Annotated in this window: 110 protein-coding genes, 1 tRNA gene and 1 pseudogene (2 of these 112 only partly in view); 72 read left to right on the top strand and 40 right to left on the bottom strand. The window is 61.7% G+C overall.

The window, feature by feature from the left end; all coding sequences use genetic code 11:
• From DMY87_RS10275 to DMY87_RS10265, 3 genes are all read left to right on the top strand, one after another.
• A protein-coding gene (locus DMY87_RS10275) for a glutathione S-transferase family protein (RefSeq protein ID WP_110791209.1) crosses the window boundary here: on the top strand, positions 1-119 show its 3' portion. Its footprint begins 529 nt before the window's first position; only the last 119 of its 648 coding nucleotides appear in the window; its start codon lies beyond the left edge, outside the window; the stop codon is at positions 117-119.
• Between the two features lie 157 nt (positions 120-276).
• Positions 277-462: a 50S ribosomal protein L32 gene (gene rpmF, locus DMY87_RS10270; protein ID WP_016556742.1), complete on the top strand. Its 186-nt coding sequence runs from the start codon at positions 277-279 to the stop codon at positions 460-462.
• A gap of 135 nt (positions 463-597) precedes the next feature.
• On the top strand, positions 598-993 hold the full coding sequence (locus DMY87_RS10265) for a hypothetical protein (protein ID WP_110791208.1): 396 nt from the start codon (positions 598-600) through the stop codon (positions 991-993).
• A gap of 46 nt (positions 994-1,039) precedes the next feature.
• Here DMY87_RS10265 and phaR read toward each other — a convergent pair whose 3' ends face one another.
• Positions 1,040-1,618: a polyhydroxyalkanoate synthesis repressor PhaR gene (gene phaR / locus DMY87_RS10260; RefSeq protein ID WP_110791207.1), complete on the bottom strand. Its 579-nt coding sequence runs from the start codon at positions 1,616-1,618 to the stop codon at positions 1,040-1,042.
• Between the two features lie 227 nt (positions 1,619-1,845).
• Here phaR and DMY87_RS10255 point away from each other — a divergent pair, with 227 nt between their 5' ends.
• Positions 1,846-3,027, top strand: a complete 1,182-nt coding sequence (locus DMY87_RS10255; protein WP_110791206.1) for an acetyl-CoA C-acetyltransferase — start codon at positions 1,846-1,848, stop codon at positions 3,025-3,027.
• A 153-nt stretch (positions 3,028-3,180) separates the two neighbouring features.
• Complete coding sequence (gene phbB / locus DMY87_RS10250) at positions 3,181-3,906, top strand: beta-ketoacyl-ACP reductase (RefSeq protein ID WP_110791205.1); 726 nt, start codon at positions 3,181-3,183, stop codon at positions 3,904-3,906.
• 257 nt (positions 3,907-4,163) lie between these two features.
• Here phbB and DMY87_RS10245 read toward each other — a convergent pair whose 3' ends face one another.
• Genes DMY87_RS10245 through DMY87_RS10235 form a run of 3 tightly spaced genes read right to left on the bottom strand, consistent with a single transcriptional unit; the run spans position 4,164 to position 5,762 of the window.
• On the bottom strand, positions 4,164-4,418 hold the full coding sequence (locus tag DMY87_RS10245) for a glycine zipper domain-containing protein (RefSeq protein ID WP_110791204.1): 255 nt from the start codon (positions 4,416-4,418) through the stop codon (positions 4,164-4,166).
• 24 nt (positions 4,419-4,442) lie between these two features.
• Entirely contained in the window at positions 4,443-4,595 is a 153-nt protein-coding gene (locus tag DMY87_RS10240) for a DUF3309 family protein (RefSeq protein WP_110791203.1), read from the bottom strand.
• Between the two features lie 12 nt (positions 4,596-4,607).
• Positions 4,608-5,762: an alpha/beta fold hydrolase gene (locus DMY87_RS10235; RefSeq protein WP_245408879.1), complete on the bottom strand. Its 1,155-nt coding sequence runs from the start codon at positions 5,760-5,762 to the stop codon at positions 4,608-4,610.
• Positions 5,763-5,980: 218 nt separating this feature from the next.
• Here DMY87_RS10235 and DMY87_RS10230 point away from each other — a divergent pair, with 218 nt between their 5' ends.
• The 4 genes from DMY87_RS10230 to DMY87_RS10215 all read left to right on the top strand — a co-directional run bounded on the left by DMY87_RS10230 (position 5,981) and on the right by DMY87_RS10215 (position 10,928).
• Positions 5,981-9,028: a helicase-related protein gene (locus tag DMY87_RS10230; RefSeq protein ID WP_110791202.1), complete on the top strand. Its 3,048-nt coding sequence runs from the start codon at positions 5,981-5,983 to the stop codon at positions 9,026-9,028.
• 1 nt (position 9,029) lies between these two features.
• Positions 9,030-9,440 (top strand): RNA-binding S4 domain-containing protein, encoded by a 411-nt coding sequence (locus DMY87_RS10225; protein ID WP_110791201.1) that lies wholly within the window; start codon positions 9,030-9,032, stop codon positions 9,438-9,440.
• A 192-nt stretch (positions 9,441-9,632) separates the two neighbouring features.
• Positions 9,633-9,971, top strand: coding sequence for a ferredoxin FdxA (gene fdxA, locus DMY87_RS10220; RefSeq protein WP_110791200.1), 339 nt, complete (start codon positions 9,633-9,635; stop codon positions 9,969-9,971).
• A 384-nt stretch (positions 9,972-10,355) separates the two neighbouring features.
• On the top strand, positions 10,356-10,928 hold the full coding sequence (locus DMY87_RS10215) for a CarD family transcriptional regulator (protein WP_110791199.1): 573 nt from the start codon (positions 10,356-10,358) through the stop codon (positions 10,926-10,928).
• A 159-nt stretch (positions 10,929-11,087) separates the two neighbouring features.
• Here DMY87_RS10215 and DMY87_RS10210 read toward each other — a convergent pair whose 3' ends face one another.
• From DMY87_RS10210 to DMY87_RS10200, 3 genes are all read right to left on the bottom strand, one after another.
• Positions 11,088-11,825 carry a Bax inhibitor-1/YccA family protein gene (locus tag DMY87_RS10210; RefSeq protein ID WP_110791198.1) on the bottom strand — a complete coding sequence of 246 codons (738 nt, stop codon included), beginning with the start codon at positions 11,823-11,825 and terminating at the stop codon, positions 11,088-11,090.
• Between the two features lie 160 nt (positions 11,826-11,985).
• On the bottom strand, positions 11,986-14,532 hold the full coding sequence (locus DMY87_RS10205) for an ABC transporter permease (protein ID WP_110791197.1): 2,547 nt from the start codon (positions 14,530-14,532) through the stop codon (positions 11,986-11,988).
• A complete protein-coding gene (locus tag DMY87_RS10200) occupies positions 14,529-15,242 on the bottom strand; it encodes an ABC transporter ATP-binding protein (protein WP_110791196.1) in 714 nt (237 codons plus the stop codon). The genes DMY87_RS10205 and DMY87_RS10200 overlap by 4 nt, the downstream gene beginning before the upstream one ends.
• Positions 15,243-15,316: 74 nt before the next feature.
• On the opposite strand from DMY87_RS10200, the gene DMY87_RS10195 reads away from it, so the two are divergent.
• The 6 genes from DMY87_RS10195 to rlmN all read left to right on the top strand — a co-directional run bounded on the left by DMY87_RS10195 (position 15,317) and on the right by rlmN (position 19,758).
• Positions 15,317-15,964 (top strand): arylesterase, encoded by a 648-nt coding sequence (locus tag DMY87_RS10195; protein WP_110791195.1) that lies wholly within the window; start codon positions 15,317-15,319, stop codon positions 15,962-15,964.
• Positions 15,965-16,030: 66 nt separating this feature from the next.
• Complete coding sequence (thpR, locus tag DMY87_RS10190; protein WP_110791194.1) at positions 16,031-16,624, top strand: RNA 2',3'-cyclic phosphodiesterase; 594 nt, start codon at positions 16,031-16,033, stop codon at positions 16,622-16,624.
• Positions 16,625-16,750: 126 nt separating this feature from the next.
• Entirely contained in the window at positions 16,751-17,053 is a 303-nt protein-coding gene (locus tag DMY87_RS10185; protein WP_110791193.1) for a 4a-hydroxytetrahydrobiopterin dehydratase, read from the top strand.
• A 79-nt stretch (positions 17,054-17,132) separates the two neighbouring features.
• Positions 17,133-17,513: a YkvA family protein gene (locus DMY87_RS10180; protein WP_110791192.1), complete on the top strand. Its 381-nt coding sequence runs from the start codon at positions 17,133-17,135 to the stop codon at positions 17,511-17,513.
• Positions 17,514-17,779: 266 nt separating this feature from the next.
• Positions 17,780-18,283: an invasion associated locus B family protein gene (locus tag DMY87_RS10175; protein WP_110791455.1), complete on the top strand. Its 504-nt coding sequence runs from the start codon at positions 17,780-17,782 to the stop codon at positions 18,281-18,283.
• 236 nt (positions 18,284-18,519) lie between these two features.
• The gene (gene rlmN, locus DMY87_RS10170; protein ID WP_110791191.1) at positions 18,520-19,758 is read left to right on the top strand and encodes a dual-specificity RNA methyltransferase RlmN; all 1,239 of its coding nucleotides are present in this window, start codon (positions 18,520-18,522) and stop codon (positions 19,756-19,758) included.
• Positions 19,759-19,790: 32 nt separating this feature from the next.
• Here rlmN and DMY87_RS10165 read toward each other — a convergent pair whose 3' ends face one another.
• Both DMY87_RS10165 and DMY87_RS10160 read right to left on the bottom strand, forming a co-directional pair.
• Positions 19,791-20,432 (bottom strand): LysE family translocator, encoded by a 642-nt coding sequence (locus tag DMY87_RS10165; protein WP_110791454.1) that lies wholly within the window; start codon positions 20,430-20,432, stop codon positions 19,791-19,793.
• Positions 20,433-20,506: 74 nt separating this feature from the next.
• Complete coding sequence (locus tag DMY87_RS10160; protein WP_110791190.1) at positions 20,507-21,370, bottom strand: SDR family NAD(P)-dependent oxidoreductase; 864 nt, start codon at positions 21,368-21,370, stop codon at positions 20,507-20,509.
• Between the two features lie 100 nt (positions 21,371-21,470).
• Here DMY87_RS10160 and DMY87_RS10155 point away from each other — a divergent pair, with 100 nt between their 5' ends.
• The 3 genes from DMY87_RS10155 to DMY87_RS10145 all read left to right on the top strand — a co-directional run bounded on the left by DMY87_RS10155 (position 21,471) and on the right by DMY87_RS10145 (position 23,340).
• Complete coding sequence (locus DMY87_RS10155; protein ID WP_110791189.1) at positions 21,471-21,719, top strand: type II toxin-antitoxin system ParD family antitoxin; 249 nt, start codon at positions 21,471-21,473, stop codon at positions 21,717-21,719.
• On the top strand, positions 21,716-22,006 hold the full coding sequence (locus DMY87_RS10150; protein ID WP_110791188.1) for a type II toxin-antitoxin system RelE/ParE family toxin: 291 nt from the start codon (positions 21,716-21,718) through the stop codon (positions 22,004-22,006). Before DMY87_RS10155 ends, DMY87_RS10150 begins: the two co-directional genes overlap by 4 nt.
• 110 nt (positions 22,007-22,116) lie before the next feature.
• Entirely contained in the window at positions 22,117-23,340 is a 1,224-nt protein-coding gene (locus tag DMY87_RS10145) for an argininosuccinate synthase (RefSeq protein WP_110791453.1), read from the top strand.
• A 65-nt stretch (positions 23,341-23,405) separates the two neighbouring features.
• Here the strand turns inward: DMY87_RS10145 and DMY87_RS10140 are convergent, their stop codons facing one another.
• A complete protein-coding gene (locus tag DMY87_RS10140; protein WP_245408878.1) occupies positions 23,406-24,614 on the bottom strand; it encodes a multidrug effflux MFS transporter in 1,209 nt (402 codons plus the stop codon).
• Positions 24,615-24,702: 88 nt separating this feature from the next.
• Positions 24,703-25,131 carry a hypothetical protein gene (locus DMY87_RS10135; protein ID WP_110791187.1) on the bottom strand — a complete coding sequence of 143 codons (429 nt, stop codon included), beginning with the start codon at positions 25,129-25,131 and terminating at the stop codon, positions 24,703-24,705.
• Positions 25,132-25,323: 192 nt separating this feature from the next.
• Between DMY87_RS10135 and DMY87_RS10130 the strand changes: the two genes are divergently transcribed.
• From DMY87_RS10130 to DMY87_RS10120, 3 genes are all read left to right on the top strand, one after another.
• On the top strand, positions 25,324-27,387 hold the full coding sequence (locus DMY87_RS10130; protein WP_110791186.1) for a M3 family metallopeptidase: 2,064 nt from the start codon (positions 25,324-25,326) through the stop codon (positions 27,385-27,387).
• A 157-nt stretch (positions 27,388-27,544) separates the two neighbouring features.
• Positions 27,545-29,371, top strand: coding sequence for a translational GTPase TypA (gene typA / locus DMY87_RS10125; RefSeq protein ID WP_110791185.1), 1,827 nt, complete (start codon positions 27,545-27,547; stop codon positions 29,369-29,371).
• Between the two features lie 188 nt (positions 29,372-29,559).
• Positions 29,560-30,066, top strand: coding sequence for a GNAT family N-acetyltransferase (locus DMY87_RS10120; RefSeq protein ID WP_110791184.1), 507 nt, complete (start codon positions 29,560-29,562; stop codon positions 30,064-30,066).
• A gap of 18 nt (positions 30,067-30,084) precedes the next feature.
• Here the strand turns inward: DMY87_RS10120 and DMY87_RS10115 are convergent, their stop codons facing one another.
• On the bottom strand, positions 30,085-30,711 hold the full coding sequence (locus DMY87_RS10115) for a hypothetical protein (RefSeq protein WP_245408877.1): 627 nt from the start codon (positions 30,709-30,711) through the stop codon (positions 30,085-30,087).
• Between the two features lie 126 nt (positions 30,712-30,837).
• Here DMY87_RS10115 and ppa point away from each other — a divergent pair, with 126 nt between their 5' ends.
• Positions 30,838-31,371: an inorganic diphosphatase gene (gene ppa, locus DMY87_RS10110; RefSeq protein ID WP_110791183.1), complete on the top strand. Its 534-nt coding sequence runs from the start codon at positions 30,838-30,840 to the stop codon at positions 31,369-31,371.
• Positions 31,372-31,474: 103 nt separating this feature from the next.
• On the opposite strand, the gene DMY87_RS10105 is transcribed toward ppa, so the two are convergent.
• On the bottom strand, positions 31,475-31,765 hold the full coding sequence (locus DMY87_RS10105) for a YggT family protein (RefSeq protein ID WP_110791182.1): 291 nt from the start codon (positions 31,763-31,765) through the stop codon (positions 31,475-31,477).
• A 130-nt stretch (positions 31,766-31,895) separates the two neighbouring features.
• Between DMY87_RS10105 and DMY87_RS10100 the strand changes: the two genes are divergently transcribed.
• Positions 31,896-33,143, top strand: coding sequence for an MFS transporter (locus DMY87_RS10100; RefSeq protein WP_110791181.1), 1,248 nt, complete (start codon positions 31,896-31,898; stop codon positions 33,141-33,143).
• Here the strand turns inward: DMY87_RS10100 and DMY87_RS10095 are convergent.
• The 6 genes from DMY87_RS10095 to hemC all read right to left on the bottom strand — a co-directional run bounded on the left by DMY87_RS10095 (position 33,128) and on the right by hemC (position 38,977).
• Positions 33,128-33,862, bottom strand: coding sequence for a glutamine amidotransferase (locus DMY87_RS10095; protein ID WP_110791180.1), 735 nt, complete (start codon positions 33,860-33,862; stop codon positions 33,128-33,130). The genes DMY87_RS10100 and DMY87_RS10095 overlap by 16 nt on opposite strands.
• Entirely contained in the window at positions 33,852-34,331 is a 480-nt protein-coding gene (locus DMY87_RS10090) for a tellurite resistance TerB family protein (protein WP_110791450.1), read from the bottom strand. The genes DMY87_RS10095 and DMY87_RS10090 overlap by 11 nt, the downstream gene beginning before the upstream one ends.
• A 13-nt stretch (positions 34,332-34,344) precedes the next feature.
• Entirely contained in the window at positions 34,345-35,970 is a 1,626-nt protein-coding gene (locus tag DMY87_RS10085; RefSeq protein ID WP_245408876.1) for a heme biosynthesis protein HemY, read from the bottom strand.
• A 4-nt stretch (positions 35,971-35,974) separates the two neighbouring features.
• On the bottom strand, positions 35,975-37,231 hold the full coding sequence (locus DMY87_RS10080; RefSeq protein ID WP_110791179.1) for a mitofilin family membrane protein: 1,257 nt from the start codon (positions 37,229-37,231) through the stop codon (positions 35,975-35,977).
• 90 nt (positions 37,232-37,321) lie between these two features.
• Entirely contained in the window at positions 37,322-38,044 is a 723-nt protein-coding gene (locus DMY87_RS10075; protein ID WP_110791178.1) for a uroporphyrinogen-III synthase, read from the bottom strand.
• A gap of 3 nt (positions 38,045-38,047) precedes the next feature.
• Positions 38,048-38,977: a hydroxymethylbilane synthase gene (gene hemC / locus DMY87_RS10070; protein ID WP_110791177.1), complete on the bottom strand. Its 930-nt coding sequence runs from the start codon at positions 38,975-38,977 to the stop codon at positions 38,048-38,050.
• A gap of 72 nt (positions 38,978-39,049) precedes the next feature.
• Here hemC and tsaD point away from each other — a divergent pair, with 72 nt between their 5' ends.
• The 5 genes from tsaD to DMY87_RS10045 are packed head-to-tail and all read left to right on the top strand — an operon-like array spanning position 39,050 to position 42,542.
• A complete protein-coding gene (gene tsaD / locus DMY87_RS10065) occupies positions 39,050-40,144 on the top strand; it encodes a tRNA (adenosine(37)-N6)-threonylcarbamoyltransferase complex transferase subunit TsaD (protein WP_110791176.1) in 1,095 nt (364 codons plus the stop codon).
• Between the two features lie 2 nt (positions 40,145-40,146).
• On the top strand, positions 40,147-41,130 hold the full coding sequence (locus DMY87_RS10060; RefSeq protein ID WP_110791175.1) for an NAD(P)H-dependent glycerol-3-phosphate dehydrogenase: 984 nt from the start codon (positions 40,147-40,149) through the stop codon (positions 41,128-41,130).
• A 24-nt stretch (positions 41,131-41,154) separates the two neighbouring features.
• A complete protein-coding gene (locus tag DMY87_RS10055) occupies positions 41,155-41,448 on the top strand; it encodes a YciI-like protein (protein ID WP_110791174.1) in 294 nt (97 codons plus the stop codon).
• A gap of 5 nt (positions 41,449-41,453) precedes the next feature.
• Positions 41,454-41,885, top strand: a complete 432-nt coding sequence (locus DMY87_RS10050; RefSeq protein WP_110791173.1) for an EVE domain-containing protein — start codon at positions 41,454-41,456, stop codon at positions 41,883-41,885.
• A 12-nt stretch (positions 41,886-41,897) separates the two neighbouring features.
• The gene (locus DMY87_RS10045) at positions 41,898-42,542 is read left to right on the top strand and encodes a class I SAM-dependent methyltransferase (RefSeq protein ID WP_110791172.1); all 645 of its coding nucleotides are present in this window, start codon (positions 41,898-41,900) and stop codon (positions 42,540-42,542) included.
• Here DMY87_RS10045 and DMY87_RS10040 read toward each other — a convergent pair.
• Positions 42,539-42,895 (bottom strand): hypothetical protein, encoded by a 357-nt coding sequence (locus DMY87_RS10040; protein ID WP_110791171.1) that lies wholly within the window; start codon positions 42,893-42,895, stop codon positions 42,539-42,541. The genes DMY87_RS10045 and DMY87_RS10040 overlap by 4 nt on opposite strands.
• 289 nt (positions 42,896-43,184) lie before the next feature.
• On the opposite strand from DMY87_RS10040, the gene sdhC reads away from it, so the two are divergent.
• The 17 genes from sdhC to DMY87_RS09955 all read left to right on the top strand — a co-directional run bounded on the left by sdhC (position 43,185) and on the right by DMY87_RS09955 (position 60,738).
• Positions 43,185-43,580, top strand: a complete 396-nt coding sequence (gene sdhC / locus DMY87_RS10035) for a succinate dehydrogenase, cytochrome b556 subunit (protein ID WP_110791170.1) — start codon at positions 43,185-43,187, stop codon at positions 43,578-43,580.
• A gap of 11 nt (positions 43,581-43,591) precedes the next feature.
• Positions 43,592-43,972 (top strand): succinate dehydrogenase, hydrophobic membrane anchor protein, encoded by a 381-nt coding sequence (sdhD, locus tag DMY87_RS10030; RefSeq protein ID WP_110791169.1) that lies wholly within the window; start codon positions 43,592-43,594, stop codon positions 43,970-43,972.
• 6 nt (positions 43,973-43,978) lie between these two features.
• Positions 43,979-45,823 carry a succinate dehydrogenase flavoprotein subunit gene (gene sdhA, locus DMY87_RS10025; RefSeq protein ID WP_110791168.1) on the top strand — a complete coding sequence of 615 codons (1,845 nt, stop codon included), beginning with the start codon at positions 43,979-43,981 and terminating at the stop codon, positions 45,821-45,823.
• Positions 45,824-45,838: 15 nt separating this feature from the next.
• On the top strand, positions 45,839-46,618 hold the full coding sequence (locus tag DMY87_RS10020) for a succinate dehydrogenase iron-sulfur subunit (RefSeq protein ID WP_110791167.1): 780 nt from the start codon (positions 45,839-45,841) through the stop codon (positions 46,616-46,618).
• Positions 46,619-46,798: 180 nt separating this feature from the next.
• On the top strand, positions 46,799-47,323 hold the full coding sequence (locus DMY87_RS10015) for a protease inhibitor Inh/omp19 family protein (protein ID WP_110791166.1): 525 nt from the start codon (positions 46,799-46,801) through the stop codon (positions 47,321-47,323).
• Between the two features lie 51 nt (positions 47,324-47,374).
• Positions 47,375-48,538, top strand: coding sequence for a cell division protein ZapE (gene zapE, locus DMY87_RS10010; protein ID WP_110791165.1), 1,164 nt, complete (start codon positions 47,375-47,377; stop codon positions 48,536-48,538).
• Between the two features lie 179 nt (positions 48,539-48,717).
• Complete coding sequence (gene mdh / locus DMY87_RS10005; protein ID WP_110791164.1) at positions 48,718-49,680, top strand: malate dehydrogenase; 963 nt, start codon at positions 48,718-48,720, stop codon at positions 49,678-49,680.
• Positions 49,681-49,725: 45 nt separating this feature from the next.
• Entirely contained in the window at positions 49,726-50,919 is a 1,194-nt protein-coding gene (gene sucC / locus DMY87_RS10000) for an ADP-forming succinate--CoA ligase subunit beta (protein ID WP_110791163.1), read from the top strand.
• 236 nt (positions 50,920-51,155) lie between these two features.
• Positions 51,156-52,058, top strand: a complete 903-nt coding sequence (gene sucD / locus DMY87_RS09995; RefSeq protein ID WP_110791162.1) for a succinate--CoA ligase subunit alpha — start codon at positions 51,156-51,158, stop codon at positions 52,056-52,058.
• Positions 52,059-52,219: 161 nt separating this feature from the next.
• On the top strand, positions 52,220-55,216 hold the full coding sequence (locus DMY87_RS09990) for a 2-oxoglutarate dehydrogenase E1 component (protein WP_110791161.1): 2,997 nt from the start codon (positions 52,220-52,222) through the stop codon (positions 55,214-55,216).
• A gap of 57 nt (positions 55,217-55,273) precedes the next feature.
• Complete coding sequence (gene odhB, locus DMY87_RS09985) at positions 55,274-56,494, top strand: 2-oxoglutarate dehydrogenase complex dihydrolipoyllysine-residue succinyltransferase (RefSeq protein ID WP_110791160.1); 1,221 nt, start codon at positions 55,274-55,276, stop codon at positions 56,492-56,494.
• 12 nt (positions 56,495-56,506) lie between these two features.
• Positions 56,507-56,920 (top strand): MAPEG family protein, encoded by a 414-nt coding sequence (locus DMY87_RS09980; protein WP_110791159.1) that lies wholly within the window; start codon positions 56,507-56,509, stop codon positions 56,918-56,920.
• An 8-nt stretch (positions 56,921-56,928) separates the two neighbouring features.
• Positions 56,929-57,423 (top strand): hypothetical protein, encoded by a 495-nt coding sequence (locus tag DMY87_RS09975; protein WP_110791158.1) that lies wholly within the window; start codon positions 56,929-56,931, stop codon positions 57,421-57,423.
• Positions 57,420-58,169, top strand: a complete 750-nt coding sequence (locus DMY87_RS09970) for an SDR family oxidoreductase (protein ID WP_110791157.1) — start codon at positions 57,420-57,422, stop codon at positions 58,167-58,169. Before DMY87_RS09975 ends, DMY87_RS09970 begins: the two co-directional genes overlap by 4 nt.
• A 24-nt stretch (positions 58,170-58,193) precedes the next feature.
• Positions 58,194-59,600: a dihydrolipoyl dehydrogenase gene (gene lpdA, locus DMY87_RS09965; protein WP_110791156.1), complete on the top strand. Its 1,407-nt coding sequence runs from the start codon at positions 58,194-58,196 to the stop codon at positions 59,598-59,600.
• 128 nt (positions 59,601-59,728) lie between these two features.
• Entirely contained in the window at positions 59,729-60,229 is a 501-nt protein-coding gene (locus tag DMY87_RS09960) for a cytochrome b (RefSeq protein ID WP_165826198.1), read from the top strand.
• A gap of 38 nt (positions 60,230-60,267) precedes the next feature.
• Positions 60,268-60,738, top strand: coding sequence for a DUF2867 domain-containing protein (locus DMY87_RS09955; protein ID WP_110791447.1), 471 nt, complete (start codon positions 60,268-60,270; stop codon positions 60,736-60,738).
• A gap of 13 nt (positions 60,739-60,751) precedes the next feature.
• Here DMY87_RS09955 and DMY87_RS09950 read toward each other — a convergent pair whose 3' ends face one another.
• Positions 60,752-61,846, bottom strand: coding sequence for a TraB/GumN family protein (locus DMY87_RS09950; protein WP_110791155.1), 1,095 nt, complete (start codon positions 61,844-61,846; stop codon positions 60,752-60,754).
• Between the two features lie 76 nt (positions 61,847-61,922).
• The gene (locus tag DMY87_RS09945; protein ID WP_110791154.1) at positions 61,923-62,846 is read right to left on the bottom strand and encodes a tyrosine recombinase XerC; all 924 of its coding nucleotides are present in this window, start codon (positions 62,844-62,846) and stop codon (positions 61,923-61,925) included.
• Between the two features lie 157 nt (positions 62,847-63,003).
• Here DMY87_RS09945 and DMY87_RS09940 point away from each other — a divergent pair, with 157 nt between their 5' ends.
• From DMY87_RS09940 to DMY87_RS09910, 7 genes are all read left to right on the top strand, one after another.
• Entirely contained in the window at positions 63,004-65,217 is a 2,214-nt protein-coding gene (locus DMY87_RS09940; RefSeq protein ID WP_110791153.1) for a primosomal protein N', read from the top strand.
• Between the two features lie 103 nt (positions 65,218-65,320).
• Positions 65,321-65,704 (top strand): AGROH133_08824 family phage infection protein, encoded by a 384-nt coding sequence (locus tag DMY87_RS09935; RefSeq protein ID WP_110791152.1) that lies wholly within the window; start codon positions 65,321-65,323, stop codon positions 65,702-65,704.
• 263 nt (positions 65,705-65,967) lie between these two features.
• The gene (locus tag DMY87_RS09930; protein WP_110791151.1) at positions 65,968-66,534 is read left to right on the top strand and encodes a F0F1 ATP synthase subunit delta; all 567 of its coding nucleotides are present in this window, start codon (positions 65,968-65,970) and stop codon (positions 66,532-66,534) included.
• Entirely contained in the window at positions 66,534-68,063 is a 1,530-nt protein-coding gene (gene atpA / locus DMY87_RS09925) for a F0F1 ATP synthase subunit alpha (protein ID WP_110791150.1), read from the top strand. Before DMY87_RS09930 ends, atpA begins: the two co-directional genes overlap by 1 nt.
• 29 nt (positions 68,064-68,092) lie before the next feature.
• Positions 68,093-68,971: a F0F1 ATP synthase subunit gamma gene (locus DMY87_RS09920; RefSeq protein WP_110791149.1), complete on the top strand. Its 879-nt coding sequence runs from the start codon at positions 68,093-68,095 to the stop codon at positions 68,969-68,971.
• A gap of 24 nt (positions 68,972-68,995) precedes the next feature.
• A complete protein-coding gene (atpD, locus tag DMY87_RS09915; protein WP_110791148.1) occupies positions 68,996-70,459 on the top strand; it encodes a F0F1 ATP synthase subunit beta in 1,464 nt (487 codons plus the stop codon).
• Positions 70,460-70,527: 68 nt separating this feature from the next.
• Complete coding sequence (locus DMY87_RS09910) at positions 70,528-70,935, top strand: F0F1 ATP synthase subunit epsilon (RefSeq protein WP_062282344.1); 408 nt, start codon at positions 70,528-70,530, stop codon at positions 70,933-70,935.
• Between the two features lie 66 nt (positions 70,936-71,001).
• Here the strand turns inward: DMY87_RS09910 and DMY87_RS09905 are convergent, their stop codons facing one another.
• From DMY87_RS09905 to DMY87_RS09890, 4 genes are all read right to left on the bottom strand, one after another.
• Complete coding sequence (locus DMY87_RS09905) at positions 71,002-72,615, bottom strand: GMC family oxidoreductase (RefSeq protein ID WP_110791446.1); 1,614 nt, start codon at positions 72,613-72,615, stop codon at positions 71,002-71,004.
• Positions 72,616-72,623: 8 nt separating this feature from the next.
• A complete protein-coding gene (locus DMY87_RS09900) occupies positions 72,624-73,841 on the bottom strand; it encodes a mandelate racemase/muconate lactonizing enzyme family protein (RefSeq protein ID WP_110791147.1) in 1,218 nt (405 codons plus the stop codon).
• A 27-nt stretch (positions 73,842-73,868) separates the two neighbouring features.
• Positions 73,869-75,293, bottom strand: coding sequence for an aldehyde dehydrogenase family protein (locus DMY87_RS09895; protein ID WP_110791146.1), 1,425 nt, complete (start codon positions 75,291-75,293; stop codon positions 73,869-73,871).
• A 101-nt stretch (positions 75,294-75,394) separates the two neighbouring features.
• Positions 75,395-76,321 carry a LysR substrate-binding domain-containing protein gene (locus DMY87_RS09890; protein ID WP_245408875.1) on the bottom strand — a complete coding sequence of 309 codons (927 nt, stop codon included), beginning with the start codon at positions 76,319-76,321 and terminating at the stop codon, positions 75,395-75,397.
• Positions 76,322-76,509: 188 nt separating this feature from the next.
• On the opposite strand from DMY87_RS09890, the gene DMY87_RS09885 reads away from it, so the two are divergent.
• The 9 genes and pseudogenes from DMY87_RS09885 to DMY87_RS09840 all read left to right on the top strand — a co-directional run bounded on the left by DMY87_RS09885 (position 76,510) and on the right by DMY87_RS09840 (position 86,969).
• Entirely contained in the window at positions 76,510-77,442 is a 933-nt protein-coding gene (locus tag DMY87_RS09885; protein WP_110791145.1) for an L-lactate dehydrogenase, read from the top strand.
• A gap of 76 nt (positions 77,443-77,518) precedes the next feature.
• The gene (locus DMY87_RS09880; RefSeq protein WP_110791144.1) at positions 77,519-77,890 is read left to right on the top strand and encodes an ArsR/SmtB family transcription factor; all 372 of its coding nucleotides are present in this window, start codon (positions 77,519-77,521) and stop codon (positions 77,888-77,890) included.
• A 23-nt stretch (positions 77,891-77,913) separates the two neighbouring features.
• On the top strand, positions 77,914-78,852 hold the full coding sequence (locus DMY87_RS09875; protein ID WP_110791143.1) for a LysR family transcriptional regulator: 939 nt from the start codon (positions 77,914-77,916) through the stop codon (positions 78,850-78,852).
• 68 nt (positions 78,853-78,920) lie between these two features.
• The gene (locus DMY87_RS09870; protein ID WP_110791142.1) at positions 78,921-79,400 is read left to right on the top strand and encodes a formate dehydrogenase subunit gamma; all 480 of its coding nucleotides are present in this window, start codon (positions 78,921-78,923) and stop codon (positions 79,398-79,400) included.
• Positions 79,397-80,953: a formate dehydrogenase beta subunit gene (locus DMY87_RS09865; RefSeq protein WP_110791141.1), complete on the top strand. Its 1,557-nt coding sequence runs from the start codon at positions 79,397-79,399 to the stop codon at positions 80,951-80,953. The genes DMY87_RS09870 and DMY87_RS09865 overlap by 4 nt, the downstream gene beginning before the upstream one ends.
• Before the next feature lie 222 nt (positions 80,954-81,175).
• Positions 81,176-84,058, top strand: a complete 2,883-nt coding sequence (gene fdhF / locus DMY87_RS09855) for a formate dehydrogenase subunit alpha (protein ID WP_110791139.1) — start codon at positions 81,176-81,178, stop codon at positions 84,056-84,058.
• Between the two features lie 40 nt (positions 84,059-84,098).
• On the top strand, positions 84,099-84,932 hold the full coding sequence (fdhD, locus tag DMY87_RS09850; protein WP_110791444.1) for a formate dehydrogenase accessory sulfurtransferase FdhD: 834 nt from the start codon (positions 84,099-84,101) through the stop codon (positions 84,930-84,932).
• Positions 84,910-85,254, top strand: coding sequence for a formate dehydrogenase subunit delta (locus DMY87_RS09845; RefSeq protein ID WP_110791138.1), 345 nt, complete (start codon positions 84,910-84,912; stop codon positions 85,252-85,254). Before fdhD ends, DMY87_RS09845 begins: the two co-directional genes overlap by 23 nt.
• Before the next feature lie 63 nt (positions 85,255-85,317).
• Positions 85,318-86,969 (top strand): annotated as a pseudogene (locus DMY87_RS09840) (OFA family MFS transporter).
• Between the two features lie 70 nt (positions 86,970-87,039).
• Here DMY87_RS09840 and DMY87_RS09835 read toward each other — a convergent pair.
• The 3 genes from DMY87_RS09835 to rocF all read right to left on the bottom strand — a co-directional run bounded on the left by DMY87_RS09835 (position 87,040) and on the right by rocF (position 89,624).
• Positions 87,040-87,885 carry an asparaginase gene (locus DMY87_RS09835; protein ID WP_110791137.1) on the bottom strand — a complete coding sequence of 282 codons (846 nt, stop codon included), beginning with the start codon at positions 87,883-87,885 and terminating at the stop codon, positions 87,040-87,042.
• A gap of 137 nt (positions 87,886-88,022) precedes the next feature.
• Positions 88,023-88,499 carry a chemotaxis protein CheW gene (locus DMY87_RS09830; protein WP_062282390.1) on the bottom strand — a complete coding sequence of 159 codons (477 nt, stop codon included), beginning with the start codon at positions 88,497-88,499 and terminating at the stop codon, positions 88,023-88,025.
• Between the two features lie 189 nt (positions 88,500-88,688).
• Positions 88,689-89,624, bottom strand: coding sequence for an arginase (gene rocF / locus DMY87_RS09825; RefSeq protein WP_110791136.1), 936 nt, complete (start codon positions 89,622-89,624; stop codon positions 88,689-88,691).
• A gap of 122 nt (positions 89,625-89,746) precedes the next feature.
• On the opposite strand from rocF, the gene DMY87_RS09820 reads away from it, so the two are divergent.
• The gene (locus tag DMY87_RS09820; RefSeq protein ID WP_110791135.1) at positions 89,747-90,172 is read left to right on the top strand and encodes an Lrp/AsnC family transcriptional regulator; all 426 of its coding nucleotides are present in this window, start codon (positions 89,747-89,749) and stop codon (positions 90,170-90,172) included.
• Between the two features lie 109 nt (positions 90,173-90,281).
• Here DMY87_RS09820 and DMY87_RS09815 read toward each other — a convergent pair whose 3' ends face one another.
• From DMY87_RS09815 to DMY87_RS09805, 3 genes are all read right to left on the bottom strand, one after another.
• Positions 90,282-94,445: a translocation/assembly module TamB domain-containing protein gene (locus tag DMY87_RS09815; RefSeq protein WP_110791134.1), complete on the bottom strand. Its 4,164-nt coding sequence runs from the start codon at positions 94,443-94,445 to the stop codon at positions 90,282-90,284.
• Positions 94,446-94,472: 27 nt separating this feature from the next.
• Positions 94,473-96,404 (bottom strand): autotransporter assembly complex protein TamA, encoded by a 1,932-nt coding sequence (locus DMY87_RS09810; protein WP_110791133.1) that lies wholly within the window; start codon positions 96,402-96,404, stop codon positions 94,473-94,475.
• Between the two features lie 154 nt (positions 96,405-96,558).
• Positions 96,559-96,822 carry a glycine zipper domain-containing protein gene (locus DMY87_RS09805; RefSeq protein ID WP_110791443.1) on the bottom strand — a complete coding sequence of 88 codons (264 nt, stop codon included), beginning with the start codon at positions 96,820-96,822 and terminating at the stop codon, positions 96,559-96,561.
• A 319-nt stretch (positions 96,823-97,141) separates the two neighbouring features.
• Between DMY87_RS09805 and DMY87_RS09800 the strand changes: the two genes are divergently transcribed.
• The 5 genes from DMY87_RS09800 to DMY87_RS09780 all read left to right on the top strand — a co-directional run bounded on the left by DMY87_RS09800 (position 97,142) and on the right by DMY87_RS09780 (position 103,616).
• Positions 97,142-97,630 carry a (2Fe-2S)-binding protein gene (locus tag DMY87_RS09800; protein WP_054149870.1) on the top strand — a complete coding sequence of 163 codons (489 nt, stop codon included), beginning with the start codon at positions 97,142-97,144 and terminating at the stop codon, positions 97,628-97,630.
• Positions 97,631-97,799: 169 nt separating this feature from the next.
• The gene (locus DMY87_RS09795) at positions 97,800-100,166 is read left to right on the top strand and encodes a xanthine dehydrogenase family protein molybdopterin-binding subunit (RefSeq protein ID WP_110791132.1); all 2,367 of its coding nucleotides are present in this window, start codon (positions 97,800-97,802) and stop codon (positions 100,164-100,166) included.
• Between the two features lie 14 nt (positions 100,167-100,180).
• Positions 100,181-100,981, top strand: a complete 801-nt coding sequence (locus DMY87_RS09790) for an FAD binding domain-containing protein (RefSeq protein WP_110791131.1) — start codon at positions 100,181-100,183, stop codon at positions 100,979-100,981.
• A 223-nt stretch (positions 100,982-101,204) separates the two neighbouring features.
• Positions 101,205-102,419: a 5-aminolevulinate synthase gene (hemA, locus tag DMY87_RS09785; protein WP_110791130.1), complete on the top strand. Its 1,215-nt coding sequence runs from the start codon at positions 101,205-101,207 to the stop codon at positions 102,417-102,419.
• 75 nt (positions 102,420-102,494) lie between these two features.
• Positions 102,495-103,616 carry a serine hydrolase domain-containing protein gene (locus DMY87_RS09780; RefSeq protein ID WP_110791129.1) on the top strand — a complete coding sequence of 374 codons (1,122 nt, stop codon included), beginning with the start codon at positions 102,495-102,497 and terminating at the stop codon, positions 103,614-103,616.
• 3 nt (positions 103,617-103,619) lie between these two features.
• Here DMY87_RS09780 and dxr read toward each other — a convergent pair whose 3' ends face one another.
• On the bottom strand, positions 103,620-104,798 hold the full coding sequence (gene dxr / locus DMY87_RS09775) for a 1-deoxy-D-xylulose-5-phosphate reductoisomerase (protein ID WP_110791128.1): 1,179 nt from the start codon (positions 104,796-104,798) through the stop codon (positions 103,620-103,622).
• A gap of 111 nt (positions 104,799-104,909) precedes the next feature.
• Between dxr and DMY87_RS09770 the strand changes: the two genes are divergently transcribed.
• Positions 104,910-106,751: a heavy metal translocating P-type ATPase gene (locus tag DMY87_RS09770; RefSeq protein ID WP_245408874.1), complete on the top strand. Its 1,842-nt coding sequence runs from the start codon at positions 104,910-104,912 to the stop codon at positions 106,749-106,751.
• Positions 106,752-106,769: 18 nt separating this feature from the next.
• On the opposite strand, the gene DMY87_RS24155 is transcribed toward DMY87_RS09770, so the two are convergent.
• A complete protein-coding gene (locus tag DMY87_RS24155) occupies positions 106,770-107,129 on the bottom strand; it encodes a BON domain-containing protein (protein ID WP_165826197.1) in 360 nt (119 codons plus the stop codon).
• A 157-nt stretch (positions 107,130-107,286) separates the two neighbouring features.
• Here DMY87_RS24155 and DMY87_RS09760 point away from each other — a divergent pair, with 157 nt between their 5' ends.
• The gene (locus DMY87_RS09760) at positions 107,287-107,787 is read left to right on the top strand and encodes a YciE/YciF ferroxidase family protein (RefSeq protein WP_110791126.1); all 501 of its coding nucleotides are present in this window, start codon (positions 107,287-107,289) and stop codon (positions 107,785-107,787) included.
• Between the two features lie 53 nt (positions 107,788-107,840).
• Here the strand turns inward: DMY87_RS09760 and DMY87_RS09755 are convergent, their stop codons facing one another.
• The 3 genes from DMY87_RS09755 to DMY87_RS09745 form a co-directional block, all read right to left on the bottom strand.
• Positions 107,841-108,920: a DNA topoisomerase IB gene (locus DMY87_RS09755; protein WP_245408873.1), complete on the bottom strand. Its 1,080-nt coding sequence runs from the start codon at positions 108,918-108,920 to the stop codon at positions 107,841-107,843.
• Complete coding sequence (locus tag DMY87_RS09750; RefSeq protein WP_110791125.1) at positions 108,920-109,441, bottom strand: sigma-70 family RNA polymerase sigma factor; 522 nt, start codon at positions 109,439-109,441, stop codon at positions 108,920-108,922. The genes DMY87_RS09755 and DMY87_RS09750 overlap by 1 nt, the downstream gene beginning before the upstream one ends.
• Before the next feature lie 102 nt (positions 109,442-109,543).
• A complete protein-coding gene (locus DMY87_RS09745; protein WP_425353491.1) occupies positions 109,544-109,942 on the bottom strand; it encodes a hypothetical protein in 399 nt (132 codons plus the stop codon).
• Between the two features lie 13 nt (positions 109,943-109,955).
• Here DMY87_RS09745 and DMY87_RS09740 point away from each other — a divergent pair, with 13 nt between their 5' ends.
• The 3 genes from DMY87_RS09740 to DMY87_RS09730 all read left to right on the top strand — a co-directional run bounded on the left by DMY87_RS09740 (position 109,956) and on the right by DMY87_RS09730 (position 110,857).
• Entirely contained in the window at positions 109,956-110,318 is a 363-nt protein-coding gene (locus DMY87_RS09740) for a hypothetical protein (protein ID WP_110791123.1), read from the top strand.
• 95 nt (positions 110,319-110,413) lie between these two features.
• A complete protein-coding gene (locus DMY87_RS09735; RefSeq protein WP_110791122.1) occupies positions 110,414-110,593 on the top strand; it encodes a hypothetical protein in 180 nt (59 codons plus the stop codon).
• Positions 110,594-110,665: 72 nt separating this feature from the next.
• The gene (locus DMY87_RS09730) at positions 110,666-110,857 is read left to right on the top strand and encodes a hypothetical protein (RefSeq protein WP_245408872.1); all 192 of its coding nucleotides are present in this window, start codon (positions 110,666-110,668) and stop codon (positions 110,855-110,857) included.
• Between the two features lie 18 nt (positions 110,858-110,875).
• Here DMY87_RS09730 and DMY87_RS09725 read toward each other — a convergent pair whose 3' ends face one another.
• The 3 genes from DMY87_RS09725 to DMY87_RS09715 all read right to left on the bottom strand — a co-directional run.
• Positions 110,876-111,160 (bottom strand): hypothetical protein, encoded by a 285-nt coding sequence (locus DMY87_RS09725; RefSeq protein WP_245408871.1) that lies wholly within the window; start codon positions 111,158-111,160, stop codon positions 110,876-110,878.
• A 75-nt stretch (positions 111,161-111,235) separates the two neighbouring features.
• Positions 111,236-111,312: transfer RNA gene (locus DMY87_RS09720), tRNA-Arg, on the bottom strand.
• A gap of 83 nt (positions 111,313-111,395) precedes the next feature.
• Positions 111,396-112,237, bottom strand: the 3' portion of a protein-coding gene (locus DMY87_RS09715) for a M20 aminoacylase family protein (protein WP_110791120.1). 319 nt of this gene lie beyond the right edge of the window; 842 of the gene's 1,161 nt are visible here — the last part of the coding sequence; the start codon falls outside the window, past its right edge; it ends in the stop codon at positions 111,396-111,398.

The following is a 112,237-nucleotide window of genomic DNA, read 5'->3' as shown; positions in this document are numbered from 1 at the left end:
TCGTCAGCGATCAGGATACATTGGACTATATGGCGGCCATCAAGGCCCATCCCGCCTGGATGGCATGGGAGACGGCTGCACTTGCCGAAAGCTGGATCGTGCCCGAGGACGAAGCCTGAGGCGTAGTTCAGAAGGGCTCGAAAAAATCAAGCCGGGGACTGGTCAAAGCCCTCGCAGGCATGTATAAGCCCGCCAAAATCCGAGTTCGCGACAGGTTCTGTCCGGCCTCATCGAGGCCGCTAAACCTGTTTTGCACCGTCACGTGGAGTAACGAAAATGGCTGTACCGAAGAGAAAAACAAGCCCGTCGAAGCGCGGTATGCGCCGTTCTGCGGACGCCCTGAAAGCCGCGACCTATGTCGAGGACAAGAATTCCGGCGAACTGCGTCGCCCGCATCATATCGATCTGAAGACCGGTATGTATCGCGGCCGTCAGGTTCTGACGCCGAAGGAAAGCGCATAATTTCTGCGCGATGTCCTGATTGTTAAAGGCCGGCCATTGCGCCGGCCTTTACTTTTTTAGTCAAGGCATTGTTAACTCATGCTGGAGTGGGCCGCCCGACAGGGCAGGGGAGCTCCTGGTGAGGAAGGATGCCTGATGTTTATCGCAATACCCCTGATGATCGTGCCGTTCGTCTTTTACAATGCCGTCATGCTGGGGAGTGGCCTGCCGTCTTTCGCCGCGACACTGGTGACAGTGCCGATGCTGTCGGGCGCCATCTGGACAATGACACTCGGTGATGTGCTGGTGCTGACCGCGCTGGTCGCGCTGTTCTTCGAAGTCTTGAAGGCGACGATGAGCAATCGCGGTTCACTTATCAATCACATGCTGTCGATGCTGGTTTTCGTGGTTTTCCTCGTCGAGTTCCTATTGGTCCGCGACGCCGCCACCCAGCTGTTCTTCACGCTGATGGTGATCGCCTTCATCGATGTCGTCGCAGGGTTCACCATATCCAATCGCGCGGCGGGCCGCGACGTATCGATCGGGCTCTGATCTCTGCGCGAATTGAAAAGGCCCCGGAGAGGGGCCTTGAACAAGATCAGAGATTGTCGAGCTTGCTTTGAAGCGAGCGCAGCTGCTCCTTCAACTCATCGATATCTTTGGCCTCCGCCTTGCGGGTCTCTTTGGCTGGCTGCTGGCCGCCAAGGAAGGGGGAGAACATCTGCATGGCCTGCTGGAACATCTCGGTGTTGCGCTTGACCTGCTCTTCCATCAACTGGATCGGCATCTGCAGGTTCTTCGACAGCGGGTGATCGCCGAAGGCCTTGGTCATCTGTTCGCGCATCTGGGTCTGCTGCTCGGTGAAGGCTTTCATCGAGTGTTCGAGAAAGCTTGGGACCACCATCTGCATCTGATCGCCGTAATAGCTGATCAACTGGCGCAGGAAGGAGATCGGAAGCAATGTATTGCCCGTCTTCGACTCCTGTTCGAAGATGATCTGGGTCAGGACCGAGTGGGTGATATCTTCGCCGGACTTGGCGTCCTGGACGATGAAATCCTCGCCCTTCTTGACCATCTTGGCCAAGTCCTCAAGCGTCACGTATGTGCTCGTGCCGGTGTTGTAGAGGCGTCGATTGGCGTATTTCTTGATCACGATTTCGCCATCGGCTTTGGCCATTGTTATCTCCTAACCCGTCGTTTTTCGGTTATTTTTGCTCTTCCCAGCTGCGAATGTAAGCGCAAATGAAGGCTGGTGACAATCTCTTTGTGCAACGCACGAAAGCGATTTGACGAAAGACAGGATCCTGCAACCAAAGAACGAAGCAAGCGGGTTTATCCTGTTTGACACCGGCTGCAGTCTTTGACAGTTTCTTTCGAAACACAAACATTTCGGAGGAGACGTCCATGACCAGTCCGTCCATCGTCATTGCCAGCGCTGCCAGAACTCCTGTCGGTTCGTTCAATGGTGCCCTGTCCTCGGTTGCCGCGCATGATCTCGGCGCTGTGGTCATCAAGGGTGTGCTGGAGCGCGCGGGCATCGAGGCGGGCGAAGTGGACGAAGTCATCCTCGGGCAGATCCTCACCGCGGGGCAGGGGCAGAACCCGGCACGCCAGGCCGCAATGAAGGCCGGAATTCCGCAGGAAGCGACAGCCTGGGGCCTCAATCAGCTCTGCGGTTCTGGCTTGCGCGCTGTTGCCATCGGCATGCAGCAGATCGCCACGGGTGACGCAAAGATCATCATTGCCGGCGGACAGGAATCCATGTCCATGGCGCCGCATTGCGCGCATCTGCGCAACGGCACCAAGATGGGCGATCTCAAGATGATCGACACCATGATGAAGGACGGTCTGACCGACGCCTTCTACGGCTATCTGATGGGCACGACAGCGGAAAACGTCGCGCGTCAATGGCAGTTGACCCGCGATGAGCAGGACGCTTTTGCGCTTGCCTCGCAGAACAAGGCCGAGGCAGCCCAGGTCGCCGGTCGTTTCAAGGACGAGATCGTGCCGGTCGTCGTGCCGGGGCGCAAGGGTGATGTGACCGTTGACCAGGATGAGTACATTCGTCTGGGTGCCACGCTCGAAAGTCTGCAGAAGCTGAAGCCGGCCTTTGACAAGGATGGGACGGTCACGGCAGGCAATGCCTCTGGTATCAATGATGGGGCTGCCGCTGCACTCCTGATGACCGAGGCCGAGGCCGTCCGCCGTGGCATCACGCCGCTCGTTCGTATCGCCTCGTGGGCTACTGCCGGCGTCGATCCCAAGATCATGGGCACCGGGCCTATCCCTGCATCGCGCAAGGCGCTTGAAAAGGCTGGCTGGAAGGTCACCGATCTCGATCTCGTGGAAGCCAATGAGGCCTTTGCTGCCCAGGCTTGCGCGGTCAACAAGGATCTCGGCTGGGATACTTCGATCGTCAACGTCAATGGCGGCGCCATTGCCATCGGTCATCCGGTCGGTGCTTCCGGTGCACGCATCCTCAATACGCTGGTGTTCGAGATGAAGCGCCGTGGTGCCAAGAAGGGACTTGCGACCCTCTGCATCGGCGGCGGCATGGGTGTCGCCATGTGCCTTGAGGCCTTCTGATCTGGGCAGCCTTGATGGCATCGGCTCAACATTGACACATCACCAATCTCCGTCCCGGTCTGCAGCCGGGATGGCTAAGCCATGCCGTTGCGACGGGAACCGTAACGGTTGATTCAGACGGGAAACCCTTACAGAAAAAACGGGGAGGACAGCATGAGCAGAGTGGCTTTGGTGACCGGGGGGACGCGTGGCATCGGCGCGGCAATCTCAATCGCTTTGAAGAATGCCGGCTACAAGGTGGCCGCCAACTTCGCGGGGAATGAGGAGAAGGCGAGGGCTTTCGAGGCCGAGACCGGCATACCGGTGTTCAAGTGGGACGTGTCCAGCTATCAGGCCTGCGTCGACGGGATCGCTGCTGTTGAGGCTGCGCTGGGTCCGGTCGAAGTGCTGGTCAACAATGCCGGCATCACGCGCGACGCCATGTTCCACAAGATGACGCCGGATCAGTGGAACGAGGTCATCAACACCAACCTTACCGGCCTCTTCAACATGACCCATCCGGTCTGGACCGGCATGCGTGACCGCAGCTTCGGCCGCGTGATCAATATTTCGTCGATCAATGGCCAGAAGGGCCAAATGGGCCAGGCGAATTATTCCGCCGCCAAGGCGGGCGATCTCGGCTTCACCAAGTCGCTCGCTCAGGAGGGGGCTGCGAAGGGCATTACAGTCAACGCCATCTGCCCAGGCTATATCGGTACAGAGATGGTGCGCGCGATCCCGGAAAAGGTATTGAACGAGCGTATCATCCCGCAAATCCCGGTCGGTCGTCTCGGCGAACCGGAAGAAATCGCACGCTGCGTGGTCTTCCTTGCGTCCGATGATGCCGGCTTCATTACGGGATCGACCATCTCGGCCAATGGCGGTCAGTTCTTCGTCTGATCGACCGTGTCTTTCGCGAAACCGTTAAGATTGGGGTCGAACGGATTGCGCCCGAAGTCTTAATATCCACTGCGTCCTATGGTTAACCAACTGTAATTCCACAGGATATAGTGGTGAACGAAACGGGAAAATCCCTGTGTCTGCGATTCGTCGCCGATTCGTTCCGGCTTTGATCGAGACGTTAACAGTGTCATGAACAGTGTCATGAAAAAGGCCGCCGAACCAAGGTTCGGCGGCCTTTTTCATGGATCGATCCGTTAGCGGCAACGCGCTTCGTAAGTGCGGCCGTAGCGGTCACGGTAGACGCAGTAGCCGGAGCGTTCCTGCGAGTTGCCGATCAGGGCGCCAGCGACACCGCCGACTGCCGCGCCAACGGCTGCGCCGCGGACGTTGCCGGTAGCAACGCCACCGATGATGGCGCCGGAAGCGGCGCCGATGCCCGCGCCACGCTCAGTCTGCGTGCAAGACGCCAGCGGTGCGATCAATGCGATTGCCAAAATGATCTTCTTCATCGTCCTATCCCTTTTTTACTCGCGTTAAATCCGACCCATCAACATCAGGATGATGAGAATGAGCAGCACCAGTCCAAGACCGCCCGACGGGCCGTAGCCCCAGCTGCGGCTATGCCCCCAGGTCGGCAGCGCGCCGACAAGCAGCAGAATTAGAATGACGATGAGAATTGTACTCATGTGGGGCCTCTCCTAAGCCGATGTGGAACATTGCGTTCTGTGCGACTGAACGCAACTGACGCCAGTTTGTTCCCTTCGCTGTGTCGCTGCCGCCAGAAGCCGGAGCGTGTCATCGACAGCCGACCGTGCAAATGACATCCCCCGGACGCCGGGCTGGACGTGGATCGCTTCCATCGTATCGATGAACGAGCCAATAATCCGCTCCGTCCTTTCCTGGTGCTCCACCATCGGCAGATGGCCGCAATTGTTGAGGATGACGGTCTGAACGCGCTTCATCAACCGGGAAACACGCAACTGATGAGCGGGCGGAACGATTGCATCATTGTTGCCGACAATATTGAGAACGGGGACGGTGATCTTGGCCAGATCGTGGAGCAGGCTCGTGTCGGACATAAAGCGGATACACGCCGCTATGTCTTCGGGTCGCGCGCGGGCCAATTGCTGGCGGACTTCCTCCATCGCCTCGGTCGCCTTTTCGTTCTGCCAGGGGCAGTTCTTGTCGTAGACGCATTCGATGGAACCCCAGCGGAATTGTTCGGGAGTTGCGATCCAGCGGTTGAAGAATTGTCGAAAGAGATATGGGCCGACATGCGGCACGCGCAGGAGACGGGCCGCCAGCCGCTCCTGCCCCTCGAAGCGGCCACAGGCAAAGGCGCCGATCAAGATGACGGATTTCACGAGTTCGGGATAATCGCGTGCGATCAGCAGGGCCACGAAGCCGCCCGTGGAATGACCGACAAGATTGACCGGTTCGCCGCCGAAATCGCGTCTGATCGCGCTTGCATAGGCACTGGCAACCTCTTGTGCCTGGGGTGACTGGCCCGGCTTGTCGAGCTGCCATGGGTGATGACCGGGCAGAGGATAAGCCAGCGATTGACCATGACGCACGGCGGCTGGCGCATAGGCCTCCCAAAAGGAGGGGGCCATGACCATGCCGTGAATCAGGACGAAATTTTGCTGGATCTCTCCGGATCCGATCCAGTGGGCAGGTGGGGGCGTCAGCGTCATCATAGGGTACCTCGACGCCCAAAACGCTGTGATGAAGACCGAGGTTCCACGAGGGCTATCAGCTTGTCGCCGGGCATTTGCGGTTGCCCTAAGCGATTCCGATGATTCAGCATTTTGTGTCGAAGTGCCCGACTCATTTCGACATCTAGCCGTGAACAAAGCCGGACTCAGCCGAGTCAACGATTCGTCGCCGATTCGTTCGCTCAGTGTTCCACCGTGGAAAATTGATTCCGATCAGACAGTTGTCAGGTTTTTCCGGGGCTTTCTGACTCGCGACTTGCCTTTGCCCGTGTTCGTCGCCATGTGTTGGCCAAGGGCAGCCTGACGTCGAGGAGACGGGCGTCCGACAAGTGGAGCGGTCATTGAATTCCCACCCCATGATTTTGAGCGGTCGCGGCGTTTCTGCTGTGCTGGGGCCGACGAATACCGGTAAGACCCATTTCGCCATTGAACGCATGGTCGCCCATGGGTCGGGTATGATCGGCCTGCCGTTGCGCTTGCTGGCGCGCGAAGTCTACACGCGGGTGGTCGAGCGGGTCGGCGTGAAAAACGTTGCTCTGGTGACCGGCGAAGAGAAGATCAGCCCGCCGAACGCCCGTTTCTCGGTCTGCACGGTCGAGGCTCTTCCGCGCGAAACGAAAGCCGCGTTCGTCGCGATCGACGAGATCCAATTGGCGGGTGACCTCGAAAGGGGGCATATCTTCACTGATCGCCTCCTGCATCTGCGCGGTCGCGAAGAGACGCTGCTGCTCGGGTCGGCTACGATGAAATCGATCCTGCTGCAGCTGCTGCCGGGGGTCACGATCGTCGAACGCCCGCGCCTGTCGCAGCTTTTCTATGCCGGGCAGAAGAAAATTACCCGCCTGCCGCAGCGCACGGCCATCGTCGCCTTTTCGGCCGACGAGGTTTATGCGATTGCCGAGCTCATCCGCCGCCAGCGTGGTGGTGCCGCCGTGGTCCTCGGGGCCCTCAGTCCCCGGACCCGCAATGCGCAGGTCGGCCTTTATCAGGAGGGTGACGTCGAATATCTCGTTGCCACAGACGCGATCGGCATGGGCCTAAACCTTGATGTCGATCATGTTGCCTTCGCGCAGGATCGAAAGTTCGATGGATACCAATTCCGCAATCTGAATTCCGGCGAGCTCGGGCAGATTGCAGGGCGTGCCGGGCGCCATATCAAGGATGGCACTTTCGGGGTGACCGGACGGGTCAATCCCTTCGACGACGAACTGGTGGAGCGGTTGGAGACGCATGTCTTCGATCCGGTCAAAGTCTTGCAGTGGCGCACTGCACAATTCGATTATTCGTCAATTTCAGGCCTGCAACGCAGCCTCGACGCCGTTCCGAGGATCGAAGGATTGACGCGGGCCCTTCCGGCGACGGACCAGCAGGCGCTGGAGTTCCTGTCGCGCTATCCGGAGATCGCCGATATCGCAGACCGGCCGGAGCGTGTCGAAAAACTCTGGGAGGCCTGCGCACTGCCCGACTATCGGCGCATTACAGCGGCACAGCATGCAGATCTCATCCAGAGCCTTTATTTCGATCTGGTTCGGCGCGGTACGGTGAATGAAGATTTTCTCGCCGATCAAGTGCGTCGGGCCGATCGTACGGATGGTGAAATTGATACATTATCGGCGCGAATCGCGCAGATAAGAACCTGGACTTACGTGTCGAATCGGCCCGGCTGGCTTGCCGATCCGACACACTGGCAAGAAAAGACGCGGGAAATCGAAGACCGATTGTCCGATGCGTTACATGAACGGTTGACGAAACGCTTTGTTGATCGCAGGACATCTGTGCTCATGAAGCGCTTGAGAGAGAATGCAATGTTGGAAGCTGAAATCAGTGTGAACGGCGATGTCTTCGTGGAAGGCCATGCCATGGGACAACTCTCCGGTTTCCGGTTCACGCCGATTTCCGGCATGGAAGGTCCGGATGCCAAGGCTGTTGAGGCTGCGGCCCATCGGGCGTTGGCACTCGAATTCGAGGCGCGTGCCGCGCGGCTGCATGCATCCGGCAATGGCGACCTTGCCATCGGCTCGGACGGCTTGGTGCGCTGGGTCGGCGATCCGGTCGCCCGCCTTGTCGGCACCGACCACATCCTTCACCCGCGCGTTATTGTTTTGGCCGACGAGCAACTGACGGGTGCCGCCCGTGATCACGTGGCAGCCCGTATCGAGCGCTTCGTCAATCATCACATCTCGACCTTGCTGAAGCCGCTCGACGACCTCTCGCGCGCCGAAGACCTGCAGGGTCTGGCCAAGGGTCTCGCATTCCAGCTCGTCGAGAACCTGGGCGTCCTCTTCCGCCGCGATGTCGCCGACGACGTCAAGTCGCTTGATCAGGATGGTCGCGCTTCCATGCGACGCTACGGCGTGCGTTTCGGTGCCTATCACATCTTCATGCCGGCGCTGCTCAAGCCTGCTCCGGCGGAACTGATCACGCTTCTCTGGGCCCTGAAGCATGATGGCCTGGACAAGCCGGGTTATGGTGATCTCATTCCGGTGCTTGCCGCCGGTCGTACTTCTGTTGTCACCGATGCCAGCTATGAGCGCATGTTCTACAAGCTCGCTGGCTTCCGCTTCCTCGGCAAGCGCGCCGTACGCATCGATATCCTGGAGCGCCTGGCTGATCTGATCCGTCCTCTGTTGCAGTGGAAGCCGGGCTCGAACGCCCGTCCGGATGGTGCCTATGACGGGCGACGCTTCGTCACGACGACTGCTATGCTGTCGATCCTTGGGGCAACCCCTGACGACATGGAAGAGATTCTGAAGGGTCTCGGTTACCGTGCCGACAGCGTGAGTGCCGAAGAAGCAGCCGCCTTCCTGGCCGCCCACAAGCCGAGCGCTTCGGAAACTGCCGAGGCTGCGAAGCCCGAGGCTGACACCGTTGACGATGCCGACCAGCCTGCAGCGGATGCAGAGCCGGAGACGGCGGTGTCCGAGCCGGTAGCCGAAGCGGCTGCTCCGGAAAATGTCACGGTCGCTGAAGAGGGTGTTGCAGCCGCAGAGCCTGCCGATGCTGCCGAGCCTAAACCGGTTCTTCTGTGGCGGCCGGGTGGTCGCAACGACAACCAGCGTCCTGCCGGTCGGGCTGCCGGTGATCGTCGCGGGGCCAATCATGGCCAGCGTGCCGCTGCGGGCGATGGGCAGGCAACGGGTGAGCCGCGCGGTGACAATCGCCGCGATAACCGCCGCCCGGACGGCCGTCGCGACCAGCCGGAAGGCGGACGTGGCAAGTTTGCCGGCAAGGGTGATCGCCAGGACCGTGGCGATCGCAAGGATCGCGGTCCGCGCCCGGAACGCGATGCCAACAAGTCGCAGCCCGCGCGCTTCGAAGCCAAGCCGCCGCGCAAGGAGAAGCCTATTGATCCGGATTCGCCCTTCGCCAAGCTGGCCGCGCTCAAGGAACAGATGAAGAAGTGACATGGACGAGAAGCAGCCACAAAGCGGTTCGCGTCAGCGCATCGACAAGTGGCTCTTCTTCGCCCGTGTGGCAAAATCACGCAGCCTTGCCCAGGAGCGGGTGTCAGCCGGTCATGTGAAGGTCAATGGCGCGACCGTTCGCCAGCCGAGCCATGGATTGAAGATCGGAGACAGGCTGGAGATTGCCATGCCCGAGCGCGATCTGGTTCTGGTCGTCAAGCTTCCGGGTGAGCGCCGGGGGCCTTATGAAGAGGCTCGGCTTCTCTATGAGGACCTCACTCCTCCGCGCGAGAAGGGGCCGTTCTCACCTTTGGATCAGGCGGTCCGTGCGCCAGGATCGGGACGGCCGACCAAGAAAGAGGCGCGCGCGCTTCGAGATCTCAGGTCCGGGCCCGATTGGGGTGACGATTAGAAAATTTGTCCGCCTGCGGCAGAATAGCGGATTGTTTATCCTTGCCTTGATTCCGATTACACAGTAGCTCACAACCCTGTCCGACAGAAATCCCGGTGGGGCACGAGCCTCCGTTTTCAGCCACCAAGGCCAGACGGAACAACGTGTTCGTTCTCTTTCCTGCCGTTTGCGAACGTCATCCTGGAGTGCCGCATGACCTATATCGTCACTGACAACTGCATCCGCTGCAAATACACCGATTGTGTCGAGGTCTGCCCGGTCGACTGCTTTTATGAGGGCGAAAACTTCCTCGTCATTCATCCGGACGAATGCATCGACTGCGGCGTTTGCGAGCCGGAATGTCCGGCAGAGGCGATCAAGCCGGATACCGAACCGGGTCTCGACAAGTGGCTGAAGATCAATGCGGACTATGCGAAGATCTGGCCGAACATCACGGTGAAGAAGGATCCGATGCCGGAAGCCAAGGAAATGGACGGCGTCGACGGCAAGTTCGAAAAGTTCTTTTCCGAGCAGCCTGGTTCCGGCGACTAAACTCGCGACAGGTGCCGGTATACGCTTCCTGCGCATGCCTTAATTTTCATCGCTGAGACCAGAATCTGGCGCCGAGTGCGCCAGCTTTATGGCGCGCTGCACTAAAATATTGATTTCCTCGTCTTTTTGTGATAGCGTCTTGGAACTGTTCCACTTTGTGGCACTTGTGTGCCCTAAGCCATCACGAAAGCAACTTCACCACCGACGCGGTCTACGTGACATAGACGACACTTTCGTGTCGTGTCGCCGTCGCGACGAGGGTGATGTTTTTCTGTGACGGAAAGGATCAGGATGGCAGACCTTGCGGCTTCTCCATCTCATCCGGGCCTGACCGACCCGGCGCCGGCATTATGCCGGGAGCAAAACAGGGAGTGTTTGAATAGAATGACGACCCAGCAGAAGAAAAATTCCTCGGCGCGCCATGGTTTCAAGACCGGCGAGTCGATCGTCTACCCTGCCCACGGCGTGGGTACCATCACCGCTATCGAAGAGCAAGAAGTGGCGGGCATGAAGCTTGAGCTTTTCGTCATCGATTTCGAGAAGGACAAGATGCGCCTGAAAGTTCCGGTCGCCAAGGCCGTGAGCATCGGCATGCGCAAGCTCTCCGAGACGGACTTCGTCGAGCGTGCGCTGAAGGTCGTCCAGGGCAAGGCCCGCGTCAAGCGCACGATGTGGTCGCGCCGCGCTCAGGAATATGATGCCAAGATCAATTCCGGTGACCTGATTTCCATCGCGGAAGTCGTGCGCGATCTCTATCGTGCCGAGAACCAGCCGGAACAGTCCTATTCCGAGCGTCAGCTGTATGAAGCTGCCCTCGACCGCATGGCCCGCGAAATCGCGGCCGTGAACAAGATGTCCGAGACGGAAGCCGTTCGCTTGGTCGAGGTCAACCTCGCCAAGGGTCCGAAGCGCGGCAAGACCATCGAGGAAGACGATACGCAGGAAGAAGCTGCATAAGCCTCTCTTCGTTCAACTGCATTCCTGAAAAACCTCCGGTGTGAGCCGGAGGTTTTTTTGTGCCTTTTTGGCTGCGGACCTCATTTTTAACACGCCACCATTCAGGCAAAGAAAAACCCCGCCGAAGCGGGGTTTGACTTATCGAACTCTTCTTGAAGATCAGTTCCGGTTTCCGAGGAAACGGAGCATGAAGAGGAAGAGGTTGATGAAGTCGAGGTAGAGGCGGAGCGCGCCCATGATGGCCAAGCGACCGCTGGCTTCGCTCGAATGGGCCTCATGATAGGACTCCTTGATCGACTGGGTGTCGTAGGCGGTGAGGCCCGCGAAGATCAAGACGCCAATCACCGAGATGGCAAAATCCAGAGCGGACGAGGCCATGAACAGGTTGACCAGCGAGGCGATGATCAGGCCGAACAGACCCATCATCAGGAACGAACCCATGGCCGACAGGCTACGCTTGGTGGTGTAGCCATAGAGCGACAGGGCGCCGAACGAAGCGGCCGTCACGAAGAAGGTCTGGACGATGCTGGCGCCCGTGTAGATCAGGAAGATCGACGACAGCGACAGGCCCATTAGGGCCGCATAGACCCAGAAAGTCGTCTGTGCTGCGGACACGCTCATCTTTTCGATGCGGAAACTCAGGAAGAAGACCATGGCGACCGGCGCCAGGATCACCAACCACTTGAGCGGGCTCAGGAAGATGGCCTGACCGAAGCCGGTTAGCTGTCCATTCGATACGGCGAGCTGAAAGGTTGCGAAGGCTGCGATACCGGTGATGGCAAGGCCCAGAGCCATCAGGTTATACACCTTCAGCATATAGGCGCGCAGACCTTCGTCGATCATCGTGGCCGACTGGGCTTGGCCCGTGCGGCTCTGATAGTTGCGAAGTTCGGACATGGTTTCCTCTCTCAAAGCTTCGATGTTTGACGATGGGGTCCGAATGACCCCCGCGCCGCTGCGAAGCCCAGCATGCGTGACATCAATATGAGATGGAAAGGCCCGGGGAACAAGACCCGTTGCCTTAAATCGCGGTAATCATTGGGATGCGTGGGTCGGCTCAAAGCTCCCGCAGAACAGGGGCCGCCTTCTGGCCGAGAATCCGCCAGGTGCCGGCAAGTCCGATTCCGATGGTGATGACCAGAGAAATCACGATCGTCATGGCGGCGACGTCGGGCAGGAAAGTCGACGGCAGTTTCATGATCTGGCTCAGCACATACCAGGCAATGCCACCGCCGGAGACGAGGGCAAAGACAGCAGTCGCCGCACCGAGCAACATGTACTCATAGGTAAAGGCCCGGATCAGCATGGCGCGCGTGGCACCAAGCGTCTTCAGGATGACAGCGTCATGAGTGCGTGCGCGGTTGCCGGCGGCCAGCGCGCCGGAGAGTACCAGCACCGATGCGATGAGGGCCACTGCTGCTGCCGCGCGAATGGCGGTCGCCAGCTGCCCGACGAGCTTGTCGACCATGTCGAGCGCGTCCTTGACGCGCACCGTCGTGATTGTCGGGAAGCGTTGTGTGACTGCACGCAGAACCGAAGCCTCGTCGGTTGCCGTCGCGTTCGGCTCGATCAGGGTTGCCAGCCAGGCATGCGGGGCGCCGGCAAAGGTGTTGGGCGAGAAGACCATGACGAAATTCATCGACAGGCTCTCCCATTGCACCGCGCGGAAGTTCGAGATCTTCGCGGTGATGTTGCGGCCGAGCACGTTGACGGTGACCGTGTCGCCGATCCTGAGGCCCAGTTCCTTCGCTTCCTGGTCGGAGAAGGATACCAGGGGCTCACCGGTATAGTCCTTCGGCCACCATTCGCCTTCGGTCACACTGCTGTTTTCGGGGATGTTGGTCGCATAGGTTAGGCCACGATCTCCGCGCAGAACCCAACGGCCGCCGGGTGGCACATCCATCTTGGCGACATCCGTGCCGTTCAGCTCAAGGATGCGGCCGCGCAGCATGGGGACTTCGACCAGTTTGCCTTCCGGGGCCAAGCCCTCGACCAGCGTGCGGAAGTCTTCCACTTCACTGCCCTGGATATCGACGAAGAAGAAGTTGGGGGCGCGTTCCGGCAGGCTGCCGGTCAGCTCACGGCGCAGATTGCCGTCGATCAGGGCCAAGGCCACCAGCAGGCTAAGGCCGAGGCCGAGTGAGAGGGTGACAGAGGCCGTCAGCGAGCCGGGGCGGTGAATGTTGCCGACTGCGAGCCTCAGCGCTGCCGAATGGCTTCTCGGGCTGTGGCGCGCCAGCCAGGAGATCAGGTAGGCGACGAGACGCAGCAGGACAAAGCCCGCCGCCATGGCGGCGAGGAAGATCGCGGCGATGCGGCGCTGGTCCGAGGTGAAGATCGCCAGCGCAGCCAGGGCGCCAAGGGAGAGCGCCATCGCCAGCAGATATGGCCAGGACGGAAGGCCTGAGGCTTCAAAACCCTGTTCGCGGAAGAGGGCGGTGGCCGGCACCTTTCGGGCATGGCCGAGTGGCAGGATGGCAAAGGCGAAGGTCACCAGGATGCCGAAGATCGCTGCCAGCGCCAGAGCCTGCGGATAAAGCCTTGCCTCGGCAGATATCGGCAGGATGCCGGCGAGATAACTCGCGGTGATGGGCGGGGCGATGGCGCCGAGCACGAGGCCGGCGACAATACCCACCATGGCCACCAGGGTGATCTGGATGAGGTAAACCAGAACGACGACGGATGCCGGGGCACCCAGGCATTTGAGCGTGGCGATGACCGTGCGCTTGGAATCGAGAAAGGCGCGCACGGCATTGGCGACGCCAACGCCGCCCACCACCAGAGCTGTCAGCCCGACAAGGGTGAGGAACTGCGAAAAGCGTTCAACATTTTCTGTGAGGGCCGGGGCCGCCCGGTCGCTGCTGCGGATCGACCATCCGGCCGCCGGGAATTCCGCCTGGGCCTTGGTGCGGAGTGTCTCTGGGCTGGTCGCCGGGTCGTTGTAGCGGATCTTGTAGGCGTGCTCGACGAGGCTTCCGGTCGCAACCAGGCCGCTGGCGAAGAGGGCCTTGCGGCTGGTCAGGAAGCGCGGCGCAAAGCCGAAGCCGTCGGACACGGCATCCGGCTCCGTGACGATCGTACCGGTGATGCGGAAGCGGGCATTGCCGAGAAGGAATTCGTCGCCAACCTTGCTGTTCATGCGCTCCAGCAGAAGCGGTGCGACAACGGCGCCGTAGATATTGCCGTTGGCAGCCAGAAGATCGGCAAGAGGTCGATCCGGCTCGGCAACAAGGCGACCGTAAAGCGGATAGGTCTCGTCCACCGCCTTGACTTCGACCAGCGACTGATCGGAGCCATCGGCCAGACGCGCCATGGAGCGAAGGCCGGTCGAGGCAGAGACCGTCCCGAAGCTTTGCAGAAAGGCGAGTTCGGTCGGTGTTGCCTCGCGGTTGTCCAGTTCCACCCGGACGTCACCCGCGAGAAGCGAGCGGCCTTCTGAGGAGATCGCGTCGGTGATCGCCGTGGAGACGGAGTTGACGGCCGCGATCGCGCCGGTGCCGAGCGCAATGCAGGCAAGGAAAATGTAAAATCCTTTCAGCCCGCCGCGCAACTCACGCAGCGCGATGCGAAAGGCGACCGACAGCCGCGTTGTGAAACTCGTCATGCGGACACCGTCGTCAGACGGGCCTGTTCGGCGTGGCTGTCGCCGGCGATCTGACCGGAGGCGACGCGGATCTGGCGTGAACACCGCGCAGCCAGCGTCGTATCATGGGTTACCAGCACGAGCGTCATGCCGCGTTCCTGCTGCTTGGCAAACAGCAGATCGGCGATCTGCCGACCGGTATCGGTGTCGAGATTGCCTGTGGGTTCGTCTGCGATCAGGACGGCCGGCGAAGGGGCTAGCGCGCGGGCGATGGCGACGCGCTGCTGTTCGCCGCCGGAAAGCTGCCCCGGATAGTGGCTCAGTCTTTCGCCGAGGCCGACCGCCTGCAATTCCTTGCGGGCAATGTCGAAGGCATTCTTGACGTTGGCGAGTTCCAGCGGGATCGCGACGTTCTCCAGCGCCGTCATGTTGGCGATCAGATGGAAAGACTGGAAGACGATGCCGATGTTGCGGCCGCGGAAATCGGCCAGCCGGTCCTCGCTCAGCGTATGAATGGGCGTATCGCGGACATTAATCTCGCCGCTGTCCAACCGTTCCAGGCCGGCCAGCACCATCAGCAACGTCGACTTGCCCGAACCGGAGGGGCCGACAATACCGACAGCTTCACCTTCATCGATCTTCAGATCGATGCTCCGCAAAACGTGAACGGAGGCGGCGGCATTGCCAAGGGTGAGATCAGCGCTTTTCAGTTCGATGATGGTGTTTCTCACACTCGGCCATCCTATATCGTTGAGATCAAGGGTTTGCCGGTGATCGGCACTTCGGGCAATCTAGGAAGGACAGCATGACATTTAAAGCTGCGCTGCTTCATTTCGCCGTGATCCTCATGGCAACGCTGGCGGGTGTCACGGCCTCGCTCGCAGAGCCGCTGAAACTGGTGGGCTTCGGCGACAGCCTGATGGCCGGCTACCAGTTGCCGCAGGACGATGCATTGCCGGCACAGCTGCAGCGCAATCTCGTCGCCAAGGGGCACGACGTCGTCATCACGAATGCGGGGGTCTCCGGCGATACCACATCCGGCGGATTGGCGCGGGTCGACTGGTCAGTGCCCGATGGAACCGACGGCGTGATCCTGGAACTCGGCGCCAATGATGCCCTGCGCGGCATTCCTCCCGAGCAGACGGCGCGCAATCTCGACCAGATCATCACGCGTCTCAAGGCCCGGAACATTCCCGTCCTGCTGATCGGCATGCTGGCACCGCCCAATATGGGCATCGACTATGCCGAGCGCTTCAATGCGATCTATCCGGATCTCGCCAAGAAATACGACCTGCCGCTCTATCCTTTCGTTTTGGACGGCGTGATCACCGAGCGGAAGCTCCTGCTTGAGGATGGCATGCATCCGAACACGGAGGGTCTTGCCGTCATGGCCGAACGCATGCTTCCCCTCGCCCAATCTTGGGTGTCCGGCATCAAGGGTAAGCCGAATTAATCGCTTGCGCCTCTTGTCATTGCATGATTCGCTGTAAGCACCTGCAAAAGATTCGGGGAGCTCTCCATGCCGAGATTGTTCACTGCCCTCGAAATTCCGCGCAACGCCGCCATGAGCCTCTCATTGCTGCGCGGTGGCCTCCCCGGGGCTCGCTGGATCGATGTCGAAAACTATCACATCACCCTGCGCTTCATCGGCGATGTCGATGGCCGCACGGCGGACGAAATCGTCGATCGTCTCGACCGGATTGACCGCCCCGAATTTTCGCTCACCCTGAACGGCATCGGCTCCTTCGGCTCGAAGAAGCCGCATTCGATCTGGGCGGGCGTATCAGCCGCTCCCGAACTCTACGCTCTCCAGGGCGAGATCGAACGCATCTGCCAGCGGCTGGGTCTCGCGCCCGATCCGCGCAAGTTCACGCCACATGTCACGCTCGCAAGGTTGAAGGCCTCCCGGCTCGATGATGTCGTGCATTATCTGGGTGGGCGAGGTGACTTCCACACTTTGCCGTTCAAGGTCTCCCGCTTCGTTCTGCTTTCCTCCAAGGAATCAGTCGGTGGCGGGCCTTATCTGACAGAAGAGATCTTCCCGCTGCATGAGCCGGCTGGTGCATCCAGTTTTGTCGGTCGAAGCCTGCAACCGGAAAAGAGCCTGCTGTAAATTCGCCTTTGCGCGCCGACAAGCGCATCTTGATCCTGTCATGCTGGACCCGACATGGCAGACAGTGCCATCGCACCCTGCCATCCAGGCATGGTGGTGGACGCGAGTTTGGCAGGAGGCAGATCCATGATCAGACAAAAACTCGATGACGCCGCAGTGGCGGCCAGACTTGCGGAGCTGCAGGGCTGGACCTTGGTGAAGGATGGAAGTGCCATTGAGAAGCATTTCGTCTTCAACGATTTCCGCCAAGCCTTCGGCTTTATGACCCAGTGTGCACTCGCTGCGGAAAAGATCGACCATCACCCGGAATGGTCGAATGTCTATCGCAAGGTGCATGTCCAGCTGACGACACATTCCGCACATGGTCTGACGGAACTGGATTTCCAACTTGCCGTTCTCATGGACATGGCTGGTCGGGACGCGGCGTGAGCGTTTTCGCTGCCGATTGAATTTTCCCGTGGCTGATCACATATGATTGATTGGGTCCGCACGAAAGGATCGTTGGCTCATGGATGACGTGAAGATCGGTGAAATCCTGCTGCCGGGTGATGAAGAAACCCAGCAGAAGCAGGAGGAGAAAGTACGGCGCCGGTTCTGGCCGACGTTCCGGAAGGCAGCGCGTCAGATCCCGTTTTCGCGCGATGTGGCGGCCGCCTATTACTGCGCGATCGACCGCGAAACCCCCTTGCGTGTCCGGGGCATCCTGCTTGCGGCTCTGGGGTATTTCGTATTGCCGATCGATGCCGTACCGGACGTCCTGGCCGTGATCGGCTTTACCGATGATATCGCCGTCCTCACGACGGCCTTCGCGCTGATCAACCGGCACATCAAGGAGCGGCACTACGAGGAAGCCGATCGAGTGCTGGCGGATGACGAAAAGCCGGCGTGAGAGGCGCGCCGCTTTCCGGAAAACCGTTTCCAGCCCAACTCTTGCCCGATTCTTTCCTTCTACATCCGAACGAGGAGGGCGCGGTGCAAAGCCGCGTCTCGCCGTATCTTGCGACGGCTGATCAGAACGACGACACAGAGTGCGACAAGAAACTGTGTCCCGTTCATGGTTTGGTAAGGTAAATTAAGTCAAACTGAACACAGGTTTTGACGATGAGCGCCCGGCCGTTCGGCTGGGCGATGGATGGAAACAACCGGCAGGAAGACATGTTCGTAAGAAGTAGCGTAGCCGCACTGGCAATCATCCTGGCGAGCAGCGGTCTCGCCAATGCTCAATCGCCGACACGGATCGAGCAATTCAAGGCCTGGGGTGCCTATTCCTACAAGTCCAATGGCGGCACAGTCTGCTACGTGCTGTCCGTGCCGACGACCAAGGAACCCGCAAGCGTCAATCACGGCGATATCTTCTTCGTGATCTCGCAGCGCCCGGGACAGAATATCTCCTATGAGCCGCAGGCGATGATGGGCTATCCCATGAAGGGCGATTCCAAGGTCAATGTGACGATCGATTCCAAAAATTTCGTCATGTTCGTCAAGGATACCTCTGCCTGGGTCGAAAACGCTGCAGAAGAGCCGGCACTGGTTGCAGCCATGAAGGGCGGCTCGTCGATGACGGTCAAGGCCACTTCAGCTCGCGGCACGCCCACGAGCTACACCTATTCGCTGTCCGGCATTTCGGCAGCCCTGCAGAAGATCCAGGGTTGCAAGTAACAGCGTCGGGTCTAACCATTCCGAGGGCCGGCAGGTAACTGCCGGCCCTCGCCGTTTTGGCCATGCGCCCGGCTTGCCCGCCTCGGGGTGACGAACGGCAAAAAAGCTGCTATTGGCCGCTGCAAATTAGGGCATCGGGCGTCGTCCCCTGTCCGCACGATCCATGAATTCATACCTGCCAGCCGGGAAGCGCTCGATCGGAGCATGCTTGCCGCTATGGTCCAGAGGTCCAGACGATGACTGTCACCGTGACGCTTCCCGAGCGTAGCCAGACTGCCGCCCCGGTTCGCCCCGCTGCTTCCGTCGAGAAGCCGAGCCTGATCGGTCTTGATCGCGAAGCCCTGGGGGCGGCGCTCAGGGACAAGGGCGTGCCGGACAAACAGATCAAGATGCGGGTTGCGCAGATCTGGAACTGGATCTATGTGCGCGGCGTCTCGGATTTCGATCACATGGCCAATGTCTCGAAGGACATGCGTGAGATGCTGAAGACGCATTTCACCATTGCTCGGCCAGAGATCGTCGAAGAGCAGGTCTCCAATGATGGCACCCGCAAGTGGCTCCTGCGCTTCCCCCCGCGCGGTGCCGGCCGTCCTGTCGAAGTCGAAAGCGTCTACATTCCGGAAGAGGGCCGGGGCACGCTGTGCATCTCCAGCCAGGTCGGCTGCACGCTCACCTGTTCGTTCTGTCACACCGGAACGCAGAAGCTGGTACGCAATCTGACGGCGGAAGAAATTCTGGCGCAGCTTCTCCTGGCGCGCGATCGGCTGGGCGACTTCCCGGATCGGGAAACGCCCGTCGGAACGATGATGCCGTCCAGCGACCGCAAGGTCACCAACATCGTCATGATGGGCATGGGCGAGCCGCTCTACAATTTCGAAGAGGTGAAGAAGGCGCTTTTGATCGCCACCGATGGCGACGGCCTTTCGCTCTCGAAGCGTCGTGTCACGCTTTCCACCTCGGGCGTGGTGCCGGAAATCTATCGCACAGGCGAAGAGATCGGCGTCATGCTGGCGATATCGCTGCATGCCGTGCGTGACGAGCTGCGCGACATGCTGGTGCCGATCAACAAGAAGTATCCGCTCAAGGATCTGATCGAAGCCTGTCGCAACTATCCGGGCCTGTCGAATGCCCGTCGCATCACCTTCGAATATGTGATGCTGAAGGACGTCAACGACAGCCTGGAAGATGCCAAGGGCCTGATCCAGCTCCTGAAGGGCGTCCCGGCGAAGATCAACCTGATCCCGTTCAACCCGTGGCCGGGCACGAACTACCAGTGTTCCGACTGGGCAACGATCGAGAAGTTTGCCGATTTCATCAATCAGGCCGGTTATGCTTCGCCGATCCGCACCCCGCGTGGACGCGACATTCTTGCCGCCTGCGGCCAGCTGAAATCGGAATCAGAGCGCATGCGCAAGACCGAACGCATGGCCTTCGAGGCGATGATGATCGCCGGCCACGGCGAGGATGACGACTGAGCCAGCCAACCCGGCTCAGGACACCTTTCGGCTTACTTCGCCTGGGTCATGAGGATCTTCACGGCGAAGATCGAGAAGACGCCGGCAAAGGTGTAGTCGATGCCGCGCAGAACCTTGCGGTTGGCCTGCAGCCAGGTCGACATGAAATCTGCCCCATAGACGATGCCGATGCCGATCGGCAGTGACAGCACGATCGACCATAGCCCGAGGAAAAGCAGCTTGCCCGTGACATTTGGGTCGGTTGCTGTGACGAACTGCGGCAGGAAGGTCATGAAGAAGATGATGACCTTGGGGTTCAAGAGGTTGACCCAGAGGCCGTTCAGGAAGGCCCCCTTCTTCGAGACGACGGCATCCCCTTCCGCCTTGATGACGAAGTTCGAGCCATGGCGGACCGCCTGTAGAGCCAGCCACAGCAGATAGGCCGCCCCGCCTGTTTTCAGCAGCAGGAAGGCTGTCGGGGATGCGACGATGAGAGCCGAGATGCCGAAGGCGACCAGCATGGTGTGAATCGCAATGCCAAAGCTGGTACCCGCCAGCGTCATCAGACCGACGGCGCGACCGTCGCGCAGGGATCTGCTGATCCAGAGCGTCATGTCGGGGCCGGGCGTGATTGCGAGCAGGAGCAGGGCGAGGCTGAAGGCCAGAAAGACGGGCAGGCTGGGAATGAAATCCATTGAGGGCACCGCATTGCGAAACACCCGCCAGGCGCGGGTGCTTCTTCTCTAGCGGGCTTCCTTGCGATTGCCAATCAGTCGCGTGGCATCGACAGATAGGTCTTGAAGGCATCGGCGTGATCGGGATGCCAACGCGAGAGCGGCGGGCGGTTCTCAATGATGTCGCCGGCGGCCCAGGCAATGCGCTTCTCGTCCAGCGCACGGTTCACTTCGTTGTCCGGGCACAGAATGTAGAAGTCGCCGCGGTCGAGGCTTTCGAACATGAAGTCGACGGTCTCTTCGGGCGTCCAGGCGCCAGCGGGCTTCTCGGTCCTGCCATTGGCAGTCAGTGATGTGAAAACGAAGCCTGGAATGAGCAGATGGGCGGTGACATTGCAGTCCGGCGTGTTGCGAAGCTCGTGCTGCAGGGCTTCGGTGAAGGCCTTCACGCCGGCCTTTGCCACATTGTAGGCCGGGTCTCCCGGCGGCGTGGTGATGCCCTGCTTGGAGCCGGTGTTGATGATCACGGCCGGATCCTTGTGGGCGACCATGCCGGGGCCGAAGGTGCGGCTGCCGTTGATCACGGCCATCAGGTTGACGGCAAACACGTTTTCCCAGTTCGCCTGGGGGCCGAAGAGCGCGCTGCCGGGCTGGATGCCGGCATTGTTCATCAGGATATGCACCCGACCGAAGCGCTGGATGACGGCACGCTCCAGTGCTTCGAGCTCATCGAGCTTCGACACATCGGTGCCGATGGCGACGACATCGGTCTCGCCGCTTGCCGAGAGTGCGGCCGCCTGGAGGGCAGCATCGGCCAGCCTGTCGCCTTCGAGGTCGACCAGGACAACACAAAGGCCCATGCGTGCAAATGCCTTGGCAGCGGCCAGTCCGATGCCGGATGCGGCCCCGGTGACCACGGCGACATTGCCCTTCGCGAATGCGGGATGCTGGATCGTCATGGCAAACTCCTTCAAGACATGCAGTATTGTCGATGATGGCGATATGGTATCCTAGCCAGGCATCGTCAACGTGACAGCCGTCGATGGAGGATTGCTGCCGATGAACAAGATGACCACTGTGACCGTTTCCGGAGAGCTGGCTGACTTTATCGAGGCCAGGATAGTCGCTGGCGATTACGCCTCGGAGGCCGAGGTGATCGAAGCCGCTCTTGCGCTTTTGCGCGACGATGTGGATGGCCTTGCCGCCATCAAGGCCGCCATCGAAGAGGGCGAGGCATCGGGGGAGCCGCAGCCTTTCGACTTTGACGACTTCATTGATCGCAAACGCCGCCAGTCAGCTGCGGAATGAAGCGCCTGATCGTTTCACCACGTGCAGCGCGGGATATTGATGGGATCTTCGATTACACTGAAGAGCAATGGGGGCTGGATCAAGCAATCACTTATACGCTCGGGCTCAAGTCCAGCTTGCAGGAAATCTGCGAGGGTGGACGAAGGGGTCGGAAAATTCCGCAACTCACCAAGGCCTATCTGATCGTAACTTACCAATCCCATTACCTCGTGTATCGTGAAACCCGGCAAGCGATTGTTCTCATCCGCATCCTCCATCAGCGCATGAATATTGGCCGCCATCTCTGACGCCTCAGCCCCTCTTGCCCTTGCACGCCAGCGGAATCTCGCTAAAAGTGCCGCCATTCTTGATCCAGGCGGGGTTTGAGCCTCGCACCCTCCAGACGGAACGCATCGACATGGCACTCCCCAAAGACGTGAAGAAAGTCGTCCTCGCCTATTCCGGCGGCCTCGACACCTCCATCATCCTGAAATGGCTGCAGACCGAACTCGGCGCTGAAGTCGTCACCTTCACCGCCGATCTCGGCCAGGGCGAAGAGCTTGAGCCGGCGCGCAAGAAGGCCGAGATGCTCGGCATCAAGGAGATCTTCATCGAGGACGTGCGCGAAGAATTCGTCCGCGATTTCGTCTTCCCGATGTTCCGCGCCAATGCCGTCTATGAAGGCGTCTACCTGCTCGGTACCTCGATCGCCCGTCCGCTGATCTCCAAACACCTGATCGATATCGCCAAGAAGACCGGCGCCGATGCGATTGCCCATGGCGCGACCGGCAAGGGCAACGATCAGGTCCGTTTCGAGCTGTCGGCCTATGCGCTGAACCCCGACATCAAGATCATCGCCCCCTGGCGCGACTGGGCGTTCAAGAGCCGTACAGACCTCCTGAACTTTGCCGAACAGCACCAGATCCCGGTTGCGAAGGACAAGAAGGGCGAGGCGCCGTTCTCCGTTGACGCCAACCTCCTGCACTCTTCGTCCGAGGGCAAGGTTCTCGAAGATCCGGCCCAGGAAGCGCCTGAATACGTGCACATGCGCACGATTTCCCCGGAAGCCGCACCGGACAAGGCGACCATCATCAAGGTAGGCTTCGAAAAAGGGGACGCCGTCTCGATCAACGGCGTTCGCATGAGCCCAGCAACGCTGCTCGCAGAACTCAACAATTACGGCCGCGACAACGGTATCGGCCGTCTTGACCTCGTCGAGAACCGCTTCGTTGGCATGAAGTCGCGTGGTGTCTACGAGACCCCCGGCGGCACGATCCTCTTGTCAGCTCACCGTGCGATCGAATCGATCACACTCGACCGCGGTGCAGCGCACCTCAAGGATGAGCTGATGCCGCGTTACGCTGAGCTGATCTATTACGGCTTCTGGTTCTCGCCCGAGCGCGAAATGCTGCAGGCCCTGATCGACAAGAGCCAGGAGCATGTCGAAGGCGAAGTGACGCTGAAGCTCTACAAGGGCAATGTCATGGTGATCGGCCGCGAATCGTCGAAGTCGCTCTATTCCGACCAGCTCGTCACCTTCGAAGACGACCAGGGTGCCTATGACCAGAAGGATGCCGCCGGCTTCATCAAGCTCAATGCGCTCCGCCTGCGCACGCTCGCCAAGCGCAATCTCGGCAAGTAAGCTTGACGTTGAAGACATGTCCAACCCGTCTGCCCCAGGGGCAGGCGGGTTTTTTCTTGTCGTGATCAGGATTGTTTCGACAGGATTTTGAGCCAGAGGAAACCGGCGACAGCGCAGAATTCCATCGTCGGTATGATGATGCCGAAGGCATGCAGCGGATCGCCCATCGCGGCTGCCGCAACGCCGCCGAGAAATCCTGCGCTCATCTGCAGAAAACCAGTCATGGCCGAGGCGGAGCCGGCAATATGCGCGAAGGGCGCCATGCTGACGGTCACGACGTGGGGCGTGAGGAAAGCGAGCCCGAAGGTACAGATCGCAACGGGACCCATGATCGTCAGATAATGCGGTTCAACGAAGGCCACGGACAAAGCCATGACGAGGCCACCGAAACCACACAGGCCGATACCGATCCGTGCCGCATGGGGTCCACCGAGACGTGAGGCTACCAACTTCAAAGTCATCGAACCGAGCAGATATGATCCGGATTGCATCAGCATGCCGAGACCAAATTGTGTGGGGGTGAGGCCGACACGATTGATCAGGATGAAGGGCAACATGGTCGATTGCGCATAAAGTGCTCCAATGGCGCCGCTGAGAACGAGGGATGCGGCCAGGAAACGTGTATTGCCCGCGACCTCCAGGTAAGCACGGGCGAGACGCATAGGCCGCAGTCGGCCGAGATCACGCGCAACCGTCTCCCGCATGAACAGGAGCGTGCAAAGGCCTGCCAGCAAGCCAAAGCCGACGAGGAGCAGGAATACGGCGTGCCAGTTGAATGCCGCCAGAGTCAGTCCGCCGAGCGTTGGTCCCATGGCGGGACCGATGGCGAGGAAAATGCCGATGGTGTTGAGGATGCGTGCGGCGTCTACGCCGACGTAGAGGTCTCGGACAATGGCGCGCCCAACCACCACGCCGACTGATGCGCCTATTCCCTGGATGAGCCGTGCGGCAAGGATGAATTCGATCGATGGCGCCAGTGCCGCCAGTAGCGAGCCGGCGATGTAGATCGCAAGGAAAATCAGGGTCGCCGTCTTGCGACCGAGAGCATCGGACAGGGGTCCGGCCACGAGTTGTGCCAGCGCAAAACCACCAAAAAAGAGGGAGAGGCTGAGCTTTACCGACGCTTCCGTTGTCGAGAAGGCCCGGACCAGTTGCGGCATGGCTGGCGTATAGATCGCCATCGAGATCGGGCCAAGCGTGGTGAGCAGCGCACCGAGAAAAGTCGTTCGCCGTTCACTCATCCACACTGTCGTCATGTCCATCGCCTTGATCATCGAAATTTGCGCAGGCAGCGCTGTGATCACTTAGGGCGAAATGGAGATCGTATCGAGTTTAAAAATTTCCCACGATGAAAAGCGGGAATCAGCTCGTTCGAGAGAAGAAGTCCAGGACCTTGGAATAGGAATCGGCCATATCCATATCGCCGATCATTTCGGCCAGCGACTGCTGGGTCCGGTAATATTCGGCGTAGTCGAATTGGGTGTCATCCGTCAGTGTCGAAAGGTCTGCGACGTTTCCGTTTCGGTCTACAGCCTGCAAAGGCAGCTCCGTCGACAGCTCGCGGAACGTCCCTTCGTCGATTTCGTCTTTCTGGAAGCTTTCAGTCGCGATTTCCCGCAGGCGGCGCGGCGTCATGCTGGCAAAGACGGAGAGCGCTTCCTCAAAGACGTGCTGGTCCTTGGATGCAGTCGCCTTCGGGGCGAGTTCCGACATTCTCACATTCGGCTGGGCACTGCTTTCCCGCAGTTTCAGCGGTGAAATGCCAACCGGCTGAATTGGAAATATTTCCATGGCGGTGACCGTCCTTTCATAGGATGAATCGATCTATCGCTTTCTCCGAAAATTCGTCAATCGTGATGTTCCGCTCCAAAGGAAAAATCTATTCTTGTTCACCGCTTTTTGCATGCTTGCCACGGCGCCGTCGCAATAGCATATCCAAGATAGTTGCTTCGCCGATCCCAGGTGCCGCCGAAGGAGGTTTTCATGACAGGTTCACCCGCGTTCAATCCCGCCGTCACGGAATGGGGTGGTCCTCACGGATTGCCGAAGTTCGAACAGATTGGCGATGCCGACTATGCGCCGGCCTTTGAGGACGCGCTTGCCCAGCACGACGCGGAAATCGAAGCCATTGCGGGCAATCCAGAAGCGCCCACCTTCGCCAACACCATCGTTGCCCTGGAAGTGGCCGGGGATGCGCTGTCGCGTGTTTCAGCCCTGTTCTGGAACCGGGCCGGTGCCCATACCAACCCTGAGATACAGGCGCTGGAGCGCGAGATCGCACCAAAGATGTCGCGCCACTATTCGAAGATTGGCACCAACATGCCGCTGTTCCGGCGCATCGACGCTCTTTGGGAGCAGCGCGACACGCTGGGGCTGACCCTTGAACAGACCCGCGTCCTGGAACGGCACTGGAAGGGGTTTGTCAAATCCGGCGCCAAGCTGGAGAAAGCGGAGCAAGAGCGGCTTGCCGCCATCAACGAACGGCTTGCCAGCCTCGGCGCCAGTTTCGGCCAGAATGTGCTGGCGGATGAATCATCCTGGGTCCTGCCCTTGTCAGGTGAAGACGATCTCGCCGGCACTCCGGGCTTCCTGCGCGATGCCATGGCGTCTGCTGCTCAGGCGCATGACGGTGGACATTCTCACGTCGTCACGTTGTCGCGCTCGATCATCGAGCCCTTCCTCACCTTCTCCGAGCGTCGTGACCTGCGTGAGATTGCCTTCAAGGCCTGGACATCGCGGGGCATCAACGGCGGAGAGACCGACAACCGCACGATCGTGACCGAGACGCTGGCGCTGCGTGCCGAAAAGGCAAAGCTTCTCGGTTATACCGATTACGCCGCCCTCAAGCTCGACAACACCATGGCCGAAACGGCCGAGGCCGTGAACGGGCTCCTGATGCAGGTCTGGGACAAGGCTGTCGTCCAGGCTCGTGACGAAGAGCGGGCTTTGGCGGAACTCATCGCCGAAGAAGGGCGCAATCACGAGGTCGCCCCCTGGGACTGGCGGCACTACGCGGAGAAGCTGCGGACACGGAAGTTCGATTTTTCCGAAGCCGAGCTCAAGCCCTATCTGCAACTGGAGAAGATCATCGAAGCCTGCTTCGACGTGGCGGGCCGCCTCTTCGGCATTCATGCCGTGCCACTCACCGATGTCGTCGGCTATCATCCGGATGTGCGGGTTTTCGAAATCCGCGACCGAGAGGACAAGCTCGTCGCTCTTTTCCTCGGCGACTATTTCGCCCGTCCCTCGAAGCGCTCCGGCGCCTGGATGAGCAGCTTCCAGGCGCAGCACCGCCTGCCGCTCGCCAATGGCAGGCTCGGCGAGATCCCGATCATCTACAATGTCTGCAATTTTGCAAAGCCGGAGCCGGGTAAGCCTGCCCTTCTATCGCTCGACGATGCGCGCACCCTGTTCCACGAATTCGGCCATGCGGCGCACGGCATGCTATCAAACGTCACGTATCCGACCGTGTCGGGTACAGGCGTGTCGCGCGATTTCGTCGAGCTTCCATCGCAGCTTTACGAGCACTGGCTGACGGTGCCCGAAATCCTGAAGACCTATGCCGTGCATTTCGAAACGGGTGAGCCGATGCCGCAGGCGCTGCTCGACAAGGTGCTTGCGGCCCGCAACTTCAATGCTGGCTTCAATACGGTCGAGTTCACTTCGTCGGCCTTGGTCGATATGGCCTTCCACACGCGCCCTGTTGTCGAGGACCCCATGGCGGTGCAGGCCGAAGTGCTGGAGAAGATCGGCATGCCGGCCTCCATCGTCATGCGCCATGCGACGCCGCACTTCCAGCATGTCTTTGCCGGTGACGGCTATTCCGCCGGATATTACTCCTACATGTGGTCGGAAGTGCTCGACGCCGATGCCTTCTCGGCCTTTGAGGAGACTGGCAATGCCTTTGATCCCGAGACGGCACGCAAGCTGAAGGACCATATCTACTCCGTCGGCGGATCGGTCGATCCGAAGGACGCCTATCAGGCCTTCCGTGGCAAGATGCCGAGCCCGGAGGCCATGTTGAAGAAGCGAGGCCTTGCCGCCTGACGCGGCTTAACCCGCGCAATTGGCAGCGCTGGCGGTAACCATCGCCGGCGCTCCGGGCGTTTCCCCCTTTCGCAATTGCAAAAAACAGGGTATGAGCGCGCCAAAGTAAATCGGCGCTTCCTCCTGTCTAGCGCCCCAGCCGCCAGAGATCCAAATCATGAAAATGCGTAACATCGCGATTATCGCGCACGTCGACCATGGAAAAACGACCCTCGTCGACGAGCTTCTGAAGCAGTCCGGTTCGTTCCGCGAGAACCAGCGTACTGCCGAACGCATGATGGACTCGAACGACCTGGAAAAGGAACGCGGGATCACCATTCTCGCCAAGGCGACCTCGATCGAGTGGAAGGGTCACCGCATCAACATCGTCGACACCCCCGGCCACGCCGACTTCGGCGGTGAAGTCGAGCGTATCCTGTCAATGGTGGATGGCGCGATCGTTCTTGTCGACTCCTCCGAAGGCCCGATGCCGCAGACCAAGTTCGTTGTCGGCAAGGCGTTGAAGGTCGGTCTCCGCCCGATCGTCGCGATCAACAAGATCGACCGTCCGGACGGCCGCCACGAGGAAGTCATCAACGAAGTCTTCGACCTCTTCGCCAATCTCGATGCGACCGACGAACAGCTCGACTTCCCGATCCTCTACGGTTCGGGCCGCGATGGCTGGATGAACGTCAACCCGGAAGGTCCGAAGGAACAGGGTCTCGCCCCGCTGCTCGACCTCGTGCTCGAGCACGTCCCGGAGCCGACGGTCGAAGAAGGTCCGTTCCGCATGATCGGCACGATCCTCGAAGCCAACCCCTTCCTTGGCCGCATCATCACTGGTCGTATCGCTTCGGGCTCGATCAAGTCCAACCAGGCCGTCAAGGTTCTGGCTCAGGACGGCAAGACGATCGAAACCGGCCGCATCTCCAAGATCCTCGCATTCCGCGGCATTGAGCGCACGGCCATCGATGAGGCCCATGCTGGTGACATCGTCGCGATCGCTGGTCTCTCCAAGGGCACGGTTGCCGATACCTTCTGCGATCCGTCCGTAACAGAAGCCATGAAGGCGCAGCCGATCGACCCGCCGACGGTCACCATGTCCTTCATCGTCAACGACAGCCCGCTGGCCGGCACCGAAGGCGACAAGGTGACGAGCCGCGTTATCCGCGATCGTCTGCTCAAGGAAGCCGAAGGCAATGTTGCCCTCAAGATCGAAGAAGCCGAAGGCAAGGATTCGTTCTTCGTTTCCGGCCGTGGCGAATTGCAGCTCGCCGTTCTGATCGAAACCATGCGCCGCGAGGGCTTCGAACTGGCCGTTTCGCGTCCGCGCGTTGTCATGCACAATGACGAGGCGACCGGCCAGCTGATGGAGCCGATCGAAGAAGTCGTCGTCGACGTCGACGAAGAACATTCCGGCATCGTCGTGCAGAAGATGTCTGAGCGCAAGGCCGAGATGACCGAGCTTCGTCCTTCGGGCGGCAACCGCGTTCGCCTGAAGTTCCTGGCCCCGACCCGTGGCCTCATCGGCTACCAGTCGGAACTGCTGACCGACACGCGTGGCACGGCAATCATGAACCGCCTGTTCCACGACTACCAGCCCTACAAGGGCCCGATCGCCGGTCGCGTCAACGGCGTGCTCCTGTCGAACGGTTCGGGTGAAGCCGTGGCTTACGCCATGTTCAACCTGGAAGATCGCGGCCCGATGATCATCGAGCCGGGCGAAAAGGTCTATCAGGGCATGATCATCGGCATCCACACTCGTGACAACGATCTGGAAGTCAACGTTCTCAAGGGCAAGCAGCTGACCAACATCCGCGCTGCCGGCAAGGACGAAGCCGTCAAGCTCACGCCGCCGATCCGCATGACGCTCGACCGCGCATTGTCGTGGATCCAGGACGACGAGCTGATGGAAGTGACACCGAAGTCGATCCGTCTGCGCAAGATGTTCCTTGATGCCAACGACCGCAAGCGGTTCGAAAAGCAGCGTGCATCGCAGGGCTGAACCTGCTGAAAAGTCTGGTGATTCTGAAACCCCGGTCAGCTTGGCCGGGGTTTTTGTCTGTGTAACCGCCACCTGTGCGCTTGCGAGAACGGTTAAAAAAGCGTTAAATTTCGGAAAGGACAGATAAACTGTCTCTCGCGGTGGCCGGCATGACGTCGGTGCCGGTCCAACGAGGCGGAAGTGACGTTATGAAGACGTTGTCGATAGACATGCGCTTGGCAGGCCCGACGGATGCGGCGGCGATTGCCGATGTTCATCGCAGTGCCTGGCAACATGCCTATTCCGGGATCATTCCGCACCGTGCGCTCACGCGCATGATCGAGCGCCGCGGCGAGGCCTGGTGGCGCAAGGCCACGCGGGGGCCCGCCACGATCCTCGTCGTCGAAGTGGCCGGGATTGTTGCCGGTTATGCTTCGCTTGGCCTGAACCGGGCTCGCGCCCTGCCGCACGAAGGCGAGATTTACGAGCTTTATCTGCGTCCGGAATATCAGGGCGTCGGTCTCGGTCATTCCCTGTTCCACGAAGCCCGCCGCCTGTTGAAGTCACTCGGCTGCGAGGGCATGGTGGTCTGGTGCCTGGAAGACAGCGAAATTGCCGCGAACTTCTTCCGCTCGAATGGTGGCGTCGATGCCGTCGAGGGCATGGAGGATTTCGACGACGTGCACCTGAAGAAGCTCGGCTTCATCTGGAACTGACGCCGTCTTGTCGTCCTCTCATTCGACCACGTAACCTTCCGGCCAGCTGAACGTCCGTTCGCTGACGAGCTCACCGCGTTTACCCACCCATTCCGGTTCCTGCATGCCGCAGGCAAAGTCCGCTGCCGTGTCGTCGGCCATCTGACGGGCTTTTTCATTGGCATCCGGATTGGCCTTGGCATCGACAAGCGCCACCATGCAGGAGCCGCCATAGTCCACAGTCCCGACGCGCGAAACGACCAGGATCTCGCCGCGCGATGCGCGGGTCGAGCTTCCGTCCGGGCCAGGATTGTCGATGAACCAGCGGAGGATCGCGGCAAACGGCTTGCCTTGATCGTCGAGCCGCCACTCGACCTTCGTGTTGATGTGGTTGAAGGCGGAGAAGCTCTCGAAAGCGCCGTCGATCAGTTCCTGATCGACATGGCCATAGAAGACACTCTGGCGCAGGTCGCCTTCCTTGAAATAGACGGGATAATCCCGATAGCCCTTGCATTTGAGGGAAACACCCATCGGATCCTCAGACAGTGTCTGGCAGTTGTCCAGGTCAAGGTCGGTATAGACGCTCTCGTTGGCTGCGGCAGATGTCGGTTCCATCGGCAAGCTCATTGCGAATATGACGATCGGCAAGATCCAATTGGTCTTCATGATGCGTTTCCCCTCCCTTGGCACCTTCGGCCGTTGTGTCACCCAAGCTTCACCCAAAGCCGTGTTGCATTGCGCCATATTTCGCATTAGGTAGCGCGAGAATTCAACACTCTACGGGGTCCAGACATGCGTATCGATGCAATTGCCATTGGCAAGAACCCGCCGGAAGACATCAACGTCATCGTTGAGGTTCCGGTTGGCGGCCAACCGATCAAGTACGAAATGGACAAGGACGCCGGCACGCTCGTCGTTGACCGCTTCCTCTACACCCCGATGACCTATCCGGGCAATTACGGCTTCGTGCCGCACACGCTCTGCAAGGACGGCGATCCGCTGGACGTCCTGATCTGCAACACCCGTCCGCTGGTGCCCGGCTGCGTGATCAATGTGCGCCCGATCGGCGTGATGATGATGGAAGACGATGGCGGCATGGATGAGAAGATCCTCGCCGTTCCGGTGCCGAAGCTGACGCGCCGCTACGACAAGATCGCCAACTACACTGATCTTCCGGAAATCACGCTGAAGCAGATCCAGCACTTCTTCGAGCATTACAAGGATCTGGAGCCCGGCAAGTGGGTGAAGATCGGCGACTGGATGGATGTCGACGCCGCCAAGAAGATCATCCTGGAATCGATCCAGCGCGCCAAAGACGAGAAGTAAGCCGCATCAGGCGCTTGAATTCACGGCCGTCTGACGTTTGAAACCCTCCGGGTCGGTTCGATCCGGAGGATTTTTTGTATTGGGTCAGATCATCGTTCCGAGATCAGGCAACCAGCGGGAAAATGCTGTTCCACAGGAAGGACCGCAGGAAGAAGATGATGAGAAGGACGATGATCGGCGAAATGTCGATGCCGCCGAGATCGGGCAGGACGCGGCGGATCGGGCGCAGAACGGGCTCAGTGACGTTGTAAAAGAACTGACCGAGCGACGCGACAAAGCGATTGCTCGAATTGATCACGTTGAACGCGTATAGCCACGAGAAGATCGCGCTCCCGATCAGTATCCAGGTAAAGATGCTCAGGGCGAGGTCGATCGTCTGAAAGAGGGCAACCATTCAAGTCTCCATTTCTTGGTTGACAGAGATGTAGACATTGGCGACTTAACGGACAAGTGGATGGGGCCCACGCAATCCGAATCATGTTTAACGCAGGGGCATTCGCCCGCAGCTCAAGGTTTCTCAAACCATGCACCCGTCCTCGGCCGACGACCGTTTCGCGGCGTTCCGGCACTCTTCTTACGCCCGCTTCTTCTTTGCCCGCTTCCTCGGCGCCTTCGCGACCCAGATCCTCAGCGTCTCGGTCGGCTGGCAGATGTATGACAAGACGGGGAGTGCCTTCTATCTCGGTCTGATCGGGCTGGTGCAATTTCTGCCGTCGCTGCTTCTGATCCTGGTGACGGGCTCCGTCGCCGACCGCTACAACCGCCGCGCCATCGTGGCCGCTTGCATGGTGCTCAGCGCGATATGCGGCGGTGCCCTGCTGGCCCTGACGATCGCGGATGCCTTCGAGCCGACGATCGTCTTTGCCATTCTTGTCGTCTTCGGTATCGAACGCGCCTTTGCCGCGCCCGCCGTCCAGTCGCTCAGCCCCAATCTGGTGCCGCCGAAGGATCTGTCGAATGCGGTGGCGTGGAACTCGTCCTCGTGGCAAACGGCGTCGATCGTCGGCCCGGTCGCGGGCGGCCTGTTGTACGGTGCAAGCCCGACGATTGCCTATTCCGTCTGCTTCCTGTTCTTCGTTGCAGCGGCTATTCTCGTTTTCACCATTCCGCGCCCGCCGCAGCGCGTTTCCAACAAGGCGGTGACGCGTGACAGCCTGCTTGCGGGCTTCCGCTTTATCTTCGGCGAAAAGGTCGTGCTCGGCGCGATTTCGCTCGATCTTTTTGCCGTCCTTCTCGGTGGCGCGATTGCGTTGATGCCGGTCTTTGCGCGCGACATCCTGACACTTGGGCCCTGGGGCCTCGGCCTCCTGAGGGCCGCACCCGGTGTTGGCGCCATCGCGGTCGCCATTGCGCTCGCCAGTTTCCCGATTCGCCACAATGCCGGAACCTTCATGTTTGTTGGCGTCGCCCTCTTTGGTGTCGGTACGGTGCTGTTCGGTCTTTCCGAAACCGCATGGGTTTCGATCCTGGCGCTGATGTTGATGGGGGCGGCCGACATGGCCTCGGTCTATGTGCGCGAGACACTGATTGCGCTCTGGACGCCGGACGAAGTGCGTGGACGTGTGAATGCCGTCAACATGGTCTTTGTCGGGGCGTCCAACGAACTTGGTGAATTCCGTGCGGGCACCATGGCGCATTTCATCGGTCCGGTTCCAGCCGTCGTTATCGGTGGCTTCGGAACGCTGGCGGTTGCCGTGATATGGGCTTTGGGCTTCCCGCAATTGCGCAAGATCGACGGTCTTGAGGCGCCGGAACGTCACGAGGCGCGCTGAGGCGCCTCGAAAATCAGATCGAGAAAATCGGATAGCCAAGCCTTGAGTGGCGCGTCGAAGATCATCCGGCCTTCAATATGCTCGCGGCCTTGCTGCGCATTCGGCAGCACGAAACGGTGCGCCCCATGCACGACCCAGCGATGCATCATGGCGCGCGTCAGCTCCGCGTGAAATTGCACAGCCCAGGCATTTTCCCCATAGCGGAAGGCCTGGTTGGGATAGATGTCACCGGTCGCCAGCAGCTTGGCGCCATGGGGAAGCGAGAAACCCTCCCGGTGGAAGTGGTAGACCATTTTCGGCCATGGCATCAGAAGGCGGCCATGCTCCGTGGGTCGGATCGGGTACCAGCCGATTTCGGTGCGCTCTTCGCGATCCGCCTCGACCTTACCGCCGAGATGACGCACCAGCATCTGGGCGCCGAGGCAGATGCCGAGGAAGGGTTTGTTTTCCTTGAGCGGCACGTCGAGCCAGCTGATCTCCTGCTTGACGAAATCATCGGGATCATTGGCGCTCATCGGACCGCCGAAGATCACGGCGCCGGCGTGACCGGCCAGGGTGTCCGGCAGTGATTGTCCAAGAACGGGGCGCCGGATGTCGAGCGGATAACCCTTTTCCTCCAGCATCTGCCCTACGCGTCCAGGGCTGGATCGCTCCTGATGCAGGACGATCAGGACTGGCTGCTTGATTGGGCTAGTCCCGGTTCGTCGGTCAGAGGGCATCGTCGGTGGCTCCAAGGCCGGCCCTCTGGGCGGCCTCCTGCCGTTGGGTGATGCGCTCGCGACCCGAAACGCCCAGGAGATCGGCGACGCGCCAGATCGCGTGATCTTCCATCTCGCTGCGTTTCCCGTCGGCATAGACGATGTCCCAGAGAATGCCGACCAGTTGCTGCCGCTCCGTTTCGTCCAGATGGCGTTTCAGATCATTGGTGAAGCGGTAATAGTCCACCGCTTCGTTTTCTGCTTGTTGGCCCGCGGCTAGAACCGCGTCGAGCTGATCACCCTCCAGGCCGTACTGCTCCTTGAGAATCGCACGCAGCTTGTCGCGCTCGACATCCTGCACGACACCATCGGACTCCATCACCTGGAAACAGAGTGCTGCCATGGCCACGCGCGGGTCATCATGAGCAAAGATTGCCTTCGGATGATCCTGCATGACGGACTGGAAGAAGGTCTGGAGGCGATCGAGCAGCATCGGGTTCCTGTCAGAACAGCTTGAGGCGGGTCTTGGGTTCGGCAGTGGCGAGCGACGGGTCCTTGACGCCAGGGTCATCCGGCGGTCTGCCGAAGAAGGGCTCCTGGCTCTTGGCCTCAACCGATGCTGCGGCTGCCGTCTCGGCAGCCGCTCTGGGTTTGCTGCTCTGGACATCGGCATTCGGTTTGGGGGCCGACTTCGCCCGGTCGACCACAACAACGTCCGGCTCGATTACTTCTATGGGGTCCGATTCTGCTATTGCCTTGTCGCTGATGGGTGGCAGCGAAGCAAGCGCCTGCTCTCCCTGAGACAGACTACCCTCTTCAACCGGGCCTTCGAGCTGGTCGAAGGGCATCTTCCATTCGAAGGCATCAAGGCGACCCGTGACGGGCGAGATTGGCATCCAGCGTTCAGACACATGGCCGTCGGCCACCCATGCCGGGTCCCGAGGCGCCTTCAAAGCCTGGCCCATCCAGTGGCGGATGCGGCCCTGGTCGCCCGTCTCGGCTTCCTCAATGTCAGCCAGCAGCAGATAGACGCGTTCGCGCGATCCCATGCGGGCGGCGGCTTCGGCCTTGGCCCGAGCACGCTTGAAATCCTGCGCATCAAGGGCCGCTTCGGCGACTGCAAGCAGGGATTCGTAGTTGTTCGGCTTCAGGGCTTCCAGCTTTTCCGCTTTCTTCAAACGGTCGGCGGCGCTGTCGCCGCTTCTCGCTCGCAGATAGGCGGCCGCGATTTCCGGATGGGGCTCGATCTTCCAGACTTGCTCCAGCGTGCTTGCCGCCTTGCGTAAATTGTCTTCGCGGACATAGGCTTTGGCAGCCACGATGGCCGCAGGAACCAGATCCTTAGCCAGCTTAAGAGCCTTCAGCGCGCTATCGCGGGCAGCCGCCGGTTCGGCCTCCAGCTGGTCCTGGGCGCGTGCCGTCAACAGCACGGCCTTCAGGCGGTCGGCCTCATGGCGGTCGAGAACATTGGCGATGCGCTGCTGGTCGAGCAGGCGGATCGCGTCGTCCCAATGGCCGGCGCGGCAGCGATATTCGAGTGTCGCCTTGGCAGCCCACGGAAGATAGGGCGCGTGTTCGGCGGCTGTCTCGGCATATTGTCGGGCGGCTTCATGTGCGCCCAGACGGTTCGCCTCGACAAACAGGCCGCGCAAGCCCAGTTCGCGGGTTTCGGGGTCTTCTGACATTTCCTGATAGAGCCGGCGCGCTTCGTCGTGACGCCCTTCGATCAGTGCGGTCTGGGCGTCGAGCACGCGGATCAGCGGCTCCTGATCGGCACGGATCAAGCCACGGGCGCGGGCGCTCATCTTGCGAGCCAGCAGCGCGTTGCCGGCACCTGCTGCGATCAATCCGGTCGACAGGGCCTGATAGCCACGGTCACGCTTGCGAGCGCGGAAGAAACGGCGCACCGAATGCGGCGAGGTCCACAGTGTCCGGATCACCCACCACAAGGCCATGACAAGTGCGACGAGCGCAACCAGGGCTGTCACGGCAACGAGCAGGGTCGTCTGGTAGCTCTGACCCTGCCAGACGAGCGAGATGTCGCCCGGCCGGTCCGCAATCCAGGAAAAGCCGAAGCCTGCAGCGAGAATCAGAGCGAGGAAGAACAGAACCTTGAAGATCGTCGTCATGCCATCAGCCCCCATTTCCGGCGACGGTCTTGGACAGGGCGCCCGCGACCAGCTCTTCCGCCTCGATGCGGTTCTTCAGTGACTGGGCAAACTCGGTCGATGCCGTCTTGCCGGCTTCCGGCAGGGTTTCCCATTCGAGGGAGGCCCCCTTCAGGTCGCCGTTCTGCAGCTTGTTTTCAACGCGGGCGACGATGGCTTCGGGCGTCTCACCTTCGACATTGCCAACGGGCCGCACCTTCACCAGAGACTTTGCGCTGGCAATCAGCCGGCCCGTCCAGCCTTCTCCTGCTTCGGGCTGGTGAATGGCCGTCAGGATGTCGTTGGAGATCTGGCTGAAATCGCGCGACAGGTCCGAGCGGGACGGCAGGCCGGCGGAGGCCATGCGGGAGAGAGGCGCGATGGCAGGATCTTCGGGAGAGACGCTTTTCAGCGCGTCAAGCTCGGAGAGGAAAGGGCCACCGCGATCGATTGCGGTCTTCAGGCCAGCCAGCGCAATCGCACGGGCCATCTCGACGTCGCTGCGCGGCTCTTCGATCTTGCGCTCGGCCTCGGTCAGGCGCGTCTGGCTCTCGTTCAGAGCCTGCGCATTGCTGGCGATCTGGTCGCGCAATGCGGTGATCGACTGCTCGGCACCGGCAAGTTGGGTTCGTAGTTCCTCAACGACCGCCGGATCCACGCTCGGGGCCGATTGAGTGTCGTTCGTCCTCGCCTCCAAAGCGGCAATCCGCTCGACCAGGGCCGGATCCGTCGCCTGCGCTGCGGGAGCAGACGTCAGTCGGGCAATGTCTGCCTTCAGGGTTTCCAGTTCTGCATTGTCGATCGTGGGCGCGGTCGCCTGTTGTTGCGGGCCAATGCCGGGAATGACGCCGGCATATTGCATGCTGCCGGCGAGAGCCAGGGCGACCAGGCCGCCGAAGATGCCCGAGGCGATCAAGGCGGAAGTCGACGGTGAGACTGTCGAGGGCGTGTTGGATGCTGAGGGTTCTCGAGCCGATGAAGGCTCGGTTGCGGTGCCGCTCTCGGGGACGATGGTCTGCGCTTCCGGTTCGGCGGGCGGCACGTCAACCGGTGTGGGCTCGACCGAGCTATCCGTTAGGGGATCGGGATCGACAGCGCCTTCGGCCTGAGCAGCAGTCTCGTCCGTTCCGACGCCGACAGCGGCTTCCGTCTCGGTTGTCCGTGCCGTTTCCTCGGCCGTCAGTTCGATCGTGACCGGATCGTCCGGGGACTTCGATCGACGGGGTGGCTTTCCGGAAACCATGGCAACCTCTTCATTTCCCTAGATGGGTTTAAACGTAGTCAGTCCGTGCGGTGATGGGAAGGGTGCAGAACCATTTCCTTGTTCCCCGCTCTAGAGCAGATCAAGAAGTAAGTCCTCTCGAGGTTCCATCGGCCACACTGCATAAGCGCGAAAATCTTTCGGCAGGGCAGAGGCAATCTTGTGGCTAAGGCAGAGGAAGCGGATGTTTTTTATCGCGCCTGGAGAGGTCGGGAGCGATTCGATCAGTGCGACAAATTGCCGTGCGGTCTCCGAAGAATAGAGAAGGATGCAATCCGGCCGGGGTGTCAGGACCTCCTCTATGTGGCCTGTCTTCCATCGCTCAGGAACCATTCGATAACATTCGACAATCTCAATGCCGCGCGACGCATTTTCCAGGTTCTGCTCGAACTCAGGCGAACGGGGGGTGCCTGCGAGGTAGAGAATTGGATGTGCCGTGTCGCCAGAAACGGCTGCCAGAAGGCGGCGGGCCAGGGCTTCGCCGTCGCCACTGCCCGTTTCAACTTTGATGAAGCCGAGATCCCGGGCGGCGGTGGCGGTCGCCTCGCCAACAGCAAAGAGTGGCAGATGAAGATAACGGGACCTCTCGTCCTCGGACAGCCCGGTCAGCGCTCGGATGGCCTCGGCGCTTGTCACGGCCAAGGCGGCTGTCTGAGGTGGCGGCCCTTGCCGCAGACCGTCGAGTCGATGTTCTGCCCGCATCAGCGGTAGCAGCACCGGCTGATGGCCGCGTTTCCTCAGTTCTGCGGCGGTGCGTTCGGCCGCAGGCATGGGGCGCGTCACCAGAACGCGCATCGCTCAGGCCCAGCTGTCGAAGAAGTCGGTGCCAGCCTTGCTGCGGACGGTCCCGCCGGCCGTCGCGCCGAGCACGGCGGCATCCGTCCGGCTTCCTTCGATTTCCACATCGTGCCAGCGGCTACCATCGGGCGTGAGAATCATGCCTGCGAAGCGGATTGCATCGGCGTCCACGGTCGCATGGCCGGCGATCGGTGTGCGACAGGAGCCGTCCAGCGCCCCCAGAAAGGCACGTTCGCAGCTGACGGCGTCGAAGGTTTCCCGGTGGTTGATTGCTTCGAGCAGGTCGTTGACCCTCGCATCTCCGATCCGGCTTTCGATGCAGATTGCGCCCTGCGCGGGTGCCGGAGGGAAGGCGCTGGGATCGAGCAGTTCGGTCGGGATATCAGGTTTTCCGAGCCGCTTCAGTCCGGCAAAGGCGAGCAGCGTTGCATCCACCTCGCCATCGGCAAGCTTGCGCAGTCGCGTGTCGACAAGGCCGCGGAAGGTGATGACGTTGATATCCGGACGGATGCGTCGAATAAGCGCCTGCCGGCGGAGCGACGACGAGCCGACGGTTGCACCATGCGGGAGTTCCTTCAGCGTCGGCGCGGTCCGTCCGACCACGGCGTCGCGCACATCCTCGCGCGGCAGGAAGGCCGACAGGAAAAGCCCATCCGGCAGTTTAGTCGGCATGTCCTTGGAGGAATGCACGGCGAAATCAAGGTCGCCGGAGATGAGCTGTTCCTCAAGTTCCTCAGTGAAAAGGCCCTTGCCGCCGATCTCGGAGAGGGCACGGTCGGTGATCCGGTCGCCCTTGGTCGAGAGGACGACGATCTCGAACATTTCCTCGGGAAGGCCATGGGCCACCATCAGGCGCGCGCGTGTCTCAGAAGCCTGGGCGAGCGCCAGCGGGCTGCCGCGCGTGCCGATACGGAAAGGTTTTGTTTGCATCCGAACTTGTCCGTTGTTACCGACAGGTTTCGTAGACCGGTTTCTCCGCAACCGCAATCAATGACAGGCTCCATGGCATCCAAACTGCGCATTCTGGGCATCGAAACCAGCTGTGACGAGACGGCAGCAGCCGTCGTCACGCGGATGGAAGACGGGTCTGCCGTCACCGAGGCCGACGTCGTTCTGAGCCAGCTGGACGAGCACAGCGCCTATGGCGGCGTCGTGCCGGAGATTGCCGCGCGCGCCCATGTCGATGCGCTGGATACGCTGATCGAGGAAGCGCTGCAGCGCGCCGGCATCACGCTTTCCGAGGTTGATGCGATCGCAGCGACTTCGGGTCCGGGATTGATCGGCGGATTGCTGGTCGGGTTGATGACGGGCAAGGCGCTGGCCATGGCAGCCATTAAGCCGCTCTATGCGATCAACCATCTCGAAGGTCACGCTCTCACCGCCCGGCTGACCGACGGCGTCGCCTTTCCCTATCTGATGCTGCTCGTCTCGGGCGGACATACACAGCTCGTTCTGGTGAAAGGCGTCGGCGACTACGAGCGCTGGGGAACGACCATCGACGATGCGCTGGGCGAGGCCTTCGACAAGACCGCGAAGCTGCTGGGCCTGCCCTATCCCGGTGGCCCGGCGGTCGAGCGGGCAGCGGCCACAGGCGATGCGAAGCGCTTCGCTTTTCCCCGTCCACTGGTCGGCGAGGCACGGCTCGATTTTTCCTTTTCCGGGTTGAAGACCGCTGTTCGGCAAGCGGCTGAAGGCATTGCCCCGGTCACGGATCAGGACATCGCGGATATCTGTGCGTCCTTCCAATATGCGATCGCCCGGACACTGAAGGACCGCATCGGGCGCGGACTGCAGCGCTTCACCGAGACATTTCCGGATGTCGATCAGGCGGCCCTTGTGGTGGCCGGCGGGGTGGCCGCCAACAAGGTGGTTCGGCAGACGCTGGATGAGCTCTGCGCGATCAATGGTTTCCGTTTCGTCGCGCCGCCACATCACCTGTGCACCGACAATGCCGTGATGATCGCCTGGGCGGGGCTGGAGCGCATGGCGCTCGACATGCCGGCCGATGAACTCGCCGTCGCGCCCCGGTCGCGCTGGCCGCTGGATGCGGATGCCAAGGCGCTGCTCGCCTATGGCAAGCGGGGGGCCAAGGCGTGAGTGTGTTTCCCGCCATCACTGTCGTTGGCGCGGGCGCCTTCGGTACGGCACTTGCTGCTGTCATTGCCCAGACAGGCAAGGCGCAGACCCTGCTCTTGGGGCGGGACCCCACTGTTATGGCGGATCTCGCGCAGCTTCGTCGTCACGACGCCGCCTTGCCGGGCATCACGCTGCCGTCGAGCCTCCATTATTCCGCCAACGCCGAAGACCTGGCGTCGGCCGATGTCGTGCTTTTTGCCATGCCGTCGCAGGCGCAAATCGCCGCTGCCGAGACCTACGGCCCGCATCTGAAGGCCGGAGTGCCCGTGGTGATCTGTGCCAAGGGCATCGAGAAGCAGACCTCGCGCCTGCTGACCGAAGTTCTGGAAAAGGCGCTTCCCAATCATCCGATCGCCGTTCTGTCTGGACCCGGATTTGCCGCCGATATTGCCAAGGGCCTGCCGACAGCCATGGCGGTTGCGGCGCAAGACCTTGCGGCGGCAGAAGAGCTGGCAAAGGCCATCTCCGGCCAGACTTTTCGCCTCTACGCGTCCGACGACCGGATCGGCGTGCAATTGGGCGGTGCCCTGAAGAATGTGCTCGCCATCGCCTGTGGCATCGTCGAGGGCATGGGACTGGGTGATTCCGCCCGCGCTGCGCTCATCGCGCGCGGTCTTGCCGAAATGTCGCGGCTGGTCGAGGCGATGGGTGGACGCGGGGACACCGTGCGCGGCCTGTCCGGGCTCGGCGATCTCGTCTTGACCGCCACCAGCCACCAGTCGCGCAATTTGCGCTTTGGCCTGGCGCTTGGACGGGGTGAAGCGATCGCCGCTCAGGGCGGGGCGCTTGTCGAGGGCGCATTTGCTGCGGCCGTTGCCGCACGGCTTGCTGAGGGGCATCAGATTGAAATGCCGATCACATCGGCCGTTGCCGCCATCATCGATGGCCGACTGGATATTCCGACTGCCATCACCCAGTTGATGTCGCGGCCGATCACCACTGAATAGAAGCGCTTCCCTAGGAGAGACAAGATGCTGTTTGCCGTCATCTGCGCCGATAAACCCGATCACCTCAATCTTCGCATGGAAACTCGCCCGCCGCATGTCGAGTGGCTCAACGGCCTCAACGCCGCTGGCCAATTGAAGATTGCCGGTCCTTTTCTCGATGCCGCCGGCAAGCCCTGTGGCTCCATGCTGCTGATCGCGGCTGACGATATCGACGCCGCCCGTGCGCTGGCCGCACAGGACCCTTACGCCAAGGCCGGCCTGTTCGAGAGCGTCGAGATCAAGCCCTATAACTGGGTCTTCAACAATCCGGAGGCATAAGCACGATGGCATTCTGGCTGTACAAGTCCGAGCCCTTCAAGTGGTCCTGGGAAATGCAGAAGGCCAAGGGTGAGGTCGGCGAGGAATGGACCGGTGTGCGCAATTATCTCGCCCGCAACAACATGCGGGCGATGAAGATTGGCGACAAAGGCTTCTTCTATCACTCCAACGAAGGGCTCGAGGTCGTCGGCATCGTCGAGGTCTGTGCGCTGTCCCATCCGGATTCGACGGCCGAGGGCGATGCGCGCTGGGACTGCGTCGATATCCGCGCGGTCTGCGATATGCCGAAGCCGGTCAGCCTCAAGGACGTCAAGGCGAACGAGAAACTCGCCAAGATGGCCCTCGTCACCTCGATGCGGCTCTCGGTACAGCCGGTGACGGATGACGAATACTTCGAGGTCTGCCGCATGGGTGGTCTCGACAATCCTCCGGTCTGAGCGACCAGACCCGTGAAGACCGATCCGGAGCAGTTCATCCTCGGCAATACCAGCCCGATCGCGCCGCCGCATGTGCCGGAGATCCAGCTCCATCTAGCAAGTGAGGTGCATGACCTCTGGCTAAAGACCGAGGAAGATCTGGAAGCGATCGGCCTGCCGCCGCCGTTCTGGGCCTTTGCCTGGGCGGGAGGGCAGGGGCTGGCCCGTCATGTCCTCGATCATCCTGAGATTGTCCGGGGCAAGCGGGTGCTTGATTTCGCCAGCGGCTCCGGGCTCGTGGCAATCGCTGCAGCGATCGCGGGTGCCAGCGAGGTGCTGGCCGCCGACATTGATCCCTGGGCGCGGACGGCTGTGCGGCTCAACGCCGCGCTGAACGGTGTCACGCTTGCCTTCACCGATGACGACCTGATCGGACTGTCGGTGGATGTTGACGTCGTGCTGGCCGGAGATGTGTTTTACGACAGCGCCTTCGCGCAATCCCTGACGCTGTGGTTCGAGCAGTTGGCGAAAGCAGGATGCGAGGTTCTGGTCGGCGATCCGGGCCGCAGCTATCGCCCGACGGCGCGGCTGGAGCCGCTGGCCACATACATGGTGCCGGTGACGCGGGTGCTGGAAGACGCCGAGGTCAAGAAGACGACGGTCTGGCGTTTTGTCTAGCGGCCGGGCCTGATCACACAGACCCCGGCTTCGAAAGAACAAGCGCTATCTTCGTTTTCCGCCGAAATTTCAATGATCTGGACCGAGGGTTCGGGGGTAATTGCCGAGCGGTGGGTCGAGCGTCTGTCGAATGCGAAAAAGATGCCGTTGCCCTTGATGCGCACAGCGGACAGGTTGCCGACAAACGTGCCGACGCCGGGCACGACCGATGGCAATCCGCTGCCGCTGATGATGCTTTGGTCGTGGTGATGCCGGTGCGCATACCGATCCGCCATGTTGTCTTCCGCCGAAGCGGCGGTCGCGGCAAGAAGGATAGGGAGTGCGGAGGCCAGGGCTACGCGAAACAGATGCATCGGGTCACTCTCCGGATCATGGTTAACCGAGTGTTAACGCAGCATGCCGCATAAAGTGGCTAAAGTCATCCAATGACTTGGTTTTTTCGTAGGAAAAGTGGCGTCGATGCGTGATGCTAAAGTTCTATTCACGCGAATCGATTAAATTGAAATCGTCAAGCGAATGTGCTTGTCGTCCGGGGTTTCGAGGATTAAACGTCCCCCTGATGCGATGCACCACAAACGTTATGATGCATTGCAAACAGTATGTCCGTATCATCGGACCGCATCGAGACGCCGCGAGGTTTAGATGGCGAATGTGACAAAAAACCGGCCTCTGTCGCCGCACCTGCAAATCTACAAGCCTATTCCCACCATGGTCATGTCGATCCTGCACCGCATCACAGGCGGCGCTCTGTATTTCGGCACCGTCCTGGTTGCGTGGTGGTTGATCGCTGCTTCAACCGGCGCTGACTATTTCGAATGGGTCAACTGGTTCATGGGCACAATCCTGGGTCGCCTGATCCTGTTCGGCTTCACCTGGGCGCTGCTGCACCACATGCTGGGCGGGATGCGCCATCTGATGTGGGATGTCGGCTACGGCTTCGACAAGCATTTCTCCACGAAGCTCGCCAAAGCGAACATCATCGCGTCGATCGTCCTGACCCTGGTCGTCTGGGCCATCGCCTACATCATCCGCACCTGAGGCATTTTTCCATGGATATGCGCACTCCGCTCGGTAAGGTCCGTGGCCTTGGCTCCGCCAAGGACGGGACGGAACACTTCTGGCGCCAACGAATGACCGCCGTCGCCAACATCCCGCTGATCCTCTTCTTCGTCGGCTTTCTGGTGATGTACAACGGCGCCCCGTATGCCGAAGTCGTCGGCGCATTGTCGCACCCGCTGGTCGCGGTGGTTATGGCTCTGGTCCTGATCTCGGCGCTGATCCATATGAAGCTCGGCATGCAGGTGATCATCGAGGACTATGTCCATGCAGAGATCCCCAAGCTCCTGCTCCTGATGCTCAACACATTCTTTGCGATCCTGATCGGTGGCCTCTGTCTTTTCGCCATCTTGAAGATCGCTTTCGTAGGGTAATTCAACATGGCAACCATTCATAACTTCGCCCAGACCGGCAAGGCCTATACCTATGTTGACCATTCCTACGACGTGGTCGTGGTGGGCGCCGGTGGCGCCGGTCTGCGCGCGACGCTCGGCATGGCCGAACAGGGCTTCAAGACGGCCTGCATCACCAAGGTCTTCCCGACCCGTTCGCACACGGTTGCGGCCCAGGGCGGTATCGCCGCTTCGCTCAACAACATGACGCCCGACTGCTGGCAGTGGCATCTCTATGACACCGTCAAGGGTTCCGACTGGCTCGGCGATGTCGACGCCATGCAGTATCTCGCCATGGAAGCGCCCAAGGCGGTCTATGAGCTCGAGCATTACGGCGTTCCCTTCTCGCGTAACGAGGAAGGCAAGATCTACCAGCGCCCGTTCGGCGGCCACATGCAGAACTACGGCGAAGGCCCGCCGGTCCAGCGCACCTGTGCTGCGGCCGACCGTACCGGTCACGCCATCCTGCACACGCTCTACGGCCAGTCGCTGCGCAACAACGCGGAATTCTTCATCGAGTATTTCGCGCTCGACCTGATCATGTCGGATGACGGCAGCCGCTGCACCGGCGTCGTCGCCTGGAACCTCGACGACGGAACGATCCATCGCTTCTCGGCCAAGATGGTCGTGCTGGCGACCGGTGGTTATGGCCGCGCCTATTTCTCGGCGACCTCCGCGCATACCTGCACCGGCGACGGTGGTGGCATGATCGCCCGCGCCGGCCTGCCGCTGCAGGATATGGAATTTGTCCAGTTCCACCCGACCGGTATTTACGGCGCCGGCTGCCTGATCACGGAAGGTGCGCGCGGCGAAGGCGGTTACCTCGTCAATTCCGAAGGCGAGCGCTTCATGGAGCGTTACGCTCCGTCGGCGAAGGATCTTGCCTCGCGTGACGTCGTTTCGCGCTGCATGACGATGGAAATCCGTGAAGGCCGTGGTGTTGGCAAGAACAAGGACCACATCTTCCTGCATCTCGACCATCTGGATCCGGCCGTCCTGCACGAGCGCCTGCCGGGCATCTCGGAATCGGCGAAGATCTTTGCCGGTGTCGACGTGACGCGCGAGCCGATCCCAGTGCTGCCGACCGTGCATTACAACATGGGCGGCATTCCGACGAACTATTGGGGCGAAGTGCTGAACGCCGATTCAAGCAATCCGGAGCGGGTCATTCCGGGCCTGATGGCTGTCGGTGAAGCGGGCTGCGCCTCGGTTCACGGTGCAAACCGTCTCGGCTCCAACTCGCTGATCGACCTCGTGGTCTTCGGCCGCGCCGCTGCCATCCGGGCTGCCGAAGTGATTGACCGCACGTCGCCGATCCCGGCTCTCAACATTGCCGCCTGCGACAAGATCATGGACCGTTTCGACAATACGCGTCACGCATCCGGCCAGACGCCGACTGCCGTGCTGCGCGACAAAATGCAGCGTGCCATGCAGGAAGACGCGGCCGTGTTCCGCACGCAGGAATCGCTGGAAAGCGGCTGCCAGCGTCTGTCGGCCATCTGGAAGGAACTGCCCGATATCAAGGTCACCGACCGCTCGATGATCTGGAACTCCGACCTGGTCGAGACGCTTGAACTGCACAACCTCATGGCCAATGCGATTACCACGGTCTACGGCGCCGAGGCCCGTAAGGAGAGCCGCGGGTCTCACGCTCGCGAGGACTATACGTCCGGTCCGTTTGCGGGCCGCGACGACGAGAACTGGCGCAAGCATACGCTCGCCTGGGTCTCCGAAGCGGGTGACGTTAAGCTGGACTACCGTCCGGTGCACACCGAGCTCATCGCCGAAGGCATCGATCCTTACAAGATCGCGCCGAAGGCCCGTGTGTACTGATTTGAGGAACTCATCATGGTAGAACTCGCTCTCCCCAAGAATTCCCAGGTCACCGAAGGCAAGGTCTGGCCGAAGCCGGCCGGTGCCAAGAATGTCCGGGAATACCGGATCTATCGTTGGAACCCCGACGATGGGGCCAATCCGCGCATCGATACCTATTACATCGATGTCGATGATTGCGGCCCGATGGTTCTGGATGGCCTTCTCTACATCAAGAACAACATCGACCCGACGCTGACGCTGCGCCGGTCCTGCCGCGAAGGCATTTGCGGGTCCTGCGCGATGAATATCGATGGGACCAACACGCTTGCCTGCACCAAGGGCATGGACGACATCAGCGGTACGGTGAAGGTCTATCCTCTGCCGCATATGCCTGTCGTCAAGGATCTGGTTCCCGATCTCAGCAACTTCTACGCCCAGCATCGATCGATCGAACCCTGGCTGAAGACGGTCTCGCCGCCGCCGGCCAAGGAGTGGAAGCAGAGCCACGAGGATCGCCAGAAGCTTGACGGTCTCTACGAGTGCATTCTCTGCGCCTGCTGCTCGACCTCCTGTCCGAGCTACTGGTGGAACGGCGACCGTTATCTCGGTCCGGCCGTTCTACTGCAGGCCTATCGCTGGCTGATTGATAGCCGCGATGAAGCGACCGGCGAGCGCCTCGACAACCTCGAGGATCCCTTCCGCCTTTATCGCTGCCATACGATCATGAACTGCGCGCAGGCATGCCCCAAGGGCCTCAATCCGGCCAAGGCAATTGCCGAAATCAAGAAGATGATGGTCGAGCGTCGCAGCTGATCCCCGTTCACGACATTGCGAGGCCGCCCGGAACCTGTTTCGGGCGGCCTTACTTTGTCCGTATAGTGCCGGCTATAGATCGCGCGCGATAGGAACTTGATTAACCATATCGACGTAACATATTTCTAACCCAGTTGTACGGCAGGTTGCGACGCAGGTCGCAAAAGCGGGAGCATAATGATGAAATTGAGCCATGCGGTCACCGGCGCAGCCATTCTTCTGGCGCTGGCAGGTTGCCAGAGGACCTCCTATAGCGACATGAATTCGGGCAACAGCGCTCTGCCGCCCCTTCAGGCGCAGCCGGTTCCTTCCGTTCAGTCAGGCCAGCTGCCGCCGCCCGGTGGCGCCAATGCCTCGCAGTTCCCGGCAGCACCCGCCAACACGGCCGCTGCCGTTGGAACCGGTGCGGCTCCCGGAACCGCGCTCGATGTGACCAAGGAATCCATGGTCGGCAACTGGCGTGTTCAGAGCGCAGGCTCGAGCTGCGACATGTTCCTGACGCTGACCAATCTCGGCAGCGGCTCGCGTGGTGGTACCCGTGGTTGCGCCGGCGAGCTGACCGCCATGGGCTCCTGGGAGGTCGCGGGCAAGCAGGTGCTGCTCAAGGATCGCAACGGCAACACCATCGGCAGCCTCTACAAGACGGCGGATGCCCGTTTCGACGGCACCACCAGCTCTGGCCAGCCGGTCAGCCTGAGCCGCTGATTTCCTCCCCATACTGCGGCGGCCGCCCGGCTGTCGCTGAGGCCTGATCCCATGCAGCCCATTCCCGATTATGCGCTCAGCGTCGTCGAACAATTGCGCGCGATGACGGAGGCCGGCACCCTGCAGGCGGATCCTGCCCAGCTCCAGGTTGCCGGCAAGCTCGACCGGATCCTGATCGAGCTCAAGGCCCGCAAGCCTGCCGCAAAGTCGAGCGCGCTCGGCTGGATGTTCGCGCAGCGCCGCAAGCCGCAGACCCCCATCATGGGCCTCTACGTTCACGGCAGCGTCGGTCGTGGCAAGACCATGCTGATGGACCTGTTCTTCAAGCTCGCGCCGATTGAAAAGAAGCGCCGCGCCCATTTCCACGAATTCATGGCCGATGTGCACGGCCGCATCCATGCGCATCGGCAGAAACTCAAGGCGGGGGAGACCAAGCAGGCCGACCCTGTTCCGCCTGTGGCAGCGGCCCTGCGGGATGAGGCTCAGCTCCTTTGCTTCGATGAGTTCGCCGTTACCGACATTGCGGATGCGATGATCCTGGCGCGGCTGTTCACCGAATTGTTCGCGCGCGGCTGCATTCTGGTTGCCACGTCGAATGTGGAGCCCGACAATCTCTACCGGGACGGACTGAACAGGGGGCTGTTCCTGCCCTTCGTCTCCCTGCTTCAGCGATATGTCGAGGTGTCCTCGCTCGACTCGCCGACCGACTACCGCCTTGAAAAGCTGGAGAGCCTTCCCGTCTATGTGGCGCCGCTTTCCCTTGAAACGTCGGCGAGCATGGACCGCGCCTGGGGGCGTGTCATCGGGGGGCAGCCTGAAGTTCCCGCGACGATCGAGATGAAGGGGCGGGTTGTCGAGATCCCGAGAGCTTCCGGGCGGCATGCACGCTTCACCTTTGACGAACTCTGCGCGCGTCCGCTGGGCGCTTCCGATTACCTCGCCATTGCAGAACGCTTCGATGTCGTCTTCGTCGAGAACATCCCGCATCTGGGGCCGGAGAAGCGCAACGAGACGAAGCGCTTCATCATCCTGATCGATGCCCTTTACGATGCCCGCGTGCGGCTCTTTGCCTCGGCAGTCGCCATGCCAGAGGCGCTTTTGACGGCGAAGAAGGGTACGGAAGGGTTTGAATTCGACCGCACCGTTTCGCGCCTTTTCGAGATGAGCAGCGCCGACTATCTTGCGGATCATGAGCGCATGCGCGGCAAAACGTGACGGATGCATGACATAAATTTTGACGTTTACGTAAGAATTTTACGTTCTAACCGATTGAAATTTATGAACGGAAAATTATCGATTGCGATTCTATTGGGTTGGGTCTATGCGGTCTGTCCACAAGGGCAGGCTAACACTCCGTCTTGACCTTGGTTTTGGATCTAAAAGGAAGCTCTGCAATGGCGCGCAAAAAGATCGCTCTTATCGGTTCTGGAATGATTGGTGGAACGCTGGCGCATCTCGCCAGTCTGAAGGAACTCGGCGATATCGTCCTGTTCGACATTGCTGACGGCATCCCGCAGGGCAAGGGTCTGGATATCGCCCAGTCCGGTCCGGTCGAAGGATTCAATGCCAAGCTTTCCGGCGCGAGCGACTACGCTGCGATCGAAGGCGCTGACGTCTGCATCGTGACGGCCGGTGTTGCCCGCAAGCCCGGCATGAGCCGCGACGACCTGCTCGGCATCAACCTCAAGGTCATGGAACAGGTCGGCGCCGGCATCAAGAAATATGCCCCGAACGCCTTCGTCATCTGCATCACCAACCCGCTCGACGCGATGGTCTGGGCGCTGCAGAAGTTCTCCGGCCTTCCGGCCAACAAGGTCGTCGGCATGGCTGGCGTTCTCGACTCCGGTCGTTTCCGCCACTTCCTGTCGGAAGAATTCAACGTTTCCGTCCAGGACGTCACCGCCTTCGTTCTCGGCGGCCACGGCGACACGATGGTGCCGCTCGCTCGTTACTCGACCGTTGGCGGCATTCCGCTCACCGACCTCGTCAAGATGGGCTGGGTCACCAAGGAGCGTCTGGAAGAAATCATCCAGCGCACCCGTGATGGCGGCGCCGAAATCGTCGGCCTCTTGAAGACCGGTTCGGCCTATTATGCGCCTGCTGCTTCCGCCATCGAGATGGCCGAGTCCTACCTCAAGGACAAGAAGCGCGTCCTGCCTTGCGCTGCCTATCTCACCGGCCAGTACGGCGTGAAGGACATGTATGTCGGCGTGCCCGTCATCATCGGCGAAGGCGGTGTCGAACGCATCATCGAGATCGACCTGAACAAGGCCGAGGAAGAAGCCTTCCAGAAGTCTGTTGGCGCCGTCGCCAGCCTCTGCGAAGCCTGCATCAATATCGCCCCGGCTCTCAAGTAACAGCCTTTCGGCCCGCACAGGGCGGCCCAAGACAGGGACACGACGATGAACATTCACGAATACCAGGCCAAGGCTCTTCTGAAGAGCTTTGGCGCACCGGTCGCCGAAGGTGTGGCGATTTTCTCCGCAGAAGAAGCCGAAGTTGCTGCCAAGCAGCTTCCCGGCCCGCTCTACGTGGTCAAGAGCCAGATCCATGCTGGCGGTCGCGGCAAGGGCAAGTTCAAGGAACTCGGCCCGGATGCCAAGGGTGGCGTACGCCTCGCCTTCTCGATCGATGAAGCCAAGGCGCATGCCAAGGAAATGTTCGGCAATACGCTGGTGACCGCCCAGACCGGCGAAGCCGGCAAGCAGGTCAACCGTCTCTACATCGAAGACGGCGCCGACATCGCCCGCGAACTCTACTGCTCGCTGCTCGTCGACCGCTCGGTTGGCCAGGTTGCCTTCGTCGTTTCGACGGAAGGTGGCATGGACATCGAAGCTGTCGCCCATGACACGCCGGAAAAGATCCACACGATCGCGATCGATCCGGAAGCCGGTGTCACGGCTGCCGACGTTGCCAAGATCTCGGCTGCGCTGGAACTCACCGGTGCCGCTGCCGAAGACGCCAAGTCGCTTTTCCCGATCCTCTACAAGGCCTTCTCCGAAAAGGACATGGCGCTGCTTGAGATCAACCCGCTGATCGTCATGAAGAACGACCATCTGCGCGTGCTCGACGCCAAGGTCTCCTTCGACGGCAACGCTTTGTTCCGTCACGACGACGTTCGCGCGCTGCGTGACGAAACGGAAGAAGACTCCAAGGAAATCGAAGCCTCCAAGTGGGACCTCGCCTATGTCGCCCTCGACGGCAATATCGGCTGCATGGTCAATGGTGCCGGTCTCGCCATGGCGACGATGGACATCATCAAGCTCTACGGCAAGGAGCCGGCGAACTTCTGTGACGTCGGCGGTGGCGCCGGCAAGGACAAGGTTGCAGCTGCCTTCAAGATCATCACGGCTGACCCGAAGGTCGAGGGCATCCTCGTCAACATCTTCGGCGGCATCATGAAGTGCGACGTGATTGCGGAAGGCGTTGTCGCCGCCGTGCAGGAAGTGGGCCTCAAGGTTCCGCTCGTCGTGCGCCTCGAAGGCACCAATGTCGAACTTGGCAAGAAGATCCTGAACGAATCCGGCCTCGCGATCACTGCGGCCGACGATCTGGACGACGCTGCCAAGAAGATCGTCGCGGCGATCAACGGCTGACATGAATACGAGAGCCATCGTCGCAATCGCGGTGCTGGCTCTCATTGCCTGCTGGTTTTGGTGGCAGGAAGAGGAAAAGTTTTGTGAAGCGTTCTACGAGGACGCATCACCGGCAGCGTTCACATTGTGTGTGCCGCTTTCCCCCTTCGCCGCCATCGGCATCGTCATAATTTGCTGCGTCGCCATCCTTTGGATGAAACTTCGCAAACGCTCACGGCAGAGATCGGGATCAAAGAATGTCCATTCTCGTGAATAAAAACACAAAGGTCCTGGTTCAGGGCCTGACCGGCAAGACCGGTACCTTCCACACCGAACAGGCGCTTGCTTACTACGGCACGCAGATGGTCGGCGGTATCCATCCGAAGAAGGGTGGCGAAACCTGGACCGGATCGAAGGGCGAAAGCCTGCCGATCTTCGCCTCGGTTGCCGAAGCCAAGGAACGCACCGGTGCCGACGCATCGGTCATCTACGTTCCGCCGGCAGGCGCCGCTGACGCCATCATCGAAGCGATTGACGCCGAGATCCCGTTCATCACCTGCATCACCGAGGGCATCCCGGTCATGGACATGGTGAAGGTCAAGGCCAAGCTCGACAAGTCGAAGTCGCGCCTGCTCGGCCCGAATTGCCCGGGCATCCTGACGCCGGAAGAATGCAAGATCGGCATCATGCCGGGCTCCATCTTCCGCAAGGGTTCGGTCGGCATTGTGTCGCGCTCGGGAACATTGACCTATGAAGCCGTGTTCCAGACTTCGAATGAAGGTCTCGGACAGACGACCGCCGTCGGCATCGGTGGCGACCCGGTCAAGGGCACCGAATTCATCGACGTGCTGGAGATGTTCCTGGCCGATCCGGCCACGACCTCGATCATCATGATCGGCGAAATCGGCGGTTCGGCTGAAGAAGATGCGGCGCAGTTCCTCATCGACGAAGCCAAGAAGGGCCGCAAGAAGCCGATGGCCGGCTTTATCGCCGGCCGTACGGCTCCGAAGGGCCGCACCATGGGCCATGCCGGTGCTGTCGTTTCCGGCGGCAAGGGCGATGCGGAATCGAAGATCGCCGCCATGGAAGCAGCCGGCATCAAGGTTTCGCCCTCGCCGGCGCGCCTCGGCAAGACCCTGGTCGAAGTCCTCAAGGGCTGAGACTGACGACAATCAAGCCAGGCGAAGGATTGATCCGTCAATCCTTCGCCTGGATTTCGCATCTTTGAGGCGATTCGCATTCGAGGCGATCGTGAGCGGCGGGTCGGGCATCCGGCCATCAATTCAAGTCGGGAGGCGAGCCGAGATGCTCGCGAAACACCATGGGTAGGCAAGAAGCCAACGAGCAGTTTCTGATCACGTCCTTCCTCGACGGGCAGAATGCGGCCTATATCGAACAGCTTTACGCACGTTACGAAGAAGATCCCTCGTCGGTCTCCGACGAATGGCGGGCCTTCTTCAAGGCGCTGGCCGACAATCCGACCGATGTGAAGAAGGCCGCCAAGGGCGCCTCCTGGCAGCGCAAGAACTGGCCGATCGCCGAAGGCGGCGATCTCGTCAACGCGCTCGACGGAAACTGGGGCGTGGTCGAGAAGGCCATCGAGAAGAAGGTCCAGGCGAAGGCCGAAGCCACCGCTGCCTCGACCGGCAAGCCGGTCTCAGAAGCCGAGGTGCTGCAGGCGACGCGCGATTCGGTTCGCGCCATCATGATGATCCGTGCCTATCGCATGCGTGGTCACCTGCACGCGAAGCTCGACCCGCTCGGTCTCGCCGTTCCGGTCGATGACTATAACGAGCTGTCGCCGAGCAATTACGGCTTCACCGAAGCCGACTACGGCCGCAAGATCTTCATCGACAATGTGCTGGGTCTGGAATACGCCACGATCCCGCAGATGCTCGACATCCTGCAGCGCACCTATTGCTCGACGCTCGGTGTCGAGTTCATGCATATCTCCAATCCGGAAGAAAAAGCGTGGATCCAGGAGCGCATCGAAGGCCCCGGCAAGGGCGTCGAATTCACGCCGAATGGCAAGAAGGCGATCCTGCAGAAGCTGATCGAGGCCGAAGGCTTCGAACAGTTCATCGACGTCAAATACAAGGGCACGAAGCGCTTCGGCCTCGATGGCGGTGAATCGCTGATCCCGGCGCTCGAACAGATCATCAAGCGCGGCGGCCAGGACGGTCTCGAGGAAGTCGTTCTCGGCATGGCCCATCGCGGCCGTCTGAACGTCTTGACCAACGTCATGCACAAACCACACCGCGCGGTGTTCCACGAGTTCAAGGGTGGATCCTTCAAGCCCGACGAAGTCGAAGGCTCGGGCGACGTCAAGTATCACCTTGGTGCCTCCTCCGACCGCGAGTTCGACGGCAACAAGGTGCATCTGTCGCTGACCGCGAACCCTTCGCATCTTGAAATCGTCAACCCTGTCGTCATGGGCAAGGCCCGCGCGAAGCAGGACCAGCTCGCGAAGGTCTTCGATGGCGACATCATTCCGCTGAAGGAGCGCGCCAAGGTTCTGCCGCTGCTGCTGCATGGCGATGCGGCCTTTGCCGGCCAGGGTGTCGTTGCGGAAATTCTCGGTCTGTCGGGCCTGCGCGGCCACCGCGTCGCAGGTACCATGCACTTCATCATCAACAACCAGATCGGCTTCACCACGAACCCGGCCTTTTCGCGCTCGTCGCCTTATCCGTCCGACGTCGCCAAGATGATCGAAGCCCCGATCTTCCATGTCAACGGTGACGATCCGGAGGCCGTCGTCTACGCGGCCAAGGTCGCGACCGAATACCGGATGAAGTTCCACAAGCCTGTCGTCGTCGACATGTTCTGCTATCGTCGCTTCGGTCACAACGAAGGCGATGAGCCGAGCTTCACCCAGCCGAAGATGTACAAGGAAATCCGTGCCCACAAGACGGTCGTCCAGGTCTATGGCGAGCGCCTGATCGCGGAAGGCCTGATCTCCGAAGGCGAACTCGAAAAGATGAAGGCCGACTGGCGCGCGCATCTCGAACAGGAGTTCGAGGCCGGCCAGAGCTACAAGCCGAACAAGGCTGACTGGCTGGATGGCGTCTGGTCTGGTCTCCGGACCGCCGACAACGCTGACGAGCAGCGTCGCGGCAAGACCGCCGTGCCGATGAAGCAACTCAAGGAGATCGGCCGCAAGCTGTCGACCATCCCCGAGGGCTTCAAGGCGCATCGCACCATCCAGCGCTTCATGGAAAACCGGGCGCAGATGATCGAGACGGGCGAAGGCATCGACTGGGCGATGGGCGAAGCGCTTGCCTTCGGTTCGCTGGCCATCGACGGCCACAAGATCCGTCTCTCCGGTCAGGATTGCGAACGCGGCACCTTTTCGCAGCGTCACTCGGTTCTCTACGATCAGGAAACCGAAGATCGCTACATCCCGCTTGCCAATCTGGCGCCGAACCAGGCCCGCTACGAAGTCATCAACTCGATGCTTTCGGAAGAAGCGGTCCTCGGTTTCGAATACGGCTATTCGCTGGCCCGTCCGAACGCTCTGACGCTCTGGGAAGCCCAGTTCGGCGACTTCGCCAACGGTGCCCAGGTCGTCTTCGACCAGTTCATCTCGTCGGGCGAACGCAAGTGGCTGCGCATGTCGGGTCTCGTCTGCCTTCTGCCGCATGGCTATGAGGGTCAGGGTCCGGAACACTCTTCCGCCCGCCTCGAGCGCTGGCTGCAGATGTGCGCCGAAGACAACATGCAGGTCGCCAACGTCACGACGCCGTCGAACTACTTCCACATCCTGCGTCGACAGATGAAGCGCGACTTCCGCAAGCCGCTGATCATGATGACGCCGAAGTCGCTGCTGCGTCACAAGCGTGCAACGTCGAGCCTTGCCGAAATGGCCGGCGAAAGCTCGTTCCACCGCCTGCTGTGGGACGATGCCGAGGTTATCAAGGACGGCCCGATCAAGCTGCAGAAGGATGCCAAGATCCGTCGCGTCGTGATGTGCACGGGCAAGGTCTATTACGATCTGCTCGAAGAACGCGAAAAGCGCGGCATCGACGATATCTACCTGCTGCGCATCGAACAGCTCTATCCGTTCCCGGCCAAGGCGCTCATCAATGAGCTCTCGCGCTTCCGCAATGCGGAGATGGTCTGGTGCCAGGAAGAGCCGAAGAACATGGGCGCCTGGTCGTTCATCGATCCGTATCTGGAATGGGTGCTGGCGCATATCGATGCCAAGTATCAGCGGGTCCGCTACACCGGTCGTCCGGCTGCCGCCTCGCCGGCAACGGGCCTGATGTCGAAGCACCTTGCCCAGCTCGAAGCCTTCCTTGAGGACGCACTGGGCGGTTGATCCGCCCGGTTGCTCCCTCACAGACCGAAACGTTCTCTGACCAACGGAATTGAGATCATGGCCACTGAAATCCGCGTACCCACCCTCGGCGAATCCGTCAGCGAAGCCACCATCGGCACCTGGTTCAAGAAGGTCGGCGACACCGTCAAGGCCGACGAACCGCTCGTCGAACTGGAAACCGACAAGGTGACCGTCGAAGTCCCGTCGCCGGTCTCGGGCGTTCTGACTGAAATCGTCGCCCAGAACGGCGAGACCGTCGGTCTTGGTGCACTGCTCGGCCAGATCGCCGAAGGTGCTGCCGGTTCTGCCGGTGCCGCAGCGCCGGCTCCGGCCGCAGCTCCTGCCCCTGTTGCCGCTGCCGCTGCTGCACCCGCCGCCCCCTCTGCTATGCCGGCTGCTCCGGCCGCTGCCAAGCTTGCTGCCGACAACAACATCTCGACGTCCGATGTCGACGGCTCCGGCAAGCGCGGCCAGGTTCTGAAGGGTGACGTTCTGGCTGCTATCGCCAAGGGCCCTGCCGCATCGGCTCCGGCCGCTGCTCCGGCTGCTCCGCGCCCGGCTTCTTCGGCTGACGACGCATCGCGCGAAGAGCGCGTGAAGATGACCCGCCTGCGCCAGACGATCGCCAAGCGCCTCAAGGATGCGCAGAACACGGCTGCCATGCTGACCACCTATAACGAGGTGGACATGAAGGCTGTCATGGATCTGCGCAACCGCTACAAGGACATCTTCGAAAAGAAGCATGGCGTGAAGCTCGGCTTCATGGGCTTCTTCACCAAGGCCGTCACGCATGCGCTGAAGGAACTCCCGGCCGTCAACGCTGAGATCGACGGCACCGACATCATCTACAAGAACTACTGCCACATCGGCGTCGCCGTCGGCACCGACAAGGGTCTGGTCGTTCCGATCGTGCGTGATGCCGACCAGATGTCGATCGCCGAAATCGAGAAGGACATCGGTCGTCTCGGCAAGGCTGCCCGTGACGGTCAGCTCTCGATGGCCGACATGCAGGGTGGTACCTTCACGATCTCGAACGGTGGCGTCTACGGTTCGCTGATGTCCTCGCCGATCCTGAATGCGCCGCAGTCGGGTATCCTCGGCATGCACAAGATCCAGGAGCGTCCGGTCGTTGTTGGCGGCCAGATCGTCATCCGCCCGATGATGTATCTTGCGCTGTCCTACGACCACCGCATCGTCGACGGCAAGGAAGCGGTCACCTTCCTCGTCCGCGTCAAGGAAAGCCTTGAGGATCCGGAACGTCTGGTTCTCGATCTCTAAGGAGACATCACGATGGAGCCGGTATCCGCTTCCACCTCTCCGCTCGTCCTGCTCCTTGCCTGGAGCGTGGTTCTCTTGATCGCGCATGTCCTTCTACAGGGCGTGCTCGCGACTAAGGAACTGGGGTCTGCGTGGAATGCCGGCCCTCGTGACGACAACAAGCAGCCGGTGGGGAAACTTGCCGGCCGTGCCGCGCGGGCGTCCTCGAACTTCCGCGAGACCTATCCGGCCTTCGTCGCGCTTGCGGCTGGCCTCCTCTATACCGGCGAAATCTCGGGTCTCGGTCTCACCGGTGCGATCGTTTGGTTTTTTGGGCGGGTCGTCTACTATCCCCTCTATCTGGCCGGGATCCCCTATATTCGCTCGCTCGTCTGGCTGGGATCCATGGTCGGCCTTGGCCTGATGTTCCTCGCGCTGGCGTTTTGAGGTGCGGCATGGGCGCGACGCTTTCCGCATCGGTTCTTGCTGCTGCGCTTGTGCTCTCGAACGCCGCTTCCGCTGCTGATTGCCTGATTGAGAAAGCCACCTATCGCGAAGCGGAGACGGGGGTCGCACTCGTCTTCGCCGCCGCCAGTGGCGAGAACACGCCCGTTACCCATGGTTTTTCGGCGACAATCGGCAAGGCGAGACTCGACGGTCATGTGATGTATGACCCGGAGATCGAAAGGCCTGTGGGCATGCTGATGTACAACTGCCCGGAGGGTGACGTGACGGGTGCCGATCTTGCGGCCTGCACGGTCTGGAAGGGGATCATCTACGGTATCGATACCAAGACCGGACATGTGGATCTTCTGCCGCCTGAAGGTGCCAATGCACCCGACGCCCTTCTTCTGCCCGGCTTTGGGCCGGCTGTCCTGTCGTCGCCCGTCGGCAAGGGAATGGAAAGCGGCCCTTGGGATGTTTTCGAGTTCAAAGGATGTGCGTCATGAGCGGTCGTCCCCTCCTTCTCGTGACCGGCGGCAGTCGTGGCATTGGCGCCGCCATCTGCCGCAAGGCGGCAGCACAGGGCTATGACCTACTCGTCAACTACCGCTCTGACGCGTCCGCCGCCGAAGCGGTTGCTGCCGATTGCCGGGTTCTGGGAGCCAATGCCGAGGTCGTGCAGGGCGATACCGCCACGGAAGACGGCATCGCGGCGATCTTTGTCGCCGCCGATCGTCTGGGACGGTTGGCCGCTCTGGTCAACAATGCCGGTGTCGTCGATCAGACGGCGCGGGTTGAGGACTTCGACCGGGCGCGGCTCGACCGGATGTTCGCCGTCAATGTCATCGGCAAGATCCGCTGCGCCACGGAAGCCGTGAAGCGCATGTCGACAAAGCATGGCGGGCAGGGCGGCGTGATCGTCAATATCTCGTCCATGGCTGCGGTCCTCGGGAGTTCGGGACAGTATGTCGACTACGCGGCTGCGAAGGCTGCAGTCGACACCTTCACCGTCGGGCTCTCCCGCGAGGTCGCAACCGAGGGCATACGCGTCAATGCGATCCGTCCCGGCATCATCGATACCGAAATTCACGCATCCGGCGGCCTGCCGGACAGGGCGCGCGATCTCGCCCCCATCGTTCCCATGCAAAGACCGGGAACGGCGGACGAAGTGGCCGACAGCGTTCTTTATCTCCTCTCGCCTCAGGCATCCTATGTGACGGGTGCCATCTTGAATGTCAGCGGCGGTCGGTAACCGTCGAAAACGAAGGAAGCTCTCATGTCTTATGATGTCATCGTTATCGGCTCCGGCCCCGGCGGCTATGTCTGCGCGATCAAGGCAGCGCAGCTCGGCATGAAGGTTGCCGTCGTCGAGAAGCGCGCCACCTATGGCGGCACGTGCCTCAACATCGGCTGCATCCCGTCCAAGGCCCTGCTGCACGCCTCTGAAGTCTTCCACCACGCCGCCCACGGCATGGCGGATCTCGGCGTCGAAGTCGGCGCACCGACCCTCAACCTTTCGAAGATGATGGCGCATAAGGATGCGACCGTGAAGTCGAACGTTGAGGGCGTCTCCTTCCTGTTCAAGAAGAACAAGATCGACGGCATCCAGGGCACCGGCAAGATCCTCGGTGCCGGCAAGGTCGAAGTCACGAACGACGCCGGTGAAGTCCAGGTTCTCGAGACCAAGAACATCGTCATCGCCACCGGCTCGGATGTCGCCGGCATTCCGGGCGTGGCGGTCGAAATCGACGAGAAGGTCATCGTGTCCTCGACCGGTGGCATCGCGCTCGACAAGGTGCCCGCGAAGATGATCGTCGTCGGCGGCGGTGTCATCGGCCTTGAGCTCGGCTCGGTCTGGTCGCGCCTCGGCGCCAAGGTGACCGTCATCGAATATCTCGACACGATCCTCGGCGGCATGGACGGCGAAGTCTCCAAGCAGTTCCAGCGCATGCTGGTCAAGCAGGGCATGGAATTCAACCTCGGGGCCAAGGTCACCGGCGTGGTGAAGTCCGGCGAGGGCGCCAAAGTCACGTTCGAGCCGGTCAAGGGCGGTGAAGCCCAGACGCTTGACGCCGATGTCGTGCTCGTCGCCACCGGCCGCAAGCCTTACACGGCTGGTCTCGGCCTCGAAGAATCAGGCGTTGCGCTCGACAATCGTGGCCGCGTCGAGATCGACGGCCACTACCGCACCAATGTCGCCGGCATCTATGCCATCGGCGACGTGGTCAAGGGCCCGATGCTCGCCCACAAGGCGGAAGACGAAGGCGTGGCACTCGCCGAAATCCTCGCCGGCCAGCATGGCCATGTGAACTACGACGTCATTCCGGGCGTCGTCTACACCCAGCCGGAAGTGGCTTCCGTCGGCAAGACCGAGGAAGAGCTGAAGGCCGCAGGCGTATCCTACAAGGTCGGCAAGTTCCCGTTCACGGCCAATGGCCGTGCTCGCGCCATGCAGGCCATGGACGGCTTTGTGAAGGTGCTTGCCGACAAAGACACCGACCGCGTCCTGGGCGTTCACATCATCGGCCTCGGCGCCGGCGAGATGATCCACGAAGCCGCCGTCCTGATGGAGTTCGGTGGCTCGTCGGAAGATCTCGGCCGCACCTGCCATGCGCATCCGACCATGTCGGAAGCCGTGAAGGAAGCCGCGCTCGCGACCTTCTTCAAGCCGCTGCACATGTAAACTGTTGCGGATCTGGAATGGTCCGCCATGATATTTTGATAAGATTGAAGGCCGTCGCTTGCCCCCCAAGCGGCGGCCTTTATCATATGCAGGCACTGCCTCTTTCCCAATTGACGAAAGGCAAACCCATGCCCGCGATGACGCCGACATCCTATTCCATCCTCCAGAAAGCCCTGCACTGGGCGATGGCCCTCCTCATCCTCTTCAACCTGCTCTTTGCCGATGCGATGGAGGAAGCCGTCGAGGCTTACGAGCGCGGAGAAGTCCCCTCGGCCGAAGACCTCTCCTCCGCCAATCTCCACGCCTATCTCGGCATCACCGTGCTCTGTCTTGGGCTCATTCGGCTTGCCGTGCGCCTGATCCGTGGTGCCCCGGCGGCGCCTGAAGAGGAGCCGCCGATCCTGCGGCTTGCCTCAAAAGTGGCCCATTGGGCTTTCTATGCGCTGTTCATCCTCCTGCCGTTCAGCGGCATCGGCAAATACTATTTCGGCAACGACGTCGCCGGCGAGGTCCATGGCGGACCGCTGAAGCTGCTGATGTGGGCACTGATCGTGGTTCACATTGCCGCAGTGCTGGTGCACCAGTTCTACTGGAAGACCTCCGTCGCACAGCGTATGACGAAAGGGTGAAACGCGGCGCCCTGAGGTCGCCGGATCTTGGGGCGCGCATGTCTGACATATCCGCCGAATCCGTGACTCTGCCGCACCGGGCACTGCCCTTGGCGAACTGGGCCGATTGTTACACCGTAACCATCTTCGATCCCGAAGCGAAGGCTCTCGATCTCGCCCGAGCGATGTTCGAGCGGGCACCGCGCTGGATCGCCTTGCTTCTTGCCCTGCGAAACAGCATCGTTGTTCTGTTCGGCTTGAAATCCGCCGAACTCGGTGTCGCCGATGGCGAGACTGTCGGGGCTTTCCCGGTGGTCAGCGCCCGTGACGACCAGGTCGTACTCGGCTTCGACGACAGGCACCTGAATTTTAGGATCGTGTTGGATGTCACGCCTGCCGGTGCTCAGGCGCGAAAGCTTGCCGTCACAACACTGGTCGAGCGACACAATCTCTTCGGGCGGATCTATATCTTTCTCATCACGCCGTTCCACAAGCTGATCGTCCGGACCATGCTGGCGCGGATGGCCTAAGCGGCTTGTCGGCTCAACGTCCGGCCTGCGTGACCGTGAAGCCCTGCTTGCGGAAGAGTTCGACGAGCCCTTCCTCTCCCGGCAGATGGAGTGCACCCACGGCGATGAAGGCATTGCCTTTTTCCAGGTGCCGCAGGCTCCCCTTGGACATGACGATGTTGCGGTCCCGCACGATGCGATCCTCGAAGGCGGCGTAGCCGTTTTCGGCGCCGGTCTCGGGCATCGGGGCGACGGCCTTCAACATGGGCATGGTCATGCCGACGTCGCCGTTGAGGTAGAGTTCGGTCATCGTTTCGGTGACGTCTTCCATCTTGTCGCCGAGCGCGATCGTCTCGATCAGAGCCTCGAAATGGAAGTTCAACGGCAAATCGGCCATGGCCTGCAACTGCTCGACCATGGTTTCGAGCCCAGCGACCGGCTTGCCGGCCTTGACGGCGTCTTCGGCGATCTGCTTGTCGAGGAAGGAGGCACCTGCCGCCTTGCGCGCCATTTCGCAGGCGGGCAGGGCGACGAAACTGGCAAGAATCCAGGGTTTCATCCGCGACACCGTGCCGAGCGCCAACCCGCGCTCCTTCAAGCCAGCCTCCAATGCCTTCAGGTCTTCGGCATCGATATGATCCTTGATGCTGGTGCCATCGGTAAACATCGTGAGTTCCGGATGCATCAGAAGCGTCGCGCCAGCTTTCTGCTCGTCGAGAACCTCGTCCGATTCGATCACCACGATATCGGCGGCCGCCGCTGCCTCGCGGGCACCGGGCGGCATGGTCAGGACACGCGGATCGGTCACATGCATGGTGCCGAGCAGCCAGGACGGCGCCACGCCCGGCTTTTCGATCTTCCAGAAGATGCCTTTGCCGTTTGGAACCTTTGCTGCCTCGTCGCGGATCTTCTGCAGTTCCGCAGGATTCTCCTTCTCCATGGCGACCAGCAGGTTGTGGCCGTGGCAGCTCGTATCCGTCGCCGCATGGGCAGGGCTGAGGGTTAGGAGGGTGCTTATCAGCACGACAAGCAGCAGGAGCGGCAGCGCACCCGCGAGCCAGACAAGCGCATCCGCCGCCGACGGGCGCGGCAGACGGGTTCGCAGCGGGAAGAACGGTTGCGTGCTCATGATGTCTCCTGTGTGGATCGGGACAATAGAAGTGCCGATCCTCACGTTGGCTTAATGATCGTGGTTAACACCGGCATCACGCGCGCGGATGCGCGCGGTCGTAGATGTCCAGCAGCCGCCTGCTGTCCACGCCCGTATAGATCTGCGTCGTCGACAGGCTGGCGTGGCCCAGCAGTTCCTGGATCGTGCGCAGGTCGCCGCCGCTTCCCAAGAGATGGGTGGCAAAGGAATGGCGCAGCGCATGGGGCGTCGCCGAGTCCGGCAGGCCGAGCGCCGAACGCAGGCGCTGCATCTCCCGCTGGATGATTGCCGGCTGCAGCTTGCCACCGCGCGCGCCGCGAAAGAGGGGTTCCGCCTCGTCGAGGTGATAGGGGCAGAGCTTGCGGTAGGTTTCAACGGCCTCGCCGACAACAGGCAAGAGCGGCACCAGCCGCGTCTTTCCGCCCTTGCCGGTGACACGCAGACTGGTGGCCTTGGCGTGGAAGGCGGAGGGCGTCAGGTCGAGGGCTTCGGAGATACGCAGGCCGCAGCCATAGAGAAGAGAGAGGACGGCGGCGTCACGGGCGGCAATCCAGGGCTCCTCGTTCATCTGTGTGGCTCGGTCGACCACGGTGATGGCCTGGCTGCCGGACAGCGGCTTGGGAAGCGACCTCGGTTGCTTGGGGGACCGTACCGCCGAGGCGCCGGCGGCATTGACGAGGCCCTTGCGCTCGAGGAAATGCAGAAAAGAGCGAAGTCCGGCGAGATGCCGGCCGAGCGACCGGGCACCGGCGCCCTCCTTGCGGCGCGAGGCCAGAAAGGCGCGCAGATCGGCCGGCCTCAGGTCCTTGATATCGTCGACGCGCACGGTCCCGCCGATGTAACCCGAAAGAAATTGCAGAAATTGGCGCGTATCGCGCTCATAGGCCTCCAGCGTGTTGCCGGCCAGGCGGCGTTCCGCGCCCAGCCTGTCGAGCCACGCTGCCCGCTCGCCAAGAAGTCTTTCGTCTGCCGGGATCACAATGAAGCCTTGGGTGTTGAGAGGTCCTCGTCGCCCACGATGGCTTGAGAGGGTTACCGAAAGCCTAACGTTTGCTGTCACCTTTCGCTGTCGAACCGCTTCAACCCCAACAATCGGCTGTTTCCTTTCCCGGCCGACGGGGGCAAGTTGCACGCCGATGAAGGACGATTCGAACACCCTTTTCGGCGAACTCTTCGACAGTCCGCGCCGCAAGGTCGTGCCGGTGCTGGTGCCCATGCCGGCACCCACGGCCTATAGCTATGCCGTGCCGGATGGCGCCATCGTGGAGCCGGGCGCGATCGTCCAGGTGCCGCTCGGGCCCCGCCAGGTGGTCGGCATCGTCTGGGACGGCGAAGATGGTTCCACCGTCGATCCGAAGAAGCTGCGGGAGATCACGAAAGTCTTCGATTGCCCGCCGCTTGATCGGGACATGCGCAGCTTTCTCGACTGGGTAGCCACTTACACGCTGTCTCCGCCCGGCTACGTCGCCCGCATGGCCCTGCGCGCACCGGCGGCCCTCGATCCGGAGCCGATGATCGAAGGCTTGCGCTACAGCGGCTATCAGCCGGAGAAGATGACGCCGGCCCGGCAAAAGGTTCTGGCGCTCGCTGGCGACGGACTGTCCTGGACCAAGAGTGGCCTTGCGCATGCCACCGGCGTCTCGACCAGCGTCATCGACGGTCTCGCCAAGCAGGGTGTGTTCGAACAGGTCTTCCTGCCGCCGCCACCGATCGTCGCTGCCCCCGACCCCGATTATGCCGAGCATCGCCTGGCCGGGCCGCAGCTGGAGGCCGCAGACGCGTTGCGCGAGCAGATCCGCAATGGTGGCTTCTCCGTCTCCCTGATCGACGGCGTCACCGGCTCGGGCAAGACGGAGGTCTATTTCGAGGCGATCGCGGAAACGCTGAAGCAGGGCAAGCAGGTGCTGATCCTGCTGCCGGAAATCGCGCTCACCGCCAACTTCCTTGAGCGCTTCCAGGATCGCTTCGGCGCAAAACCCGGCGAATGGCATTCGGATCTTGCGACACGGACGCGCGAAAAGGTTTGGCGCCAGGCGGCAACCGGCGAGATCCGCGTGGTCGCCGGTGCCCGCTCGGCGCTGTTCCTGCCGTTCGAGAACCTCGGCCTCATCATCGTCGACGAAGAGCATGACCCCGCCTTCAAGCAGGAGGACCGCGTCTTCTATAATGCGCGCGACATGGCCGTCGTGCGGGCGCGCATCGCCAACTTTCCTGTAGTCCTGGTGTCGGCGACGCCCTCGGTCGAGAGCCAGGTCAATTGCATTGCAGGCCGCTACAAGCGCATCCATCTTCCGACGCGCTTTGCCGATGCGGCGATGCCGGACCTGCATCTGATCGATATGCGTCGGCATCCGCCGGAGCGCGGCGGCTTCCTCTCGCCGATCCTCTTGCGCTCGGTCGGCAAGGCAGTCGAGCGGGGAGAGCAGGCGCTGCTCTTCCTCAATCGGCGCGGCTATGCGCCGCTGACGCTCTGCCGGGTCTGCGGTCATCGCTTCCAATGCCCGCAATGCTCAAGCTGGTTGGTCGAGCATCGCTTTCGTGGCCAGATCCAGTGCCATCAATGCGGTTATCACGAGCCGACCCCGAATGCCTGCCCCGAATGCGGGACGCTCGACCACCTCGTCGCCTGCGGTCCGGGCGTCGAGCGGATCGCGGAAGAGGTCGAAAAACACTTTCCCGATGCGCGCACGCTGGTGCTGTCGTCCGATCTCGGCGGGGTCAAGCGATTGCGGCTTGAGCTGGAGGCGATCGCCAATGGCGAGGCGGATATCGTCATCGGCACACAGCTCGTTGCCAAGGGTCACAATTTTCCGCTGATGACGCTGGTGGGGATCATCGATGCCGATATCGGCCTGTCGAACGGCGACCCACGCGCGGCCGAACGCACCTTCCAGCTCCTGTCCCAGGTCACCGGCCGCGCCGGGCGGACGGGGCGCAAGAGCCTGGGGCTGATGCAGACCTTCCAGCCGCAGCATCCGGTGATGCAGGCACTCGTCTCCGGTGACGCTTCTGCCTTCTACGAGCGCGAGATCATCGAGCGGGAGCGGGCGCAACTTCCCCCCTATGGCCGGCTGGTGTCGATCATCGTGTCGGCCGATACGCGAGCGGAAGCCGAAGGCCACGCCCGGGCACTGCGCCAAACGGCACCTGTCGAACCGGGCATTACCATCCTCGGCCCGGCGGAAGCGCCGTTGGCGCTGATCCGGGGAAGACACCGCTTTCGCCTGCTCGTGCATGGGCGCCGGAGCAGCGACATGCAGACCTTCGTGCGCGCTCTTCTGGAGAGGGGGCCGAAGGAGCGTCGCTCGATCCAGGTGCAGGTCGATGTCGATCCGCAGAGCTTCCTCTGACATTGCCCTGCCGGTCTGAGACAAGAAAAGTGCTGAAGGGCGATACCGTGCGCTGTGGAATCGTGGCATAAGCCGCGCGACTTCATTCATATCGGGATCTCTCATGGAGTTCTATTTTCCGACCGAAACCGGCGAGCAGCTGGCGTTCCTTGCTGCGGCCGCCGCTGCTCTCATCGGCTGTTTCGTGCTGTTTGCTCCCGGTCTCACGCTCAGACTGCTTGGGCTTGCCATCGCCGGCGATCGGCCGGAAGGCTTAGGTGCGACCCGTTCTGCAGGCGGATTGATCGTCGGCTTTTCCGGCACGGCACTGCTTCTCGCCCAACCCACCGTCTATCTCGCCTTCGGTGCTGCGATCGGGCTCGCAGCCTTCGCCCGCATCCTGTCCATCATGTCCGACCATGGGGGCACATGGCGCAATATGCTTCTTCTGGTTGTAGAGCTGGTGCTTGCTGCTCTCCCGCTTGCTTATGTCTTTGGTCTGACGTGAAGATCCGCTTTCCCGTTCGAACTGCGCGGGATCCCGCCAATTTGACGCAGATCCGGACAAAATTCGGTCCCAGGCCTTGCTCTGAAGGAGCAAACCGTTAATACGCGTGTTGCGAGTCTGGATACGCTATGCTAGACGAACCGCGAAATTCGGAAAACGCAAGCGAAGAAGGCTCGCGTTTTTGAGGAAAACAAAACGATTTCAGGGCTTTGTCCTGCCTCTCTCGAGGTGTCGGACATCCTGGGTCAAGATCAGGGAATTTTTTGCCCGTGGCAGACGCATCCCAAGTGATTTCTGGCGTGGCCGAGCGTTACGCATCGTCGCTTTTCGAGCTTGCGCTCGAAGCCGGTGCGCTGGACGCCGTCTCGGCTGATCTCAACCGCTTCCAGGCGATGATCGATGAGAGCGCCGATCTGAAGCGCCTTGTCCTGTCGCCCGTTTTTACGGCCGAGGATCAGGTTAATGCGATCACCGCGATCGGCGAAAAGGCCGGATTCAGCGCGCTGGTCCTGAACTTCCTCAAGGTCGTCGCCGGCAATCGCCGCCTGTTTGCCGTATCCGGCATGGTGGCTGGTTATCGCCAGGCCGTTGCCCGTCACAAGGGTGAGGTCACGGCCGATGTCACCTCCGCTCATGCCCTCACGGCTGAGCAGGAAACTGAACTGAAGGCGGCGCTGAAGAGCGTTACCGGCAAGGAAGTCTCGATCGTTGTCACGGTCGACCCCTCCCTGCTCGGCGGCCTGATCGTCAAGGTCGGCTCCCGCCAGATCGACACGTCTCTTCGCACCAAACTTTCCACCCTTAAGCTTGCACTGAAAGAGGTTGGCTGATGGATATCCGCGCCGCGGAAATTTCCGCAATTCTGAAAGATCAAATCAAGAACTTCGGCAAGGAGGCGGAAGTCTCTGAAGTCGGTCAGGTTCTGTCCGTCGGTGACGGTATCGCCCGCGTCTACGGCCTCGACAATGTCCAGGCCGGTGAAATGGTCGAGTTCCCGGGCGGCATCCGCGGCATGGCGCTCAACCTCGAAGCCGATAACGTCGGTGTGGTTCTCTTCGGTGCCGACCGCGGCATCAAGGAAGGCGACATCGTCAAGCGCACCGGCGCGATCGTTGACGTTCCGGTCGGTCCGGAACTGCTCGGCCGCGTTGTTGACGCGCTCGGCAATCCAATCGATGGCAAGGGCCCGATCAACGCCGCGAAGCGTTCGCGCGTTGACGTCAAGGCTCCGGGCATCATCCCGCGCAAGTCGGTTCATGAGCCGATGTCGACCGGCCTCAAGGCCATCGACGCTCTGATCCCGGTTGGCCGTGGCCAGCGCGAGCTCGTCATCGGTGACCGTCAGACCGGCAAGACCGCGATCATTCTCGACACCTTCCTGAACCAGAAGGCCGTGCATGACAGCGGCGCCGACAATGACAAGCTTTACTGCGTCTACGTCGCTATCGGCCAGAAGCGCTCGACCGTTGCCCAGTTCGTGAAGGTGCTCGAAGAGCGCGGCGCACTGCAGTACTCGATCATCATCGCCGCGACCGCATCCGACCCGGCTCCGATGCAGTACCTCGCACCGTTCGCTGGTTGCGCGATGGGCGAATACTTCCGCGACAACGGCAAGCATGCCCTGATCGCTTATGACGATCTGTCCAAGCAGGCTGTCGCTTACCGCCAGATGTCGCTTCTTCTGCGCCGTCCGCCGGGCCGCGAAGCTTATCCGGGTGACGTCTTCTACCTGCATTCGCGTCTGCTTGAGCGCGCTGCCAAGATGGGCGACGCTGCCGGTGCCGGCTCGCTGACTGCTCTGCCGGTCATCGAAACCCAGGGCAACGACGTGTCTGCCTTCATTCCGACCAACGTGATCTCGATCACCGACGGCCAGATCTTCCTTGAAACCGACCTGTTCTACCAGGGCATCCGTCCGGCCGTTAACGTCGGTCTGTCGGTTTCGCGCGTCGGTTCGGCCGCTCAGGTCAAGGCGATGAAGCAGGTTGCCGGCTCGATCAAGGGTGAACTCGCCCAGTATCGCGAAATGGCCGCCTTCGCCCAGTTCGGTTCCGACCTTGATGCCGCCACCCAGCGCCTGCTGAACCGTGGTGCGCGCCTGACGGAACTCCTGAAGCAGCCGCAGTTCTCGCCGCTCAAGACGGAAGAACAGGTTGCCGTGATCTTCGCCGGCGTGAACGGTTATCTCGACAAGATCGCCGTGAACCAGGTTGGCAAGTTCGAACAGGGCCTGCTCTCCTACCTCCACTCGGAAGGCAAGGCGATTCTCGACGCCATCCGCACCGAAAAGGCGATCAGCGACGATACCAAGGGCAAGCTCAAGGCCGCTCTCGATACCTTCGCGAAGAACTTCGCCTAATTCAGGCTCAAGCCAAGGACGGATAACGGATGCCTTCACTTAAGGATCTGAAAAACCGGATCGCCTCCGTCAAGGCGACGCAGAAGATCACCAAGGCGATGAAAATGGTCGCCGCGGCGAAGCTGCGTCGCGCTCAGGAAGCGGCCGAGGCTGCGCGTCCCTATTCGCAGCGCATGGGCGTCGTCCTGGCCAATATCGCTCAGGCGGTCGGCACGGACGATAGCGCACCGCGCCTGATGACGGGCACCGGCAAGGACGACGTGCATCTGCTCGTCGTCTGCACGGCTGAACGTGGTCTGTGCGGCGGCTTCAACTCGTCGATCTCGCGTTTCGCCCGTGACCATGCGCGCAAGCTGCTGGCCGCCGGCAAGACGGTGAAGATCTTCTGCGTCGGCAAGAAGGGCTTTGACAGCCTGCGTCGCGAATTCGGCAGCATGATCGTGGAACGCGTCGACCTGCGCGAAGTCAAGCGCATGAGCTTCGCGGATGCGGATGCCATCGGTCGCAAGATCATCGGCATGTTCGATCGCGGTGAGTTTGACGTCTGCACGCTGTTCTATGCCGAGTTCAAGTCGGTGATCAGCCAGGTCCCGACCGCTCTCCAGCTCGTTCCGGCCGCTCCGCCGGTTGCAGCTTCCGAAAGCGGCGCGACGGCGCTTTACGAATATGAGCCGGATGCGTCGGCGATCCTTACGGATCTGATCCCGCGCAACATTTCGGTTCAGGTCTTCCGGGCCCTGCTCGAAAATGTCGCTGGTGAAATGGGCGCCAAGATGAGCGCCATGGACAATGCGACCCGCAATGCTGGTGAAATGATCAACAAGCTGACCTTGTCCTACAACCGTCAGCGTCAGGCCCAGATCACCAAGGAACTCATTGAAATCATTTCGGGCGCGGAAGCGCTCTGAGGTTAAGGAAAGAGGGTAAGATACATGGCTAAGGCAGCTACCCCCAAGTCTAAGGCGGTCAACTCCGCAGCCGGTGCTCTCGGCAAGGTCACGCAGGTCATCGGCGCCGTCGTCGACGTCGCATTCGAAGGCGAACTGCCCCCGATCCTGAACGCGCTGGAAACCGACAACGGCGGCAACCGCCTCGTTCTCGAAGTCGCGCAGCACCTCGGCGAAAACCAGGTCCGCACGATCGCGATGGACTCGACCGAAGGTCTGGTTCGCGGTCAGCCGGTTTCCGACACGGGCGCTCCGATCTCGGTTCCGGTCGGTCCGGAAACGCTCGGCCGCATCATGAACGTCATCGGCGAGCCGGTTGACGAAGCCGGTCCGCTGGTCACCGCTTCCAAGCGCGCTATCCACCAGGAAGCGCCTGCTTACGTCGAACAGTCGACCGAAGCCCAGATCCTGGTCACCGGCATCAAGGTCGTCGACCTTCTGGCGCCTTACGCCAAGGGCGGCAAGATCGGCCTGTTCGGCGGCGCAGGCGTTGGCAAGACCGTTCTGATCATGGAACTGATCAACAACGTCGCCAAGGCGCACGGCGGTTACTCTGTCTTCGCTGGCGTGGGTGAACGTACCCGCGAAGGCAACGACCTTTACCACGAAATGATCGAATCGGGCGTCAACAAGCACGGCGGTGGCGAAGGCTCCAAGGCTGCTCTCGTTTACGGCCAGATGAATGAACCGCCGGGCGCCCGCGCTCGCGTCGCTCTGACCGGTCTGACGATCGCTGAAGACTTCCGCGACAAGGGCCAGGACGTTCTGTTCTTCGTCGACAACATCTTCCGCTTCACCCAGGCAGGTTCCGAAGTGTCGGCTCTGCTCGGCCGTATCCCGTCGGCCGTTGGTTACCAGCCGACGCTCGCCACCGACATGGGCCAGATGCAGGAACGCATCACCACCACGACCAAGGGCTCGATCACCTCGGTTCAGGCCATCTACGTTCCCGCCGACGACTTGACCGACCCGGCTCCGGCCACCTCGTTCGCCCACCTGGACGCAACGACGGTTCTGTCGCGCTCGATCGCTGAAAAGGGTATCTACCCGGCTGTTGACCCGCTCGACTCGACCTCGCGTATGCTGGACCCGATGGTTGTCGGCGAAGAGCACTACGAAGTTGCTCGTAAGGTCCAGACGACCCTGCAGCGCTACAAGTCGCTCCAGGACATCATCGCCATCCTCGGGATGGACGAACTGTCCGAAGAAGACAAGGTCACGGTTGCTCGCGCCCGTAAGATCGAACGCTTCTTGTCGCAGCCGTTCTTCGTTGCTGAAATCTTCACCGGTTCGCCGGGCAAGCTGGTTGCGCTCGAAGACACGATCAAGGGCTTCAAGGGCCTGGTCAACGGCGACTACGACCATCTTCCGGAAGCCGCCTTCTACATGGTCGGCTCGATGGACGAAGCGATCGAAAAGGCCAAGCGCCTGGCTGCAGAAGCCGCCTGAGAATGGAACGTCGGCACGCGGGGTGATCCTCGCGTGCCGCTCCTCCCTTCATGAGAGAGTGAACGATCATGGCCGACAATTTCAATTTTGAGCTCGTTTCGCCCGAGCGTCTGCTGCTCTCCGCCCAGGTGAGCGAAGTCGTGATTCCGGCAACGGATGGCGAAATGACCGTCATGGCCAATCATGCGCCGACCATGACCACGATCAAGCCGGGCATCATCAGCGTGAAGCTCGCCTCCGGTCAGGTCACCAAGTATGTCGTCTTCGGCGGCTTCGCCGATGTCCTTCCGACCGGTTGCACGCTGCTCGCCGAATCGGCCGTGCCGCTTGCCGAGATTGCGCCTGACACGCTCACCAAGCGGATCGATGAAGCTCGCAAGGAACTCGACGGCGTCGAGCATCACGAGCATCGTACCCGCCTTGAGCAGTACCTGGCTGAACTGACCAACCTGAACGGCGTTCTGGTCGCGGCCTGAGCGCGTTCTAAACAACAGCATTCGATGAAGCCGGATCTCTGATCCGGCTTTTGTCGTTTGGCGACCTCAGCGATGATCTTCGAGAATCATCTCGGCCGCCTTTTCCGCCACCATCATGGTCGGGGCATTGATGTTGCCGGCCGTGATGTTGGGGAAGATCGAGGCGTCGACGATGCGAAGGCCCGACAGACCGTGCACACGCAGCCGGCTGTCTACCACCGATCGGGTCGCGTCCGGGCCCATGCGGCAGGTGCCACAAAGGTGGTAGATCGAACCGCTGTTATGGCGAAAATACTCAAGCAGTTTTCGATCGCTATCTGCACTGCCAGAGGGGGAGACTTCGTCTTCGATCCAGGCCTGCAGTGCAGGTGCGGACGCGATGGTGCGCATCAGGCGGCTGCCCTGCAGGACTTCGCCGATATCGTGTTCCGTCGTCAGGTAATTGGGTCGGATCAGAGGCGCTGCCAATGGGTCGGCTGAGGCGATACCGACTGATCCCCGGCTGCTCGGGCGGCAGGCATTGAAGGCCATCAGAAAGCCGGGATAGGGCTCGGGCGTCAGCCCCGCGCGGGGATTGTCAGGGATGCGGTACGACAGCGGATTGAAGTAGAGCTGGATATTCGGACGTGCTTCCTCGGGCCGCCCACGGAAGAAGCCGCCAGCCTGATTGACACTCATCGCAAAGGGGCCGCTTCGGCGCAGCAGATAGGTGAGGCCGAACTTCGCCTGGCCCAGAAGAGTGCCGAAATCACCGTTCAGCGTGGGGCGCTTCGAACGGTAGTAGAAGCTGGCGCACAGATGATCCTGCAGGTTTTGCCCGACGGCTGGCAGGTGGTGCTGTGTTCGGACGCCGTGGGCGAAGAGAAGCGCGCCGTCCCCGATGCCGGACAGTTGCAGAAGTTTCGGCGTATCGACGGCGCCGGCGCTGAGGATAACTTCGCGGCGCGCGCGAAATGTCCGCGTCTGGCCGTTCTTCAGGACTTCGACGGCTCTCGCGGTGCCATCGGGGCCGAGAACGATCCGTCTCGCCAGGGCATTGCGCTCGATCTTCACGGACCCCTTGCGCAAGGCCGGCCGCAGATATTCCGCACTCGAATGAGAGCGTTGGCCGCGCCGGGTGTTGATGTCGTAGACACCTGCACCCTCGACGGTCGCACCATTGAAGTCAGAATTTTCCGGCAGGCCAAGCTCGCCACAGGCTTCCAGAAAGGCATCGCTCACGGGGTGGGTCGCGCCGCGCATCGGGGTTATGTGAATGGGCCCCTTGCCACCGTGCCAGTGGCTCTCACCGCGGGCATGGGTTTCGAGCTTGCGGAAATAGGGCAACACATCATCATATCCCCAACCGGGATTGCCGGCGGCCCGCCAGTCGTCGAAATCGCTCCGGTCACCGCGCACGAAGATCATGGCGTTGATCGAACCCGAGCCGCCCTGCACCTTGCCACGCGGCGCATAGATGCGCCGGCCGCCGAGCTCGGCTTCCGGCTCCGTCCGATACATCCAGTTGACCTTGGGATTGTAGTAGCTCTTGGCGTATCCGACCGGAATCTTGAACCAGAAGGACTTGTCCTCCCCGCCCGCTTCGATCAGGAGAACCGTGTAGCGTCCGCTCTCGCTCAACCGGCTGGCCACGATGCAGCCGGCCGAACCGGCACCGACGACGACGAAATCGAACTCCATCGGTGTCATCAACCCTTGGCCGGCGCGAAGGCTTTGATATCAATCGGTTCGGGCGCCATCTGCAGATGCAAGCGGTCGCCAGTGTAGGGCGTGTGGCGGGCGATGACCTCGTGGTTCAACTCGATGCCCAGGCCCGGCTCGCGCGAGGGGATGAGATAACCGTCGTCGAAGCCGAGCTTCACCTTCAGCACCTCGGCGTGGAAACCGCCAAAATCCATGATCGCCTCGTGGATAAGGAAGTTCGGGCAGGTCGCCGCGAGTTGTATGGAGGCGGCTGCCCCGACCGGGCCGTTATAGAGATGCGGCGCGATCTGCGCATAAAAGGACTCGGCCATCCCGGCGATCTTCTTCGCCTCCAGCAAGCCGCCGACGCGTGCGACATTCATCTGCAGGATGGAGGCCGAGCCAAGCTGCAATACTCTTTGGAATTCGTATTTCGTCGTCAGGCGCTCGCCGGTCGATACCGGGATCGAGGTGGCACGGGCGACTTCCGCCATCGCCGCTTCCTGGCCGGGTGGCACCGGTTCCTCGAACCACAGCGGATCATATTTCTCCAGCCGCTTGGCGAGCCGGATCGCGGAGGAGGGGACCATCTGGCCGTGGGTGCCGAAGAGGATATCGGCGCGGTTGCCGATGGCATCGCGGATCTTCGCGCAGAACTCCTCGCAGCGATCCATGACGGGAAGCGACAGCTGATGTCCGGAATAGTTGGTATAGGGGCCAGCAGGGTCGAATTTCAGCGCGGTGAAACCGGCATCGACCATGCGGATCGCCTCTTCGGCCGCAAGGTCGGGGTCGTTGTAGTCGTATTCGCCGGCGGCGTTCTTCGGATAGAGATAGGTATAGGCGCGCAGCTTTTCGTGCACGGTGCCGCCGAGAAGATCGGCCACCGGCCGGCCGGCCGATTTGCCGATGATATCCCAGCAGGCAATTTCGAGACCGGAGATGATCCCGACCATGGTTGGATCCGGTCGCTGGGTGAAACCGCTCGAATAGGCCGCGCGCCAGAAGCGCTCGATCTGGTGCGGGTCGTGACCTTCCAGATAACGGCTGAAGACGTCTTCGACGAGGATCGCAATGCCTGAGGGGTGGAAGGCGGTCGAATAGATTTCACCGACGCCCGTGATGCCGCAGGCCGTCTCCAGCTCGACGAAGATCCAGTACATGCCGCCGATATGGGGGGCAGGCGTTGCAACGACGTGTGTCTTCAGCGATGCGATCTTCATGGATGCCCCCTTGGTGGCGCGCAAAAATCAGTGTTTGAGGATGACGAGGCGTGTCTGGGTGAATTCCAGCATGCCGTGTTTGCCGTCGTCGCCGCCGAGGCCGGAGCGCTTCCAGCCGGCGTGGTAGCCCTGGTAGGGATCGGCGGGGAAGCGGTTGATGTAGAGCTCGCCCGCCTCGATCTCGTTCGCCGCCTTCATCACCTTGCGATAGTTTTCGGAGAAGACCACCGAGGCAAGGCCGAACTGGTGGTCGCTGGCCATGGCCAGCGCCTCGTCGAAATCGGTATAGGGGATGACCGCCAGAACGGGTCCGAAGACTTCTTCCTGGACGATCTCCATGTCCTGGCGGCAGTCTGACAGCAGTGTCGGCGGGTAGAAATAGCCGTCCCCCTCCGGCAGGTAGCCGCCCGTCTCGATCACGGCTCCTTCGGCCTTGGCCCGCTCCACCATGTGATGCACCCTCAACCGCGCCGCCGCATTGGCGAGCGGTCCCATGTGGGTCGGGTCTTCCGCTCGGTTGCCATAGAGACGGCGTTCGAAGGCGTCTTTCAGTTTTGCGAGCAATGTCCCATGGATAGAGGCGTGCACGTAGAGACGTTCCACCGAGGTGCAGACCTGGCCGCAATGCGCCGTCTTGGCTGCCAGCACGCTCTTCGTCACCACATCGAGATCGGCATCCGGCTCGACGATGACAGGTGTCTTGCCGCCCAGCTCCAGCGAAGGCTTGGCGATGTTGGCCTTGCAGTAGTCGAGCACGACCTGGCCGGCCGCAACGCTTCCGGTCAGCGTGATCATGCCGACTTCGCGGCGCTTGCACATGACCTCCGCCACCTCATGGCTCATGGTCATGATGTTGACGAGGCCTGCGGGCAGACCAGCCTCGGCGATGCATTCGGCAATGACGAAGGCCGAGGTCGGCGTGTTGTTCGACGGGCGAACGACAACGGCGTTGCCGGCAATCAGCGCCGGGGCAATCTTTCGCACCAGCGTGTAAACAGGGAAGTTGAAGGGGATCAGGCAGGCAACGACGCCGATCGGCGCGCGTTTGAGCATCAGCGTCTCGTCGGGGGTGTCGCTCTCTATCACCTCGCCCTCGATGCGGCGCGCCCATTCGGCGTGATAGCGCATCAGTTCGACGCCGTAGATCGCCTCGCCGGTGGCATCAGCCAGGCTCTTGCCGGATTCTTTTGCCAGTGCCTCGCCGATCCGGCGGGCATTCTTCTCGATGATATCGGCCAGATGGCGCAGCGCGTTGCCGCGTTCGATCGCCGGAAGCCGGCCCCAGGACTTCTGGGCCAGCGCCGCATGGTGAACTGCGGCAATCACCTCCGCCTCGGTTGCGCAGGGCACTGCGGCGAAGACCTCGCCGGTGGCCGGATTGCGCACCTCGATCGTCTCGGGCGAGCCGGGTTCTCCAAAGGAACCACCGATGAAATTGCGCAATATGGACATGGCAGTCGCTCCGACGGCGGATTTCTGCCGCCAGTAGGGCGCTGGGTCCACTGCTTCGCAAGCGAGTTATTCTCGGTCGAAACATTCGTTTTTCGAATGTTTCAGCCTGTCGCGAGACGCAGGGCCGGCAGGTCGCCGGCGGTGAGTTCCGAGCGCAGCCAGGCATGGAAGGCTCTCACATGGCCGGAGGCGGGCTGGTCTGCCCGTGTCACCAGCCAGTAGGATTCGTGTCCTTCCACCTCGACATCCAGCACCTGCACCAGATGCCCGGCCTGCATCAAAGGTGCCACCATGGACCGATCTGCCACGGCCACGCCGAGCCCGTTGCAGGCCGCCTCGATCACCAGATCCAGCAGGTCGAATTCGAGGCCGCCGCGGGTGTCGGTCTGGCCAAGGCCCGCCGCGTCCAGCCAGCGCTGCCATGTCAGGTAACGCTGATCGGCCGAGGCCAGGACATGCAGGAAGGTGAGGCTCGACAGATCGACCGCGACGCTCCCCGTGCCCGGCGCCAGAAGCTGTGGCGCGCAGACGGCAATATGCCGCTCCGTCATCAACCGCTCGGATTTCATCGCCGACCATTCGCCATCACCGAAGCGGATGGCACAGTCGAGAATGCCGCGTTCGGCCAGATTGTCATTCAGATCGGTCGTGATGCTCAGATCGATGCCGGGAAGAAAACTGCGCAGGCTGGCAAGGCGCGGCATCAGCCAGCGCTTGGCAAAGGTCGGCGGGACATTCACCCTCAGTCTCTGCGGATTGCTCCTCTCCGTGATGTTGCGAACGGTCAGCTCGACATTGTGGAACGCCTGCTGCAGGGCTGCGAGCAGTTCCATGCCTGACGGCGTGAGGTCGAGAAAATGGTGCCGACGGATCACCAGTGGCTCGCCGAGCTGGTCTTCGAGATTGCGGACCTGGCGGCTGACCGCGCTTTGCGTCAGGTGCAGCAGCTCGGCGGCGCGCGTGAAGCTGCGGGTCTGGCCAACCACTTCAAACACCTTCATCGCCGATAGTGCGGGCAGTCGTCGCATTCTCTCTCCCTGGGGCCGCTCACCCGTTCATCTGCGGCATTTAATCAGAGGTGATGTGGGGGCGTCACGCGGATTCTGCGGTTTGGGTTCCCGCTGGTCGCATTGCAAAAGCGGTTGCAACCGATCTCCTGCCAGTGAGATAACCGAAGTCTGTAAACCGCAGTTGTGGCGGCAGGGGAGATCACGTCATGAAGGTGGGCATCGTCGGTGCGGGAATGGTCGGGAGTTCGGCGGGCTATGCGCTGGCGCTCATGGGCCTTGCGAGCGAGATCGTTCTGATCGATCAGAATGCAGCGCTTGCCGTAGCGCAGGCCGAGGACATTGCCCATGCCGTGCCCTTCATGTCATCGACCGTCGTCAATTCCGGCCACTATCGTGATCTCGAAGGGGCAGGAGTCGTCATCCTTGCCGCCGGCGTCAGCCAGAAACCGGGCGAGACCCGTCTGGAACTGCTGGAGCGCAACGCCGCCGTCTTCCGGGCTGTGCTCGCTGAGGTGCTGCCGGTGGTGCCAGATGCGATCCTGCTGATCGCGTCCAATCCCGTTGACGTGATGACCCAGATCACAACGCGTCTGTCCGGCATCGATCCGCGCCGGGTGATCGGCTCGGGCACCATTCTCGATACGGCGCGATTCCGGAGCCTGATCGGCCGTCATCTCGGCATCTCGCCGCAATCGGTCCACGCCTATGTGCTGGGCGAGCATGGTGACAGCGAGGTCCTCGCCTGGACGAGCGCGCGCGCCGGATCCGTGCCGCTCTCCTCCTTTGCTGCGCAAGTCGGCTCGCCGTTGACCACAGAGGTGCGGGCGCAGATCGACGACGGGGTGCGCAACGCGGCCTACAAAATCATCAACGGTAAAGGGTCGACCTATTACGGGATCGGCGCCGGGCTTGCCCGGATCGTCAAGGCGATCGCCCGCGACCAGCGCGACGTGCTTTCCGTGTCGATATCCACGCCCGAGGTGGCGGGAGTGCGCGACGTTGCGCTGTCGATCCCGCGTGTGGTCGGTGCCGAAGGGGTTCTTGCCGATCTCTTCCCTGATCTCGACGACGAGGAATACAGCGCCCTGAACCGCAGTGCATCGCTTCTGAAGGAGCGCGCCGACGCCATCGCTTTGTAGCCACTTCAGCCTGCATGCTCGGAGTATGGACAGCCCTTCACCGCCTCTTCCCCACAGCCCCGATACTGGATGCGTCATGACCGAAACGCCGCCGCTTACGCCACAGGATCTCGATGACTTTCTTTCGAAAGCGCGCGCGGCGAGCGCACTGTTGAAGGCGCTTTCCCATGAGACACGTCTGTTGATGCTCTGCATCCTCTGCCAGGGCGAGAAGACAGTCGGCGAGATCGAGCAGTTCCTCGGCATCCAGCAGGCGGTGGTCTCCCAGCAGCTCGCGCGGCTGCGCAGCGATGAGGTGGTCCAGACGCGGCGCAGCGGCCGGCAGATCTACTACCGGATCGCAGATCCCCAGCTCGCCGAACTGATCTCTGTGCTCTACAAGATGTATTGTGGCCCGAAGCCTGAGGCTGAGGGTGAGGCTGAAGCTATCGCTGAGCCTTTGGCCTGAAGGGCGTTGGAAGAGCGGGATACATGATCGACAAGCTGGAATTCTTCATCGCGCTTGCCCGCCAGCAGCATTTCGGCCGCGCGGCGGAAGAATGCGGCATAACCCAACCGACGCTCTCGGCCGGTATCCGGCAACTTGAGGAGCAGCTCGGCGTCATGCTGGTGCAGCGTGGTTCCCGCTTTCTCGGCCTGACCCCGGAGGGCCAGCGGGTGCTCGAATGGGCGCGCCGCATCGTCGGCGATACCAGGACCATGCGCGAGGAAATGCGGGCGGCGCGGCGGGGTCTTGCCGGTCATATCCGGCTTGCCGTCATTCCGACTGCGCTTGCCATGGTGCAGAAACTCACCGAACCCTTCCAGGCCCGGCATCCGGACGTGACCTTTTCCGTTCTGTCGCGCACCTCTTTGCAGGTGTTGAGCCTGCTGGAGAATCTCGAGATCGATGCCGGCATCACCTATCTCGACAATGAGCCGCTTGGCCGCGTCACCAGCGTGCCTCTCTATTCCGAACGTTATCACCTGATCACCGGTGTCGGAACGCCGCTTGCCGATCGCTCCAGCGTCACCTGGAGCGAGGTGGCGGACCTGCGTCTCTGCCTGTTGACCGCCGATATGCAGAACCGCCGCATCATCAACCAGCACATGGCGGATGCTGGTGTGGCGCCGAAGCCGACGCTCGAATCCAATTCGATGATCGTGCTTTTTTCGCATATCCGCACCGGCAAATGGGCCTCGATCATGCCGAGAAACGTGGCCGAGTCCTTCGGTTTCGGGGAAGAAATCCGCATGATCCCGATCACCGCGCCGGATGCTGAACACCTTGTGGGACTGGTCGCCACTCACCGAGAGCCCTTTACTCCGCTGGTCTCCGGCCTGTTGCACGAGGCCCGTCTGCTGGCGACGGCCCATGCCTTCGATAGAAATCTTCTATCGACCGACGGAAGCGGCATATTGACCTCATAAGTGTCGAACCCTCATCATCTTGCAATGAACGACCCCGCGTGGAGCTCTGGCGGGTGAGGAGGACAGACATGAACATTCGTGTGGCCGCGGACGACCAGTCCGCCCGCATTGCGGCAATCGTCGCCGAGTTGCGGCATCTGGAAGGTCCGATGCTGCCGATCCTGCATCGTGTGCAGCAAGAGTTCGGCTTCGTGCCTGAAGCCGCCAAGCAGGTCATTGCGAACGCGCTCAACCTTTCGCGCGCCGAGGTCCATGGCGTCATCACCTTCTATCACGATTTCCGCGCCGATCCGGCCGGGCGGCATGTGCTGAAGCTCTGTCGCGCCGAGGCTTGCCAGTCGATGGGCTGCGAGTCTCTTGCCGACAAGATCAAGGCCAAGCTCGGCATCGACTGGCACGAGACGACCCCTGACGGTGCCGTCACCCTCGAACCGGTCTTCTGTCTCGGCCTCTGCGCCCAGGCGCCGGCCGCCATGCTGGACGGCGAGCTGCATGCCCGTCTCGACGAGCACTGTCTTAGCGACATTCTGGCGGAGGTGCGCACATGAGCGTCACCGTCTTCGTTCCCCGCGATGCGGCAGCCTTGGCCGTTGGCGCCGACAAGGTGGCGGCTGCCATCGCACGCGAAGCCAAGGCGCGCGGCCAGCATGTCACCATCGTTCGCAACGGTTCGCGCGGCATGCTGTGGCTGGAAGTGCTGGTCGAAGTCCGCACCGATCACGGCCGTGTGGCCTATGGTCCGGTCAAGGCTTCCGACGTGCCGTCGCTCTTCGATGCCGGCTTCCTTGATGGCGGCGATCATCCGCTCGGCCACGGGCTCACCAAGGAGATCCCGTTCCTCAAAGGTCAGACACGGCTGACCTTTGCCCGCTGCGGGGTGACCGATCCGTTGTCGCTCGATGACTACCGTCACTATCAAGGCTTGAAGGGTCTTGCGAACGCCATCGCCATGGCACCGGCCGACATCGTCAAACAGGTCACCGACAGTGGCTTGCGCGGTCGTGGTGGTGCGGGCTTCCCGACGGGCATCAAGTGGAAGACGGTCGCGGACGCGAAGGCCGATCAGAAATACATCGTCTGTAATGCCGATGAGGGCGATAGCGGCACTTTTGCCGACCGGATGATCATGGAGGGGGATCCCTTCGTGCTGATCGAAGGCATGGCGATTGCCGGCATCGCTGTTGGTGCCACCAAGGGCTATGTCTACACCCGCTCCGAATATCCGCATGCGATTGCCATGATGGAAGAGGCGATCCAAATCGCGCGGCGCGAGGGTATTCTCGGTGCCTCGGTCATGGGCTCGGCTTACGCCTTCGACATGGAAGTGCGCATGGGCGCCGGGGCCTATGTCTGCGGCGAGGAGACCTCGCTGCTGAACAGCCTGGAAGGCAAGCGCGGGATCGTGCGCGCCAAGCCGCCGCTTCCGGCGCTCCAGGGCCTGTTCGGTAAACCGACGGTCGTCAACAACGTCATGTCGCTTGCCTCGATCCCTGTCATCATGGATCGAGGTGCTGCGTTCTACCGCGATTTCGGCGTCGGTCGGTCGCATGGCACGATCCCGATCCAGCTTGCCGGCAATCTCAAGCATGGCGGCCTCTACGAGACCGCCTTCGGTCTGCCGCTCGGCCAGCTGATCAACGAGATCGGCGGCGGAACGATTTCGGGTCGTCCGGTCAAGGCGGTGCAGGTCGGCGGTCCGCTCGGCGCCTATTTCCCGCCTTCGCTGTTCGACACGATCTTCGACTATGAGGCGTTTACCGCCGCCGGTGGCCTGATCGGCCATGCCGGCATCGTGGTCTTCGACGACAGCGTCGACATGCTGCAGCAGGCACGTTTCGCCATGGAGTTCTGCGCGGTCGAAAGCTGCGGCAAGTGCACGCCCTGCCGCATCGGCTCGACCCGTGGCGTCGAGACCGTCGACAAGATCGCGCGTGGTATCGAGCCGGAGAAGAACAAGGTGCTGCTGGAGGATCTCTGCAACACCATGAAGTTCGGTTCGCTTTGTGCGCTCGGTGGTTTCACGCCCTATCCGGTCATGAGTGCCATGACACATTTTCCGGAGGATTTTGCGCCGGTGCCGGTTCGGGAGGCCGCGGAATGACAATACAGGTCGCGCACAAGCCCCTCACCCTAACCCTCTCCCCGCAGGCGGGGAGAGGGGACGCGATTGCCGCCGCCGCCCGCTCGGGTATCTCTGTCGTTGCCGGACGCTGCGACGTCGCGGCGCTCCCCTTCTCCCCGCTTGCGGGGAGAAGGTCCCGGCAGGGGGATGAGGGGCAGACAGCCTCACTTACGAATTCATCGTTCAAACAGGAGGCCCTCCATGCCCCTCGTTCCTGAAATCGACTACGGCACACCGGCCTCGCGTTCCGAAAACATGGTGACGCTTACCATCGACGGCCGCGAAATCTCGGTGCCTGAGGGCACCTCGATCATGCGCGCCTCAATGGAGGCCGGCATTCAGGTGCCAAAACTCTGCGCCACCGACATGGTGGATGCCTTCGGTTCCTGTCGTCTCTGTCTGATCGAGGTGGAGGGCCGCAACGGCACGCCTGCCTCCTGCACCACGCCGGTCGCACCGGGCATCGTTGTCCACACCCAGACGGAGCGGCTGAAGGCGATCCGCAAGGGCGTGATGGAGCTCTATATCTCCGACCATCCGCTCGACTGTCTGACCTGTGCTGCCAATGGCGACTGCGAGCTGCAGGACATGGCCGGTGCTGTCGGGTTGCGCGACGTGCGCTACGGCTACGAGGGCGAGAACCACGTGAAGGCACGCTCCACCGAGGGTGGGATCAATGCCCAGTGGATGCCGAAGGACGAGAGCAATCCGTACTTCACCTATGACCCCTCCAAATGCATCGTCTGTTCGCGCTGCGTGCGGGCCTGCGAAGAAGTGCAGGGTACGTTTGCGCTGACCATCGAAGGCCGTGGCTTCGACAGCCGCGTGTCGCCGGGCGCGCACGAAGCCTTCCTCGCGTCGGAATGCGTCTCCTGCGGCGCCTGCGTCCAGGCCTGCCCGACGGCGACACTGACGGAGAAGTCCGTTATTGCCATCGGCCAGCCGGAGCATTCGGCCGTCACGACCTGCGCCTATTGCGGCGTCGGCTGTTCCTTCAAGGCCGAGATGCGCGGTGAAGAACTGGTGCGCATGGTGCCGTGGAAGGATGGTCAGGCCAATCGCGGCCATTCCTGCGTCAAGGGCCGCTTCGCCTATGGCTACGCCAGCCACAAGGACCGCATCCTCAACCCGATGATCCGCGAGAAGATCACCGATCCCTGGCGCGAAGTGACCTGGGAAGAGGCCTATGCCCATGTCGCCTCCGAGTTCAAGCGCATCCAGTACCAGTATGGCCGCGAAGCGATCGGCGGGATCACCTCGTCGCGTTGCACCAATGAAGAGACCTATCTCGTCCAGAAGCTGATCCGCGCCGGCTTCGGCAACAACAATGTCGATACCTGCGCCCGCGTCTGTCACTCGCCGACCGGCTATGGTCTCGGCCAGGCCTTCGGCACGTCCGCCGGCACGCAGAACTTCGATTCTGTCGAGCATTCCGACGTCGTCCTGGTCATCGGCGCCAACCCGACCGATGGCCATCCGGTCTTCGGTTCGCGTCTGAAGAAGCGGCTGCGCCAAGGCGCCAAGCTGATCGTCATCGATCCCCGCCGCATCGATCTCGTCAAGACGCCCCATGTGGAGGCGGCCTATCACCTGCCGCTGAAGCCCGGCACCAATGTCGCCGTGCTGACCGCGCTCGCCCACGTCATCGTCACCGAAGGCCTGTTTGCCGAGGCTTTCATTCGCGAGCGCTGCGACTGGTCGGAGTTCGAAGACTGGGCCGCCTTCGTCGCCGAGCCCGAACATTCGCCGGAGGAAACGGAAAAGTTCACTGGCGTACCGGCAGCCGAGCTTCGTGGGGCCGCGCGCCTGTTCGCCACCGGCGGCAATGGCGCGATCTATTACGGCCTCGGCGTCACCGAACACAGCCAGGGCTCGACCACCGTCATGGCGATCGCCAATCTCGCCATGGTCACCGGCAATATCGGCCGGCCCGGCGTCGGCGTGAACCCGCTGCGTGGGCAGAACAATGTCCAGGGCTCCTGCGACATGGGCTCCTTCCCGCATGAGCTGCCCGGCTATCGCCACGTGTCCGACGACGCCACCCGCGAGACCTTCGAAAAGCTCTGGGGTGTCGAGCTCAGCAACGAGCCGGGTCTGCGCATTCCCAACATGCTGGATGCCGCTGTCGATGGTTCGTTCAGGGGTATCTATATCCAGGGCGAGGACATCCTGCAGTCCGACCCCGACACGAAACATGTCTCGGCAGGACTCGCTGCGATGGAATGCGTGGTCGTGCACGACCTCTTCCTCAACGAGACGGCGAACTACGCGCATGTCTTCCTGCCAGGCTCGACCTTCCTCGAAAAGGATGGCACCTTCACCAATGCCGAGCGCCGCATCAACCGCGTGCGCAAGGTGATGAGCCCGAAGAACGGCTATGCGGACTGGGAAGTGACCCAGAAGCTCGCCCAGGCCATGGGCCTTGCCTGGAACTATAGCCATCCATCCGAGATCATGGACGAGATCGCGGCAACGACGCCGAGCTTCGCCGGCGTCTCCTACGACTATCTGGAAAAGATGGGTTCCGTGCAGTGGCCCTGCAACGAGAAATTCCCTGTGGGGTCGCCGATCATGCATGTCGACGGCTTCGTGCGTGGCAAGGGCAAGTTCATCCGAACCGAATATGTCGCGACCGACGAACGCACTGGTCCGCGCTTCCCGCTGCTGCTCACCACCGGCCGCATTCTCTCCCAGTACAATGTCGGGGCGCAGACACGGCGCACAGAGAATGTCGTCTGGCATGAGGAGGATCTGCTCGAGATCCATCCGCATGATGCCGAACAACGTGGCGTGAAGGACGGGGACTGGATCAAGCTTGCCAGTCGTGCGGGTGATACGACGCTGCGTGCGCTGATCACTGATCGCGTGGCCCCGGGCGTGGTCTATACGACCTTCCACCATCCGAACACGCAGGCCAATGTCATCACCACCGACTTCTCCGACTGGGCGACCAATTGCCCGGAATACAAGGTGACCGCCGTGCAGGTGTCGCCGTCGAACGGCCCGACTGAATGGCAGGAAGGCTATGAGGAGCTTTCGCGCCAGTCGCGGCGCATCGTCGGCAAGCTGGAAGCGGCGGAATGACGGGGATGCTCACGGCATCTTTCGGTCGAAGGGCTTCGACATGATGCCCTCGTCCCGCCCATTCGCGAGCCTTCAGGTGCGTGGAGGTGAGCCACGTACGGGCAGCCGGATGGTTCCGGAAGAGGTGCCTGTCGCCTTCTCCTATGGCGGATCGACCCATGCCGTGATGATGGCGACCCCAGACAATCTCGAGGATTTCGCCCTTGGCTTTTCGCTCGCCGAGGGCATCATCAACAGGGCAGACCAGGTCATCTCGATCGAGCCCATCGAAGCCGATACCGGCATCGACCTGCAGATCACGCTGGAGGACCAGACGGCCGAGGCACTGACCTCGCGGCGACGGCGCATGGCGGGGCCTGTTGGCTGCGGGCTTTGCGGCATCGAGTCGATCGAGCAGGCGACGCGGCCTGTGCCTGCCATCGCTGACCATGGTTTTTGTATTGGAAGTGGCGAGATCGTCGAGGCGATGGGCCTGCTCGGGAACCAGCAGGTTCTCAATCGCGAAACGCGCGCCGTGCATGGGGCCGGCTTCTACATCCCCGGCCAGGGTCTCGTCGCCCTGCGCGAGGATGTCGGCCGGCACAATGCGCTCGACAAACTGGTCGGCGCCGTGCTTCGCGGCGGCTGGACGCCATCCACTGGCGTCGTGGTCGTCACCAGCCGCCTCTCGGTCGAAATAGTGCAGAAGGCCGCCATTCTCGGCTCACCCGTTCTGGCCGCCATCTCCGTCCCCACCGCCCTCGCCATCCGCACCGCCGAACAGGCGGGCCTGACATTGATCGGGATCGCCAGGGGCGACGAGTTTGAAGTCTTTACCCGCGCCGATCGCCTGATCGAAGGAGCCGAACGCCATGTCGCACAGTCATACCGATGAAAAGCTTGTCCGCATGGCAAACCAGATCGCGACCTTCTTCCTGTCGCAGCCCGAAGATGTGCGCATTGAGGGGGTGGCGACCCATATCAACAAGTTCTGGGAGGTGCGCATGCGCCGCCGCTTCTTCGAACTGCTCGACATGCCGGATGCGGGCTTCCTGCCGCTGGTGATCGCGGCCTCCAAAGAAATCAAACGCCCTGGGTCGGCAGATTCCGGTGCCGTCGGCGTCGGGGCAGATGCCGCCACCGGCGCGCCGGGAGGCAAAGGTGTGGCAGCCGGAGAATCGCTGTCGGAACCCAGCATTCCGGAGACAACGGCATAAGTTTTACAGGTTTTGGGGCTTGGGGGAGGTCCAAATAGGCTTTTTGAGGAGGAGGAGTACTAAATGGCTGTTTCTGGTGTTAGCGCTGACAGCGTAAGAGATGTCGGCATTCTGGACAAAGAACGAATCATTGCAAAACCGGGTTTCAATCGCTGGCTGGTTCCGCCGGCGGCCCTTGCCATCCATCTGTGCATCGGCATGGCCTATGGTTTCAGCGTCTTCTGGCTGCCGCTGAGCAAGGCGATTCCAACCCCGATCCCAGCTGCTCGGAATTGACGTTGTTGAGCGCCTTGTTCACCACCGCCTGCAACTGGCGGGTCGCGGATCTCGGCTGGATCTACACACTCTTCTTCGTCTTTCTCGGCTGCTCGGCCGCGATCTGGGGCGGCTGGCTCGAGCGGGTCGGCCCTCGCAAGGCGGCCTTCGTATCGGCCTGCTGCTGGTGTGGTGGCATATTGATCGCGGCGGTTGGCGTCATGACCCACCAGCTGTGGCTGATGTGGGTCGGTGCCGGCGTCATCGGTGGCATAGGCCTCGGCCTTGGCTACATTTCCCCGGTGTCCACCCTGATCAAATGGTTCCCGGATCGGCGCGGCATGGCAACCGGAATGGCGATCATGGGCTTCGGCGGCGGTGCCATGATTGGCGCCCCACTCGCCAATATGCTCATGACGCTGTTCAAGACCGACACGTCAGTCGGTGTCTGGCAGACCTTCGTGGTCATGGCCCTCATCTATTTTGTCTTCATGATGGGTGGTGCTTTCGGTTATCGGATCCCGCCTGCCGGCTGGCGCCCCGAAGGCTGGACAGCGCCGGTGTCGAAAAGCACGATGATCACCACCCGCCATGTGCATCTGCGCGATGCCCACAAGACGCCGCAGTTCTGGCTGATCTGGGCGGTCCTTTGCCTGAACGTTTCCGCCGGTATCGGCGTCATCGGCGTTGCCTCGCCGATGCTGCAGGAAATCTTCGCCGGTTCGCTGATCGGCCTGCCGGATCTGACCTTCTCGCAGCTCGACACCGCCCAGAAGGCGCAGATTGCGGCCATCGCGGCCGGCTTCACCGGCCTCCTGTCGCTGTTCAACATCGGAGGCCGCTTCTTCTGGGCGTCGATGTCCGACAAGATCGGGCGGAAGAACACCTATTTCTGCTTCTTCATCCTCGGCATCATTCTCTATGCTGCGGCACCCACTCTGGCCGGCCTCGGCTCCAAGGCGATGTTCGTGCTTGCCTTCGGCATCATCCTGTCGATGTATGGCGGCGGCTTTGCGACGATCCCGGCCTATCTTGCCGATATCTTCGGGACGCAGTTCGTCGGTGCGATCCACGGCCGCCTGCTCACGGCCTGGGCGACAGCCGGCATCGTCGGCCCCGTTGTGGTCAACTATATCCGCGAAGCACAGATCTCGGCAGGGGTCGCCCCCGGACCTGAACTCTATACCGGCACCATGTATATCCTAGCCGGCATGCTGGCGGTCGGCCTGATTGCCAATGCCTTCGTGAAGCCATTGTCGGACAAATGGTTCATGTCGGATGCCGAAGTGGCTGCTCTGCAGGCGAAGACGGCAGCTGCCAATGCCGGGCCGTCCGGTTCCTTCGGGATCGGCAGGGGTGGCCTCGACGCCAAGGCTGCGATTGCCTGGGCGGTTGTGGGCCTGCCGCTTCTGTGGGGCGTCTGGATCACGCTGCGCAACAGCCTGTCGATCTTCGGCTGAGTTTCAGCTACCAATCCGAAAGAAGAGGCGGTCCGGATGCGGGCCGCCTCTTGCCGTTTCCGGGGGCTGCTCAGTTCAGCCAGAGATGAATGAGGGCGGCTTCCGGCGTTTGCGCGCCACCGTTTTCTATGCCCGTGCTCCACAATCCGGCGCCGGCGGCATAAGCACCGGGCGCCAGGCCGCCGGCTTCGCACTGGCTGACGGCGCGCAGCCGCTTTCCAGCCCTGACCGCATCGGCCAGAACCTTCAACAGCGAGGGATCGGCCATGGCCGTGCCGGACCCAAAGACCCGCAACACGGCTCCGTCCAGCTGCGAAAGCGATGCTTCGATCATCGCTGAGGGCATGCCGGGGGAGAGCGTCAGGATTGCCAACCTGCGTTCGGCAAATCGCCGGTGCAGCGGCGCTGACGGACTTGATTGCTGTTGCGCGCGGAACGCGTCGACTTCGTGGCTATGATGTTTGACCAGGCCGCCGGCTTCAAGCAGCTTACCGGCAAAGGCGAGAAACACGCCCGATTCGGTGCGGGTTGCCGCCTCGACCGCCAGCGACAGGTTTTCTTCGGCATCTCCACCGGTCCCGAGCGGATGCATGGAGCCGCAGAGAATGACGCGGCGTTCCTCGCCTGCCAACGCCTGCGCGAGCGCCGCGCCGGTGAAAGCCATGGTATCCGTCCCGTGGGTGACGATGACAGAGGCGCCGGGATGGCTGCGGATCACATCCAGCATCTCGTTCCAATGGCCGGGTCCAACATCGGCGCTGTCGAGCAGCGGGTCGAAGACATGGCTCACCAGCGTCGTATCCGGACCAAGTGCCGCTTCCAGTGCCGTCTCGACCAGTCCCTGCTCGGGAGCAAGGCCTGCCGGCGTCTCCGCCATGCCGATGGTTCCGCCGGTATGGATCAATACGAACTGCATGGATGAGGCCTCCGGTGTGTTTGCCGGTTGGTAGGACAAGTGCCTGACGAGATCAACACGCACTGGAGGTGATCAGGCCCAGAACGCAAAAAGGCAGCGCCGGTGACGCTGCCTTTGAAATGGAGTGGTTCGGCCGATCAGGCGGCCAGGTCTTCCAGGTCGCTGCCCTTGAACATCTTGGCGAGGTTCAGGAAGCAGATCATGCCGTTCTCGTTGGCGATGATGCCTTCTGAGAAGGTCTTGTCGAAGGAGGCCGAGACTTCCGGAACCGGCTGGACCTGGCTCGACGGAATGGTGAGGATGTCCGAGACGCGGTCGACAAGCATGCCGATGACCATGTTGTGCACTTCGGCAACGACGATCGCCGAGCGTTCGTTGGCAACCGTGCTCTTCATGCCGAGCTTGTAGGCGAGGTCGATGATCGGAATGACCGAGCCGCGCAGGTTCATGACACCGATGACGTCGGCCGGGGCGTGCGGGATCGGGGTCGAGGGCGCCCAGCCGCGGATTTCGCGGATGGTCGTGGTCTTGACGCAGAATTCCTGATCATGAAGCCGGAAAGCAATGATCTCGAGTGTTTCGCCGCCGAAGCTGGTGGAACTGATAGTGGCCATGTGAACTTTCCAACCTTCCTGTACTGTGACACGTGTCATGACATCTCGTGTGTCTGGCACTCGCCATCCGTCCGCGCGTCGCGATGCCTGGGAGGCGCCGTGAACATGCTTTGGACAGACAATACGCGAAGAACGTTGCGTAATTCTAAACTGCCGGCTCACCATGAAAGGCGGCACGCCGGGTGCCTTTCAGGCAGCTCTTGTCGGGCGATCCAGGATGCGTTTGCCGAAAAGGCTCGCGGCCAGATCCACCATGACACGCGCGCTGCGTCCACGGTCGTCAAGAAAGGGGTTCAATTCAACCAGATCGAGTGACGAAACCAGGCCGCTGTCATGCAGCAGTTCCATGATCAGATGCGCTTCCCGGAATGTCGCACCGCCCGGCACGGTCGTGCCGACGCCGGGGGCAACGTCCGGATCGAGAAAATCGACATCCAGGCTGACATGCAGCAGGGCATCGGCAGCGCGAACGTCCGAAAGGATGCGCTTGATGATGCTTCCCATACCGTCCTCATCGATGGCGCGCATGTCGAAGACATTGACCTCGTTGTCCGAGATCAGCCTGCGCTCCTCTTCATCGACGGAGCGGATCCCCACCTGATAGACATTGCGGGGATCGACGAAGGGACGATCCTTGGGAAGGATCGGCGCAAATTCCGCCTTGCCGCAGAAGAAGGCGACCGGCATGCCATGAATATTGCCCGAAGGGGAGGTGTCCGGCGCATTGAAATCCGAGTGGGCATCGAGCCAGAGCACGAAGAGCGGCCGGTCGAGTTCCTGCGCGTGGCGCGCCATGCCGGAGACACTGCCCATGGACAGGCTGTGATCGCCACCCAGCAGCACCGGCACCGAACCTTCGGATGCCGCCTTATAGGTCTCGGCTTCGATCGCGCGGGTGAAGGCGCCGACGACGTCGAGCTTGCGGGCGCGTTCCATTTCCGGCAGGTCCCGGGCGGCTGCGGGGCGAAGATCGCCACGGTCCTCGACGGTGTAACCGAGGTCGCACAAGGCCTGTGCAATGCCGGCGATCCGGAGTGCTGCCGGTCCCATGGCGCAGCCGCCTCGACCCGAACCTTCCTCAAGGGGGATGCCGATCAGGCTGACGGTCTTGCTCTTGTTGCTCATGGTCGTCCTCGCTTCTCACTGGCCGCGATCATCGGGCATTCCGCTGTTGTCAAAAAGATGGAACATCGTCACAAAGCGCTATAGTTTGCGCAAATCGCAACCATCATGTGACGATCTGTAAAATGGATGATCTTGATCGCAATATTCTTGCCGCCCTCAGACAGAATGCGCGGCTGCCAGTCGCTTCGCTCGCAGCGATGACCGGTGCGTCGCGCGCGACGGTTTCGGCGCGGATCGACAGACTGGTGGCCAATGGCACGATCGCGGCCTTTACCATTCTGACCGGTCAGGAAATCCAGTCGAGTGGTGTGCGGGCCATCGTGATGATCGAGGTGGTGGGCAAGTTCGCCGATCGCGTCGCCCACCAGCTGCGCGGCCTGCCGCAGGTCAAGAGCCTGCACAGCACCAATGGTCGCTGGGACTTCATCGCCGAGCTGGAAGAGCGCGACCTCGCCGGTTTTGACGAGACGCTGCGTCGCATCCGCCTGATCGAGGGCATCAACCTGACGGAATCCAGCATCCTTCTGAAGACGAGCAAGGTCGGCTGAACTCCGCAGAGAGCATGTCCAGCAAAGGTGCGAAGCGGTTTTGCGTCCGCAATTGCGTAAAGACAAAGAGACAGAGCATGGAAGGCGAGACCGTTTTCGCCGGAAATGCTCAGTATTCCTTCTCGTAGAAGATACCACCGCCGGCGCCTTCGCCGCCGGCCTCCCCCTTCAGCTTCACGCCCCGACCGATGTCGAGATTGATGACGGCCTTCGCGCCGCCATTGCCGCTTTGCCGCAGCTCGAGATAGGTGCGGTCGTTGAGGTATTTGCCTGCGCTGATGCTGGTCTGGCCCGTTTCGTCGGTGGAAACGTCGAGGTCGTCGATGCCGAGCGAGGTGCGCAGCGACTGGAAGAGCGAGGTGCCTCGTCCACCGGCCAGCTGGGCCGCCGCATCGGCCAGCTGGGCGATCTGCAGCGGCGAAAGCCGGGCCATCGACTGACCGAAGATCAGTTGCGCCAGGATTTCGTCCTGGGGCAGGGCGGGTGACGAGCCGAAGGTGACGGACGGATTGCTGGCCAGCCCCGTCAGCTTGATCGTGATGGTCGCACCGCCCGAAGTGGTCGTCGCCTCAAGGTCGATCAACGGCACGAGATCGCCCCCGAAGGTGATGGTCGCCTGGGTGATCGTCAGACGCTTGGTCAGGATCTGCATGCGGCCACGGCGCAGTTCAAAGGCGCCGGAGACGCTGGGGGCAGCGGCTGTGCCGGTCAGCTTGATCGTGCCGCCCAGTTCCGCATCGATGCCGCGCCCTCGCACAAAGGTCTGTGTCGGCGACGCGATCGTCAGGTCGAGCACGATCGGAGAGCTCGACTGCCTGCCTTCGGCGGGATCTTGTTCACTCTGCTGACGCAGAACGTCGGCTGGAGCATTGCGGTGCTGGATGTCCAGTTCCCGAAGGCTCGCAGGTTTGCTTTCCGACAGTGTGATGGAGGTGCGCGAGAGGTTGACCGTGCCTGCCAGCGTCGGTCCGGCCAGCAGCGGACCCTTGAGGGTCAGCCTCGCATCGGCCGTGCTGGTCACGGTGTTGCCGTCGACATAGACCGCCTTGTCGAGATTGATGGCAAGGTCTGCGGGAAGGCCCGCCGAACGGATGTCGATCGAACCGCTCGCGGTGACGCGGCCGCCTGTCGCGAAATTGCCCGTCAGGCTGCCGATTTCGGCGCGGCTGCCCGTGAGGTTGATGGTGGTTGCGATCTGCTCCACCGCAAGGTTCCGGCGCACATCGACGACACGGGCGCCGCTCGTGACGATCGTTCCGGTGATGCTGGGTTCCGCTGAACTTCCGCCGACCGTGAGGTTGACTCGCGCAGTCCCGTTCGCCACGAGCCCTTGCGCGGCCAGCCGGTCATTGATGGCATTCAGGGGTACGTCGCCTTCAATGCGCAGCTCAAGGCCGACACCGTTGGTCAGCGAGACGGTACCGGTGCCGCCCAGTCCGATGCCGGCGCCATTGACCCGGCTATCGAGTGTCAGGCGCTGATTTTCGAAACGTCCGTTGGCGGTGAGGCTGAGTGGCGCGAGGCCCGCCGCCCGGCTCTGGGCAATGGTGGCCCCCTGCCAGTCGAGGCGGTAGTCGACAACTGGGGCCGCCGTCGTGCCGCTGATGTCGACGCGGCCGGAAATCGACCCTTCCGGGGTGATCTGAGGTGCAAAGGCATTGGCGAGCGAAGCTGGAAGGCCCGCAATGTCGGCCTGCAGGTTCAAGCGTTCGCCGATATCGCCCGAGACCGTCACCCGACCCGATCCGGCCGCGATGGTGGTGGGCGGGAGCGTGACGGTGCCGTTGTCAATGCGGATCGTCGTCGGCTTGCTCAGAGACAGGGCTATGCCGCGCGGCGCTGCCTGCAGCGCGTCCAGCACGACGGCCATGCCGTTGGGTGTCTGAGAGAGATTGCCACGCAGGTTCACCGGGGCCTTGTCATATTGGGCCGAAAGGTTGAATTGCGTGGTGTCTTCTGCCCGATCGATCTTCAGATCGATCCCTTCTATCCGGTTCGCCCCGGCGGTTACCGCATCCGCCGTCACCTTGCCTTCTACGGCAAGGGCTGCGATGTCCGTTGCATTGAGGTTGATGGCAGGGCGATCAATCAGGACACCCTCGCGGGTGATCTTGGCTCCGCTCGCCTTGATCACGGCCGAGGTTTTGCCGGCATTCGATGCAAGGGCGACGTTCCCCTTCAAATCACCTCCGACGTTCTGCCCGGCCAGCGCCGCAAGAAGGCTGATGTCGGGAAAATCGAAGTCGATCTCGCCGCTCGGCTTGAAATCGGCACCCAGTGACAGGGTTCCCTTCGCCGTGTTCGGGCCGATTTCCAGCGCCAGTCCCTCAACCTGCGTCAAGCCCTCCGCGCTGACAACCTTGCCGGTCGCCTGCACAGGTTTCCCGTCGATCTGGCCGCTGATGCTGATGTCGCCTTGCGGTGCCGTGGGGCTTGCCAGGCCTTGTGCCGTCAGCGTGAGGCCGGAGACCTTGTAGCCGGCTGCGATGCCCTGCTCGACCGCCAGATTGACGGTCGCCTCGATAGCGTCGAGCGGGCCGGAAGCGGAGAGATCGAAGCTCGCGGCACCCTGGATGCGGTCGACGAAGCTGCCGAGATCGTTCAGCTGCCCTGTCAGATCGGTTGCCAGTGCACCCTGAGGGTCAAGCGAGAGGCTGCCCTGCACCTGGCCGAGATTGGTCTGCAGGTCGATGTTTCGCAGGCTGACCGCCTGCGGGGCTGCATAGTCCAGACGTGTCGAGAAAGTTACGGGGCGATTGAGCTTGGACGCGATTGCGGGGGGCATAAGGCCCGGCTCCGCTGTCAGTTGCATCTCTCCGGAGAAACCCTGGTTTTCCAGGCTGTAGAGGCCGCTGACCGTGCCGTCCAGCCCGTCGCTGTCGAACGCCATTTTTTCGATCGAGATTGTATCGGCCGCGATCGTCAATGGCGCCGTCACGCGAAGAGGTGCACGCACATAGGGTTTGATCCGGGGATCGCTGACGTCTGCCGACTGGACAGTCAGGTCAACAAGTATTGGACCCTGGCGTGCCGCGAGGTCGAAGGCATTGCTGGTCGCCTTCAGGTTCACATCCGAAATGCTGCCCTGCGGAAGTGTGAGGCTCGCCAGATCGAGGTCTGCGGAGAGCGCTGCAACATCTGCCGGACCGCGCAGGCTGACAGTGGCTTTGCGCAGCCGCATTTCCCCCGGAATGTCACGGGCCGGGGCGGTCAGCAATACCGGCTCGCCGGTGGCGTGGGCTTCCAGTCTCAGGTCGTTGTTGCCGTCTGGATCATAGCGCCCGGCACCTATGACGATTGCCGAATCTGTTGTGAGCGTCCCGGTGTTCACCGTCACCGTGCCATTGGTGCCGAAAGCGATATCGGCGTCGATGGCCGTCTGACCGGCGAAGATGGCGCGCAGTTCCGGCGGCATTAGGCTGGCGAAGTTGCCACCACCCCTGGCGCTGATCGTCCGCGTGCCGTCCTCGGCCAGTTGGTGCCTGGCGTCGACCGACACGGTCTGTTCGCCGGACAGTTCCGCCGTGATCTTGCCCGCCCAGTCGTTGAGAGGGCCGGCGCCGTCGATGTTGATGGCGAGTGGCGGTTCCCCCGGCAATTGCAGCACCTGACCCAGCAGCCCGGCCGCAGGCTCCTGGTAATCGAGGCGGATGCGCAGCTGGTTTTCATTGGGCGCGTAAAGCAGGGCTGCGACAACACTGTTGCCGGGATCATCGCGCCGGGTCGCAGTGAGGCGGCTGGCTATGGTGTCGCCGTCAATCTGAACCGCACCTTGCGCGCTCAGTGACAGATCGCGCTTAGCCAGCGCGGCACCAAGCTGAACCGACGGCAGGTCCACCTTCCTGACGTCGATGTCGATGGGAAGCTGGAACGGCTCGTCGCTGGCGGGTTGTTCCTCCGCCGCCGGCTCCGGCGCGCGTGTCACGTCGACGTTTGCAGCAGAAATCAGCTCGGCGGAAAACCGCTTGCGGAACAGGTCGGATGGCGTCCAGTCGAGCGAGAGCCCACCGATCGTCGCATAGGTGCCCCGGCTGTCGGCCAGAGTTACCTGCTCGATCGTGAGAGGGTTGCTGAATAGTGGCGACGCACCCGTGACCTCGATCTGTGTATTCTCGGTGGACGCGAGTTCAGCGATCCTTGCGAACAGAAAACTGCTGCCGGAGCGCGAGAAACCGGCGACCAGAACCGCCACGATGACGATGGTCAGCGCGGCTGCCGTCAGGGCGCCGAGCAGTTTGATCGTCCAGGTGAGGATGCGCTTCAGCCAGGTCATAACGTGTTTATCGTTCCTCTGCGTCGGTCAGAAGCTCTGGCCGATGCCCGCATAGATGCCATAACGACTGCCGCCGTCATAACGTTTCAGTGGCATGGCGACATCAAGGCGAAGCGGACCGAAAGGGGTCATGTAGCGCAGGCCGACGCCGGCACCCATGCGCAGGTCCGAAAAGTCGGGAACGGTATCGTCGGCGACCGTCCCGACATCGAGGAAGGGCACGATGCCGATCGTGTCGGTGATGCCGATGCGCGCTTCGACGGAGGCGGTGGTGTACGAACGCCCGCCCGTTCCATCTCCGACAGCATTGTAGGGTGTGATTTCCTGGAAGGAATAGCCGCGCACGGAACCCCCGCCACCGGCGAAGAAGCGGCGTGTCGCGGGAATGTCGGAGAGGTCGCCGCCACCGAACAGGGCACCCGCTGAAAGCTTGCCGGCAAGCACCACCCGGTCTTCCGCGCCCAGCCCAAGATAGGCGGAGATCGATCCTTCCACCGAGGCAAACGCCGTCTGGCCGAAGAAGTCGTAGCTCGGCGTGACGGTCACCGTGCCGTAGTGCCCCTCGGTCGGGTTGAGCCGGTTGTCACGTGTATCGCGGACATAGCCAACCGGCACGCCGAAGGTCAGATAGGTGTTGTCGTCACCGAAGGCGTCGTCGATGCTGTCATAAGCCAGGGACACACCGGCGCTCACCGTGTCGGCATCCGTCAGTTCATAGGCGAGCGCCACCTTCCCGGTCACGGTCGCCGCATCGTAAAAATCGGTCTTCAGCGTGCTGCCCTTGATGCTCGCCTCCAGCGTGGCCGACGGAAAGAAGGCGCCTGGCTTGATGAAGGTGATGCCGGCCGTATAGTCGAGCGAGCTCAGGTCGGTCACGTCGCGGCTTTCGCCGAGACCGCGAACGGCGCCCTCGATGCGCAGCGATTCGGCATTGCCGAAGAGATTGCGATGGCCCCAGTAGCCTTCAAGGCCGGCGCCATCCAGAGAGGAATAGCTGGCGCCGAAGCCGAAGTAGCGATGCTTGCCTTCGGACACGACGATGCCGACCGGCAGGCTTCCGTCGTCGGCCAGCGTTTCGTCTTCCTTGAGGGTCACGGACGAAAACACGCCGAGCGCGCGCAGCCGCTCGGCCGCCTTGCGCAGCTGTTCGGGATCGTATTTCTGGCCGGGGCGCAGGCGGGAATAGCGCTCGATGAAGTCGGCGTTCACCGCGCGCGCACCCTTGACACTGACGGTCCCAAGCGGGGCGACCGGCCCTGCATCGACCGCAATGGTGACGTCGACCGTCTTGGTGTCGTGGTCCGCGACCACATCACGGCGACTGATACGGGCCAAAGGACGGCTCTCGGCCTTCAGAGTGTCCGCCATCTTCTGGGCGGCTTTCAGGATCACCAGCGATCCGGCGGGTTCGCCTGGCGCGAGATCGAAATCCGCAGGGTCGAGGCGGCTTGCATCGCCTTCCAGGGAAACCTTGCCCAGGGTGAATTCCGCACCAGGCTCGATGGACACCGTGACCGGGACAGGGCGCGACCGATCGAAGGTCGGATTGGGCGGCAGCTGGTCGATGTCTCGCCCGTCGATCGTCATTTTGACGATGCCGCCATAGAGCGCCCTTTCGTAGAGCGTCGCAATCAGCCGGTCACGGTCGTCACGGGCCTTGATGACCAGGCCAAGATCGCCGGAGACGGGTTTCTCTTCATCTGCGAGCAGAAGCGAGGTGCGCTCCAGCGATTTGCGCAGGTCGCGCTGATCGGTGCCGGCATCGAATGTCAGGGTGTAATCGACGGGGTCGATGATGTCGCGGTCGGCCTGTTTTTCGCCAAACAGATGGATGCCGAACAGCTCGAAGGCGCCGGCCGGGGCGGCGCTCAGCAGAAGCGGGCTTGCAACGGTCAGAACCAACCCGAGCCGGAACGCATGACTAAACTTCGGCAATATCGATCCACTCGGTCTTCGCATTTCGCTACATCGCGATCTGTCAGGCACTCCCCTGCCGCAGAACAACTTAGGCGGAAAGACCCCAAAAGGGATACCCTCTTTTTCAGCAAAGGGCGAAAAAGGCGGGAAGTGTTGCCTCCCCGCCCTTCGATCTCATGGGTGGTCTGCGTCCGCGTCAGTAGTTGCGCGGGCAGGCGTCGATGTAGCGGTTGCCGTAGCGGTCACGGTAGTAGCACTGGCCGGGCTGTTCCGACACATTGCCGATCACGGCACCCGCAACGCCACCGATGGCGGCTCCGACGGCTGCGCCGCGGACGTTGCCGGTGGCGATGCCACCAATAATCGCGCCGGAGGCCGCGCCGATACCTGCGCCGCGTTCGGTCTGGCTGCAGCCTGCGACCGAAAGGCCGACCAGCATCAGCACAAGAGCTTTCTTCATCTTCATCTCTCCAAGTTCCACGCGCCCGGTCGAACCGGTCTTGTTTTTACAGCTTGCCACCCGCCCAAGGGCTCCCCGAACGGCGGTCGGCTGCCGTCAGCATAGTCCTGGACATTGGAAAGTCCATGGTCGTGGCTCACAGCGCGACGAGGTGGCTCTCCTGCATGAGCCATCGAAGATGAACCCAGGATTTACAGGATGTCTGATGCTGCGATGCGGCACATAAAATTTTCGATTGCGGCGCTTTGGACGGTTGCACATGTCACACAAAACTCACACGATACTCCTCGTGTCCGGGAGAGACACGAGGAGGAACAACATGGCTAAAGTGACACTGACGGTGAATGGCCGGACAGTGAGCGGAGAGTGCGAGGATCGCACCCTGCTCGTGCATTTCATTCGCGAGAAGCTTGGTCTGACGGGAACGCATGTGGGTTGCGACACGACCCAGTGCGGCACCTGCGTCGTTCACATGGACGGCAAGTCGATCAAGAGCTGTTCGATCCTGGCCGTGCAGGCTTCGGGATCCTCGATCACCACCATCGAGGGCCTCTCTTCCGGCGGCGAGCTGCATCCGGTGCAGGCGGCCTTCAAGGAGCATCACGGCCTGCAATGCGGCTTTTGCACGCCCGGCATGGTGATGACGGCGCTCGACATGATCTGTCGTCACAACGGTGCGCTCGACGAGGCCACCGTCCGCCACGAGCTCGAAGGCAATATCTGTCGCTGCACGGGCTACCACAACATCGTCAAGGCCGTGCTTTCGGCCAACGAAGCGATGACCGCCGGCCGCCAGGCCGCCGAGTGAGTGGGAAGGAAATGGGATTTAGCCAATAGCCAGTAGCAGCAGCGACCCTGAAGCATCCTGAGCTGTTTTCTACTGCCTACTGCCTACTGCCTACTGCCTACTGCCTATCCCCTACTGCCTATCCCCTACTGCCTAAAACCTTATTCCTGTTTCTCTGGAGGAGAAGACAATGGGTGTTGAAGGAATCGGCGCGCGTGTGGCGCGCAAGGAAGACAAGCGCTTTTTGACCGGCAAGGGCCGGTATACTGACGACATGGTCGTCCCGGGCATGAAATATGCCTATTTCGTCCGCTCGCCCTATGCCCATGCCAAGATCAAGTCGATCGACGTTTCTGCCGCCAAGGCCATGCCCGGCGTCATCGACGTGCTCGACGGCAAGCAGCTGCTGGCTGACGGTATCGGCAATCTGATCTGCGGCTGGATGATCCATTCGAAGGACGGCACGCCGATGAAGATGGGCGCCTGGCGTCCGCTGGCGCATGAGACCGTGCGTTATGTTGGCGATGCCGTCGCCATCGTCGTTGCCGACAACATCGGTGAGGCGCGCGATGCCTCGGAGGCCGTTGCGGTCGAGTATGAAGAGCTGCCGGTCGTCACCGGTGCGGTCGACGCGCTGAAGCCTGGTGCGCCGCAGCTTCATCCCGAAGCTCCCGGCAACCTGATCTTCGACTGGGAGATCGGCGACAGCGCTGCCGCCGATGCCGCGATCGCCAGTGCCGCCCATGTCACCGAGATCGACATCTTCAACAACCGTCTCTCGCCGAACCCGATGGAGCCGCGCGCCACGCTCGGCATCTACGACACAGCGGAAGACCACTTCACCTGCTACACGACCTCGCAGAACCCGCATGTCGCGCGCCTCGTGATGAGCGCCTTCTACAACGTGGCGCCGGAGCACAAGCTGCGCGTTATCGCACCCGATGTCGGTGGTGGCTTCGGCTCGAAGATCTACATCTATCCGGAAGAGGTTGTCTGTCTCTGGGCGTCGAAGAAGACCGGCGTGCCGGTCAAGTGGACGTCTGACCGCACGGAAGCCTTCCTCACCGATGCCCATGGCCGTGACCATGTGTCGAAGGTGAAAATGGCCTTCGACAAGGACCACAGGATCATCGGTTTGAAGGTCGACACGATCGCCAATCTCGGCGCCTATATGTCGCTCTTCTCGTCCTCGGTCCCGACCTATCTCTATGCAACGCTGCTGTCGGGCCAGTATGCGATCCCTGCGATCCACGCCAATGTCCGCACCGTCTACACCAATACCGTCCCGGTTGACGCCTATCGCGGCGCCGGCCGTCCGGAGGCGACATACCTTCTGGAACGCACCGTCGAAACCGCCGCTCGTGAACTTGGCATCTCGCCGGCGGAACTGCGCCGGAAGAATTTCGTGCGGACCTTCCCGTACCAGACGCCCGTGATCATGTGCTACGACGCGGGCGATTACGACGCCTCGCTCGAAGCCGCCATGTCTGCTGCCGACTGGAACGGTTTTGCCGCTCGCAAGGCGGAAGCTGCTCGTCGCGGCAAGCTGCGCGGCATCGGCATGAGCTGCTATATCGAGGCCTGCGGCATCGCGCCGTCGGCGGCGGTCGGCTCGCTCGGGGCCGGCGTCGGCTTGTGGGAATCGGCTGAAGTCCGCGTCAATGCGGTGGGCACGGTTGAAGTGCTCACCGGTTCGCACAGCCATGGCCAGGGCCATGAAACCACCTTCGCCCAGCTCGTTGCGGAACGCTTCGGCCTGCCGATCGACAATGTCTCGATTGTGCATGGCGATACCGACAAGGTGCAGATGGGCATGGGCACCTATGGCTCGCGCTCCGGTGCCGTCGGCATGTCGGCGATCGTCAAGGCGCTCGACAAGGTCGAGGCCAAGGCGAAAAAGATCGCGGCGCATCTGATGGAAGCCGACGAGAGCGATATCGTCATCGAAAACGGCGAGTTGAAGGTCGCCGGCACCGACAAGACGCTGCCCTGGTTCCAGGTGGCGCTTGCCGCCTACACCGCCCACAACCTGCCGTCCGGCATGGAGCCGGGCCTGAAGGAAGGCGCGTTCTACGACCCCTCAAACTTCACCTTCCCGGCTGGCTGCTACATTGCGGAAGTCGAGGTCGATCCGGAAACGGGCAAGACTGAGATCGTGCAGTTCGTCGCCGCCGACGACTTCGGCAATATCATCAATCCGATGATCGTCGAGGGCCAGGTGCATGGCGGCATCGCACAGGGCATCGGCCAGGCGCTGCTCGAAGGCGTGCATTACGATCCGCAGACCGGGCAGCTTCTGACTGCGAGCTACATGGATTACGCCATGCCGCGCGCCGATGACCTGCCATCCTTCAACGTCTCGCACCAGAACACGCCTTGCCCGGGCAATCCGCTGGGGATCAAGGGTTGCGGCGAGGCCGGTGCCATCGGTTCGCCGCCGGCGCTGATCAATGCGATCACCGATGCCATCGGCAATAACGACCTCAACATGCCGGCGACGCCGCTTGCCGTCTGGAGCGCGCTCCAGGCCAATGCGACCCGTCAGGCCGCCGAATAAGGAAGGAGAGAACCATGCAGCTCTATTCCACCAGCTACCATCGCGCCTCCTCCGTCGACGATGCCGGAAAGCTCCTGTCCGGTGCCGAGGACGGCAAGTTCATTGCCGGCGGCCAGACGCTGATCGCGGCGCTCAAGCAGCGTCTCGCCCAGCCGTCCGATCTCGTTGACCTCAGGCATATCGAGGCCCTCAAGGGCATCAAGGTCGAAGGTCGTCGCGTCACCATCGGTGCCGCCGTCACCCATGCGGAGGTCGCCTCGTCCTCGGCCATCCGCGCGGTCTGTCCGGCGATCTGCCATCTCGCCTCGCTGATCGGCGATCCGCATGTCCGGCATATGGGTACGATCGGCGGGTCGGTCGCCAATGACGATCCGGCTGCCGACTATCCCTCGGCGGTGCTGGCGCTCGGTGCGACCGTTATCACCAATACCCGCGAGATCGCGGCCGACGATTTCTTCGTCGGCCTGTTCGAAACCGCGCTCGCAGACGACGAGATCATTACGGCCATCCGCTTCGACGCTCCGGAAAAGGCGGGTTATGCCAAGTTCGCCAATCCGGCCTCGCGCTATGCGATGACCGGTGTCTTCGTCTCGAAGGGGGCAGGCGGCGTGCGCGTCGCCGTCACCGGTGCGGGCTCCAATGGTGTCTTCCGCCATGCGGGGCTTGAGGCGGCACTCGCCGCCAACTGGTCCCCCGATGCGGTTTCCGGCGTCGCAATTGATTCGTCCGACCTCATGTCGGACCTGCATTGCACCTCCGAATACCGCGCAAATCTCATCCGCGTGATGGCCAAACGCGCCGTTCAGGCTTCCTGACCGACGCGCGAGCGATGCTCTGCAACGAAAGGACGGCGCTCTGCCGTCCTTTTTGTCTGGAGTTGACGCAGATCAAGTTCGATACGGCAGAAAGCGTTAGGATTTATATGTGAGCATTCTAAAATTCGCGCCTTTTGTCGCAGTTTAGAATGAATGTACAATACCGGGGTTGACCGCGCTGCCCGAGATACCCAAAAGGGTATCAAATACTGGAGTGACAGGAATGGATTTCGAGGCGTTTTTCACGGAGCAGCTGGCTGGACTTCACGAGGAAGGCCGCTACCGCGTCTTCGCTGATCTCGAACGCCAGCGTGGCAATTTTCCCCGCGCCACCCGCTACACCGAAAAAGGCACCCAGGACGTTACCGTCTGGTGTTCGAACGACTATCTCGGTATGGGCCAGAACCCGCTCGTCATCGAAGCCATGAAACAGGCGATCGATGACTGTGGCGCGGGTGCGGGAGGCACCCGGAATATCTCTGGCACCAACCACTACCACGTTCTTCTCGAGCGCGAACTGGCCGACCTGCACGGCAAGGAATCGGCGCTGATCTTCACCTCGGGCTATGTCTCGAACTGGGCGGCCCTTGGCACGCTCGGCGCCAAGATCCCGGGCCTGATCATCTTTTCGGATGCGCTGAACCATGCCTCGATGATCGAAGGCATCCGCCATTCCAAGGCCGAACGCGTCATCTGGAAGCACAACGACGTCAAGGATCTGGAAGCGAAGCTCGCTGCTGCCGATCCGCGCGCGCCGAAGATGATCGCGTTTGAATCCGTCTATTCGATGGATGGCGATATCGCGCCGATCAAGGAAATCTGCGATCTCGCCGACAAGTATGGCGCGATGACCTATCTCGATGAAGTGCATGCCGTTGGCATGTACGGTGCCCATGGTGGCGGCATTGCCGAACGCGAAGGCCTGATGCATCGCCTGACGGTCATCGAAGGCACGCTCGGCAAGGCCTTTGGCGTGATGGGCGGTTACATCGCTGCCTCCACCGCGCTCTGCGATTTCGTCCGCTCGTTTGCTTCCGGCTTCATCTTTACGACGGCCCTGCCGCCGGCCCTTGCTGCCGGTGCCGTCGCCTCGATCCGTCACCTGAAGACCAGTCAGGTCGAGCGTTTCGCCCATCAGGAGCGGGTGCGTCGTCTGCGCTTCATGCTCGACAAGGCCGGCATTCCGCATATGCCGAACCCGAGCCATATCGTGCCGGTCATGGTCGGCGATGCCGCCAAGTGCAAGTGGATCTCGGACCTCCTGCTCGACAACTGTTCCATCTATGTGCAGCCGATCAACTATCCGACGGTCCCGAAAAAGACCGAGCGGCTGCGCATCACGCCGACCCCGCTGCATACCGATGCCGATCTCGAACATCTCGTCGGCTCGCTGCATCAGCTCTGGTCGCGCTGCGCGCTCGCCCGCGCGGTCGCTTGATCGCAGGCAAAATCCTTCGCATAACGATGCGGGTTCCGGAAACGGAGCCCGCATTTTCTTTGGAGGTTTGAGCACGTGAGCATTGCCAGACGCGTCAGTAACCTGGTCGACCGGGTGATCGAGGAAGAACGCATCACCGGTGCGGTGGTGCTGGTCTATCAGGATGGGAAGCCGATCCTGGAAAAAGCTGCCGGTTTCGCCGATCGTGAGGCGGCTGTGCCGGCGCGCCTCAATACGATCTTCCGTTATGCCTCCGTCACCAAGCCGTTTGTTGCCGTGACGGTGCTGGCGATGGTCGACAAGGGGCTGCTCGGTCTCGATGATCGTGTTTCCGACTATCTTCCCTGGTTTCGCCCGAAAGCGCCTGATGGCCGCGAAGCGGCAATCACCCTTCGCCATCTGCTGACTCACACCTCCGGTCTCATCTACGATCCCGCACTGGAGCTCCTGCCCGAGGGCCAGCGCATGACACTCGGTCTTGGCAATACGGATCTCAGCCTCGAGGAGAATTTCAGCCGCCACAACGGCATTCCGCTCGCTTTCGAGCCGGGCACGCGTTGGGCCTATTCCTTTGCGACTGATATTCTTGGCGGTGTCGTTGCCGCTGCCCATGGAGACACACTGGAGGCGACCGTGGTGCACCATGTCGCCGGACCGCTCGACATGGTCGATTCGCGCTTTCACGTCACCGATCCACAGCGTCTGGCGGTTCCCTATGCCGATCATCCGCAACACCCCGTCCGCATGCCGGACCCCTGGGTGAGCGGTGACGAGGAAGCATGGCGCACCGTGTTTTCACCCGCCCGTATCTTCAACCCCAGGGCCTTCCAGTCCGGTGGGGCCGGCATGGCCGGAACGGCGAAAGACGTGATGCGGCTTCTGGAAATGCTGCGCAGTGACGGATCGTCGTTCCTGAAGCCGGAAACGGCCGGTACCGCGTTGTCAAACCAGATCGGCGATGTCGAGGGAGAACCCGGCTATCGTTTCACCTTCGTCGGCGGTCTCGTCGTCGACCCTGCTGCTGCCATGACGGCTCTGCCCAAAGGGGCGATCCAGTGGGGCGGTGTCTATGGCAATACCTGGTTCATCGATCCAGCGAAGCGGTTGACGGTGGTCAGCCTCACCAACAACGCCCTTGAAGGCTGCACCGGGGCCTATCCGGAAATGCTGCGGGCTGCCGTCTACGATCGCAGCTGAGGCTCAGAGGCGGTCGATCACCCCGGCCGCCTTTCGCCTTGCCTCGCGGTCGGCGGCAAATACGTCTGCGATCGATGCCGGCTCGGCCATCCCGGCCAGATCGTCCATCACCCGTTCCACGACATCGGCCATGGCGAGGAAGCCGATGCGCTCCTCGACGAAAGCGTTGAAGGCCGTTTCTTCCGCCGCGTTCAGGATGGCCCCCTGCAATCCGCCGCGCTCCAGTGCAGTTCGCGCCAGCCGTATCGCCGGAAAACGGGTTTCGTCCGGGGCCTCGAAATCGAGCCTTGCCAGCTTGGCGAAGTCCAGCCGGTCGACATTCAGCGCCGGGCGCTTCGGATAGGTGAGGGCATAACCAATGGCCGTGCGCATATCCGGCACGCCGAGCTGGGCGATCACGGAGCCGTCGGTATAACCGACCATCGAATGAATGATCGACTGCGGATGCACGACCACTTCGATCTGGTCCGGCGCCACGTCGAAGAGGTGCTTGGCCTCGATCATCTCCAGCGCCTTGTTGAACATCGAGGCGCTGCCAACCGAAATTTTCAGGCCCATCGACCAGTTCGGATGGCTGCGCGCCGTTTGCACGGTGACATTGGCCATCTGCTCGCGGCTATGGGTGCGGAAGGGGCCACCCGAAGCTGTCAGCACGATCCGCTCCAGCGCGTGCCGCTGATCCTGCTCCAGGCACTGGAAGATTGCCGAATGCTCGCTGTCGACCGGAATCAGTCGTCCGCCGCCCTTCTTCACCGCCTCGACGAAAAGGCTGCCGGCTGAGACCAGGCATTCCTTGTTGGCGAGCGCAATATCGGCGCCGCGGGCTGCGGCCTTGAGCGTCGGTGCGAGACCGGCCGTACCGACGATCGCCGCCATCACCCAGCCAGCGTCCATCTCGGCCGCTTCGTCCAGACCGCTGCTGCCTGCCGCCACAGCGGTGCCTGAGCCGGACAGAAGATCTTTCAGCGCCACATACTGGCTTTCATCGGCGGTAACGGCGAGCTTCGCGCCGAAGCGGCGTGCCTGTTCAGCCAGGAGCTCGAGATTGCCATTGCCGGTGAGCGCCATGACCTCGAAGCGGTCGCGTCCGCCGAGCTGATCGACGACGTCAAGCGTATTGACGCCGATCGACCCGGTCGAACCGAGAACGGAAAGGCGGCGGGGCCGGTCGCTGTCGATCATGCTGCTTACGTCCGATTGCTTCATGCTCAGATGGCTCTACAAGGGAATAGCGGGACCAGCAAGAGAGAGGCTTTTCGGCCATGCGCCGAATGCGCAGGAGGTCGTATGTCAATGTCGCAGCAGATGACGCGGTTGCGCGAAAACGGCCCCACTCTGCTGGCCGTCCTTTCGCTTCTGTGTCTTGTGGTCGGCGGTGTGATCCATCTGTCGGGTGCCCCCCTGCCGGCCCGCTTTATCTGGGCTTCGGGCGCATTCGCCGTTCTGGTGGTGCTCGTCTTCGACATGGTCCGCGCTTTGCTCAGCGGCCGGATCGGCGTCGACGCCATTGCGGCCCTCGCCATTGGAACGGCACTTCTTCTTGGCGAAAACCTCGCGGCGGCGATTGTCGCCGTGATGTATGCCGGTGGCCAATTGCTGGAAAGCTATGCCGAAGGCCGGGCTCGACGCGACATGACCGCCCTGCTCGGACGCGTCTCGCGCAGCGCCGTGGTCCATCGCGGCGAAACGCTCGAAACGGTGCCGATCGAGGCGCTTGTGCCGGGTGAAGTCATCCTGTTGCGCCGCGGCGAAGTGGTCCCGGTCGATGGCCGGCTGATGGGCGCGAATGCCGTGCTTGATCTCTCGGCCCTCACGGGCGAACCCATGCCTGTGAGTTTCGATCGCGGGCGGGAAATCCCGAGCGGTGCCACTGTTGTCGGCGACGCCTTTGATCTTCTTGTGTTGCGTGGTTCGGCGACCAGCACCTATGCCGGGATCGTGCGACTGGTGGAGCAGGCCCAGCAGAGCCGTTCCCCCATGGCGCGGCTTGCCGATCGCTACGCCCTCTATTTTCTCGGCCTCACGCTCTGTCTCGCCGGTGCCGCCTATGGCTGGAGCGGCGATCCGGCCCGTGCCCTCGCCGTGCTTGTTGTCGCCACCCCCTGCCCACTCATCCTTGCCGTGCCGGTCGCGGTCATATCCGGCATGTCTCGGGCCGCCGCTCGGGGCGTTCTGGTGAAGACGGCCGGGGCTCTGGAGGCGCTTGCGGCCGTCACCACGGTGGTTCTCGACAAGACAGGCACGGTCACTTCGGCCCGGCCGGCGGTCGGTGCGGTCCTGCCCGCGCAGGGGTTTGATCGCGACGACGTCTTGCGGCTCGCGGCCTCCCTCGATCAGGCCTCCGCCCATGTCGCCGCCGAGGCGCTCGTTCGGGCTGCGCTGGACGCAGGGCTTGCACTGTCTCTGCCGCAGGATGTCGTCGAACAGCCGGGGCAGGGGCTGTTCGGCCGGGTCGATGGTCATGAGGTGCTGCTGGGGGGGACGCGGTTTGTGCGCAGCAGGCTGCCGCCGGATGCGGATTTTTCGCGCGACAGTCTGCCGCCAGGTGCCGCCGTGGTTGCCGTCGGCATTGATGGGCAGGCCGCCGGCCTCATCACGCTCACCGATCCCGTCCGGCCGGATGCGGCGGAGGCGATTGCCGCCTTTCGCGCCCTCGGCATCACCAGGATCGTCATGGCTTCCGGCGACCGCACGGATGTCGCGCAAGCGGCAGCCGGCGCGCTCGGTCTCGATGCGGTAGCGGGGGATCTGAGCGCTCCCGACAAGGTCGCGCTCGTGCTCGGGGAAAAGCAGACCGGCGTGGTGATGATGGTGGGCGATGGCGTCAATGATGCCCCTGCGCTGGCGACATCGCATGTCGGCGTTGCCATCTCCGTCCGCGGCTCGGCCGCCTCGTCCGAAGCGGCCGATGCCGTGCTTCTGGCCGATGATCTGAGACGCCTCCCGGTGGCATGCCACATCGCGCGCCGCTCGCGGCGCATTGCCCGACAGAGTGCCGGTGCCGGCGTGGTGCTCTCCGGCATGGCCATGGTGGCCGCAGCCTTCGGCCTTATGTCGCCGGTCCAGGGTGCGCTGCTGCAGGAGGTGATCGACGTCGCGGTCATCCTCAATGCCCTGCGCGTCCTGAAAGACTGATCCACACTCCAAAGCGGCTCAGGCCTGCGTCATCACGCTGCCTTCGCCGGAGATGCGGGTCTGCAATCGGTTCTGCACCTGCGTGACACCGGTTGTTCGTGAGGCGCAGTCTTCGGCTCTCGATCTTTCGGCCGCGTCGGTGACCATTCCGGTCAGGATGACGATACCGTTCTCGACGGCGATCTTGATCGCGGATGCGTCCAGCGCGGGATCCTCCATGAGGGCGTTGCTGATCGCTTCAACAATCGCGCCGTGGCGGTCGCTGCCGGTCGTCACCGCTGTATCTTGCGTCCGGTCCACGAAGCCGCTGTCTCCCGGCGCGTAGTCGCCGGTGGGTGCAAGCCGGCGCTCCCCATGCTCGGTGGTTCTCTCGGTCATTTTCTCCTCCATTGCATCCGGCAAGGCGCCTGGCCCCGCACCTTCGCCAACCGCGATCGCCAGCAAACGTTCCGGCGCCTGCAAGAAAAATACCCAGGAACAAAGGCAATGGCGGTCGGTTGTGCTTTTGCATTCCCAACAACGAGGAGACACACCCATGGCGACCAAGACACTTGACGATCTTTTCCATGAAACGCTGAAAGACATCTATTATGCCGAGCGCAAGATCCTCAAGGCTTTGCCGAAGATGGCGCGCGCAGCGCAGGACGAGAAGCTGAAGGATGCCTTCCAGCTGCACAAGGACGAAACCGAGGGCCAGATCGAACGCCTGCAGCAGGTTTTCGAACTCATCGGCAAGCGTCCGCGCGGCAAGACCTGTGCCGCGATTGAGGGCATCCTCGAAGAGGGCGAAGAGATCATGGAAGAATTCAAGGGCTCTCCCGCCCTCGATGCCGGTCTGTTGGCTGCCGCCCAGGCGGTCGAGCACTACGAGATCAGCCGGTACGGCACCTTGAAGGCCTGGGCCCAGCAGCTCGGCTATACGGAAGCCGTCACGCTTCTCAGCGAAACGCTGTCGGAAGAATCCAAGACCGACGCCTCGCTGAGCAAGCTTGCACAGAGCGCGGTCAATTCGGCCGGCCAGAAGAAGGCTGCGTGACGTCTGCGCACCAAGACCCTGCAAAAGGCCCGGCTCGTCCGGGCCTTTCTGTGTCAGCCGTTCGAATTCGGCAGAGGCCCGGCTTCCAAGAACGCCATCAGCCTGTTCTCATCGGCACGCAGCAGTGTGTGAGCGGAAGAACGCGCAATCAGAGCCTTCACGGCAGACAGATCTGCCTCCCGGTCACTCAGCGCAAGGATCGCCGGATGCACGTAACTCGACCGGCAGATGCTCGGCGTGTTGTGCAGGCGATCGGAGGCGATCTGGCACATCTGCCGAATGGTCGGCCGCTCATCCGCCTGGATCATTTTCCAGGCTTCGCCGAAGGCCGCAACGCTGCCGCCCCAGGTGCGAAAGGTCTTGGCGGACAGTGCATGGCCGGCAATCTGCGCGAGATAGGCATTCAGGCGGCCGGAATCGATGCGGTGGAGCGCGCCTTCGCGGTCGCGCCAGGAAAACAGATCCCGACCCGGCAGGTCCGCAATCTCCTCGAGGATCTTCTGCAGTCTGGGATGGCGCAGCTTGCGGCGGACCCGCTTGCCGCCCTTGGCCGTGAAACTCAGGCGTATGCCGTCCTGCTCGAAGGTCAGGTGCCGTTTCTGCAGCGTCGTCGCACCATAGGTCTTGTTCTCCTCGACATAGGTGCGGTTGCCCACACGCATATAGGTGACGTCCAGGAGGCTGACGAGCGCGGATAGGAGAAAGGGCGTTTCCTGCGACCGGTCCTCCAGATCGCGCAAGACCCGCCGGCGGATCGACGGCAGCGCATGGCCAAAGGTCACGAGGTCGTCGAATTTGCGACTGCTGCGCCAGGCTGCCCAATCGGCATGGTAGCGGTACTGCTTGCGGCCTCTCGCGTCCAACCCGGTCGCCTGCAGATGGCCGCGCGGCTCCAGCGAGATCCAGACCCTCTCATAGGCCGGCGGCAAGGCCAGACGGCGGATGCGGGCGAGGATCGCCTCATCGCCGATCTTCGTGCCGTCGGGAAGATGATAGGAGAAGCCAGCGCCACGTCGGCGCCGGGCGATACCGGGGCTGTTGTCGGTCACGTAAACCAGGCCGATCTCCTCGAGTTCGGCGCGATCTTCGGGCACGGTCGTTTCGAGCGCTGCGTCGTCGGTTTGCCGCATCATCAGACCGGGCTGTCGCCGCCCATTTCGCCCAGTTCGCGACGAAGCTGCTGGCGGGCGCGGTTCAGGCGGCTCTTCACCGTGCCGACGGCGCAGCCGCAGATCGCGGCTGCATCTTCATAGCGTTCGCCGAGCATCACGATCAGCACCAGCATCTCGCGATGATGCGCCGGCAGGCGGTCGAGTGCGCGGCGAACTTCCTCGGCCTGCACGGTCCATTCCTGCGTCGCATCGGTCGTCAGCTTCGACGTCAGGCTTTCCGGCAGGCCCACCGTCTCGCGACTGCTTTTCTTGAAGCGCGTGCAGAAGGTGTTGCGCATGATGGTGAACAGCCAGGATTTCAGCCGCGTTCCCGGCTCGAACTTGTCGAGGTTCGCCAGCGCCTTTGTCAGGGTTTCCTGGACGAGGTCATCGGCCTCTTCGGGCTTCGGACAAAAGGTTCGTGCAAAGGCCCGCAGTGCCGGAATGAGTTCCACGACTTCGGACTGTGCGGCAAGCTCGGCTCTGCGTGTGCGGGTATTCAAGTCACGCTCCTCCCATGGAACTCAACGCTGTCATGCCAATCCACTCCAGCGAGACCCGATCCGTCCCGGATGCAGAGGTGTCCGGCAGAAGCAGCACGGCGATCAGCTTCGGCTGACGAACTTGTTGAAACGGCTGATCTTGCCGTCGGCAGTCCGATCCTGATGAAGGAAGGCAAGATCGCTTTTCTCGAAAACAGAGAAAAACTCCTCCCAATCCATCCGCTCCAGGCGTTCTTCCTGCTCGCCAAAATCGACCCTCAGGAGACCTCCCTCAGGGCTGTCCTTGACGCGCGAGGGTGTCCCTTCCCGCTCTTCGATCCAGCGGCGGATCTCTTGATGATCCGTTGTCTGGCGTGCGCTGCTCATGGCTGCCTCGTGCTGAAAACACTCCTGAATTTTCCTGACATCAACGTGTGGTCGTGGCGCCGGTTCCGTTGCCCACGAGGTTTTTCGATTGGAACTTCTCCCCTCACGCGCGGTTTGCTTGTCATTCTGGAACAAGAAAGGGCGAGTCATGGCACATCTGGAGAACGCCGACGGACAGGGACAGCTTCTCATCGGCGAGCGGCTTTCGCCGGTGTCCTATCGTGTCGTTGCGGAAGAGGCGGATGGCGGTCTTGCCGTCAGGGTTGATCTGCAGGCCCCGCGGGACTGGTTGATCAAGCAGGGTTTCAAACGGCGGGCAACGCTGGTTCTCGCGTCGGGTGACCGGGTCGAGGTTGTGCATGAGGACGAAGTCGATGTATCCGACAGTCTCGCCATTGTGCTTAAAACCGAGCGTCTGGTCTATGACGGCGGCAAGGCGCTTCTGGAGGCATTTCCGGAGCTTCGATCCGAGGACGCCGGTGAGAAACAGCCGGGAAACGCATCTTTATGAGATCCGAAGATCGCCGGATGGCGTATAGACATACTGCGCTCCCAGACGAAATTCGTGCCGAGCGGCCTCAACATGCACATACAGCGGAGAATTGAATGTCACACACGGCGGCAAGCTCTATTCCGGGCAGGCGCGATCGCACCGGCGGCGTGGTGCGGGACAAGCTCGATCTGTTGATGGCCGAACTGGAGCGCGAAAAGGTGCCGCAGCGCCTGATCGATATGGCTCAGGATCTGCAAAAGTCCTTGGACGAAAAGCTCCCCAAGGAGAGCTGAGCGCCCGGAACCTTTCTCGCCGCTGCCGGTTGGCATCAGGACCCCCTCTTCACAACCAGCGAGGTATTCCTGATGATCAGCAATCTGTTCTGGCTCTTGGCGGTGATCGTCGGTCCCATTCTTCTGGGTGGTGCCATCGCCTACGCTCTCCTGCGGCAACGGCGCCTCACTTCTGACGAACAGAAACGCAGCGACGCCGCTGCCAAAGAGCTCTACAAACATGATGAAAACGCGGATACCCGCCATCTTGGCGGGCGCGGTTGAGCCGGACGCCTCCGCGTCTCAGCTAAACGTGCCGTTGGCCGGATCGTATCGTTTGCCTTCGGCCATCAGCGTCAATTCGACAAGTTCGTCCTCGTCTCTCACCCCGTTTTCCACGAGATAGAAGAGGAGCGCCGTTGCGTTCTCCTCGCCTTGCCCGTCAAGAATCGCCGGCGCGCCATCATTGATCCGCGTCACGGCTTTCTCGACAATATCGGCGGCATCGGTCGTCAAACTGCGGGATATTGAAGCCATCGCATTCCCTCCCGATATCAGCTGGCGAAATCGGACACTCGGCGCCAGCATGGTATGGTTCCATGCTGGCGATATTGAGGGGGAATGCAACCCCAGATTCACACAGGGAACTTCTTGCTGACGCAATGGTGATCCCGCCGCGATTCGAACGCGGGACCCCCAGATTAGGAATCTGGTGCTCTATCCTGCTGAGCTACGGGACCACTTCCTCCTCCATACAAAAGCCGGGCGGGCAAGCCAAGCGGTTTTCCGCTCGGTCGAACTGGCCATCGTCTTTTGTGTCCATTCAGCGGGGAAGGCGGTGCTCGGCGAGGCGGACCCAGTAGGAGATGCCGGCCGAGAGGATCTCGTCGTTGAAGTCATAGGCCGGGTTGTGCAGGCCGGCCGTGTCGCCGTTGCCGATCATGATATAGGCGCCGGGGCGCGATTGCAGCATGAAGGCGAAGTCCTCACCCGCCATGCTCGGATCGACCTCGGTGTCGACATGTTCGGGGCCGACCACCTCCATGGCGGCCTCTGCCGCATAGTCGGTCTCCCTCGGGTGGTTGACCGTGACCGGGCAGGCGCGTTCGTAATCGTATTCGACCTGCGCCCCGTGGGCGGCGGCAATGCCGGAGGCGAGTTCGCCGATGCGGCGCTCGGCAAGGTCACGCACCTGTTCATCCAGCGAGCGCACGGTGCCGGAGATGAAGGCCTCCTCCGGAATGATGTTGTGCGTCGTGCCGGCATGGAACTGCGTGACCGAGACGACCACCGAGCGCAGCGGATTGGCGTTGCGGGCGGCTATCGTCTGCAGGGCGCCGACGATCTGGGCGCCGATGACGATCGTGTCGGCGGTGTTGTGCGGCTCGGCCGCATGGCCGCCGCGACCGATGATCTTCAGCGCAAACTTGTCGGGGGCTGCCATGATGCCGCCCTTGCGGATGGCGAAGCTGCCGGCCTTCTTGCCCGGCATGTTGTGCATGCCATAGACTTCCGCGATGTCGAAGCGCTCCATCAGGCCGTCCTCGACCATCGCGAGCGCGCCGCGTCCACCTTCTTCCGCAGGCTGGAAGATGACCGCGACGCGACCGGCGAAGTTGCGCGTGTCGGCCAGATGCCTGGCGGCACCCAGTAGCATCGCCATAT

It is taken from the genome of Peteryoungia wuzhouensis (assembly GCF_003205195.1).
Taxonomy (GTDB): Bacteria; Pseudomonadota; Alphaproteobacteria; order Rhizobiales; family Rhizobiaceae; genus Allorhizobium; species Allorhizobium wuzhouense.
The sequence above is the reverse complement of the archived record's forward strand: the minus strand, read 5'-3'. Positions and strand labels throughout refer to the sequence as shown.

Coding starts and splice junctions, on each gene's coding strand:
- DMY87_RS09895 (WP_110791146.1), bottom strand. CDS start 75,293: ATGTCCATATTGCGCAATTTCATCGGTGGTTCCTTTGGAGAACCCGGC.
- mdh (WP_110791164.1), top strand. CDS start 48,718: ATGGCGCGCAAAAAGATCGCTCTTATCGGTTCTGGAATGATTGGTGGA.
- DMY87_RS10075 (WP_110791178.1), bottom strand. CDS start 38,044: ATGCGCGTTCTGGTGACGCGCCCCATGCCTGCGGCCGAACGCACCGCC.
- hemC (WP_110791177.1), bottom strand. CDS start 38,977: ATGCAAACAAAACCTTTCCGTATCGGCACGCGCGGCAGCCCGCTGGCG.
- DMY87_RS09940 (WP_110791153.1), top strand. CDS start 63,004: ATGAAGGACGATTCGAACACCCTTTTCGGCGAACTCTTCGACAGTCCG.
- DMY87_RS10265 (WP_110791208.1), top strand. CDS start 598: ATGTTTATCGCAATACCCCTGATGATCGTGCCGTTCGTCTTTTACAAT.
- DMY87_RS10140 (WP_245408878.1), bottom strand. CDS start 24,614: ATGATCAAGGCGATGGACATGACGACAGTGTGGATGAGTGAACGGCGA.
- DMY87_RS10185 (WP_110791193.1), top strand. CDS start 16,751: ATGATCAGACAAAAACTCGATGACGCCGCAGTGGCGGCCAGACTTGCG.
- phaR (WP_110791207.1), bottom strand. CDS start 1,618: ATGGCCAAAGCCGATGGCGAAATCGTGATCAAGAAATACGCCAATCGA.
- DMY87_RS09755 (WP_245408873.1), bottom strand. CDS start 108,920: ATGATGCGGCAAACCGACGACGCAGCGCTCGAAACGACCGTGCCCGAA.
- rpmF (WP_016556742.1), top strand. CDS start 277: ATGGCTGTACCGAAGAGAAAAACAAGCCCGTCGAAGCGCGGTATGCGC.
- DMY87_RS10080 (WP_110791179.1), bottom strand. CDS start 37,231: ATGGTTTCCGGAAAGCCACCCCGTCGATCGAAGTCCCCGGACGATCCG.
- DMY87_RS09810 (WP_110791133.1), bottom strand. CDS start 96,404: ATGCGAAGACCGAGTGGATCGATATTGCCGAAGTTTAGTCATGCGTTC.
- DMY87_RS09990 (WP_110791161.1), top strand. CDS start 52,220: ATGGGTAGGCAAGAAGCCAACGAGCAGTTTCTGATCACGTCCTTCCTC.
- DMY87_RS09890 (WP_245408875.1), bottom strand. CDS start 76,321: ATGCGACGACTGCCCGCACTATCGGCGATGAAGGTGTTTGAAGTGGTT.
- typA (WP_110791185.1), top strand. CDS start 27,545: ATGAAAATGCGTAACATCGCGATTATCGCGCACGTCGACCATGGAAAA.
- DMY87_RS09815 (WP_110791134.1), bottom strand. CDS start 94,445: ATGACCTGGCTGAAGCGCATCCTCACCTGGACGATCAAACTGCTCGGC.
- DMY87_RS09730 (WP_245408872.1), top strand. CDS start 110,666: ATGATCAGCAATCTGTTCTGGCTCTTGGCGGTGATCGTCGGTCCCATT.
- DMY87_RS09795 (WP_110791132.1), top strand. CDS start 97,800: ATGGGTGTTGAAGGAATCGGCGCGCGTGTGGCGCGCAAGGAAGACAAG.
- DMY87_RS10040 (WP_110791171.1), bottom strand. CDS start 42,895: ATGCATCTGTTTCGCGTAGCCCTGGCCTCCGCACTCCCTATCCTTCTT.
- DMY87_RS09885 (WP_110791145.1), top strand. CDS start 76,510: ATGAAGGTGGGCATCGTCGGTGCGGGAATGGTCGGGAGTTCGGCGGGC.
- DMY87_RS09865 (WP_110791141.1), top strand. CDS start 79,397: ATGAGCGTCACCGTCTTCGTTCCCCGCGATGCGGCAGCCTTGGCCGTT.
- DMY87_RS09740 (WP_110791123.1), top strand. CDS start 109,956: ATGGCACATCTGGAGAACGCCGACGGACAGGGACAGCTTCTCATCGGC.
- DMY87_RS10055 (WP_110791174.1), top strand. CDS start 41,155: ATGCTGTTTGCCGTCATCTGCGCCGATAAACCCGATCACCTCAATCTT.
- DMY87_RS09875 (WP_110791143.1), top strand. CDS start 77,914: ATGATCGACAAGCTGGAATTCTTCATCGCGCTTGCCCGCCAGCAGCAT.
- DMY87_RS10165 (WP_110791454.1), bottom strand. CDS start 20,432: ATGGATTTCATTCCCAGCCTGCCCGTCTTTCTGGCCTTCAGCCTCGCC.
- sucD (WP_110791162.1), top strand. CDS start 51,156: ATGTCCATTCTCGTGAATAAAAACACAAAGGTCCTGGTTCAGGGCCTG.
- DMY87_RS10115 (WP_245408877.1), bottom strand. CDS start 30,711: ATGAAGACCAATTGGATCTTGCCGATCGTCATATTCGCAATGAGCTTG.
- DMY87_RS09900 (WP_110791147.1), bottom strand. CDS start 73,841: ATGAAGATCGCATCGCTGAAGACACACGTCGTTGCAACGCCTGCCCCC.
- DMY87_RS09800 (WP_054149870.1), top strand. CDS start 97,142: ATGGCTAAAGTGACACTGACGGTGAATGGCCGGACAGTGAGCGGAGAG.
- sdhD (WP_110791169.1), top strand. CDS start 43,592: ATGGATATGCGCACTCCGCTCGGTAAGGTCCGTGGCCTTGGCTCCGCC.
- DMY87_RS09975 (WP_110791158.1), top strand. CDS start 56,929: ATGGGCGCGACGCTTTCCGCATCGGTTCTTGCTGCTGCGCTTGTGCTC.
- fdxA (WP_110791200.1), top strand. CDS start 9,633: ATGACCTATATCGTCACTGACAACTGCATCCGCTGCAAATACACCGAT.
- DMY87_RS10130 (WP_110791186.1), top strand. CDS start 25,324: ATGACAGGTTCACCCGCGTTCAATCCCGCCGTCACGGAATGGGGTGGT.
- DMY87_RS09835 (WP_110791137.1), bottom strand. CDS start 87,885: ATGCAGTTCGTATTGATCCATACCGGCGGAACCATCGGCATGGCGGAG.
- DMY87_RS10150 (WP_110791188.1), top strand. CDS start 21,716: ATGAAGCGCCTGATCGTTTCACCACGTGCAGCGCGGGATATTGATGGG.
- DMY87_RS09805 (WP_110791443.1), bottom strand. CDS start 96,822: ATGAAGAAAGCTCTTGTGCTGATGCTGGTCGGCCTTTCGGTCGCAGGC.
- DMY87_RS09880 (WP_110791144.1), top strand. CDS start 77,519: ATGACCGAAACGCCGCCGCTTACGCCACAGGATCTCGATGACTTTCTT.
- DMY87_RS09760 (WP_110791126.1), top strand. CDS start 107,287: ATGGCGACCAAGACACTTGACGATCTTTTCCATGAAACGCTGAAAGAC.
- rocF (WP_110791136.1), bottom strand. CDS start 89,624: ATGAGCAACAAGAGCAAGACCGTCAGCCTGATCGGCATCCCCCTTGAG.
- DMY87_RS09770 (WP_245408874.1), top strand. CDS start 104,910: ATGTCGCAGCAGATGACGCGGTTGCGCGAAAACGGCCCCACTCTGCTG.
- DMY87_RS09830 (WP_062282390.1), bottom strand. CDS start 88,499: ATGGCCACTATCAGTTCCACCAGCTTCGGCGGCGAAACACTCGAGATC.
- DMY87_RS10100 (WP_110791181.1), top strand. CDS start 31,896: ATGCACCCGTCCTCGGCCGACGACCGTTTCGCGGCGTTCCGGCACTCT.
- phbB (WP_110791205.1), top strand. CDS start 3,181: ATGAGCAGAGTGGCTTTGGTGACCGGGGGGACGCGTGGCATCGGCGCG.
- DMY87_RS10195 (WP_110791195.1), top strand. CDS start 15,317: ATGACATTTAAAGCTGCGCTGCTTCATTTCGCCGTGATCCTCATGGCA.
- atpD (WP_110791148.1), top strand. CDS start 68,996: ATGGCTAAGGCAGCTACCCCCAAGTCTAAGGCGGTCAACTCCGCAGCC.
- atpA (WP_110791150.1), top strand. CDS start 66,534: ATGGATATCCGCGCCGCGGAAATTTCCGCAATTCTGAAAGATCAAATC.
- DMY87_RS09735 (WP_110791122.1), top strand. CDS start 110,414: ATGTCACACACGGCGGCAAGCTCTATTCCGGGCAGGCGCGATCGCACC.
- DMY87_RS24155 (WP_165826197.1), bottom strand. CDS start 107,129: ATGACCGAGAGAACCACCGAGCATGGGGAGCGCCGGCTTGCACCCACC.
- DMY87_RS09820 (WP_110791135.1), top strand. CDS start 89,747: ATGGATGATCTTGATCGCAATATTCTTGCCGCCCTCAGACAGAATGCG.
- DMY87_RS10085 (WP_245408876.1), bottom strand. CDS start 35,970: ATGACGACGATCTTCAAGGTTCTGTTCTTCCTCGCTCTGATTCTCGCT.
- DMY87_RS09970 (WP_110791157.1), top strand. CDS start 57,420: ATGAGCGGTCGTCCCCTCCTTCTCGTGACCGGCGGCAGTCGTGGCATT.
- DMY87_RS09920 (WP_110791149.1), top strand. CDS start 68,093: ATGCCTTCACTTAAGGATCTGAAAAACCGGATCGCCTCCGTCAAGGCG.
- DMY87_RS09935 (WP_110791152.1), top strand. CDS start 65,321: ATGGAGTTCTATTTTCCGACCGAAACCGGCGAGCAGCTGGCGTTCCTT.
- DMY87_RS10160 (WP_110791190.1), bottom strand. CDS start 21,370: ATGACGATCCAGCATCCCGCATTCGCGAAGGGCAATGTCGCCGTGGTC.
- dxr (WP_110791128.1), bottom strand. CDS start 104,798: ATGATCGACAGCGACCGGCCCCGCCGCCTTTCCGTTCTCGGTTCGACC.
- DMY87_RS10230 (WP_110791202.1), top strand. CDS start 5,981: ATGATTTTGAGCGGTCGCGGCGTTTCTGCTGTGCTGGGGCCGACGAAT.
- DMY87_RS10210 (WP_110791198.1), bottom strand. CDS start 11,825: ATGTCCGAACTTCGCAACTATCAGAGCCGCACGGGCCAAGCCCAGTCG.
- lpdA (WP_110791156.1), top strand. CDS start 58,194: ATGTCTTATGATGTCATCGTTATCGGCTCCGGCCCCGGCGGCTATGTC.
- DMY87_RS10205 (WP_110791197.1), bottom strand. CDS start 14,532: ATGACGAGTTTCACAACGCGGCTGTCGGTCGCCTTTCGCATCGCGCTG.
- DMY87_RS10255 (WP_110791206.1), top strand. CDS start 1,846: ATGACCAGTCCGTCCATCGTCATTGCCAGCGCTGCCAGAACTCCTGTC.
- DMY87_RS10215 (WP_110791199.1), top strand. CDS start 10,356: ATGACGACCCAGCAGAAGAAAAATTCCTCGGCGCGCCATGGTTTCAAG.
- DMY87_RS10145 (WP_110791453.1), top strand. CDS start 22,117: ATGGCACTCCCCAAAGACGTGAAGAAAGTCGTCCTCGCCTATTCCGGC.
- DMY87_RS10180 (WP_110791192.1), top strand. CDS start 17,133: ATGGATGACGTGAAGATCGGTGAAATCCTGCTGCCGGGTGATGAAGAA.
- DMY87_RS10155 (WP_110791189.1), top strand. CDS start 21,471: ATGAACAAGATGACCACTGTGACCGTTTCCGGAGAGCTGGCTGACTTT.
- DMY87_RS10015 (WP_110791166.1), top strand. CDS start 46,799: ATGAAATTGAGCCATGCGGTCACCGGCGCAGCCATTCTTCTGGCGCTG.
- fdhF (WP_110791139.1), top strand. CDS start 81,176: ATGCCCCTCGTTCCTGAAATCGACTACGGCACACCGGCCTCGCGTTCC.
- DMY87_RS09960 (WP_165826198.1), top strand. CDS start 59,729: ATGCCCGCGATGACGCCGACATCCTATTCCATCCTCCAGAAAGCCCTG.
- DMY87_RS10240 (WP_110791203.1), bottom strand. CDS start 4,595: ATGAGTACAATTCTCATCGTCATTCTAATTCTGCTGCTTGTCGGCGCG.
- DMY87_RS09910 (WP_062282344.1), top strand. CDS start 70,528: ATGGCCGACAATTTCAATTTTGAGCTCGTTTCGCCCGAGCGTCTGCTG.
- DMY87_RS10020 (WP_110791167.1), top strand. CDS start 45,839: ATGGTAGAACTCGCTCTCCCCAAGAATTCCCAGGTCACCGAAGGCAAG.
- DMY87_RS10105 (WP_110791182.1), bottom strand. CDS start 31,765: ATGGTTGCCCTCTTTCAGACGATCGACCTCGCCCTGAGCATCTTTACC.
- DMY87_RS10225 (WP_110791201.1), top strand. CDS start 9,030: ATGGACGAGAAGCAGCCACAAAGCGGTTCGCGTCAGCGCATCGACAAG.
- DMY87_RS10050 (WP_110791173.1), top strand. CDS start 41,454: ATGGCATTCTGGCTGTACAAGTCCGAGCCCTTCAAGTGGTCCTGGGAA.
- DMY87_RS10135 (WP_110791187.1), bottom strand. CDS start 25,131: ATGGAAATATTTCCAATTCAGCCGGTTGGCATTTCACCGCTGAAACTG.
- DMY87_RS10095 (WP_110791180.1), bottom strand. CDS start 33,862: ATGCCCTCTGACCGACGAACCGGGACTAGCCCAATCAAGCAGCCAGTC.
- DMY87_RS09790 (WP_110791131.1), top strand. CDS start 100,181: ATGCAGCTCTATTCCACCAGCTACCATCGCGCCTCCTCCGTCGACGAT.
- ppa (WP_110791183.1), top strand. CDS start 30,838: ATGCGTATCGATGCAATTGCCATTGGCAAGAACCCGCCGGAAGACATC.
- sdhC (WP_110791170.1), top strand. CDS start 43,185: ATGGCGAATGTGACAAAAAACCGGCCTCTGTCGCCGCACCTGCAAATC.
- DMY87_RS09905 (WP_110791446.1), bottom strand. CDS start 72,615: ATGGAGTTCGATTTCGTCGTCGTCGGTGCCGGTTCGGCCGGCTGCATC.
- DMY87_RS09980 (WP_110791159.1), top strand. CDS start 56,507: ATGGAGCCGGTATCCGCTTCCACCTCTCCGCTCGTCCTGCTCCTTGCC.
- sdhA (WP_110791168.1), top strand. CDS start 43,979: ATGGCAACCATTCATAACTTCGCCCAGACCGGCAAGGCCTATACCTAT.
- odhB (WP_110791160.1), top strand. CDS start 55,274: ATGGCCACTGAAATCCGCGTACCCACCCTCGGCGAATCCGTCAGCGAA.
- DMY87_RS09950 (WP_110791155.1), bottom strand. CDS start 61,846: ATGAGCACGCAACCGTTCTTCCCGCTGCGAACCCGTCTGCCGCGCCCG.
- DMY87_RS10175 (WP_110791455.1), top strand. CDS start 17,780: ATGTTCGTAAGAAGTAGCGTAGCCGCACTGGCAATCATCCTGGCGAGC.
- thpR (WP_110791194.1), top strand. CDS start 16,031: ATGCCGAGATTGTTCACTGCCCTCGAAATTCCGCGCAACGCCGCCATG.
- DMY87_RS10245 (WP_110791204.1), bottom strand. CDS start 4,418: ATGAAGAAGATCATTTTGGCAATCGCATTGATCGCACCGCTGGCGTCT.
- tsaD (WP_110791176.1), top strand. CDS start 39,050: ATGGCATCCAAACTGCGCATTCTGGGCATCGAAACCAGCTGTGACGAG.
- DMY87_RS09845 (WP_110791138.1), top strand. CDS start 84,910: ATGTCGCACAGTCATACCGATGAAAAGCTTGTCCGCATGGCAAACCAG.
- DMY87_RS10120 (WP_110791184.1), top strand. CDS start 29,560: ATGAAGACGTTGTCGATAGACATGCGCTTGGCAGGCCCGACGGATGCG.
- DMY87_RS09725 (WP_245408871.1), bottom strand. CDS start 111,160: ATGCTGGCGCCGAGTGTCCGATTTCGCCAGCTGATATCGGGAGGGAAT.
- DMY87_RS09870 (WP_110791142.1), top strand. CDS start 78,921: ATGAACATTCGTGTGGCCGCGGACGACCAGTCCGCCCGCATTGCGGCA.
- hemA (WP_110791130.1), top strand. CDS start 101,205: ATGGATTTCGAGGCGTTTTTCACGGAGCAGCTGGCTGGACTTCACGAG.
- sucC (WP_110791163.1), top strand. CDS start 49,726: ATGAACATTCACGAATACCAGGCCAAGGCTCTTCTGAAGAGCTTTGGC.
- zapE (WP_110791165.1), top strand. CDS start 47,375: ATGCAGCCCATTCCCGATTATGCGCTCAGCGTCGTCGAACAATTGCGC.
- DMY87_RS09955 (WP_110791447.1), top strand. CDS start 60,268: ATGTCTGACATATCCGCCGAATCCGTGACTCTGCCGCACCGGGCACTG.
- fdhD (WP_110791444.1), top strand. CDS start 84,099: ATGATGCCCTCGTCCCGCCCATTCGCGAGCCTTCAGGTGCGTGGAGGT.
- rlmN (WP_110791191.1), top strand. CDS start 18,520: ATGACTGTCACCGTGACGCTTCCCGAGCGTAGCCAGACTGCCGCCCCG.